Genomic DNA, 115,343 nt, shown 5'->3' with positions numbered 1-115,343 from the left:
AAGTGCGTTGGTTTGAGGCTTTTTCAAATAGGCCAACCAGTAGGCTCCAGCCACAAACAGGCTACCTCCTACCAAATTCCCCAGCCAGACCGGAATGAAGTTCATAACATAATCTGCCCACGAAAAGTGGCCTGCAAAAATAGCCGCCGGAATGAGAAACATATTGGCAACAACGTGCTGAAATCCAATAGCGACAAAGGCCATTGTCGGGAACCAAATCCCCATAATTTTGCCACCGATAGAGTCTGTGCTATATGCCAGCCATACAGCCAGTGCTACGAGCCAGTTACATCCTATACCCGATATAAAAGACTGCAAAAAGCTTTCATGTAGCTTATGTCCTGCCATATCCACCACTTTGTCCAGGTAAGGGCCCGTTTCTGTCAAACCCAGCACATGCCCAAAGAAAAATGCAACGAATAACGCACCTGCAAAATTACTGAGCGTAATAATCGCCAAATTACGAAGCATGGCTCCTGTCTTAATCCGTCCTGCCCATCTCGCCAAAGGGACCGCCATCATATTGCCGGTCAGCAATTCTCCGCCGGCGATCAAAACTAATACCAAACCTACGGGGAACACCGCAGCTCCAATAAAGGTGGCAATGCTTCCCCATTCTTTAGGCGCGCTTGCAATAACACGTATATCCAGCAAAAACCCGAGTGCAATAAATGCACCTGCCAAAAATCCCAGTACCACCGCCACAGTCCACGGGTTGTTCGCCTTGGCCACTCCTGTTTCCACCGTCTTTTCAGCAATTTGCCCCGGTTTATAGCTCGCCATATGTCCCCGCTCCTTTAATATCTTTTCACTAAAATATTCTTCTTTCATATTTTATTTAAAATCAGTGATTATGTTTGTGAAAAAAATCACTTTCTCAACTATAAAAAAACAGCCCTTGGAAAAAGGACTGTCTTTCTGTATTATTACATCTACTGCGCTACTACGCGCTTTACATTTAATTGTATTCTTCCTTTTCAACTGCTCTCAAGAACCAAATAACTCCACCGAGGCCTACCAGCGCCACGACTACAAGAAAAAGGATATAAAACAAACCCATAAGCTACTTCCCCCCTGATCCTTATGCTACTCTATATTGTACTATAAGGATTCGTCCGTACGCCTCAGATTGTTGACAAACTTATGAACAATGTCACAGACAAACCGAATTATACAGTAACTGGGTTCCGTTCGGATATTGTAGGCAATGCTTGTAAACCTGCTGCGTTCAGGAAATTCCAAGGCTTGTTATAATGCGGCTGGAAGAAGAAATCGACAAAGGCCAACTGGTCAATGGTCATATGATTTTGAATGGCTACGGATAGCGTGTTAATGGATTGCGTCAAATCCACCTTCGACATAATTTGAGCCCCCAAAATTCTTCGTGTCTCCTGCTCATATACCACTTTCAGTAATACCTTTTCGGAGGTTGGCATAAATTCAGGCCGGTAGCTGTCCTCAATGGTTACAGCTTCTACAGTCATGCCTTCGTCCGTTGCCGCCGCTTCCGTCAAGCCTGTTCCTGCGATATTGTCTTCGTAAATTTTGATACCCGAAGTTCCTTGGGTTCCCATGTAGGCAATCGTTGGTTGTACCAGATTACGTGCTACCAGCGTACCCATACGAACTGCGTTGGTTGCCAAAGGGATATAAGCCGTTTTACCTGTCGGATTATAGCGGATTGCACAACTATCACCTGCTGCAAACACGTCCGGGCAGCTACTTTGCATATAGTTATCCACAATGATCGCACCGTTAGGCAACATATCTACCTGACCTTTGAGCAGATCCGTTTGAGGTCGGAAACCAATGCAGAGAATAACAAGCTCTGTCTCATATTCTCCTTTAGAGGTCACGACTTTACTCACCTTACCGTTCGTACCCTCAAAACGACTCACCGTCTCGCCAAGTACCAGCTTAATGCCATGTTCCTTCAGGGAACTTTCAATCCGGTCTGTATACTCATGGTCCAAATACTTATTCAATATACGATCAGCACTGTCGATCAGCGTTACGTTTTTACCGTTCATTTGAAAAGCTTCTACCAGTTCAACACCAATGTATCCAGCCCCGACGACTGTAATGTTCTGTACGTGCTGAGCTTTCTCAATGATATCATTGGAATGATTATAGTTTTTACAGAGCAAAATATGATCAAGTTCAATGCCCTCCAGCTTTGGAATAATGGGCCATGATCCTGTGGTCACAATTAATTTATCAAATGTGTCTGTAAATTCTTCACCTGTTTGGAGATTACGTGCATGCAGCGTCTTGCCTGCCGTATCCACACTCGTTACCTCATGAAGCATCTTGGTCACTACACCCAAGTCAGACAGTTGATCTGGAGACGAATAAAACAGGCCGTGTGGATCTTTGACGACACCACCTACATACAGCGCAATACCACAAGATAAAAATGAAATATTATCATTACGCTCGTAAACGGTAATTTCTGCATCTGGATAACATTTAGCTGTGTTGACGATAGCTGCCGTGCCTGCGTGTGTACATCCGATAACTGCTACTTTCATGTTAAATTCCTCCTTGGTGTGTGGGCATAAAATGTATAATAATTGTGAATAGTTTCACGTAACCAGCTCGTTTGCGTTTGTGATTTATTTCACTTCATGCGCTTATTATAGTGTGATATTTTTCACATTACAATAGCTTTTCGTGATATTCACAATTTGTCCACATTTAAAAAAGAAAGGATATACAAAATCAACTGTTTGCTGAAATATTTTTTTGCTTCATTCAGTTTTCCCTGTAAGCCCTCTGATTATGCCCTTGGAGTCGACTTTCACATGATGCGACCACCCTTAAATAAATGCACATGTAGAGAACAAAAAAAAGGTCTGTTTCCCGGAGACACGCAGGAAATCAGACCTTTTTAAACATATACTTTGGAGTTAAGGCAAAGCTACTATAGCAATTGCTCAATGGCTGCTTTCATCGCTTCTGGTGACTCCTTCGGTTCAAAACGACCCACAGGTACACCTTCACGATTCACAATGAATTTCGTGAAATTCCACTGAATTGTCCCATCTTCCTGTTCCCCAGGCTGTTGCTTTTTCAAATATTCAAACAGAGGCGCTGTATCCGGTCCGTTGACGTCCACTTTGGCGAATACCGGGAAACTAACCCCGTAATTCAGTTGGCAAAATTCAGCCGCTTCCTCGCTGCTGCCCGGCTCCTGACCGCCAAATTGGTTGCAAGGAAAGCCTAATACAACTAATCCTCGATCCTTATATTCGTCATAAAGCTTTTGCAAATCCCCATATTGCGGAGTAAGTCCACATTTACTGGCGGTATTCGCAATAACCAGCACCTTACCGGTGTAAGTATCCAGAGAAACCTCCTGATTCGCTGGTGTTACGGCATTATGTGAATAGACAGACATACAGCATCCTCCTTCGTGTCGCTTGGTTTAGGTTACATAACCTATTTTAACCAAAACGTGACGGACATGCCAACATCCGCAGATACTTTACCGTGATGCCATCACTTCGAGTCTGCGTTCTCCGCGTTCGGAAGCGGACATTTTTGGGCAAGCATAACAATACCGCTGGCCTCCACCTGTCTTGTAATATTGGCAACAGGACGGTTTCATGTAGGTATTTTCACCGGGGCGGTAAGGATTGTCCAATTCAATGAGACGAACCGTAAACGGATTTCTTTTACGCCCGAATACCTCTCCCTTCAGCTCACGTGTCACATAAATATAATCTTGTTCAAAGCGCTCCACATCCTGAGGATCAGTCAACGATGGCTGTACTCTATCCTTAAAATACAGCAATGTCAACGGAAACTGTCCCCACATTTGCCCAATAGATGCGCTCCCCACTGCAGCTATTGCCTCCAATATGGGCCGCATCTGCAAACTGTAAAAGTCACGTAACACTTGCTGAGCCTGTTTGGAAGAATGGTCATCCCCATTGTTCCGCATATTGTCCAGCTCTGTTAGGTCGATGACCTGGAGGCTAATAGAGGGATATTGACCTTCATAACAAATATGAAATCTGAGATTAGATACGGACAGATCCAAACGGCGTTCACACAGTGACACCATAAAATGCTGTGCAAACACGAGACCACGCAACTGGTTCACAAAATAAACGGCTGCGGTTAAATCGTCTTCAGCACGTAGAAGATCGCCGTAATACTCCATCACAGAGCGGCTCTTCTCTGGTTCAAGCCATTCGGCCACTGGCCCGGAATATACTGCATCCTCCGGCGTGACCCTCACTATTTTCGCTAGTTGCTCAAGTTGATCGTAATCCAGTGGTCTCATGGTATGTCCTCTTTAACCTCTTGCCGCTACTTGTGCTCTAGCATCACGTCGCTCAGCAACAGAACCCACAGGTTGCTTATCTTCCATATTCATTTCTTTTACTGCTTGGCTTACCGCAGGCTGTCCAGCCAAAGCATACGGAAGACAGAGCGGTACACCCGTACGAGGATCTGTTACAATATCCGCCTCGATCCCGAACACCTCACGCAGCACATCAGGGGACATAACCTCAGTTGGAGTTCCTACCGCCTCAGCTTTCCCTTTTTTGATCGCAATCATATGCTGAGCATACCGGGCTGCATGGTTCAAATCATGTACGACCATAACAATGGTGCGCTCCTCCGAAGTATTCAGATACTCTAGCAAATGCAGCACTTCCAGTTGATGTGCCATATCTAAAAATGTCGTCGGCTCATCCAGAAACAAAATATCCGTATCCTGCGCAAGCGCCATAGCAATCCAGGCACGCTGACGCTGACCGCCAGAAAGCTGATCAATCGGACGATCGTGGAACTCGCTCATTCCCGTTACTTGAATGGCCCACTCCACCATTTTGCGATCTTCCGCTTTCATAGAACCAAAACCTTTTTGATAGGGGAAACGTCCGTAAGATACCAGTTCCGTCACGGTTAATCCTTCCGGTGCAGTCGGATTTTGTGGCAAAATAGCCAGCTGTTTAGCTACTTCCCGGGTGGATTGCTTATGAATGGATTTACCGTCAAGCAGAACACTGCCGCCCTTAGGATTCATGATGCGAGCCATCGTCTTCAGAATGGTGGACTTGCCAGAACCATTTGCGCCCACCAAGGCTGTGATTTTCCCTTGCGGTATTTCTACGTTCAGATCTTCTACAATCAATCGATCTTCATAAGCAATATCCAGATTTGCCGTTTTCAGACGAAACATTTGGAATCATCCCTTTCCCTTATCCAATATATATAGTCACGGGCTTAACGCACGACTTTCATCAAAACTTCATTCTATCTTTATATAATAAAGATATTGATAATCATTATCAAGTGTTAACTGGTTTATTTCCTATATCATACAGTGCATATCATCCAATATTCCCTCAAAAAATTCAAAAAAAGATCACAGCTCCTCGAAGCTGTGATCTTTAAAATCCGGCGAATCGCATTATGACTGTATAGAAGACAGTCCAAATGCTTCAGCCATAAGACGTATAGATTTTATTTTGGCATCAAAGTCGTGAATAATGCTCGCAACCATGATCTCCTGTGCATTATAGTCCTTACTTAACTGCTCAATCTGACGCTTCACCTGTTCGGGCGAACCGACCACCATACGTTTGCGATTCTCACGAATCCGCATCCGGTCAAACGGCGTATACGGATACGCCAGTGCCTTTTCGACGGAAGGTGTTCCAGCGGAGCGTATTCCCTGCTCTAATAGAACAAGAGACAAGTCCATACTGGAAGCCAACCGATTCGCCTCCTCTTCGGTATCCGCACAGATCGCAAATACGGCAACAAGCGAACGTGGTTGGTCACTATGCTGGGAAGGCTGGAAGCTTTCCTGGTATTCCTTCATAGCCCCTGTGCCGCCTTCACCATTAATGAACTGCGCAAACGCAAAGCCCACGCCACGCTCGGCTGCCAGACCTGCGCTATCACCACTGGAGCCGAGCAACCATATTTCCGGTACAGTTTCTATAAGCGGCATCGCCTGTAGCGAACCGAAACGGTGATTATTGCCCGTGCTGTCATGTAAATAAGCTAACAGGTCATCCAACTGCTCAGGGTATAGATCTACACCACCTCGCATTTTGCCTTCTTGCAGGGCTCTGGTAGCAATGGGCATTCCTCCGGGCGCTCGTCCCAGACCTAAATCAATGCGTCCCGGATACAATCCCTCCAGCACACGGAAGTTTTCCGCTACTTTATAAGCGCTGTAATGGGGCAGCATCACACCACCCGACCCCACTCGAATGGTTGAGGTACGGGCGGCCAGATGTGAAATCAGTACCTCCGGACTGGAGCCTGCGAGATTTGCGGCAGAATGATGCTCTGATACCCAAAAGCGATGATAACCCAAGCGTTCCGCCTCTATAGCAAGCTCAGCGGTCTTTTGTAATGCCTGCGCATGCGTCATGCCTTCCGATACCGGAGATTGGTCAAGAATGCTGAGTTTTATCATAAAAGTCTGACCTTTCTATTTTGGAATAAGGATAGACATTAATTATAGCACGCAAAGCCACAGTTACCCAAGAGGGGTCAATATCGATTTTATAGTGGAAAAGTTTATTTTTCGTAAAGACTTGTGTTCCCTTTATCCGCCTCATAGAGATGCGAACGCTTTTTAAAGAAACTGTACAGATGTGTAACGATTACTTTCAAGACAGCGTAACCTGGAACCGCCAGTACGATTCCCACCACACCAAACAAATTGCCTGCCGTCAGAATAACAAAGATAATCGTGATCGGATGTACTCGAAGAGATTTGCCCATAATTTGTGGAGAAATAAATTTACCCTCAATGAGCTGTACGACTGTCCACACGATAACCATCTTGAGCAGCATAATCGGTGAGGTGACCAAGGCTACAATTAACGCAGGTGTAATGGCAATGACGGGACCTAAGTAGGGGACAACGCTCGTAAAGGATGCAATGACTGCAAGCGTCAGAGAGTAGTCTAATCCAATGATTAGGTAACCAATATACAACAGCGCCCCAATACAGAAGCTGACAATAATCTGCCCACGAATATAGGAACTGACCTGATGGTTCATTTCGGTCATAATGCGATCTGTTTCTTTACGAAACATAGGCGGGAGCATTTTCAGGATAAACTGTGGCAGCTTGTGTCCATCTTTTAGCAAGTAGAACAGAATAAATGGAACCGTGGCAATCGCAAGTACCGTTTCTGTAACCACGCCCAAGAAGCTGCCCACACCCGTCCATGCATTATTAATAAAGCTAGATAACTTTTCAGAAGCTTTGGAGGCCAGCTCAGATGGATTAATTTGAATGGTGTTCTGGAACTGGTTTACAAAATCGCTGCCGATCAGTTTCTCGAATTGTCGTTGTACTTGCTCGCTATAGGCAGGGAAATTCTGGATAAGCCCCTGTATTTGATCGCGGATTACAGGTACTACCGATGTAACCACAATCGCTATAACCCCTATAATGAGCAAAAACAGTACAATAATGGAGTATATTCGTTTCACCTTATTGCGCTCCAGTACATCAACCAATGGATTGAGCAGATAGTACAAGACGCCGGATAAAATGACAGGGAGAATTATCGTCTTCAGCAGCACCATGACAGGTGTGAATATGTATGAAATTTTGGTAAGCACCAAGATATTCAAGCCGATCAGCAGCAGTACCAGCAGGAATAACACAAACTTGTTGTTCAGAAAAAACTTCTTGAATCGGTCTTTCCATGCCGGAGTTATTTCCACACCACATTCCCCTTCTCTTTACACAAATGAGTATACATTCTTCATAGATACGATATATTTTTGGAACAAAATATACAAGGTTATACCCAAATAAACACAAAAGCAAACAAAGTTGTACGTCATCGTACGAACTTCGCTTGCTTTGAGGGTTATGGAGTATCATTTATCGTGGTTGCAGCATCCACCGTCGTGGTCACAGGTTTGTTCTCCTGTTCAAAAAGATTCTGTATGAAGCGCTTGAGCTTTCTTTCGTCCACACCCAACACCTGCGCACCCTTAATGGTTTCCCCGCGCACCAATTCATTCGGCGGGATTTGCTGCTTCGCTACTGTTGTTGCATCGATATTAAAGCCCAATGAAGCCAATTGCAGCATTTCCGTAGTACTCAGATTCGTTTCAATATAAGGAGAAATGCTATTTAAAATACTCGGCAGTTTAATTAGAGATGAGGTTGACTGAATTTTACCGCCAAGCTCGGTAATGAATTTGCGCTGCCGCTCCGTGCGCGTAAAATCGGAAGTCGCATCATGACGGAAGCGTACATATTGCAAGGCTGTTTTACCGTCCATGTGCTGCATTCCCTTTTTCAAATCAATATCAAACTGGTGTTTATCTGCCTTGGAGGTATAGTGCATATCTTTTTCGACATCCAGGTCAATACCACCCACAGAATCAACCAGCGCAATAAAGCCATTAAAATCAGTATATACATAATATTGAATCGGTATGCCCAGCAGGTCGCTCACGGTCTGTCTGGTCAAATCCGGTCCACCGTAGGAAAAAGCAGCATTCAATCGACTTTGCCCATGACCTGGGATATTGACGTACGTATCACGAAGAATCGACATAAGTGTAGCCTTTTTCGTAACCGGATCAATAGAAGCAACCATAACGGAGTCAGAACGCCCTGAATCCTCTCCACGGGAGTCGCCGCCTAGCAGCAGAATATTCACTCTTTCTGTCCCATCCCATTCCGGTGGGAGCGATACCTCTACAGGTTGTACATTTGTTTGAGTTTGTGCCTGCGGTTTGTATTTCGAATCCTGTCCGGAAGCAACCGAAATTTGATTCGTAAAATGATATATAGAATACGTATAATATCCGCCTACTAAAAGAACCGCAGCAGTCACAGAAATGCCTAACCATTTTAAAAATTTTCGCATATTTTCGGGTAACCTCGCTTTTATTCATCATCGTTCGGCTTTTAAAAGCATACCCTCCCTGCAAGTTATCTGTCAATTCGCATCGTCTGTTCTAGTGGTCGTCCGCATACCATGGATTCAAATGGACAAGCACCTCATAAACCCGCGGTTCCCGCTTCATAACAGCCCCCTTAATCAGTCGGATAATATCGTGTCCCTGCTGAATCGTCAAAGAGGCATCCACTGAAGCGCGGATATCCACAATAATATAATGGCCGTGCTCACGGGCACGGATACGGTCAATACGTTGAACCTCGGCTACACTCAGTGCGGCTGCGGCGTAGCTTTCAATTTCCTCCGTTGCAATCGCTTTTTCCATAAGCACATCTATGGATTCACGGCCCATTTCCCACGCCAATTTCAGAACTAGCAATGCTACTACGAATCCCGCAATAGGGTCGCCGTAAGATAAGATTGAAATGCTCCAGTGCTCCCCAATTAGCCCTAAGCCGATACCCAGTACAGCAGCTCCAGAGGCGTACACATCAGCGAGATGATCTTTTGCCGTTGCAATAAGACCCTGACTATTGGCCGCTCTCCCGATACGAATCGTGTAGATATACAGCCACTGTTTCCAGAGCAAGGAAATAATGGCGGCCACCAATGCCAGTATATGCTCCTGTGGCATCGGTTCGAACAGTGCTGCAATGGAATGATAGCCGATAAATATGCCCGCTCCGAACAATATGACTGCCACCACGCTTGCACCGATCACTTCTGCTTTGCCGTGACCATAAGGATGATCCTCATCCGGCGGCTGGCTGGATATGCGCATCGCTCCCAGTGCCGTTGCAGAGGCAATCACGTCCCCGGCATTATGCACACCATCGGCCACCAGCACCTTGCTGTTGAACATAAGTCCTGTAATAATTTTAATGCCGGTTAATAGGATGTTGCTAATCAGGCTGATCCATGCTGAGACCATGGCGCGCTTGCCCATATCCTGTTCCTGCATGATGTATAACCCCTCCAAATTTATCTTTTGAAAAATGTATCCTAAACGCTAATCGTATATTTCAAGGTAGTTCCGCTACTCATGTCTCATGTCATCTTATGGTGCTGCTCCTTCAGCGGTATGGGTGAAGATTACAATAGCCCCGGAAGATGAGCCTCCCCGGGGCTATTATGATAACCATAGTGGAGCATTCTATGAGAATACTCCTGTTTTAACTATCTGGACCGTCCGCGACGGCCTCCTTGTCCTTGACCACCACGCGGGCCGCCTTTGGCTTGTCCACCGCGGCCACTTTGGCCTCCGCGCGCGGAACCGCCGCTACTGCGGTCATATCCGCCGCGCTCGCTGCTTTGTCCTGCCGAGCGGCCTTGGCCTCCGCGTGCGGAACCGCCGCTGCTGCGGTCATATCCGCCGCGCTCGCTGCTTTGCCCTGCCGAGCGGCCTTGGCCTCCGCGTGCAGAACCACTGCTGCTGCGGTCATATCCGCCGCGCTCGCTGCTTTGTCCTGCCGAGCGGCCTTGGCCTCCGCGTGCAGAACCGCCGCTGCTGCGGTCATATCCGCCGCGCTCGCTACTGCCGCGGCTAGAGCGACGTTCGCCGCCTGTGTCATCACGACGGCCCGCCTGTTCGCGGCCGCTGCCCCGGCGTCCACCGCCGGAGTCGTTGCCGCCGTAGGAACGGCGGTCGTTTCTGCCCGAACGGCGTTCTCGACCTTGCCGATCAGCCGTATCGGAAGCAGGTCTACGCTGTCCGCCGCCCTCACTGCTGGTGAATGTGACACCAGCAACTCTTTGGATGTTCCGAAGCTCTGGAACATCCCTTGGCGTGGCGAGCGTCACCGCCACCCCTTTGCCTCCGGCACGGCCGGTACGCCCGATGCGGTGGATGTAGCTTTCGGCATCCTGCGGCATGTCATAGTTAAAGACATGCGTGACGCCTTCTACATCCAGGCCGCGCGCAGCTACATCAGTCGCTACGAGCAATTGGAGTTTCGCTTCCCGGAACGCCTTCATCACTTGCTCCCGCTTGTTCTGGGACAAATCTCCGTGAAGCTCACCGCTCTCAAAGCCCATCTCTTGCAGCTCTTCGTTCAGTTTGGCAGCCCGGCGCTTCGTACGGCAGAAAATAACAGCCAAGTACGGACGATCCGTATTCAGCATATCCACCAATGCCTGTTGCTTTCCACGGTCTGTTGTTTGCACAACGACCTGACGGATTTGGCTCACCGGAACGGAAGAAGCGGATTTCACTTTGACATCTACGGGTTCGTTCATATAGACACGAGCCAGCTTGCGAATACCGGCTGGCATCGTAGCCGAGAACAGCATCGTCTGTCTCCGGTAAGGAACCTCCTGAAGAATCGTCTCCACATCGTTCAAAAAGCCCATGTGTAACATTTGGTCTGCTTCGTCCAGGACCAGCATTTTAATGCCACCCAGATCCAGCGTGCCACGTCTCAGGTGATCCAGCAGTCGCCCAGGTGTACCAATAATCAGTTGTGCGCCGCCTCTCAGTTTACGAAGCTGACGCTCTACGTCCTGTCCTCCATAAACAGCCAGTAATGACAAGCTTGGCTCTGTAGCGGCCAACGTGTTCGCTGCCTCTGTAATCTGGAGCGCCAGCTCACGCGTCGGTGCAATCACGAGCGCTTGTGGATGACGCTTGTCCAAATTCATTTTTTGCAAAATGGGCAGTAAGAACGCAATCGTCTTCCCGGTTCCCGTATGTGCCTCGGCGATAACATCCTGACCTTCCATCAACAGTGGAATCGACTCCTGCTGTACAGGAGTTGGGGATGAAATTCCCTGTTCTTTCAAGGCTTCTACCCAATGCTGCTCTACACCTAATGCTGCAAAATTCTTCAAGTGGTATTCACTTCCCTTATCTGTATTCAATATGTGTCACGTAAAATAGGTTCATGTGCCATATGACATCTATCGTTCCATAGTTCAGAATTCCCATTTTTGTATCGGTTCTCATTCTACCCTTTTCAGGAAGGGAGCTTATCCGTTATCGTTGAATCTGTTCATGTAACCAACATACGGCCGCAATGCGGCTCAGGCCCGTTCCATCTATGACTTTCCTAGTATACGCGAAGTTGAACTGGTTTCCAAACGATTTTAATGAACAGTACCACAGTCAATGTAAAAGGTGAATTCGATCTTCATGTCATATATTATGGTATAAGAATTGGTAATTCATGAATAAAGGATGGATGCTTGTGGTTAACAACCTGCAAGAGCTGCTCCGCATTGTAACTGATGATGAATTGATTCCGCTGATGCTAGCTATCGAGGCTCCCAGTATCAAATCATCCTATAACAAAGGGACAACGCCGGAAGTGTACATTCTTTTGTCCAATGACCCCATGTGCCAATCTTCTAATCATTGCGGCATGCTCGTTTCAATCCGTCAGGACGTTTATGAAAGTATCGATCAAGCAATCGTCGAAGACGTTATGATAAAGCTGAGCCAGTGGTTAAAGGCAAACAAGCTACTATACAGCTCGCGTAACTTTTATGCTGGCAGTAAAGCACGCGCTATTATGGATATTCTTCCATTTATGCTTGAACAGGATACCCCGGATATGAAGTATGTTTTTCAATCGTGGACTCCGTTCCCTTTACCACACACTTAAACAATCCGTCATACTATTAACCCCAGGAGGCTGCAATTTATGCAAATTCAAGTTCAAAAGGTTGAAAAAAAAGAGAACGAATATCTCATTCATTATCAAGCCGGGGGAGCGTTGCCGTTCGTTCCGCATGATATTGTTCTGATCCATGGCAAACAGTATTTTATAGGCACGATTTTGAAAGTGGAGTCGAAACAGGCCCTTATACGTATCAATCCAGAATATGAAGACCAACTGGCAGGGTCCATCGGACTGGAACTGGCTTTCTCTCCAACCGTTTCTATTCAAGGAGCAGACAGCATTGTCGAGAAGCTCGGCTATTTTCCTCCCTTTCATTATGACCGAATTACAGCTGCTAATATGACGAAAGACCAGATTACGCTGACGATTGAGCTATCCTACGCTAGCGTGCTTGTCCCTAAATCACCGGATCTGGAGCCTTCGGCTGAGGCACCTGTAATCCCTGAAGCTCCAGTAAAAGACGTCCCACGCTATGCAGTGACTTTTACATTTCTGGAAACCAAAGAGCATGTATTAACTCCTGTAGAAACAGAAAACATCATCTTGCAGCTTGATTTCCGCTATGAAGAAGCAGACATGGTCGTTGATATCGATGCCTTGTCGGGGCTGTCAGGTAGCTTTCTGTGCAGAGGTATCCGTGCAGAGATTAAGGAACTGAATGAATAAACAGGAGGCTCGCGAGCTGTTACGTTGTCATTCTTTTGTTCACGATGATCTGGATCATCCCAAAATGCAAAACGGATTTCTAGGGATGCTCCGCCCCTTCCAGGGGGAACTGATTGAGGGTAATTTTCATGAGCTGATGACCATCATTGAAGTTCTGGCAGATGAGTTGGAGAAAACATCCGTAGAACGGGAGCTGATTGCCGCTCTGTGGGGGATTTGCCAATATACACGGGCATGGGCATTGTATCCTGATAGTATGCTGCAGCGAAACAACCTGCTGACCGTAGAGCAGATCAACACCCTCGACGATTGGATGGATACGATCTCCTATGCGGTTATGGTACTGCTGGAGGGTGGCGGACCGGAAGAAGCCTTATCGAGCTACAGACATGACAGTTGATCCGCAGTGATACATATATCTTAGTCAAGGAGGCCGCTTGTGCACTGCTTCGCGCACATAAAAGCATGCCTTTCGCACAACATGCTCTGAAGCAATTATTGCAGCATGAGGAATTCGGTGCATCTGCCAAACGGGAGCTGTCCACATCATCGACAACCAAAGGAGAATCACTCTACTTATGCGTGTAAGAATATTTATATTCATATTGATTATTGGGATTATATGTGTGCCTGCCTATTTTATTATGAGCAGCTTTGGATTATTTCAAAATGAAAAGGTGCTTGTACATTACAAGCTTGCCATTGAGGTAAAGGATAAAAAGTATGATGCCTGGCCTTTAATCAGCAGCTATACCGCTATAGATAAAAAAGGGGACAATCGTCAGCTCTACTATCAGGCGGAGGGCTCAGGCATAGAGTATCTGTTTCAACTAGCCTACGGACACTATGAACTCCGACCCTCCAAGGAAAATCCTTTTCTGGACGGGGGAATCCACTACACCATGGACCATCCTGATTATGTGCGTGAGGAAAAGCAGTATGAGAATGCTAACGACTACACGGAATTAACCCATTATTACAATCAGCAGGAACAGATCATTTATACCTATAATCCCGAAGCCAAGCTCGATAAAACATACGTCCGTTCCATCATCACCGCTGGGATGACTCGCACAACCGGTAGATCAAGCCGTGCGGTAAAGGATGACTATATCAATATCAGTAAGCTGTTTAAGGACAAGCTGGGAGTGAATGTGAAGGTAGATGTGGATGAGAACAACAAAATCGCCACCTTATCCATGACATGATCTCACAAACGATGCCCCACTAGCGATTAATGATGAATTTCTGGATGAAATCAATCATGTCCAGAACGCTTTGTTGATTGGTGCAGATGCGGGCCACAATTTTTACGTTCTAATATGTAATGAATACACCCCGTATGTGTACTACTGGGACCGCACACATCTTCATGCTTATGATGACAAACTGAACTATGATATTGCAGAGCAGGATGAATGTGGACATTTGTATCTGGTGGCAACAGACTTTACAACGTTTTTTAATCAGGTAATTGAACGACTCAACGAGTAGAAAGGGAGGCCTACTGATGACAGAAATACATAACCCTAATTGGGGACCGGCTTATTTAGAAGGTTGGGTTGTACCCGAAAACCCAGAGGCATGGGTCGAGCAGGAGTGGACAGGTACGCTTCGTTCACAGGCAGGACATACGAAATTCCACATTTTTTATTATGGAGAACTTATGGACGAGCTGATCACTGGAACTGAATTTGCCCCCCAACTCATTATTGCAGAAGAGGCAGTCACAGGTGAACAGATCGTGATTTTTGACGGAACCCGCCATGGTTACGATGCTCTGCTATGCGAAGTTTATACCAAGGAACAGCAGAACAATCGTACTCCCCTGCTGCCCTATCTGGACGAAGATGGTGAAGATACTTTCGAGTTAAGCTTGACCACTTTTTATAATGTGGATTGGGATGACGAGTTTGCAGACGATGTGGATGAGAATGGACAGTTAGAGCTGATCAACGGCGAACGATGCGATTTTGAAGATGCGAAGCGGAACGGCTATGATGCGATCAGCATTACGATTACCAACGCTAAAGGTCTAAAAACAGAGATCATTCAGGAAGAGCTGGCCTGACGATGGTGTTCAAAAGAATCAAACATCGGGAAGGCGATATTTTTGTTATCCCCATGCATGACGGCCGATTTGCGGTATGTCAGGTGATCTGCGCACTGTATGGTAGATTCAAAAAAGCGTTGTTAAAAAGGCTCGAATGTATAAGGGAATGGTGTACGATCTGTGCCCAATACCGACTTTACGCGCTCTTCATCCACCAACGCTTCGAAGAGGCTATATAAATCCGGGGCTGCATACCGAAAATTGCCCCATGTGCGTAGATTCAAAGCATAGATTGGGAATTCTCCCCGTTCATCAGGCGATTGAATATCCCAAATCAGCAGGTCATTCCCTTCACTGGAAGCGAAGGGAACCACATGCTCCAAAAGTTCTGGAAAGCCATCTGGCTCCAGCGCCGCTTCTTGTAAAACCTCTTCCGATTCGAGTAAATCATCAAACCAGGCCCGCCAGTCATGATAACGATGAAGCCATGAATCCGGGTGATCGCCAAGAGGAATATGAATGTTCCATAAGCCGCATAGTCGCCCGTAACCAAGAGTTTTGACATAATCTATATAAGAAGGCGGAAAACCCATACCATTTTCAAAACGATGTTCTATTAGAAAAGTCTCGTCATAATAAGCCTGAAACTGAGGACGTTGCAGCCCTGTAAAAATGCTCATGTTCGCCCTCTCCTTTTGCACGTCCTATTCACCTTTTCACCCTTCGGTGCATTGAAAAGGCCATTTTCAAGTGTTAAAATGGGAATAAGATGTATATTCTAAAAAAAGAGTGAAGATGCGTCAACATCCTCACTCTTTGGCAACAGCCGCTTTTAAGGGCGGTAGCCGTGTCAAAGGATGATCATTGAAATAGACCGCTTGCCTTTGTCGAGGGCGGTCTATTTCTTTTTATGGAAGGAAAGAATTAGGATCACCAACGTTGCGAATTGAATCATCAACATTAGGGTGTCTTTAACCTCCACAGGCCTCACCTCCTTTACAGGAGACTAGCCGACCGCCCATCTAAGCCATTCTGTTGTTAAGGAATATTATAACATATGAATCATAAAATGTACGTTTTTACGCTCTTTTCGAAAAGGGGGGAACGAATATGGAACAAAAACGCTTCAAAGATGAACATGGATATAAATATGACTTTAGCGCCGTGATCCGGAGAGGAGAACAAGTAGCTGTTCACTGTCCCCGTTGTCAGGGCCAAGCTTTTATTTCCAGATCCAAAAAAGACTGTTATTACGTTGTTCGATGCTCTCATTGTTACTACACGTATCAGCAGCCAGAATCTTATTCATTCTATGCACGCGGCGTATGCAACCATTGCGAACGGTATTTTAATATCGAAATCCATGATGACCGAACGAAACTCCATAAAAATACGAATATAAACTGTCCGCACTGTGAGACACGCAATCAGGTTTCGGTGCATCGTGTTCAATCACGCGAATGGCATACGGACGTGATCCAAAATGGAAAAGATCCTATTTTCCAGCTCCAGCTGTACTTCCTTGATTACTATCGGGGTAAACCTGTCTGGGCTCTTAACCGGATACACCTGAATTACCTGCTCTCCTATATCTCTGCCGAGTTGCGGGAAAAGCCTACATCCGGTATGATGCGTACGGCTTCCCATTCCATTCCCAAGTACATTAAGGATGCGAAGAATCGCCAGGCCATCTTGAAAATATTACAAAAGCTACAGCATAAGCAAGCCGCTAAGGGAGGAACCCCCCAAACATGAGCATACAAACTTTTGACAGCCTTGAAGCACTAGTTCATGCCGTTGACCAAACAGAAATCAATGAATGGGTATTTGCCAATCTGAAACAGGTTCAAAGTAATCCGCTCAATTCTACCTATTACATCATTCCCGAGGGAGAATTGTGGGAACTGGAGGATGCCGGTCTCACCGTCACCAATCATCGTGATGAAAGTATCCCTGCATCTCTGCCAGACCATCACGTGCAATCCTGGCTGGAGGTGGCGACTGTACAGGATGTCATTGAAGTGTTACGCCACAGCGGAAGCGAGCCGGATATTGAACGCATTGCGCAGGGACTGCGATATTATCATGAATATGATGCTTTTATGGAATAAGCGTCTCCAGCAACTCTTTTACCTCAGGGACAGCCTGCTTCAGGCTGTTTTTTAGTCTCTTCGCGCCACCCCATATACGATAAACAAGCACCTCTTGTTCGTAGTCCTCCAGCTTCTCAAGCTCCTCCACCAGTACCTGTGCCTGCTCTACAGTTTCGATTCCGGATGACTTCAGGGGTTTGGCAGACTCGTTGCTTGCCAGTAGAATCCTCGTCCAAACGGGGATCGTGTCAGGTGTTAGCCCATGCGCTTCGGCAAAAGCAGCCGCGTAACCGTCCTGTACGGACTGATGTTCACTGTCCACCAGCTTCATATAATGATTCACTAATGGGAAATAGTTCGTTCCTTTCAGTCCTAATCCCATTACCGCATAGGTTCCCGGCATCGCCGACTTTTCACCGGGCTCTACATCGTTATACCATTTGAATTCTTCCATCACGGTTTCGGCATATTCAGCCAGCAACGGATGCAGCGACGGATACTCAAGTGCATTGGCGAAGAAACGATGTAACGTAGATTTAGCCAACTTGGGTACAGGCAGGTAGTTTTTCACCTTGCTTTTGAACTTCATCCGATATTCCTTGGTAAAGCCCTTCTTTAAAATATCGCATAAATATACGAGCGCTTCTCTATAGCTTTCTTCTTCCTCTGAACGAATCTGAACCTCCAGCGTTTGCAAAATATCATTGGCTTGGCAGATGACTCGCTCGCTTGTATATAACGCTGGGATGATTCCTGATCCGCTCTCAAGCCACATGGAAGCCTGCTCTGAGCCTAGCTGTGCAGCAATCTCCAAATATTTCTGCCGTGCATCGGCATCGGTCGAACCCACCCGCATCGCGGTAAGCAGGAACATCTCCATGGCTGGCGCGGGAATTTCCGAAGGGAGAATATCGGGCTTCACTTTATAATCCAGCCCATAGCTTTTTTCCCGATCCGCATACTTCAGCAAAAATTCATCTTCAGCCCAATGCTTTAAGCCACTGCTGAGCTGATACCTCCATGCTTCCTCACGCTTGCGGCTGACCTTCACTTTGGCATCCATTATATGGAGCAACTCATCCACCCGCTGGGCATCTATAGCGTACAAATGAGGATCAAGCAAGTGTCTCACTAAGAAGAAATCGTCCTCTTCCTTCGGGATAGCTTTACTGGAGGGGTTGAGCTTCTGCTCCACAAACTGCTGGATAGTGGCTAACAGTTGCTGCCGTTTATCTTCATTTAGGAGTGAGAATGTAAAATGATTGGCCTTATTCTCCAAGACCACTTCCAGATGAAAATCCAGCCGATAACGAAAGAACATGGAACTGAATTCTTCCGAATTAAATAGCGCCTCTATCCGTTCCCTAAACACAGGCATCCATTCGTCCTGAACCTGCTGCAGTGTTACCCCCTCCGTAAAACCAGAAATCTCCATGTCCGGTCTACGATGATCCCAATCAAACGGTTCGTAGGTATCCACCCACAGCCCATCCTTCTTACAGGTAACTTTTAAGTATTCATGAATCCCTTCGTGAAGGACACTTTTGATTTGGAATTCGGCGATGCGCTTTTGCTCAGAAGCGTACGCCTCATCAATCGCCTCAAAAATTGGATCTATGTAGGCTTGTACCCCTGATGTTGTCATAAGATGTGTTCCTCCTTCGTCCCCTCACAAATTGTAGTTCCTATGGAATTAAGATAGACTAATCTATAACTATTTTATTTCCTAATTATAGCATATCTCTCATTTACTTTTGATCTCTATCCCTATAGATAGAGTGCCGGAAAGCAGGTGCATCCCACATGTATTGGGTTTCCACACAACATACGACGGTGGCTGCCGATGAACTGACAACTTTTGAACATACCTATGGATTAGCTTTACCCCCTTCCTATGTAGCATTCCTCACCCGCTACGGGCCGGGCACCTATTGCGGCCTGCTAATGATTGAAAGGCCTGATCCTCAACTATTGCAAGCCTATGCGGATTACGAACTGTGGACGCATGATGATAATTGCCCAATTATAGCGCATCAGCTGGGTGAGTGCGTGGTCATTGGCAGCTCTATAGATGGTGACTTCCTAGCGATTCATCCTCAGGTCGAAGGCTTGCTGTGGCTGCCACGACACTCGGAGATCATTACTACGAAGACTTTAGATGTTCAAGTCCCATTCACAGAAACACTGGAACATATTTTACGGGATGAATTCGGAAAGATGGAACCATTTCCCCGTTATTTCGAACCTGTCAGCCCAGACAAAGCCGCAACATTCCTACTGTTTAATCCCCCGGATACGACCGAGGCCTACAATCCAGCCCATCCGAACGAGCAAGCCCTGGATTTCGCTCCGGCATCCATACAAGCATTGGCTCAGCGGTTTAAACAGCATTTTGCCTCAAACCTATGGATTGAAAATGAGCATATCTGCATGGCTTTTCTTCAGACTCTAGGCGGATACGTGCGTTTTAACTATGCATATGGACGCGAAGTGGCGATCATTTATGAACCGAAAGCGATAGCACTTCGTGTTGAAATTCTAGCATTCTTGCAAAAAGAGCATTGTCGGGTTGTAGAGTAAGAGGAGGACGAATACGAATGACAGTACATTTTGCACAAACCTTAGAAAAACTGGAACAAGTCGTTGATCGTCTGAGACAAAGTGGGATGCCTGATGTGGTATACCAATGGACGGAGGGGATTTCTACAGGTGAACTAACTGAGCTGGAGGAACGGCTGCGGATGCCTTTGCCTGCCTCCCTGTCTGAATTAATACAGCGGTGTGGCAGCTTAAATTTACTATGGTGCCTCCCCCCACACTGTATTGTAGCTGATGGACCGGAGTGTTCATATAAAAACAGCAATGATCTTGAACAAGAGCAGAGTATCCTAGACGATATCACAGGAGAGTTTGGCTGGAATCATGAGTATATTGGCTATTTTACATCCTATGGGGAAGATACCGACTCGGTAGCGGACGAGCAACGATATCTGATCCTTAATTATAATGGTGCGGGTGATCCGATACTGCTTGATATGGCGACATCCACTACAGAGCCAGCGGTGTTCTGCTATCATCACGAGTTGGACCAGTTCACGCTGCTTGCGGAAAATCTACCTGCCTATATAGACACCATGCTCACCTTGCACGGGCTATGGCTATGGGATTGGTTTAAAGTGGCCGATGAGCATGGCATTCAGCTAAACAGCCCACCACTGCAACTCTGGCTACGCTGGTTGAACATGTTTTGCACGATGAAACTGGAGGATGCGCAGTCGTTGGAGACGCTGATCCATTACACCACCATGCATGGCGTAGATCATCCTGCTGTGTTGCAGGCTTTTCAAGCCTATGATCCAAAGGACATTTTTCTTGCCTGGGAGCAGCACTGGCAGAACATTCAGCATAGCCAGGTTCCATTCTCTACTTGGGCCGTTTTAATAGGGGAGACCGCGGGGATGGGGGCTGCTGATTGGGTCCGCTCCTTGTGGGAACCAGAAACCGCGCAAGCATGGACATCTTTAGCTCAAAACAATACCCTACATGCTAAGGGTGCATTTGCGTCCACACGTGCCTATCTGAGCGCCCGTTGCCTACCCGAGCAGGAAGGCTTGGTATGTGTTTGCAATCACCTGCTACAGGATTCGGCTGCAGAAGACAAATTAGAAGGATACACCGCTAATGGGCAGCTACAGCATTTTCGTTCACCCCAGATCATTAACTGGATGCGGGATAAAGTCAATCATCCGGTGGATGGCTGGGCAATACTTTTCGCTCACTCCCGTCCTACAGCTGAGCAGTTGATTGAATGGCTATCCGATAGCGAGCTTCATCAAAAAATTGCAACGGAGGCGCTGGATATCATGATTCACCGGGATCTTCTTCCCGCTCTGGAAGCAGGCGCTTGGGCCAATATCTCAGATTTGCTTCATGCTTCTTTGCAGCTCGTTATGCTCAAAAAAGATAAACGTCGCATTGAAGCCGTGCTTAAGCAGCTTTCAGACGCGAATTCGCATGTACAGTGATGCGAGGTAAAGAAAGTTAGCCGCTGCATCAGCGGCTTAACCCCCTGAGGAAAGTATCTATAGTAAATGCGATCAATTCATCATTGGATTTTGCCATAGGAAGTTCAAAATTCAGGAGCAAAGAAGTCAATCCGTGCAGCATGCTCCATACGGATCTGGCGATCAGGCGCTCATCTCCTTGCATGATGCAGCCTTCCTCCATAGCGGCTTTGAGCCCAGCTTCAAGCAGCTCAAAGCCTTTAAAACGCCCACTGTCTATAAGGCTGACCAAGCTTACAGATTCCAGATTGCTGATAAACAGGATGTTGTAATATTCCGGGTTAGCCGTTCCAAAACGAACATACGCATCAGATACCGTTTTCAGTGTGTCCAGAGCGTTCAATCCCGCTGCCTGTGCTTCATCCACACGCTGCTGAAGAGCCTGCAGGAACAAGGTATTTCCTTCTACCAGCAGTTCACGGACCACGGCTTCCTTATTGGCAAAATAATGATAAATAGTTGTTGGTGAATATTCGATCTGATCCGCAATTTTGCGCATGGAGACTTCGGCATATCCTTGATTCAGGAAAAGCGACCGGGCGGCCTCAATGATTTTCCGGCGGATCTCACTGCTTTCACGTTCTCGGCGTTTGATATGTTTCATGAGTAGATGTACTTGCCCTTTCTGCCTACCCCAATTTGGCGGCGATACGATCAGCTTCCATTATACCCGAGTTCATAACCCCTTGAAACCCGCCCCCAGGCTGTGTCCAGGCCCCTACCAATGACAGACGATTCACAGCTGATTTGTGCTTCAGTCTTTTTATACCGGACTGCCGGACCGTTTGTGCGTAGCCATAAACGGCCCCGTCTGGATTAGCGGTATAACGCTGCATCGTGCGCGGTGTGCCCAATTCGGCCACCACTACCTTGCTGCGAAAACCCGGATACAGCTGTTCTAGACATCCCAGTATCTGCTGTGTCACAGCTTCTTTTTTGGCTTTATATTCGGGACGTGCGGCAGGCCAGTTCTCCAATCTGTCCAAAAATGTAATTGCAATGACACCCTTTCCCGGTTCATTAAGCTTAGGGTCCATGGCGTTATAATTCGTGAGCATCCAGTTGCCTTTGGTATACTGGCCGCTCATCATAACTTCATAATCTGTTTCCGAATCCGGCTCATTGCACAGGATTAAGTCTTCTTCGGTGATGCCAAGCTCATGAGGCTCACATGATAATCCCAGATATAGCTGGGTGAGAGACGTGCCAGTCTCCAGACTGCTGACAGCTTCCAGCTCACGACGGGCAGCATCATGGTTTTCCAGTAGGCGGCCATACGTATGATGGGGACTGATACCAGACACAATCCAGTTGGCTTTATATACATCGCCTTTTTTCAGACGGACTCCAACTGCTTTACCGCGTTCGAGTATAATCTCAGATACTTGACTGCGCAGGTGAACTTCTCCTCCCGCTGACTTAATAGCGTCAACCAATGCATTGGATAAAGCCTGTGCGCCTCCCTCAATGTAGTACGTCCCCTCCAAATGATAGCCGATCCAGGGAATGAAAAAATACAAGGCCGCAAGCCGTTTTGGAGGCAATCCATAATAGGCCCACAGCGCGGTAAAGAATTCTATGAAGCGGTCAGACAAACCGAACTGGCTTACAGCTTCCCAGGTCGTCATTTGCGTCCAACGGAAGAAGGTTCCTGCTTTGAGCAGGCCAACCGCCTTGCGCCAGGAAGTGAGAGTAGAAAAAGCAGAAAAGCCTGTTTCAAAACGGCGAATGCCCGCGAATAAACTGTCAATGCCTGACACCTCAGCAGGAAACATATTTTTGAGGAGCTGCACATACTCCTGAACATCGGACGGAATATCAATGGTCTGTCCTTCCCAACGAATGGAGTAAGGGTGCTTTTTGCGGAGAGGAACAATTCGCTGGTCCGCATTGCAGTCCTTTAACAGCCGACCGAAGCTGCCCTCCTCGAGTCCGCCGACACCGTGCAAGGAGACATCAAAGGTATATCCCTTTCTTGTAAATTCAGTTGCGAAACCGCCAGCTAAAGTATGGCTTTCAAAAACAGCTGTTCGGTAACCGAGCGCGGAAAGTCTTGCTGCACAGGACAAGCCACCCAGTCCTGCACCGATGACAATAACATCGTATTGGTTCATGATTTCATCCCCTTTTGTTAACATCGTTATATAAGTTAACACTGTTAAGTTAAGGAGATTATATACCACAATATTACCGTTGAAAAGCCCCTATGACTTGGTTTTCCTGCTATAGATGAATACCATGAGTTCGACATATCCACTTCTAATTGCAAGTTGCTTTAAGGATTTTTGTAGAATCCTCCGTAACGAAAGTAAAACTTTTTTTTAAAAAACACCCAAAAATGTAGCGCTTTCACTTGTCAGATTCCAATGAAGGTGTTATCCTTCAAGTGGGATTGTTACTGAAAAGGCAAAACCCGAGTACACACGTGTACCCGGAGTTTGCCTTTTTTGATTTGTATGAATTCCACAGCATACAGTCAATTATCCCGAACATGTAGTAAGCGCTTTAAAAAATGACACCAAAGGAGATTAATCTCATGCAAAGAAGACGTTTTGCCCTTGTTTTATTATCTTTCGTGTTCCTGCTAACGATCTTTTTCCCATCCTCCAGCTCTGCCGCAGCAGCCGATGTCCCAGCGCCACAGGCTACCCTGCTTACTCAGGTACAGCCTTTGGGTGAAGTCGTTTCTGCTGTCGTACTGAAATACAGCACCAATATTGACGGGGCATCCTTATCCACGTCCAGCTTTCAGGTTCAATCTGTACTCAATGATGTATATACAGACAGAACCGTGACCAGTGTATATACCAATGATACTGGAGCCATCACCAACCGCAGTACTCATGGCAAATATGTCGTGATTGAGCTGGATACGCAAGATAAAAATGCAAGTACCCTTACTTACGATGCAACAAGCGCAGTTAACCGCATCAACACGTTGAATTATACGATTAGTCAAAAGAAAGATATTGCAACTTCAAAGAAAACAGTCATCCCAGCCTCTACACAGACTGTAAAAGCAACGGATAAAATTACACCAATCGTGGACGACTTCCAAAAAAATACCTTTGAAAATAAAGAAGGCTTCAAGCTGAACTACTTTACATTTGAGCCTAAAGTAGAACCAGGCAAAACCTACCCGTTGGTTGTATTCCTGCACGGAAACGGCGAACGCGGTGATGGAAACGGAGTCAACCTGTTAGCGAATGCTGGTGCTGTCACTTGGGCTTCTCCTGAGCAGCAAGCCAAACACCCATCCTTCGTAATCGCTCCACAAAGCCCGATTGACCTGGAGCATAAATTCATTTGGGCAGATGAGCCACGCAACAGCGCTGTAGCCGATCTGGTACGTGATGCGGCGTTAAAATACCCGATCGATACCAACCGAATCTATATTGTTGGTATTTCTCAAGGAGCCATGGGAACGTGGAGATTGTTGGAAAAAAATCTGGACTTGTTCGCCGCAGGTGTGCCGATTGCCGGTTTGACCAACTATGAAAAAGCCGTTAACATGTATGCGCCTGTTGAACCTACACACGTCGAGGCATTGAAAAACGTTCCTATTTGGGCCTTCCATGCTGCAGACGATACCACAGTAAGTCCTAAAAACTCGCAAGAAATGGTCGCTGCCATTAAAGCACAAAACGGAAACCTCATTCACTTCACTGAATACGAAGCAGGGATTATCAAACCTACGGGACACTTCTCCTGGGTTCCGGCTCTGCAAAATCAGGATATGATTGAATGGCTGTTTGCACAAAAGAAATAAATGTAGCTTTTGTATTAAAACCGAACTTAAAAGTTTCATATTGTGCCACTACGCAGTCGGATAGTGCTTCCCATCGCCATCGCCCCCGGTTTTCTTGAACAAAGCCTTTTATAGAGTAGTAATCCGGGGAGGTGATGCTTCCGAAGCGCGCTTTCCTACGGAAAGCTTTTAAAGCGATCGCTTCGCTTGTACAGCACTATTCCGTCTACTCCGTTTTTATGTTCATTTTAAGTTTGGTTTTTTTATATCTCCAAATAATGCGCCAGAACGGTTCGATACCCGCCTGGCGCTTTTTTATTATTCAAAAAAAGACACCTACTTTCCTGTGTACCACCATCAGGAAGGCAGGTGCAATATCAAAACGAGGAGACTGAAAAATTTGACACTGGTATTGCCATTTGCAGTTAACTTGGAACCTGCTACTTCGCGCGTTTCGCAGCTTTGATCGTTCTCAAAGCTCGTCTGCGGGTTACCTTGTTCGGACTCCGAAGCTGTCTTCTGGCAGTTGCCACATCTGCTTTAGCCATGTGTACATCACCATCCTATTCACTTAGGCTCATATTGGGAGCATGCACCTAAAGACTGTTATTAATGATTATGATTCTCATTATCATTTAAAATTATATAATGAAATCTACTAGCATGCAAGAGCTTTTGGTGAAGTATGTATCTTTATTACGGCAGTGTCCATTTCACCCTTTTACGCTTCTGTGTTACATTATATAAGTAAAACGAGAACAAAAATTCGAATCAGAATTTACGTTCGCCATTTTTCATAGTCCTTTATTCCGAACTAAGTCAAAGTCTATATCTTCCCGACATGTGTTCCATAACAGTTCATCTGTAAGAAAACTTAATGCATCCATGTTGCGCAATCGTTCGACCAACTCAGTAATCACATCTATGTCTTCACGTTGTACATGTCTTGCAAGAGTGATTCCTCCCGTGTCACCATCAACATATAGATGCGAATAATGCCTTTCCTTTTTTACATGTCGAAGAGTAAGTACGCTATTGTCGATCATCATGACGTATCGATCCTTGATCAGATAGCCTTCAAAAAGCTCATACATATGCGGAAGATCACAGGGACCAAGAATGACACTTACTTTTTCAAAATTACTTTTGTTCATTTAGATTTAGCTCCCTCTTATGATTTTAATTATTCAAAGCAAGAAAACTAACAACTATTCACTCGAAAAAGCGGAATTCAAACCACAAGTTTTACTTCTGTAGTTCTATTTTATTACTTCTATAGTAAAACTTCAATAGATTTTATGATTTTCTTGTACTATGAAACAAAAGGAGAATCTAAATTATGGAGATTCAAAATAGATATCATTTTAAACTTGGCGATATTTTAGAAGAACTTGATATTTCCCGAAATAAACTGGCCGTAGAAGCAAAAATACGTCCGGCAACTGTAATAGATATGGTAAATGGCAAAACCAAAAGACTTGAATTAGAAACACTTGTCCATATCCTTGATGCTTTGAATAGATTCGCCCGCCAGCGTAGATTTACAAGGACTATTACTCTTGCTGATATTGTAGAGTACATTCCCGAAGATGGAATTGAGGGACATTGAGACTACCAAGGCATGACCTCGATTATTTTTGTAATTCGTTAGAACATGGGGGGCTGTTCAACATGAAAATGTCAAACGCACAGGGAATTGCTTTCAAACTTGAAGAATTGCTTCGAGAAATCGGGATTACTAAAAATGCCCTCGCTCGTGAGGCTAAAATCAGACCCAATACTATCTACGAAATGTGTAACAATACATCCAAGCGGATCGAGTTTTAAAACGTTTAATACAGTGATGGAAACGTTAATTCGCCTTTCTGGTCGCCCGTTAACCCTGCACGATGTTCTCGAGTACATACCTGAAGATGAGGTCCATGAATATTAATTCTGCGTAGAGTGTGGCGTTATTTTCAATAATCCTATACAAAGCAAAAAGACCCATTTTTTTAGAAATTCGGGTCTTTTTGCTTTAAAGGAATCCATTATGCAAATATATAGATTTACAGCACTCAGAACTTAATTACATTCCAAAATGATCATATAAACGTATCAAACACTCTTTACTCACCCCAGATTAATCCACTTTGCCGCCCTCTACGACCAGTTGATCTGTAAAGCCTTCTCCGTAAACAGAGGTCAATGTGTCCTTGTAGGCTTGATGCACAAAGTTTTCCTTGCCTAATGTAGCCAACTCATTGTTGATCCAGTCTAATAACTCCTTATTTCCCTTTGCTACTGCGGGTGCAATCGTATCTTGACCACCAAAGGCCGGGATGGTTACGGTAAAGCCAGGGTTGGCCTTTGCCCAGGCGATCAGCTCTGTATTATCGTTGGCAATGGCGGCGCCGCGTTTGTCTTTGAGGGCTGAGAAAATTTCTGTATATTGATCGAATTTAAGCAGCTTGATATCAGGGTAATTTTTCGTGAAATAGGTTTCAGCCGTTGTTCCCTTTGCGACAATCAGCTTCTGATCCGAATTCTTCAATTGGTCAATCGTGGTGATTGGAGCGCTATCAGGCGACACAATGCCAAAGGATAATTTCATATACGGGTTGGCAAAATCGACTTTTTCCTTACGCTCATCCGTCACCGTAAAGTTAGCCATGATGATATCTACCTTGTTGGATTCCAAATAGGCGACCCGGCTGGCAGCATCCACCAGAACAAATTCCACCTTGGACTCGTCACCCAAGAGATCTTTGGCAAACCGCTTCGCAATATAGACGTCAAAGCCTTGATTCTTCCCTTCCGAATCCACGTAGCCAAAAGGCGGCTTATCTGCAAATACACCTATACGAATCTTGCCATTCTTTTTAATGTCCTCAATCGAAGCAAATTTAGCCGAGCCTGAACTACCGTTGGTATTTCCGCCTCCTGCACATCCCGCCAAACCAACAATCAGCAAGCTCAAAGCCAGTAATAACGTCGTGAACTTCATTCCTTTTCTCATCTGTATTCATCCCCCTGTTTATATCGTTTCGTACTGAAATATATCCAGAAAGTGCTGGGCACGCTCTGTTTCCGGTTGGGTAAAAAATTGCTGTGGCGTAGTCATTTCGCATATCTGTCCTTGATCCATAAAAACGATACGATCCCCTACCGACTTGGCAAATCCCATTTCATGCGTCACGATAATCATGGTCATGCCCTGCTGTGCCAGCTCTCGCATGACATCCAGTACCTCTCTGACCATTTCCGGGTCCAAGGATGCGGTGACTTCATCAAAGAGCATAATTTCTGGGTTCATACACAGGGCGCGCACAATTGCAATCCGTTGCTTTTGCCCACCTGATAATTGCCTCGGATACGCATCTTTGCGATCCAGCAGACCCACTCGCTCCAATAGCTGCTCCGCTTGCTCAAGTGCCTCCTGCTTATTTCTCCGCTGAACTTTAAGCGGGCCGAGTAATATATTTTCTAAGACCGTCATATGTGGAAACAGCTCGTAGTTCTGGAACACCATTCCGATATGCTGCCGCACCTCACGCCAATTCACTTTCTTATCCGTCAGGTCCTGCCCTCTATAACGGATATCTCCACTCTGGACCGGCTCCAGACCATTGAGACATCGGAGGAGCGTGCTTTTTCCACATCCCGAAGGACCGAGAACGACCACGACTTCCCCTTTCGTTACGTCCAGATTAATCTGTTGCAGTACTTTTCGGTCTTCGAAGCTTTTGTGCAGCCCTCGAATTTCGAGTAAAACCTCCACAGCCTCTCCCATGACATCCACCCCATCCTGCTAATTTTGCCATCTGCGTTCAAATCTTTTGGAAAGTCTGGATAACGGATAGCATACGAGAAAATACAATATGAAAATAAAGCCGTACACCCAGAAAGATGCCGAGGGCGCCTTGATTACACCAAGCTCAATAATCTGCTGCCCGACCTTGACCACTTCCACTACACCGATCAGCACCACTAATGAAGTGGTTTTGATCATCCGTGTCGCCAGATTAATAGAACCGGGAAGCATTCGGCGCACCGCCTGGGGAATGAGCACATGGCGATATAACTGTCCATATGTCAGTCCCAATGCCTGCCCGGATTCCACCTGATGCTTGGGCAGTGATTCCAATGCACCACGAACGATGTCACCAATCTCGGCCGCTCCCCACAGGCTGAATACGATAATTGCTGTCAATTCCCCGCTGATATTCACATTCAACAAAGGAGTAAATCCAAAATATACGACATACAACCATACCAGAATTGGAATAATGCGGAATGTCTCCAAATATAATTTCAGCACAAACCGAATCGGTCTTGATTTTAAGGTGCGCAGCAACCCCATCAAAATGCCTAGTAGAGTACCGATAATAATGGAAAGTAACGCAATCTCCAGCGTAACGAGTAATCCCCCTAATAGACGCTCGAAATTGGAACCTTCAAAGAGCACATTAATCCCCGAATTCAGCATATCTCACCTTCCTTTCCACCCATGTCAGCAGTATCGACAAAGGTAAAAGCAGAACGAGATATGCCAATACCAGCAGAATTAGCGATTCTGTTGTTTTGTAGTACATGCCGATCAGGTCTTTTGCCACATTCATCAGATCTAATAAAGCAATGGCGCCAACAATGGAAGTCTCCTTGAGCAAAAAAATCGCATTCGCTCCCAGAGACGGAACACTGATGGCAAAAGCCTGTGGCAAAATAACATATCTCGCCAGTTGTATCTTGGACAGTCCGAGACTCAGCCCGGATTCCGTCTGGGTTTTACTCACTGCTTCCATTCCCCCACGGAACGCCTCAGCCATATAACCCCCGCCCAAAAAGGTCATGCCCACAATGGCACACGTCATTTCGCTCATATGCAGACCTATTTTCGTAAACCCGTAATACAGAAAATATAACTGTACAAGCAGCGGCGTATTTCGGGAAAGCTCAATATAGGCAACAACGATGCCGCTAATTCCCCTTACCTTGTAATACAGTACTGTGCTGCACAGCAAACCGACGACTAATGAAAATAGAATAGCAAAGAAGGCGATCTTCAACGTCAACCACATAGCTTCTCCATATAACGGCAAGCTCTCTACAATAAACTCCCAGTCTAAGTTCATATGTGTATACCTTTCGATTTTCAATTATTCCTATGTATTTGCTCTACTTAATAACAATGATTGTATTCCTGCCCAATTATTACGTCAATACTTTGATGAAAATTTGTCATATTTATCTATGATTCAGGAAGAAAAGTGTTGTTTTATTTCAGAAATAAATAAAAAAAGCTTGAAATGAATAAATTTCATTTTAAGCTTTGATTTATGCTATACCATTCATCATACGAGCGGCTCGGTAACAAGAGGGCCGCCGAGCTTCTCTACAATTAAACGGCTCTCCTCATTTAATCCCCGCAGGGTGATGGATTTGCCGGATTTCGTATACTTTTGCAACACCTTGCCGATGGCAGTAACTGCGGAGTGATCCCAAATATGAGAATGACTGAAGTCCACCACGACACGTTCTGGATCATCCGAAGGTTCGAAATGATCGACAAAATGAGTCGTTGAAGCAAAAAACATCGGACCCCTGACATGGTACACCTTTTCGTCGTTGTTCTCCGTTGCGCTGATGCGAATTTTAGCCATTTTCCAGCCAAAATGCAGAGCACTCAGCAGTACGCCTACGATCACGCCCTTGGACAAATCATGCGTAGCCACCACAATGATCACCGTGACCACCATAATAAACGTGTCCGCCTTAGGTACCTTGGCAATGTTTCGGAGCGATTTCCAGTCTACGGTTCCGATACACACCATAAACATGACTCCTACCAATGCACCCATTGGCACTTCCTTTACAACCCCGCCAAGCACGAGCAGCAGAAAGGCCAAGAATACCCCAGCCGTAAAAGTGGACAAACGCCCTCTTCCACCTGAGCTGACATTAATGACGGATTGTCCGATCATGGCACAACCACCCATACCACCAAAAAAGCCATTTACAAAGTTGGCAATCCCTTGCCCGCGGGCTTCCCGGTTTTTATTGCTCTTCGTTTCAGTCATTTCATCCAAAATACTGGCTGTCAGCAGCGATTCCAGCAATCCAACCAGTGCCATCGTAAAGGAATACGGCAACAAAATCCGCAAAGTATGCCACGACCACTCAATTTGCGGCAAATGGAATGAAGGCAGCGAGCTGGTTAGCGTACCGATATCTCCTACCGTTTTCACATTCAATCCAAATACATACGTAATGATCGTCATGATGATGATTGCCGTCAATGGAGCAGGAATGCTTTTCACAAATCTCGGTAAAATATACACAATGAGTAGCGTCCCCGCTACCATCGCGTACATGATCCAATTAGCTCCATGAAAGTGGGTGAGTTGCGCCATAAAGACGAGGATCGCCAGCGCATTCACAAATCCGGTCATAACTGGCTGCGAAATAAAGCTGATAAAGCGACCTATTTTCAAAACACCCAGCAGCACTTGAATGATTCCTGCCAAAATGGTAGCTGCAAACAGATACTCCACGCCATGATTCTTCACTAGGCCAACGACCAGTACAGCTACGGCCCCGGTCGCTGCCGAGATCATCGCCGGACGTCCACCTGCAAAAGAGATGACAATTGCCATCGATATGGAGGCGTACAGTCCGACCATGGGATTGACCCCCGCAATGATCGAGAAGGCAATCGCCTCGGGAATTAGTGCTAGCGCCACGGTCATGCCCGCAAGTATATCGGCCCGGATATTACCGAACCATTGTTGTCTAAGATTCATACTGTCTCGTTCCAGCCTCCTATATTTACGGAGAGTAGCGTGTTGACTCGCACCCCGTGTGTTTCGGGTCTCCGTCCAGCGACCAATCGCCAAGGCTCTCCTATCATACAGTTCGTCTCTCTCAAACGAACCCGGTCCGTTACATTCAGTCCATCATTATAACGTAAGGAATTCGCAGAGACGAATGAGTTAAAAGGCTGTTTACAGAAAGAAATCATCTATTTCCTTGAAATATCGATCATTATCTTCATCTTATTCGTTTTCTTATAATTAAAATTTTCGCAATTTCTAAGATTCTAACCTGCTAAAGTTTATCACCTTAACTTCATACTCAGACTCCGCGAACTGTAGATCTTGATCCGCCGTAACCAGTACCAATTGGTTTATAATAGCTGTCGCAAGAATCAATGCATCTGGAGTCTTGAGCTTTCTTGCAAACTTATCTTTTTGTTCTCTTCTGATACGCCCCGCTTTAACTGCGATATCTGAATTAACTGCAATAAATTCCCCGCCAAGAAAAGGTATTGAATCTAAGGCAGTATCAGTGGGCAACCCGGCTATAAACTCGGACTGAGTTATAACAGAAAAGAAAATATTCTCTTTGTCTTTCTCAGCTTGTCGTATTACTCTATCCAAAGATGAGTCAAGTCTATGAAGGGCAATAGCTGCATTCGTATCAAATAAATACCCCATCTAATCCCAATCCTCTCTGGATTGTTTAACACTCTCTTCGATCTCAAGTAATTGCTCCTTACTTAGGCTGCCTCGGGAATTTAAAACAGCTTGCAACCCTTTCGGTAACGGGGACTCTAAATCAATAACCTCAGTTTCCCCCTGTTTATTTTCTATAGTAACTTTTGATGGTTCAAACCCAATATCACGAAGGAGATTTAAGAGACGTATTCGATGTATATCAGTTAATTTTTTTGCCACTAAAATCACTCCTTAGCAAAAGATTAGTTTGCTGTCATAGCTCATTTGATTCGTTTTCTTATAATTAAAATTTTCGCAATTTCTGTACAAGCTCCGATAGGGATTCCGCAATCTCCGAGTCCGCATGCTGCTGGAGTAAGCTTTCAAAGTCAGGTAGTGCTTGCTTCAATAACCGATAACTATAGTCATAATAACTCCAAAAAGCTACCGGATCATAACCGCGTGCTTCTTCCTCTTCCCACTCCAGTTCATCTTCTTCTGGATCGCTGTCTGCTGGCCATAGATATTTTTCGTCCAGCAGCATGGTTAGAGATTCCACAGACTTCTGTGAATCCTCTTGTGCATTTTCCATGTCCAATGCTCCAACAACCGCATGGTACAGTTCCAACTCACTCCGCGTGATATCATCCGAATTTCTCATATGCATATTACGCAATAAGAAAAGTAACACCCATGGCGTAACCTGCCACAATGTGCCTTGATGCTCTATCAGATCAGCAATTGCTGCGTACTCCCCGTTGGATATCAATTGTGGCAACTTCGTGCCCCTACCATAAGGAGTAGTCAGGCGGTGCCATGGCACATCTGCAATTTGGAGATTATTCATCTTATGTGTATCCATAAGTTTTCCTTTCTGGTCAGTATCTAGAATCTTCCCGATTTAAAAATGGAATATAGTAAAAAGGCAACCATTAAGAGAGCGACAACAAAGCCGATTTCAATGGCAGGTACATTCCACAGCATGGTCGCCTGATGATTCAGCGATGAACCGATAATCAGTCCGACCATAATAATGCTGAACGCTAACAGCACGATACTGAATGACAGACGGTTGCTGATCTGATCCAGCCTGCGCAGAAGCATTTCCAGCTCCGGCACAGTAACCTCCAGCTTAAGCTTGCCCTTGCTGATAATCGAGGCCAAGTGCCTCGCATGTCCTGGCAGTTCCATCAGCGTCTCCACCAGCTCAGTCGCACCACCCAGCAGCTTGCCTCGGATACGACGACCGCTGAAGCGTTCCTTCAACAGCTTGTTACCAAAGGGCTCAGCCAAAGCGATAATACTAAGATCGGGGTCCAGATGCTCCACGACCCCCTCCAGTGTCAGCAACGCCTTGCCTAGCAACAGGACGTCCGACGGCAAACCAATCCGATGGCGCTGCGCTGCGCCAAATAGGTCGTTCAAAGCATCACCAATACTAACCTGTGAGAAAGGAACGTCTGAGTAATCTTCGCGTATCTTGTCCAGATCGGCACGCAGCGCATTCAGGTCGGTGTCCGGTTCGACCAGACCCAACCGTTCGATAGACCGAACCATGGCATCGGTATTTTTGCGCATCAGGGCAATAATGAGGGAAGCGAGATGATTCTTCATCTCTTCGCTCAGCCTTCCCGTCATGCCAAAGTCCAAATAAGCGAGACTGCCATTTTTCAGAACGAGTAAATTCCCCGGATGGGGATCGGCATGAAAAAAACCCTCTATAAAAATTTGATGCAGCATGCTGTTCACCAGCCGCTGCGCTAGTTCTTTCAAGTTATATCCACGGCGTAATAGCTCTTCACGACTACCCAAGTGAGTTCCGTCTAGAAACTCCATAGTCAGTATACGGGAAGAGGTATGATCCCAGTATATTTTCGGAATATAGATATGTGGGTCCTGCTCAAATTGGAGCGCAATCTTCTCTGTGTTACGGGCTTCATGGTTGTAATCCAGCTCCTGAATGAGCGATCTCCCCAGCTCCTCTACCATCTGGCGAAGCTGATACCGCTCTACCCACTCCCAGCGCTTGGCTGCCATAGCGGTCAGTTCCCGCAAAATGTCCAAATCTCGCCGAATGATGCGATTAACGCCAGGACGCTGGATTTTAATGGCGACCATTTCGCCGCTGTGCAGCTTGCCCAGATGCACTTGCCCAATCGAAGCAGCGGCCAGCGGAACATCGTCAAAACGAACCAGTATGTCCTCTAATGACGTGTCCAGCTCTTGCTCCAGAATGCCACGCGCCGTTTCAGATGAAAACGGCGGTACCTGATCCTGAAGCTTAACCAGCTCACGGATAATAGGCTCCGGCAGCAGGTCAGCACGTGTGCTTGCCAACTGTCCAAGCTTGATGAATGCAGGCCCCAGATCCTCCAGCACAAGTCGAATCCGTTCACCTAGCGTTTTGGACTCGGGAGTTTCTCTCGTCAGCCACTTGCGAGGCAATGACAGCAGCTGGAACAGTCCCATTTCTTCCACCATATAGCCAAAGCCATGACGCGCCAGCGCCATGGCAATTTCCCGGTAACGACCGGCGTGCTTCATACGAACCGCCATTTTAATCCAGCCGGTTCGCTTCTTCAGCGTCGCTCGAACCCGTAAGCGCCGCCTTTTCTTTTTCCAGCTCCGCTACCTGTTTTTCCAACAATGCCACACGCTGCTCCAAACTTGTAACATCATTTTCGGTAGGTACTTCCAGCTCCTGCAAAATGCGGCTAACCTGTTCGCGGATCACTGTTTTGAATTGTCCCTGTTCCTCTGCCCCTCGTTCGATCAGACGATCGACCAGCGCTTTGGATTCCGAGGGCGCAAGTTCTCCCCGGTTTACAAGATCCTCGACGGCTTTCTCCACCTTTTCTTTGCTGACAACGGTGAGGCCCCACCCCAATGAGATGGCTTTTTTGAACAAATCGCTCATAATATATCCTCCCCTACCTGTGATTACCTATAGTATAACCTGAAAAGGGGAGCCGCATAAAGCTCGCAGCTCCCCTTCCCCAGTGAATGGAATGACATATGTTTAACCTGGAAAGCGTCCAGCCCACTTGGCAGCCTGAAGCAGCAGCTTGCGGTATCCCTCGTGCTGGAAGCTTGGCTGATTATGCCCAGGCATCAAATAGACGACCCGACCCAAGCCATAGGACAGTGACCATGCCGCCGGCCACCACTGGCCTTCGTGTTCATATTCCATCAGTAGTGTTTTTTCAGTGAATGGATCAAAATCAAAACGATACGGCTCCTCTTGCATCTCGAACGGCTCGATTCCTTCCATAATCGGATGATCCGGCTCCGTTACTTTGAAGGAAAGTGGACCCGCAGCCGGGTGTCGCAAGAAACGTGCCCCCATTAACTGTGCAATTTCATACCGTCCTTGCAATGTGATTCCGTTATGCAGCACAAGCAATCCACCCCCGCCGCTAACATAAGACAGCAATCCTGCTGTTTGTTGAGGTGACAGAACCTCCTTGCGGCTATCGCAGTACGAGATACATAGATCAAATGAGGTTAGATTTTCCTTGAGCAGCATTTTACGATTCTCACTGCACTGTACCGTCATCCAATCCTGTAAAATATGGCTAATCTCTTCGTCCACCCCTTGCAGCGGGTGAAACTCCGGATACGAATAATCTCCTAACAACAATGCTTTTCTTTTTTCCATGATAAATCCTCCTTGCCTGACTTGTATATAAGGACTTTAAAGGCGGGGCCCGTGTCATTTATTCTTGTTTGTGGGGTCAAAACGCTCAGAAAATTCCGTTTGGCCCTTATCGATTTCCCATAACACCGCCATCATTGTCCGAGCTACGGCATATATAAATAATTCTACAGACGGCCTATTAAATCCTTTAGCAGACGATTATAGCATATATGTTCGCTCGGAATAAACTTATTAAAACTTATTCAAACTTATTCAAAATTTATAAATCTGAACGATGGCGATTCGGCCTGTTTATGGTATACTCGTAAGAAAAAAAGTGCGTCCATGCTTGGTTAACAATGAAGGGCCGCTTTTTGTAAGAATTTATGCTTGCGGTTATAGAATTGATAAGAATTGCCTCAAACCTTATACATTCTATAAATCTTAAAAAAACGGGGAGGTTGCATGAATGAAAAGGACTGGAATGACCCGGCCCTTGGACAGCTTGGGGCGAATTGTGCTTCCTAAAGAGTTGCGCATGACGATGGAGATTGACATCGGCGATCCATTAGAGTTTTTTATTGAAGACCAGACACTCATGCTCCGTAAGTACAAATCAACCAACTGTATATTTTGCGGTGCGGTTGATACCAACACCTACTTTAAAGATCAGTTTATCTGCGATGAATGTGCAGCCTCGATGAAAACGGAAGATTTAGTTCCGGTCACAGCGACTGAAACCCATTCACCCCCACTTAAGCAAAATATGCATATGAAAAAAATTTATCAGCGCACAGATGTTATTTTGGAGAAAATGAGAGAGCTTATGGAAGAACATCCAGCATCTTCACAAAAACAACTCGCCTCCATGCTTGGCGTGAGTCAGGGAAGGATTTCCCAGCTGAAAAAGCTCATGTAAGCGAATCACCAAAAAAGTAATGTATACGCTTCCATACTATGTAAGGTTTAAATCTATTGAAATTTAGAAAAGCCGGACCCTTTAGGGGACTCGGCTTTTTTTCGTTTATATGAAGTAGTGGACTCGTTTGCAAAACTATTGACCGTAAGCCCGGCATTGTTCCACCCAGCGCGCTGCCGCCTTGGGGAGAGAAGCGAGATGAACATGCGTATAGGCTGCCAAAAGATTCCCTTTCGCATAGCCCTCGCTCTGGAGACCGCGCATCCCCTTGGTTTGATAGGCGTAGGAGTAGGGGGCGGATGATTCATCATAGTGCATGATAGAATAATGAAATTCATGTCCCCGAATCGTCTCTCCAGCCTCCAGCAGCAAGCAATCCTGCAAAGCGGTTGCTTCCCGGTATCCCAGTGCAGCCCGTTTCTCCTGCATGCGGACGTCCGACGGAATAACCCCGGCCATGTGATGGGCATGACCCTCACGATCCGTTAGTGTTCGAGCCAGCACCATATAACCGCCGCATTCGGCGAATACTGGCATATCCCGGCTCACCGCGTTGCGGATATCTTCCAAAAAGCCCGTATTTGCAGCGATATCTGCGGCAAACTCTTCGGGGAAACCGCCGCCCAGGTATAGGCCGCTTGCCTGCTCAGGTACGCGTTCTCCCGCCAGAGGACTGAAATAGACAATCTCTGCTCCCGCCTGACGCAGCAAATCCATATTTTCCGGGTAGTAAAAATTGAACGCCGCATCTCTGGCGACGGCAATCACGGGACGTTCCCCAGTATCAGCTTCATGCACTGCTGATGGAAGCCAATCCGGGGGAAACAACGGTTGTGCGGGCAGAGACAACGGCGGAGCCGAATCCGCCAATGCCCGCAGTGCATCCAGATCCGTACCCGCGCGGATCAGCTCTGCCGCCCGTTGGAATAGCGGCTCCAGCTCGCCGCGTTCCACAGCGGGTATTAAACCCAGATGACGCTCGGGAATATCCAGCCCGTCATCACGCTTTAACCAGCCGAGCACGGGGATGCCGCACTCCTGCTCAATCGCCTTTTTGACGATGCCATAGTGCCCTTGGCTACCGCAGCGATTCACAATTACGCCCACAATGCGCAGCTTGGGCTCCAAGCGCTGAAAGCCGAGCACAATAGCGGCGGCGCTTCGTGCCATACTGCGCACGTCGACCACCAGCAATACAGGGCTGTCCGTCAGCATGGCGATCTCAGCGGTCGAGCCGGTGTTGCTGAGCGGATCCTTGCCGTCATACAGCCCCATGACGCCTTCAATCACGGAAATATCCGCGCCTTCGGAAGCACGGATAAAGGTTTCACGCACCGTATCCGGTGAGGTCATCCATGAATCCAGATTACGGGAAGAGGTCCCGGTCGCGGCAGCATGATAGGTCGGATCGATATAATCCGGCCCGCATTTAAAACCCTGCACTCGCAGGCCGCTGTCGGCGAACGCCTTCATCAGCCCGAGGGTAACCGTCGTTTTGCCAGCGCCGCTGCCTGTTCCGGCAACAACAATACGGCTTCTGCGCGTAGCGGCAGACGGATCAGACTGTACAGCCTGCTTCATGATGTCAGTCATAGGAAACCCGCGCTACAGAAAGCGTCATATTGCCGCTTTTTTTCTTCTCCAGCAGCCAATGGTCTGCACCAGAAGACAACAAGGCTGAAGGTTCACTGACCCCATATGCGCCAGTGTATTTGAAGACGGTTTCCGATGGATTGGGAAGCTGCACCGTATTCAGCTCTGACGGAGTATACGTCACCAGTTCCCAACCGTATTTGGCGCAAAGGGCAAGTAAGCCCTCTTCGTCCTTTTTCAGATCAATGGTGGCAATATTCCGTACGCTTTTCACGGACAAACGCAGCTCTTGCAAGGTGTCCAGCACACCCGCCTCCAGTTCCTCCAATGCAGTCCCACGGTTGCAGCCAATGCCGAGCACCAAGCTTTTCGGACGGTACAGCACGCCATTAGAAAGAAGCTGCTCCTCTTCCTCCGGCTCCAATAAACGGTCACTCACGACCAATGCGGCGTTAAACGGTTCTTGCAATGCTTCTGCCGTCGAAGCATATACCTTGATATGTCCAGGTAAAGGCTTGTCATAACGCCACCAGTTCCGTTCGCCTGTCTCTTGTATGAGCGCAACAGGCTCCTCGTTCACAACAGCAGCGCTCACAGGAGTGGCCTTGTCGAAGCTATCGACCACCCAACCCAATTCCCGACCAAACATGTCCACCGGGATCGTGCCCTGCACGTCCGATGCAGTCGTGATTACAGCACGTGCGCCTAGTACAGCCGCTACATGGCGGGTCAATTCATTGGCGCCACCCAAATGGCCAGACAATACGCTAATGACATGCTCGCCACGATCATCAATGACAACTACCGCTGGGTCTACCTTTTTATCCACCAAAATTGGTGCAATCATACGAACCACTGCACCGAGAGATATAAATAAAATAATACCGTTATATTGTTTAAATAAATCCGGCAAAATCAGCTTGACCGAGCCTTCGAACAACTGAATACCACGCTCCTGCTCGTCGCCACGCTCAAATTTGGACATGTAATACACATCCGTACCCGGAAAGCTGGCTCCCAAATTGCGAACCATTTCCACTCCATGCTTCGTGATTGCCACAGCGGCAAATGGATTACTCACCGGGCTTCACTCCCTTCCGGTAGCCATGGGTGAATGACTTGTCATACAGCTTGGAACGATGCGCGTCCTTGTCCACCAGTCCCGGATCGAGCGCCCAGCCTGCCAAAATCATGGCATGCATCGTTATGCCTGCAGCACGCAAATCGGCGGGTAATTGAGCAAGCGTCGTGCGCACGATCTTTTGATCCGGCCAGGTCGCGCGCTGCACAACCGCTACAGGCGTGTCCTCACTCCAGCCTGCTGCCAAAAACTCAACGACCACCTTCTTTGCCAGCGTTGCGCTGAGGAACAGTGCCACTGTACAGTGATGGGATGCCAAGTCACGCAGCTTTTCCCGATCCGGTACAGGTGTACGGCCTTCGGCACGCGTCAGAATGACCGTCTGCGTCAGGTCAGGCACAGTTAGCTCTGCACCCAGCACGGCCGCAGAAGCAAAGACCGAGCTGACGCCTGGTACGATTTCGTATGCTACTCCCCGCTGCTTCAGCAACACCATCTGCTCCAAAATGGCTCCGTACACTGCCGGATCGCCTGTATGTACGCGAGCTACACTGCGTCCAGCCTGCACAGCCTCGCTCATAATCTCGACCTGCCGCTCCAAATCCATGCCTGAGCTTTGCAGTACCTGCGCCTCTGGCTTGGCCGTGGCAATCAGCTCGTCGTTCACGAGTGAATCCGTGTACAATACCACATCGGCCGTGCGTAGAATCCGGGAGCCTTTGACAGTAATCAGCTCCGGGTCGCCGGGACCTGCTCCTACGATATACACTTTGGGCTCCAACGTCATTTGCTCACCACCATTAAACTCAAATATTCAAGCTCCTGTCCGCGCAGCTCACGTGCGTCGCGCCATACCATTTCATAAGGAGAAGTGACCTTGGTAATGACTGATGCACGGTCCCCAAGATGGAGTTCATCCAGCACATCCAAAATCAAATCCAGCACCTTGGCAACCTTGATAAACACGACCGTATCGTGATTCTCAATCGCCCGCTTCATCGCTTCCCGATCATCCGTAGCCGGAATAATACCGACCTGCTGATCTCCGTCTGCCAAAGGCAATTCCAGCGCTGCCGCCGCTCCCAACACAGACGAAATGCCCGGAATAGATACAATCGGCACCTCAGGATGGAGATCCTTCATGAGCCGTGCCAAATGAATAAAGGTACTGTACAGATTAGGGTCTCCCTCTGTGACAAAGGCTACATCCTTGCCTTGGCTCAGTGCCTCCCAGCAAGCAACCACCGTTTTGTTCCACTCACGCTCCAGTACAACCGGGTCCTTGGTCATTGGAAAAATGAGTCCCAGCATCTCCTTTTCCTCCGGGTTGACGTACAACTCCACGATTTCGTGAGCATACGACTTACCTCCCCGTCGTTTCTTCGGATAAGCCACAACTGCACATTCCTGAATCATGCGATACGCCTTGACCGTAATCAGCTCGGGATCACCCGGCCCCACACCTACGCCGTAAAGTGTTCCTGTTGCCGCCGTATTCATGCTGTCTCTCTCCCCCTCTTGAATTACCAGCTTACTCCCCTGCTACTTCGTCAGCCACGTCCACCGACGGCTGCCCTGTAATAACATATATCGGATTGAGTCCGTCAAAACGAGTCATATTCAAAATCGGCTTGCTGCGTGCTGTTTGCAGTAACGTCACTGAAGTATCGAGTCCTGCTGCTTGCATCGCCTTCATCCCATCATGCAGCGTCTCAATCGTTGCAGCATTCACTACAATTCGTCCATCGTTACGCAGACGGGAAGCGCACAGACGAATCAGCTCGGCCAATTCTCCCCCGCTCCCACCGATAAACACCGCATCCGGGTCTGGCAGATCTTCCAGTCCGGCAGGCGCTTTGGCATGAATAACCGGGAAATCGGTGCGGAATTTGATTTTGTTCGCTTCCACATTAGCCAGATCGCCTTCGTTCTTCTCAATGGCAAATACTTGCCCATACTTGGCTAGCCGCGCACATTCCACCGCTACAGAGCCGGAACCTGCGCCGATATCCCATACGATGCTTCGTTCGGTCAGACGCAGCTCGGACAAGCTGAATACGCGTACTTCACGCTTCGTGATCAGTCCTTTTTCCGGCTTGCGCTGGTGAAATTCCGCATCCTCGAAGCCAAATCCCCGACGAATTGCAGGCACGTCTTCTCCCTTACGGCGGCGCAAAATCACCACATTCAGTGGTTGGAACGTTCTCTGCGCCATCTCATCCAACGTATAATGCTGATACGCCTCATCCGGTCCGCCCAAATGCTCGCCGACAAAGGCATCATATTCCGTCATGCCATAATGCAGTAGATAGGCAGCGACTGCGGCGGGATGATTGCGGTCGTCCGTCAGCAGCGCGACCTTGTTCTGTCCATCGATCCGCTGCGCCAATCCGGTCATCGGACGGCCATGTACGCTTTCCAGCACCGCATCCTGCCAGCTTTCACCGAGACGCGCAAACGCCAGCTGAACCGAGCTGAGATGCGGCAAAATATCCAAATGTTCAGCCCCCAGCTTGGCGGACAAATAACCTGCAATTCCAAAAAAAAGCGGATCGCCTGACGCAAGCACGACAATATCCTTGTCCTTGCGCAACCGTCCCAATTCTTCTACCACGGCAGATAAGCCGCTCTTTAATGTTCGTTTTTCCCCTGCGAATGCCTTGAAAAAGGCTAGCTGGCGTTCTCCACCAACCAGCAGGTCGGCACTCTCAATGTGCTCCAGCGTCTCCTGCGACAGACCTGCCGCTCCATTTTCACCGATACCAATGACACGAATCACTCTACTCACCGACTCTCGCCCTCCCCAGCACGTTCCCTTTCATCGTTACCAGTACCATTTCCACGACAATTCCACCACCTGCATGGTCCAGACAATGCTGACATCCATAGGTACACAACTTTTCAAAAAAGCTCAGCGCATTCGCTTCGGTCATCATATCTGCCACCTGCGTAGCTGTATTCGCCTCTGCCACTGCCGCTGCAAGCGACTCATCCACACCTGCTTCACGCGCGACCTCAGCCAAAAAGCCAAAGTCCACCGGAGCGCTCTTGGAGTGAACCATCATGACACCTTGAGCTACCTTCGACAGCTTGCCAGGCATACCGACGAGAATAATCTTTTTCATTCCCAGCCGTTTCCCATGCTTAATGGCAAAGCCGACAAAGTCCCCCATCTGAATAAAGGCTTCTTCCGTCAGCTGATCGTACATTTGCATGGCATATTTTTCACTGCTGCCGCCTGTGGTCAGGACTATTTCCTGGCAGTTCATCGCTTGTGCAACCGATATGGCCTGCACGACGCTGGCTTTATAAGCTGACGTGGAAAACGGAACGACCACACCACGCGTGCCTAGTATGGAAATACCTCCAAGAATGCCAAGCCGTCCGTTCAGCGTTTTCTTGGCGATTTCTTCGCCGTCCGGTACGCTGATGACGACACGGACACCTTTGGCCGATCCGTGCTCTTCAAGCACGCCTGTCACAGCCTCCATAATCATCCGTCGCGGCACCGGATTAATCGCTGCTTCCCCGACAGGCACAGGCAGACCGGGCTTCGTTACCCGCCCTACGCCGATGCCGCCATCCAGCTCAATACCCGGCTCCTCGCGCCAGCTAACAGAGGCGATAATTTTCGCCTGATGCGTGGCGTCTGGGTCATCGCCACCGTCCTTGATCGTCGTGCAGGAAGCTTCGTCCGCGTCCAACACAGGCTCGATCAGCTCAAACGCATGATCGAATCCCGCGGGCAGCGATATCACTGCTTCCTTCGGTGGAATGCCCGTGATGAGCAGTTGTACCGCTCCTTTGGCCACTGCAGCCGCACAAGCTCCAGTCGTAAAGCCTGACCGCATTGGCTTGTCCGGTGCGGGAGCTTCACCGCTTTTCATCCGTTTGGGCCTGTTGGCGGACGCCGCTTCCTTTTCCATGCCAATTCCTCCTTAACCTCTTCTGCTGATCATGTTCCAATTCATTTCATGATACAGCAAACGGACAACCGCATCTAGCGGACAGCCATTAAGGAGATTGCATTCAATGCTGCTACGACAATTGTGCTGCCACCCTTGCGTCCAATATTCGTAATGAACGGAATATCCAGCTTGCGCAGCTCGTCCTTGGATTCTGCTGCCGATACGAAACCGACGGGCATGCCAATCACCAGTCCGGGCTTAGCCGCTCCTTCTTTTACCAGACGGATCAACTCCAGCAACGCTGTCGGCGCATTACCAATGGCATAAATGCCACCTTCGCCCGCCTGAATCGCTTTGCGCATCGAAATAATGGCGCGTGTCGTATTCAGCCTTTTCGCTTCTTCCATGACGTCAGGGTCAGATATGTACACATGCACATCCCCGCCAAATTGACGGATACGATCCTTGCTCAGCCCCGCTTGAATCATTTGCACGTCCGCCACTACCTGCTGTCCTGCGCGAATAGCTGCAACCCCGGCTTCAATCGCCTTTGGATGAAACACCATGCTGCGGCCCAGCTCAAAATCAGCAGATGCATGAATGACACGCTGTACAACGGGATATTGCTCTGCTGTAAAAGGATGCTCTCCCAATTCTTCTGTGATCATCTCGAAGCTTTTGCCCTCAATTTCCTGCGGCTGCACCGTTAGCGGTTTGAATTCTGTTTTAAAATCCATCGTATCGACCACTCCCTTATGGAAAATTAGAAAATAGTTTATAAAAATGACAATTCATTGCTACAAAATCATAGATACCTCTAAAAAACACCTGTTTTAAGATGATTATATTTTAAATACATGCCAGAAGTCGTTCCTGTTTAACTGGACTCGCAAGGGCAAGACTCAACTCAAATTGAAGTTTTCTCTTTTGCTGTGCGCAGTGCGTTAATGACTCCGTCGAAATGATCAAATACTGTGCCAAATTCCACTTCCGGCCTGGAAATCAAAAGTACGTGAATCCCCAGCTCCAATGCAGCTTGAACCTTTTCATCCACTGCTCCCGTGCGTCCGCTTTCCTTGGTGACCATCACGGTCGTGCCATAGTGCTTGTACAATGCTTCATTCATCTCGCGGGAAAAGGGGCCCTGCATGGCAATAATATTCTTTTGCTCCATGCCCAGTTCGCCGCATTTCTCCATATTGTCTAGGCGCGGCAGCATGCGTGCAACCAGACGAATCTCCGGGTCTCCGAGTAAATGCTTGGTGAACGTGCCGAGCGTCTTACTGCCTGTCGTAAGCATTACAGAGCCTTTGAGTTGCTTCGCTTCTAATGCGGCCTCTTCATAGGAAGACACGATGTGGAGCAATGGATGATTGTCATACACCAGTCCCGCCCGCTCGTAGCGAATATAAGGAACTCCGGATTCGCGAGCGGCTGTCATTGCATTCGCATGTGCTTCTTCTGCAAAAGGATGACTGGCATCAACAACCGCCTGTATTCCCTGCTCCCGAATCATTGCACTCATTTCATCGGCTGTCATTCGGCCTGTACGTACGTCTAGTCCCGCTTCGGACAAACTGGCCGCCGCGCTTTCGGTTACGACCGAGGTCAATACGTTGAAGCCATTGTCACGGATTTGCAGCGCCAATTCCCGAGCATCGCTCGTTCCACATAGCATGAATATCATGAGCCCTTCACCTGCCCGCTTCCATTCACTACAGATGGCGTATGTGAATGCTCGTGATGGTGATCATGGTCATCATGGCTGTGAGCATGGACATGCTCATGAGTGTGATCGTGGCTGTGTGTATGGTGATCATGATGATCGTGCTCATGTGCATGATGATGGTGATGATGCTCATGATCGTGATGGTGGTCATGGTCATGGTCGTGGTCGTGGTGATGATGGTGGTGCTCCTGCGCCTCCAGACGGAACTGGCAGTTATCACAATTGGCCGTAACCTTGCCGAACAAACCTTCCTTAGCTCGCTCCAGCACCAGTTCAATCAATTGGGGATGGAAACCAAAATATCCGCCCATCTCCACTTGTAATGTAGGGTGAGCCTCGGCAAATTCCTGGGTCATTTCTCCGATGCGCTTAATCAGCACACCCGTGAACAGAAAATAGGGAAGCACGATAATCTTTTTGGCCCCCAGTCGTACACAACGCTCCAATCCATCGGGAAAAGAAGGCTGCGTCACACCGATAAAGCTGCTCTCTACCCATGTATAAGAAAGCTGCTCCCACAGCATACGGGTGATTTTGAAAAAGTCACTGTTCGCATCTGGATCGCTACTTCCGCGTCCTAACACAAGTACCGCCGTTTCTTCGTCGGATACCTCGGCAAATGCCTCTACAGCGCTATTCATTCCCGCTGGAATTGCAACCGGACGGGCCTCTTTCAAGCGGCTTTGCAGAATGCTGACGATTTTCTCGTGAACACCAATCGGGCGTCCGTATACAAATTCCACCTGCGGATATTTTGCTTTTGCCCGATCAATAGCCATCGGAATATCAATTTTGGCATGTACCGCTGCGAACAAGATAATCGGAATGAGAATGACACGCGTCGCCCCTTTCTCCACACATGTTTGCATCCCATCAGCAATGCTGGGACGTGCCAACTCCAAGAAACAGGTTTCCACGCACATATCCGGTACCCGGTCTGCCACTGCCTGTGCAAATTCCAGCAGTTCCTGGTTCCCCTCCGGGTCCCGACTTCCATGTCCAACCAACAATATTGCATCCACTGCTGTTTTTTCCTCCTCTTTAATAGGGATAGCGCCTGCATGACGCCCTATTTTATATATATATGCTTGTATCCAGTTCATCAGGCCTTCAGTCCATTAATCACCACAAACCGCATTCACTTCTACCGTTGCTGGTGCATCTTCATGCCGGAAACCCGCAACGACACCTACACGTTTAAAAAATTTATGAAAACGCTCATTCGGATGCCCTTTTTCCTTATATTCAGCGATGACGTTCTCCACGATGTCAGTAATTTGATCACCCGGAATCCCTTCCGCTACGGGCTGAGCGGCATGAGCATTGCGACCGAATTTTTTGCCACCAAGGAAGAGGTCGTATCCTCCCTTGCGATAGACGATTCCGATATCCTCCAGCACCGCTCCATAGCAGGCCATACCGCATCCGTTCAAAGCAATGCTCGTTTCCTTGGGTGCCTGTAATCCGCCAAGTACAACCTGTAAATGCTCAGCCACAGGCACAGCGTCATCCTTCTCCATATTGCAGAAGTCGCACGCCTTCACCTTAAACACATCGCCAATCGGCATGACAATGAATCGTTCATCCCGCAGCCGTCCGACCAGTTCCTCGGGGTCTGCACACGGCACGCGCAGCACGATCTGATGATCTGGCGAGTATTCCAGCTCGCCGTCATCACCCGCTACCTCGGCGAGCAGCGCCATCTGGCGAGCGGTGAACTTCTTGTTTCCCACACCCGGGGAAACACCCACCTCAAATAGCGCAGGCTTGCCAAAGCCGCCTGTCGCCATCCCGGACGCGGCCCCTGCTCCGGCCACCGCTGACGTTCTGGCGGTGCTCTCGGCGGTAGGCGCTTGCCCGCTCCAGCGAGCGTTGGCTTCGCCAGGCAGCTTGCCGCCGACAGCGAGGCGGCTTAGTGCCTCTGCCGCCAGCGATGCCGGGGCTGCGCCGGTTTGCGCAGCGGCCGTTGCCTGCACCGCAGCCATCGCTTGCGGGCGTGCCTGCGTCGCAACCGCAGCGCCGCTCGCGGAGGGACCAGCGGGCGTAGTCGGGGCTGCGCCTGCCTGCGGTGTATCCACTTGCGCGCCCAGCGACCACGGCTCTGCTTCCGTACGGAGACGCTGATGTGGCTTGAGCGCTTGCTCGGTCGCATCTAATGTGTATTTGCGCTGATATCCGCGCGGAGTCACGATCAAGCCGTCATACACCGTTGTCGAGGAATTGCCGATGATTACAGTCGTCAGCATCCCGATGTCATGATTCAGCATATCTTCCAGCGTCGTTACAATAACTTGCTGACGTTCACGATAAGCACTTTTCACCAACCCAACTGGAGTTTGCGGATCGCGGTAACGCAGCAAAATGGACTGCGTCTCCACAATCTGGCGGGTACGCCGACCACTGCGCGGGTTGTATAATGCAATCACAAAATCGGCCGAAGCCGCTGCTTCTACACGCTTCACAATCGTTTCCCATGGGGTCAGATGATCACTCAGACTGATCGTGCAAGCATCATGCATAACTGGCGCGCCCAACAGTGAAGCACAAGACTGAATAGCCGAGATCCCCGGCACGACTTCTACATCAACCCCATCCTCGCGTCGCCAGCCTTTTTGCATCAGCACCTCATACACCAGCCCTGCCATACCATAGACTCCCGCATCTCCACTGGAAATGACAGCTACCTTCTTGCCCATCTCTGCTTGGCGAACCGCCTCCTGCGCACGGCTCACTTCCTCTGTCATTCCTGTGCGTACAATCTCCTGTCCGTTCAACAACGGACGGATCAAATCAACGTAGGTATTGTAGCCGATAATGACCTCACTTTCGGCCAGCGCATCCAGCGCCCGTTTTGTGATATGTTCCATATCTCCTGGTCCAAATCCAATCACCAGCAATTTTCCTAATGGGCTCATCGTGCTCCTCCTATTCATCCTTTTCAGGGCAGCTATCCTATCTATTTCAATGATTTATGGACATCCTGTAACTCAAAAAACCCCATCCTGCCCGGATGGGGTTTCTATGTACGTATCTCTCATCAGACGAACAAACAGCGTAAGAAGACACTATTTGTCTTCCTCCAGCCTGCCGTTGTTTTCCACCTGTCTGTTTACGCTTCAAACGCTGCTGCACGTTCATATCCACGCAAACCTCTAACCAACATGGAAAAAGCAACGTGTGCCTGATTTCCTGATTTCGTACACCCATCCTCTCCGCGAAGGTTAACGGTGCATACAGATCAAGGTAGGTCTCCTGGCTTGGCATCAACAGATTCTTTTGTCTTCCCCGTTTTTCACGAGTGACCATTTAAAAAAATCCTCTTCCTTACAGTGGCGGGACCGCTCGGGATTTGCACCCGATTCCCTGTTACCCTTTGCTCAACCGCAAAGGCACCTTGTCTGTCCGCTATTTGATTATGGGTCTTATCATAACCTTGCCTCAATCAGTTGTGCAAGCACGAAAAACGCTTTATTTCAAGTTCTCTGCTTTATTTTTTAACATATGTAGCAATTCGTCCGGGTCCGCAGAGATACTTAATAACGCTGGATGCTCAGCCCCGGTAAACCCTTCTTGCACGCTATGACGCACCATTTCTGCTAACGGGTCAAAATATCCATTCACATTCAGCAGCCCAATCGGCTTGCGATGAATGCCGATTTGCGCCCAGCACAATACCTCGAACAGCTCCTCAAAGGTTCCCAAGCCACCCGGAAGGGCAATAAACGCATCGGCCATCTCGCTCATTGCCGCTTTACGCTCATGCATGCTTGCTACCTCAATGAACTCGGTAACTCCCCGATGAATGATCTCTGCATCAAATAACAAGGTGGGCATAATGCCAGTGACCTGACCGTCACCCGCCAGCATTCCGTCCGCCACCTCTCCCATCAGCCCCCTACTGGAGCCACCATAGATCAAACGGATATGATGGCGAGCCATGGCTTCTCCCAGCTTGCCTGCCGCTTCAACATATACCGATGAATGTCCAGGTCTGGACCCGGCAAATACACAAATAGAATTCATTTACGTCTCAGCTCCTGTCCTAAGTCAGCATTTAGCATAATTCGATTCCCAACGCTCATAAGTACAATATATAGACGAACTAAAGCGCTTCGATCTATATATTGCTTATTTGAAAACGCTCTTGGGATTTATGCAAAATGCTCAAGTATCATGCATCGAAACTTATTCATTATATTAGCTAAATATTTTCGCTATAACAAAAATCTTTGTCGATGCATGTCCAATAAAAAAAGATAAAGACCTCGCAGGCCCTTATCTTTATTTTACGCTTTATCCAAAAATATAAGTTCATTTTTAGCATACTATATTTATAATTTTGATCTCATTTCAATGACCATTCACGATTTTCAGACCACAGCCATGTACCGAATCGTTATGTTCAAAATATTTTCCCAGCTCCACCATCATCGCGCCCATGCGCTCTTCGGTTGGAAACACGACTCGATCAATCCCCTCTTCCACAATGGACTGTGCAGTCACCTTCCCTACTGATACAGCAATCACATCCTCACGAAAAGCTTCCAGTAAATCCTCGATTCGATTTTGCTCTCTCGCATATTGGGCTAAAAATCGAATTTGCGGGCCACTCGTGAACGTAACGGCATCAACATTACGATGGATAACATCCTCCAGTAACGCCTGCAATTTTGCTTCCTCAGGTGGAATATGCTTATAAGGAAGTACCTGGCGGGTCACAGCCCCCTGCTCGTCCAGCCACTTTACCAACCGTGGGGCTGGATCGCCATGCAGTTGCAACAGTACTTCCTTCCCCTTCAGATCGTATGGGGCGAAAGCTCCAGTCAATCCGATCAAACTTCCGTCCTCGTCTCGTACTGCTGGCGTAAAGCCACGCTTTTTGAGTCCATTGACCGTCTTGTAGCCCCGCGCTGCAATGTTGGAAGATTGTAGAAGATCCATAATCTGCTCAGCCACGCCCATATCCTCTGCCATATCGAACAGGGCATCCAGCCCCATACCTGTCGTGAAGATGTACCAGTCCGGAGGGTGCTTCACCCACGATACAACAGCGTTGCGCAGCTCGATATCGTCCAGAAAAACGGTACCCTGGGCCGGGCGCTGTACTGGCTCACCCCCCATCTTCACAACTAGCAGCGCCATTTCTTCTGCTTTACGAGGACCAGCAAGAGCGACTCTCTTACCTGCCATGCGTTGTGCCATTCTGTTGCCTCCCTTGTAGATGTCGTATTTCTTTCTACCAAGTATACAATCAGAGGGGTAAAAGACAAATAAGAATTACTTTTCCGATGAATACAGTAATCTTATAGGTGGCCGTGTCCTGTTCTGCCTTCATGCTGGCTTTCTTTCTGACTACCGCTATCCCGCTCTCCGTTAGATGCCCTATCATCTCCGCCTTTCCCTTTAGATTTGGGTCGGAGCAACATCCATAGCAACAAAGGCATGATAACAAAAAAAATGATCATCACCGCGGTCCACTCCCGGGTGAAATCATAAATTTGCACAATGTTGGAGAACAGCATAAACGAACATACGTAACCTAACAAACCTACGGGCCAAACCATCAGACTCCCCCAGGCTTGGGCAAACATACGCTTTACCGCCAAACTGGTAACGTACAGATCAACCCCAATCTTCGTAAGAAAGGTCGGTACGGTCAGTGCTGCCACGAACAAATCGAACCGATCCAGAAAGTCCGTTAGCTGCAATTGACGCACCAGTTCATACGATGGATAAAACAGCCGTGACAAGATAGGAACACCAATAACCAACTCGGACAGCAGCACCAGGATAATCAGAAAAGCGGTTCCGAGCAAATGCCCAAACCACGCACTACGCCCATTATAGCTCTTCCCAGAAATCACAAAGGGAACTATCATGATATCGGCCATATAACCCAGCATGCGCCAACTCCCCTTGATCACTCCCTCTACTTCTGGATGTAAGTAGGGTCTCAGCATCGAAAAATCCATATTACGCCCAAAAAAAAGCGGCATGGTTAACAGCGTCACAATCAACATCGGCAAAAAAATCTCGGTCATATTCACGATGGTGCTTATTCCGCCTTTAGCCATAAATACCAGAGTCAACAGCACAATAAGAGAAGTGACCACAATCGGAGTCAGTGGCAAAAGCACCACTTCCACCAGATCCGTAATAATCCTCAAATCCCGCGCAAAGATGATCAGGAATAAAATAAGGTAGAATGCAAGCAGCACACGGCCCAGCACAGGGTGAGAGCTCACCATCGCCTGCATCAGATCCTGATCAGGGAACCGGCGTTTGAGTTTCAACATCGCCCAGATCGGCAAGCATAGCACGATAGCCGCAATTATACAGGTCCAGTAAGCATGCTGATTCGCGTGATCCGCTGCCTGCGCCGGAGCATGTATAAGGGTAATACCGACCTCCATCAATACACCAAGCAGCACAATTTGTCTGGTTGTGAACTGTTTCATGCAGGTACATCCTCCTTTTGCCCGCAGGCATCCATTACACGATTTACAACGTAGAGGGGAGCCACATGTCAATGAAAGTGGTAAGCCATGTAGCCACATAAACGGTGCTCTTCGTTGATGTTCCGTAAATCCAGATACCAATGCTAATAACATACAGTACGCGGGAGACCCAGCGATTGATGGCCGGTGCATTGTTAATATTTTTACGGTCCATCAGATACATGAAGAGCATAGCCAGCACCAAAGGTAACAGAAATATTTTATTCATTCTGGATTTGCTCCTTTTTGACCCCGAATGGTTTGGTGACCGCACCGATATTCTCAATATGCACGACCGGATTTATGGTGATCTTCACCTTGGGATATAGTTGTTCCCATTGGGGTTTAATCCGTTTCCATTCATCCGGGTGACTCGTAATAATAGCCCGGCCCAAACCAAGTACGTCTGAACGATACTTTTGCTGAATCACCTGAACAGCCTCTCCCAGCTCCCTCTTGATTTCCTCAACTGTCTGCTGCTCCAGCCACTTCAAATTTTCCTCGTTGGAAATATCGAAACTCGTCTCATTTTCCTTCACATTCCCATTGCAGTTCATATGAATGGTCATTCGAATCTCATCCCCTTGAATATGGGGCTTAATTTGGACTTTATTTTCGATGAGGTGTACAGATATGTAACCTCTACCTTTGGGAGGGGGAATAAATATTTCTGTCTCCTTGGCTTGCTCCATACCCAAAAGCAGAAACCGACTGAGGTGGTTATCAATAATTCCTGTTAACCTGTCTTTACGAAACACAGCCAGTCCATCGACCTGAATATTCGTCTTCTTGTCTTTAAGGTTAGAAGGCCCATTCTTCACCAGAGACATTACTGGTACCACCGGGTCAATGCCTTCCAGCAGGACGGAATTCATCAGCAGCTTAACGGAACGAGGTTTTTTCATATAGGAAATATTGAGCTCACGCACCATTTCTGCTGGATATTGCTCTATCGGAGCATCTGCCTGAAGCACTTCCATCGCTGAACCCTTCGTAATAACAACTAAGGACGACAGACGGTTTTGCGGAACACGTGCCAGTACATCCATCATTTTGCTAATCCCTTCTCGTGCCAGCGCCTCGCCGAACAGCAGCACCCTCCGATGGGAGTAATTTAGTGTTCGCGAAACTCCGCGCTGTTCCTCGGTACTTGCTCCTCGAAAGCTTGGACCTGTTTTGGACTCCAGATAGTAGGATTTCGTACCACTGGTACCTCCCCCTCCTCCTGTACTGCCCGAAGATCCGAGTTGTCCGGGTAGAGCGATTTGCATCGTTACCCGGTATTGATCGCCTTCCTTGTCCAGCCCGGTACCCATCACAAAGGCCACATCGTTCACTTCACGGCGATCCCAGCATCCTCCCAAGAGAACAGAGCACAGCAGCAGACAACAGAGCACAGCCGCTTTACGCATTTGTTGTGCATTCGATTTGGGCTTCATCACCACCCCTCCTCGCTTTTAGGCGTTCCATTCATCTTTTCCTTCGCTCGTTTGTTGTTGTCTTTACCAATCCATGAAGGACGTTTGGTCATTTTCCACCAAGGCGCGCGGACGACGATATCCTTTTGATCCATATGGTTGTACGGGCTATATCCACTCATATAAGGGACACCAAACGATGTTAGCTTGGTTAGATGCGTAGCAATCAGCGTTGTCGCAATAATGATCCCAAACAATCCGAATAAACCCGCCATCAGCATGATGGGAAATCGCAGCAGACGAACCGTGATGGCAAAGTTAAAACGCGGTATGGTAAACGACGCAATACCTGTGAGCGACACAACAATGACTATGGGCGCCGATACGATTCCTGCCTGTACTGCGGACTGCCCAATTACGAGCGCGCCAAGAATACTGACGGCCTGACCGACCGTTTTGGGGAGACGAATCCCTGCTTCCCGTAATGCCTCAAAGGAAATCTCCATCATCAATGCTTCCACCAGTGCTGGAAAAGGGATGGATTCGCGAGCCGCCGCAATACTCAAGATGAGCGTCGTCGGCAGCATATCATGATGATAGGTCGTCACCGCTACATATAATGCGGGCAGAAAGAGAGCCATTACGAGAAAAAGAAAACGAATCCAGCGCACCATATTACTGATGAAAAAGCGCTCGTAATAATCTTCGCTCGCTTGCATCATCTGCCACATCGTGACTGGCCCAATCAGGGCAAAAGGCGTTCCGTCTACAAAAATGGCAAAACGTCCTTCCAGTAACTGCGCAGTGACGGTATCCGGACGTTCAGTGTATTCCATTTGCGGAAACGGTGAAAACGGATGATCCTCAATCAGTTCCTCAATATACCCCGTCTCCAGAACACCATCAATTTTAATATCGCTGAGCCGTTTTTTTACATCCTCCACCAGCTTCGAATCTATGATCCCTTCAATATAGGTAAGGACGACGCTCGTTTGAGTTTCTGTTCCGATGGTCATGCTGTACATCTTGAGCTTGGAGGTCTTCAGCTTGAAGCGTAACAGTGCCGTATTAACGCGAAGAGTCTCAGTGAAGCCCTCACGCGGTCCGCGAATAACCGCTTCTGTCTGTGGTTCCTCTACGCCACGGCGAACGCCCCCCTTGGCGCTAAAAATATACGCACGAGGCGTGCCATCTACGAACAAGGCGGCATTGCCGTCCAGTATCGCTGCCGATACCATCTTCCATTCGTCCATCGTTTTGGTCTGAGACATGGAGATACGAGTTTCATCCAGCGGCTCTAATTTGCCGTTCACTTCAGGGTCCTTGAGCATCATGCCCAGAATGACAGGCCGCAGGATATGATCCTGCAAATCCTCCGATTTTACCGTACCTTCAAAATAAGCCAACAACCCTTTGCGTTCAGGGGAAATCATGAGCTCTCGATAGACGATATCAGAGCAATCCTTGAAAATATCACGCAAAGCAATCATATTGTCTTCCACACTGCTACGTAGCGGCTGTTCCAGCCACGAAGACTCAGGCAGTCCTTTAGGCACATTGGAATTTCGTGTCTTGCGGTCTGCGGCTGGAATCGCTCTCCGGCTCCACGGTGGCTTCGGCAACTTGGGAAAGCGCCCTTTCTTCATCGTTATTCCCCCTTTACGAATGAGCCGAACAGATAATATGACATATAGAATGTACCAGCCTGCAAAGGATTATGTATCCAATGAACTCAACATGTTGAACGGATAACAAAAAGACCCTGCAATGATGCAGAGCCTTCGAAAATCCATTATATATCTGAAAATTTATGATAAAGGAATGATTAATCGCCCCAATACTCCTCGGGATGGTATTCAATCTCAGAACCAGCTTCGAGCGTAAGCTTATCTGTCTGATCATGATATTCCACGCTTTCCGGGGTGACGTAATACCAATGCTTCACCACGGGTCCGTCGTCTACCGGCGTTACAAAACGAAATACGTTCAACTCCCCGCTATAACGCACAATCGCCTCCGCCGTCTCCTGCGGCAGTCCTTGAAGCGTAAAGCGAAACACGCCGTCCGCCGATTCCAAATGACAATCGAAACTCTGCTTGCGGCTGTCAGCAAAGCTACGTCCCGTGACGGCATGCTTGATCAGCCATGTTTCCTGCTGCGCCATTGTGCGCACCTCCTTTTAGGGCAAATCAATCAACATATAAAAAACAGAACCTTCTGCTTTCAGTGAGAGCTTCGGCTCCTGCTCAATACGAGCGGAATCGCGTCCTTGCAGAATATGTTCACCGTTCACACGCAGCGAGCCTTCGATGACGAATAGGAACACGCGCCGACCCTCGGCCTGTGTGAATTCTACTTGTTCTCCAGGCTGAAGCTTGCTTAAATAAATCGTTAAATCCTGGTTGATTGCAGCTATTTCACCCTCTGTGCCTGGTACACGCTTTCCGGCAACGACAGGCAGAAGCTGACCTTGAAGACGCTCAGGATTGAATGCTGTAGCCTCATATGACGGTTTCAGTCCTCTCGTATGCGGGCTAAACCACAATTGCAGCAGACTGACATCCTCCGTTTGTGAAGCGTTGTGCTCCGTATGAATGATGCCGTGGCCCGCTGACATTCGCTGAATGCCTCCAAAACCGGTCACCGCTACATGTCCACGGTTGTCTTCATGACGTAGTTCCCCATACAGCACAATCGAAACAATCTCCATATCACTGTGCGGATGCGCCCCAAATCCCCGTCCCGGTGCGATGACATCGTCATTACAGACACGCATAGGACCAAACGCTGTATTGCTCTCATCCTGATACTCCGCGAATGAAAAGCTGTGACTCCCCCGCAGCCAGCCCTTATCGAAGCTGAATCGGGAAGCCGCTGGATATATTGTAAACATAATAGCCCTCCTTCAGGAAGAAAAATGAGATCAAATCCCTCTCATTGTAACCGAGCCCAAGCGATAATGCTACGCCTCTGTCTGAGTAATAATCTCATCTATAAAAGACTGCAAAGTACTGGTAACAAAGGCTTCCTTACGCCGGATAAACACCGTTGTTACTTCATTGTACGGCTCAGGCATCGCATGACCGCATACAAGGCCTTGAGCCACCAGCCCGCTAATCGACGATTCGGGAAAAACAGTCATTCCAATACCGGCCGCCACACTGCCGATAATTGTCTCAAATGTCCCAAACTCCATAATCTGCTTGGGAATAATCCCCTCCATCTTGAGCCAGGTTTCCAGCCGTCCCCGGTAGCCGCAACCTTTTTTATACAGCAGGAGTGGACGGGTTGTAAGATCCTCGACAGAAAAGTCATCTCCTTGGGATACGAGGACCAGTTTTTCCTGAAACACATCAAACTGTTCAATCAGCGGATGCTTGACCGGCCCGGTCACAAAAGCTCCATCCAGCCGCATTTCTGCAACCTCCTGCACCAGAGACTCTGTAACCCCGGCCTTGAGGGACAACTCGACATCCGGGTACTTGCTATAGTAAGCATGTAAAATGGCCGGGAGGGCAATGACAGTCTCCACAATGCCAATCTCCAGCACCCCCGAAGGTGTAGAGGTATTCTGAAACGCATGTTTCATTTCCTCAAATTGCGATAAAATGCTTTTCGTATATTGCAGCAGACGCTTGCCCTCGGCATTGAGGATCATGCCCCGCTTATGTCTATTAAATAAAGGCGTTTGCAGTTCCTTTTCGAGCAGCTTGATTCTGGCCGTTACATTGGACTGGACATAGCTAAGCTCGGCTGCAGCCTTGCTGACACTGCCATGCGCAGCCACCGTCTGGAAAATGTTTAAATCGTTCAGATCCACTACTGCTCCCCCTTATTGTGAAGGACAAGGGGCCATCAAAATTGACGCGCCTTGTCACTTATTATCATTTTAAATGATCATAATGTTTATTTTCAATCATTTTACCAACAGCTTCCTATCCTTTATGATGTGTCCATAAGATATGTCCGCTGAGATCGGCAAGGAGGAGCTTTTGTACATCATGAACAGACAAATCATGACCGGATCTTTATTATGCCTAATCGCCAGTATGTCCTGGGGGGCGATGTTTCCGGTTTCGCACATTGCATTACAACATATCAATCCACTGTACTTTTCATTTTTGCGCTATTTATCGGTTACACTCATTTTAGTCGTGCTATTGTGGCTCAAAGAGGGACGGACGGCATTTCGCTTTGAGGGCAAGGGCAAGACGTTGTTATTCTTTGGGACCATGGGATTCACCATTTATAATATGGCCGTTTTCCAGGGACAGCACGCGATGGGGGCAGCAGGTACTCTGGTAGCTTCTATAATGGAAGTGCTAATGCCGATGATTTCCATTGCGATGGTGTGGATCATGACCCGTAAAATGCCTCCGAAATATACATTAATCAGCATGGTGATTGCGCTGGCTGGGGCTTTACTTGTGATCACGAACGGAAAATGGACCTTTTTCACACTTGCCGGACAACATTTACTGCCGCTGCTGCTTATTTTCGTAGGCGTCGTCGGATGGGTCGTATATTCCATGGGAGGCAGCCACTTTGCAGGATGGTCTACTCTTCGGTATTCAACCCTAACCTGCCTGCTGGGAACTCTCGTCTCCTTCGTAGTCGTCACATTTGCCTCTGCTTTCAACTGGATTGTGGTGCCGGACTGGCAGGCTGTGTGGTCAGTTAAATACGAAATGAGCTTTATGATCCTGCTTCCAGGGCTAGCTGCCCTGCTTAGCTGGAATGCCGGAATCCGAAAGCTGTCTCCACTGAACGGAATTCTATTTATTAACTTTGTACCGATTACCACGCTGGTACTCATGTACTTCCAAGGTTATGTCATTAGCCGTTTTGAACTATATGGGACAGTGCTAGTCATTTTCGCACTGATTCTGAACAATATGTTTCAGAGAAGTTCGCTGCGTCCTTCCGACAGCTCACGGGATGTCCGTTTCCGCCTGGATCGCCGCAAGTCCTTCCAACGTTAACTTCTAACCCTGCAAACCAGAAATTATGCTAAACACATTAAAAAAAGCGCCTGGATACAGAGTGCAATCTCCTGTATCCGGGCGCTTTTTATCATTTTAGGATTTTCCTTCAACCTGAAAACGTCCAACCAGTTCGCGCAATTCCTCTGCCATTTGGCTCAGGTCCGCTGTAGATGAAGCAATTTCCTCAATAGAAGCGAGCTGTTGCTCAGCCGCTGCTGAGATCGACTCGGTGTTGCTCGCTGCCTCGTCCGAAATGTGGGCAATATCGCTCATAATATCTACGACACCTACAGTCCCCCGTGCCATTTCCTGAGTCACTCCGGTAATGTCATTGATATGTACCATAGCTCGTTCCACGGCCTGGCTGATCTCCGCAAAGGATTGCTCAGACGTGGTTACCGAATCAATGCCTTCCGTCACCCGTGTCCGCGCTTGATGCATAGCGCCCAGAGCATGATTCATATCCACCTGCATCGCTTCAATGCGCTCCGAGATCAAAGTAGCCGATTTCGCTGATTCCTCAGCTAGCTTACGTACCTCCGTAGCGACCACGGCAAATCCCTTACCATGATCCCCCGCACGTGCGGCCTCAATGGACGCATTCAGAGCTAACAGATTGGTCTGTTTGGCAATACCGGATATAACGCTGATAATATTCACGATTTCACCGGAGCGCTCATTGAGAGAGTCCATGGCCTGTCCGAGATCGTTAACGGTCTCATCGATGTCATGCATCTTCTGGACAGCCTGCGTAGCAGCCTTGCTGCCCTCCTGAGCCGACTCGGCGTTCATCTTCACATGTTCAGATACGCCCACCATACGCTCGGATACGTTCGCTGCTTGCTGAGCAAGCTCCTCCATATTTACGGAGCCGTGCTTGACGCTCTCCACCTGACGTTCGCTGCCCACAGCTACTTCCTGGATAGCAATGGTGACATGCTCAATCGCTTGGGTTGTCTGATCTGCACCCGCAGCCAGTTCCTCCGCTGAAGAACTTACCCGATCTGTCGTTTCGTGTACGCTTCGAATCATCGTGCGCAAACTGTCGACCATAGTTTGGAAGTGAGCAGACAATTCGCCTACCTCATCCGTTTTTCCAGTTTCCAAATCGCCCGTCAAATCTCCTTCACTGATTCGTTCTGCTGATTTTTGCAGCTTACGAATCGGTACCAGAACAGAACGGGTGATCAGGAAAATCGCGATAAGCGCAATCACCAGTGAGGCAGCCAGCACGAAAATGGTTACATAACGCATGGCAGCGGTGGCATCGCTAATCTCGGATTGATAGAAGGTGCCTGCAATTTTCCAGCCGGTATCTGTATTCGTTACATAGGTCAAATATTTCTCGCGGCCTTCATGCATATAGTTGAAGTTCCCACTCGGCGCAGTATACAACGTATCAAGCGAATTCTCCTGAGGAGATGAGCCCGCTTTAGCCGTAGGATGGACTACGAATTTCTTCGTATGATCCAAAATGATGATATACCCCTCCTGGCCCACTTTGATGGAGGCCAGTTTACGTACACTTTCCAGATTTAGAGAAATGCCGATAACCCCAGACTTGTCCGAAAGCGTCTGAGATACTACGACAACAGGAATACCCGATGAATTGATAATAACAGGCGTAATTGCAACCTTACCGGGCTGCTTCATCGCTTCGATGTACCATGGGCGTGTGCGAGGATCAAATGTCCCTTCATCCTCCTTGGGCACCCCCCGAATCATCAGCCCCTCCGGTGTTCCAACAAAAATATCCGTGGCATCTTCATGCAAACCCTTGTATTGGATCAGCTTCGGCTGAATCAAAGGGCTGTTTCGACCATCTATCATCGAGCCGTCCAGACGCTCCGCCAAATAACTCGCATCTTTAATTTTACTGGCGATTGCGTATTCAATAATTGAGTTAGCTGTCGCTACCCCCTGATTCGCACTCCCGTGGAGCTGTTTCTCCATAGCATTATATGATGATTTATAGGTCGCAATGGAAATACTTAAGCTCGGAATCAGCAAAACAAGTAAAAAGCCTAAACTTAGCTTGTTCCTGAGTGTCCATATCGTTTTTCTCTTTCGCGTTGTTCCCATGTTTTTTCCCCTTTGCTCATAAAACAATATATTTGAATTACATTCCGTGTTAGTTATATCGGTTGAAAGTAGCAAATGATTTACAATAAAATTTCACAAAGGAGAAAAACAAAAACCGCGCCCTATAAGACTAAGGACGCGGTTATATGAACATTTAGACCTGTACGTTACTGTTTTCAGTCTTTTTGCGGCCAAATAACTGATCCACTGCCAGAAAACGTCCACCGACAAGCGCTTGCTGAAGGCTGGTGAACAGAATCAGCAGATCAAATTCAATCGAGCCAAAAGGCTGTCCTTTTTTAGCGGTTAGCAATACACCAATCATAACAATGGTCAATGCCGCTCCAGCCAGTCGTGTTCCGATACCCAGAACCAGTGCAATTCCTCCAACCAGCTCAACCGTAGCGACCACAGGGGCCATCCAACCAGGGAGTCCGATACTTTGGAAGAAGCCGGAGGTTCCGTCTAATCCCTGAAACTTTTGTGCACCGTGAACGATAAAAATAACCCCTGTAAAGATTCGTACCAACAATAATCCAATATTCATAAGCGTTTGATTCATTTGCTCATCTCCTTTTAAGTTGTATAAAAATCATGCAACAAACTACATAGTGTAGTGTGTTACACATCGAGAATCGGGAGCGCGAAAAGCGCCACCCGCAGGAAACATTTCTTGTCCAACTAGATTAGCGCCAGTGCGAACATAAGTGTCAGCATCACTAGCACATAGCTGGAAAACATAATCGAACGCCAAGGCATTTGAATGACAGGTTCTTGCTGAGGGTCTAAAATACGAGAGATACGATAATTAATGGACGTTTCTGCAAACGAGGAACAAGCGGCGGAGTTTACCAGGCGAGTATTGGCAGGCGTCATACTCAGAAGCTTGAGCAATGCGCTCCCAATCCCAACTGGTGAACCAGCTCGATGAATCGCTTCGTTATCGGCCAAAATTTCACGGGCCGTCTTATAATGATGGGTAATGTGACGCAGCACCGGCAAGTAAAACAGCTGTTTAGCACACACTTGCAGCAACCAGGTCTTCAACGGATCATAGTGTTTCATATGATAGGCTTCGTGGTATACGACAGCCTCTTCCTCGTGCTTGTCCAGTACGGACAATAGTGCAGAGGACAATACAATGCGTGGCTTCCATAATCCCATGGTAAAGGCGGCTGGCTTGGCATAATCAATGACCCATATCCGATCGGCCCCGAGTTCATGATATCGCTCACCCAGTGCTTCGGTCAGCGGCAGGTCACGCATTCGGTGCAGTCTGCGAAAAGCAGCCCTGGTAGCCATACACTGTCTGACTGCTTCTCCTCCGGCGATAGCGAAGGTAACGAAAACCAGCCCGCTGAGCGCATCCACCATGTAGCCAATTCCGTAGTGCTGCAACAAACTTCTGCAAATTTGAAACACGTTATAATTCAATTTCCAGCCGAAAACATGCTGCCCGGCGTACATACCCATCTGTATAAGGGCGAAACCCGAAATCAAGGCGCCTGCTGTAAACAGTAATTTAGAACGTGTTTTCCACATCGCTACATATCCTTTTTCCATTGTTTAATTTTTTGTTCCAGACGTTCGATCAACTTCGGATCGGCCACCTCCAGAGCATCAATCATATGATTGACAGCAAGCGGACCAAATTCATCCACCAATTCGTGACTGAGTCCCTTGGATTGCTCATCCATGAACTCTTCCCTACTTAAAACTGGACGATATAAAGACGTTCTCCCACGTATACTCTTACTCAGTATCCCCTTGTCCACTAAACGGTTCATCACGGTCATTACCGTATTGAAGTTAAAGTCCCGATCCCCCTCCAACGCGGTCTGCACTTCTTTGATACTCCGATCCGAAGTGGACCATAAAATATCCATAATCTTGGCTTCCAGAGGCCCGAAAAATCGGTTAAGCCCGGTTTCGCCAGCTTTAAAATTCAGTCGTTTCATAAGAAGCACCTCACACTACCGATTGTAGTGTATATATCCGGCTAAAGTCAACCGTCACACCTAATGTCAGTTTCTTCATGGAATCCTATACAAACCGCCGAATGTCTCCATCCGGCGGAAATTCATCGGTATTCATAACTTTCAGGTCAATCTGCCAATCTGTATCCTACACCTCTTACGGTTGCAATATATTCAGGTTCCGCAGGTCGATCATCTAGCTTCTTACGCAAACTTTTGACATGCACATCTACAACGTTACTACCGCCTACAAAATCCGTCTCCCAGATATCGTGCATCATTTGCTCGCGAGAGATCACTTTGCCTTGAGCATCAATCAGCTTCAGCAACAAATCGTATTCTGTTTTAGTCAGATTCAGTTGACTCTCTTCTTTATATACCAGCATTTTATCTCGGTCAATCCAGATGTCCTTGAACACCGTACGACGGCTGGCTTGCGCTGCCTGACGGGAAACGGCAGGATGGCGTACAATCATCCGTTCAATGTCATGCACCATATGATTGGAAGCCAGCGGCCACACCAGTACCTCTTCTGAAGGAAGCAGCTCATTCGCATGTACAGACACCCGATCCTGAACCACGTACATAACCGGTGTGTCTTTCATGTCTTCTACCTCCAGACGATTGCGGATATCCAGTAATTCACTCTGTGGTTCGGTGGCGGTCAAATCGTAAATCAACAGATCGCTTCCCAGATGACGCTGCACTTCAGGCTCCCAGCGATGAAAAACCATCACATCAAAACACGCATCTGACAACGTACGCACCAACCCGTGAACTATACCCGGTACCGAACTGATTAGAATGATACGACGTGTAGTCGGACAATACAAAGGCTCATTGGAGGGAACGGTCTGCACCGTAGGTGTAGAGGGAGCTGCTAACATCGATGTCCAACTGCCCTTCACCCTTCTAGGCATGTCAGCCACTTTGAAACGATTCGTTATCTGATTCGCTTGCTTTGACATTCCTTACACACTCCTCCGAATACGACATGGGCATGGGCAATATTATACCCCGTTTCATGCGCAACCGTGTCAATCCAATCATGTGGGACTTCACTCATCACTTCATCTACCCGGCCGCAAACCTGACAAATAATATGCTGATGATCGTCCATCCGTCCGTCATAACGACTAGCAGCTTCCCCCAGCTTCAATTCACGGATTAATTCCTTATCCGTCAAATAACGCAGTGAATTATATACCGTTCCATAGGCCAGATTATATCCGCGCTCCATCAACCGATTCATAACATCGGCCGCAGTAGGATGATCGTGGGCTTCACGAACCACATCATATACCGCTTGGCGCTGCGAAGTTAAATTTAAAGTTCTCATGCCGCATCTCCCTTAACCAACGCAGATTATATTAATTACAAACTTACAATCATAATAAAGATCAATTTAGAATAAGTATAAATCTTAATTTATTTCAAGTCAATGGGATCGGATAAATTGAACGGCTTTGCAACACAATGTATACATGGTACATGCTCAGCTCATACACATCGGAGGAATATTTTATGAAAATACTGTGGATATTTACACTCTTTATGATACTTATGCTCGGCACCATTCTGCTAGTGAACTGGCTATTCGGTACTCATACCCCGTGGGAGCCCATGGTATTGGCTTTTAGCACTATGCGTCCATCCGAATATATCGTCTTGGCAGGAATGCTCCTTTTGCTCTTTGTAAACGCGGGCAAAAAGCAAATAGGAAACGCATTTCGCTTCCTTTTCTCACGATGGTCACGTTTTCTGAGAGTTCCCTCTTCTAACTCTGCTTCTTCGCACCAGAGTAATCAGAAAAAACAGAACGGGGAAAAGGTAAACAAATAATGGATGAATATAGATTAGGAACTATCGCCCAAATTCAAAATGCTCACTCAGGCTTGCCCCCCCCCTATCTGGGACCATAGTAAAACAAGGATACCGCAAGAGAGCAGCGTCTTTCGATAGGGTAAACCAAATATATCGGATATCCCCACCGCGGCCGCATAAAAAACAAAGCCACTTTAAAAAAGTCTCCAATGATAACGGACATCAGTATAATGACATCTGGACGCTGCACGTATTCCGAAAGCTGTACATTCGCAAATGTACTTAAGTAATGGAAAAATAGAGCGCTCTGTTATAGCCGTACCCAGCACGGTTACATTTAATATTGCGACTTCAATTAAAACGATACCCCCAGCTAAAATGCCCTCATAACCTGCTCTGGTCATCTTGTGAAGGCTTATGTACACAAGGGATAAACATCATAAAGCAAATCATTTCACCGTATGGAAAAGCCAGACGTTCCCTGGTCACTGAACTGAGTATGGGCTTAAGGCCCTGACTCATTACGGGCATCAGCTCTTCCAGACGAATGCTGCCCGATAAGATTAATAATGTATTTCCCAAGATAATAACGATGTATTCCGTTCATATTCGTTATCCAAATTAATAATGACTGAGTTTCCCAGAATAAAATGAAACATGAGAATGTGCATTTGCCCGGTACTGATATATGTTTTGTTGGCAAGACGTTGACTCATGGCGCATTCTCCTCTCCTTTTTTAATCCGGGTCTTTTTCAGCCATGACACGATAAGCAGCAAGAAAGGAAAAAACACGGCAAATATCGGAAACAGCCATTTCAGCACAAACTCGCCTATTACAAGATGGTGTTGGTAGCCCAGAGCCATCAATATGCAAGAAACGAGCATGATCAGCCCAAATGGCAGGATCAGTTTACGGTAAGATATTCTTAATACATCCTCCGCAGCCTTAACCGTCGCATAATAGAAGATGAAGATTTTGAAAAAATCAAAAATAATAACGGTCATGACTCCAATTACATCGATCCTGTCGATTAAATCGGATATTTCTACCTTGCTGATCATCGAGAGCAGCGGGTAAGTCGCCCGTTTGAACACGTTCTCTCCCAGTGCAAGCACATTGGACAATGTAACAACAGACAGGAGCAGCCCCCCCAGCAATATAGCGGAGAGCCCTACCCCATTGGCACGGTAGCCCTTTTTTAATGTGGGGAGGATCATAGCAAACGTAACCATCTCTCCGTACGGGAGCATCACGGCTTGCGAATAAACAACTTGCCATATCGGCTGCCAGCCATGCTCGGCTATGGGCAATATATTGCCCATATCCACAATGCCTGCCAACAAAATCAATATATTCGTAACCAAGCCCAGCAGCAGCAGCAAAATCAACATGATGATGGCTGTCCGGCCTGCAACCTCGATTCCCAGATGCATCACATACATGACAAGTCCAATCATCAAGGCACAGATGATTGTCAACGGCGTATGCTGAAGTGTTCGGTCGGCAATCAGGATCCCCGTGTCCCGAAGATCCCGTGCTCCGCCGTAAAGAAAAAACACGATATATAAAAAAGCAAGCGCACTCCCTGCTTTCTTGCCCAAAAGGGTTCTGCAGTACTGTGTCATGAGCAAGTCGGGAAAGCGTCGGTGAAGGCTGCCATAGCATACAAAAAGCATTGCCCCAAAAACCATGGAAATGAGGATGGCGATCCATGCATCCTTACCCGCATTCCTTCCGGGAATAGACATCATGGATGTGCCCATCTCAAACAGCACCATAAGAGAGATCATCTCTTTTGCATCTATCCGTATCTTTTTTTTCACGGCCTTCCCTCCTTGTTCTATTTTCACTATTCTGATTCTCCCTTGGAATACGGGTTAGTCCGCGACTGCGTGTGTTTCAGTACAGAAGTCACTTGAATACGGACGGTGCTTTCCGCAAAAAAACGGCTCCATTCGGAAGAGAGTTTTTTCCATTTTTTAGGATGACTCCTCTCCAGCGCAAGGCCGAAGCCTATTACATCGCTGCGGGTACGCTGAATCTCCCTGACTGTTGAAGTGATCACTTTTTTCGTCTCCTCTGTCCATTGCTCCTGCAATCCTTTCATCGCCTCCGAACTTTGCAAGTTAATCGGGCACTCGGCTTCCTGTACCGCCCCGGTCTGTTTTAAGTTAATCACAAAAACAGGCTCCCCTTGCTCCATCTGAGTGTGTATATTGGTTGCAGAGAACAAGGTTTCGATGCCAATAGTTTCCCCATTCTTACCGCAGTTCAATGTTGTTTGGGCACTTTTTACCTTGTTGTTGATCATAGACAGTCCAATGGCCTGGTCATCGTCCAACCAGCGGACAAGCCGGTCCTTTTGAAATACCCCCATTCCGTTAATATGAACAATTGCTTTCGGTAAAATATTGTCCACATTGTTCTTGGTTGGGGCCTGCTCCAAATTTCCATCGACCTCAATGCCCGTCAGCACAGGACCGCCACCCTTATTGAACATGCTACGAATGACATCGTCGATAGTCACCGCGTAATCCCCGGCATACAAACGCTCCGATGTTTCCAACTTTCCTGAAATATCATTGGCGGGAATACGGCCGATCGCGGTCATGATTGCCAGCACATCCTTCCCAGTATTACCACGTGCCACCATCATTTTCACCGGCAGCCGGATTTCTGTAGACCTTTCCAGAAAATCCATCGTATCGCCGATTCCAGCCCGTGCCAGCTTTTCTCCAATAACGACCAGTCTGGTATGCGCCAGAGAAATGATCCGCGAAACCCTCTGTGAAGCTCTACGGATCGCTTGAAACAGATTCTTGCCCTTTTCCTGAAACAAGACGACAGGGGTAGCTCCTCTCGCTCTAGCTCCGGCTATTTCATCTGCCACGACTACCTGCAGGGAAACCGTATAGCCCGACTCCCCATCCGCATCAATACCTATAGCCGCGACTACTGCCCGCTGGTTCAGCTCCACTGAATCCCAGCAGCCAGATAGGAGTGGCATCAATACAAGCCCTACCAAACTCAGCATCCATATTCTCCATTTGAAGGTTACTGTGCCTCGGTTACTCCCCTTTTCCAGATGCACCCTGAGCGCCCCCCTCCCGCATCGGTGAAGTTTTATCGGAAGGGGAAATCCCGCTTCCATCCTTCATTCGTGTCTGATTCGTTGATGTAATACTTTTAGGACGTTTCCGCATCATCCAAAATGGCATTCGCAATACCGCATCCTTTTGACTCTCCAGCACAAAAGGACTGAAAGGGGCCATGTAGGGCACCCCAAAAGAGCGAAGGCTGTTCATATGGGCGATCAGCGCAATCAACCCCAATGTAATGCCATACAGCCCCATAAATGCAGCCAGCACCATAAAAACAAACCGGAACAGTCTCCCGGCTACCGCCATGTTATATGTCGGAATCGCGTAGCTGGCAATCCCCGTCAGCGCTACTACAATCGTGAGCAGCGGGGTGACGATTCCAGCCTCTACAGCCGCTTGTCCCAATACAAGCGCACCGATAACGGATACCGTTTGTCCGCCCACACGGGGCATTCGAATCCCTGCTTCTCGCAAAATTTCAAAGGTGATTTCCAGAATAAACGCCTCCAGAAATGCTGGAAAAGGGACAGATTCACGCTGCGCTAGTATACTGATGAGCAGTGGGGTTGGTATCATTTCATAATGATAAGTGGTTAAAGCGATGTAGAGAGAAGGCCCTAAAATCAGAATAATAAAGCTGATATACCGGATGAGTCGGACGACAGTCGCCATGTCATAACGTTCTGAATAATCGGAAGAACTTTGAAAAAATTGAGCAAATACAGTAGGCATCACCAGTACAAATGGATTTCCATCGACGATGAGTGCAACCCGCCCCTCCATAATGTTGCTGCTAATCGTATCCGGTCTTTCTGAGTTATAGATCGTTGGAAATGGTGTGAGATTTTGGTCCTGTATCATCTCTTCTACCATGCCGGATTCAAATATGGCGTCAATATTGATGGCTTTTACCCGTTTGCGAACTTCATCTACGACACTTGAATCTGCAATATTTTTCATATACAGTATGGCCACATTCGTGAGGGACGTACTTCCCACTTTGAACATCTCCATCGTAAGATCGGAGCTTTTAATCCGCCGACGTACAAGAGAGACGTTCGTGAACAGGGATTCCACAAATCCATCCTTCGGCCCCTGAACGACAGACTGTGTGGAGGGCTCGTTAACCGCCCGCGTCTCTCCTCCGCGTGTGCCGCATGCGATGGTTTTTTTACAGCCTTCCAGCAGAATGATCGTATCTCCCATCAAGAGTTGTTCCATCATGGAATTCCAATCATCGCAATCCTTCACTTCACCCAGTTCCAGCGCATGAGCCTGTATCCGATTGTAAAGCTCTTCTGCACTTTCTACCTCAGCAGCCACCTCGGCAGATGGCCGGCTAAGCAATGATTTCATGACGAGCTCATTCACCGTATCCGTCTTGACCATACTATCTAGAAATACAATGGCGGCAGGAACATCCGCCTTTAGTCCGACATTAAAACGGCGAATCAAGAAGTCTGGGCTGTTTGACGTCGATTCCTTAATTTGCTGCAAGTTGGTTTCCAAATGCGCCTCAATCTTTAAAGAACGTGAAGAATTTTCATTATTCTTGTCCGCACCCGACTTTTTATTATGTTTGCGATAGGGATAGCGAATCATGAGCAACCTCATCTCCAGTAAGGCAGCAATAGATACCGCCCATTTTTCCTTATTCTTGTATCTTTGGAGTATGCTCAATCTATTCCCAGTTATGCACCAAACACGTGAACGAAACGTCATAAGCGCACCAGCGTAATAAATTTCAATAAATTCTTCATTTGCAAGCTTAATGTCAGTTTTTTTGATAAAATGAAGGAATATGCCTCTCGGGAGGGTTAGCATCTTGTTCAGTACGTTTTTTGTAAATACCTGTATCCTTGTCACCTTTTTGTACATAACCGGCCTTATATCACAAAGATATAAAATCCGGCTGCACACCTTGAAGCGTAAGATACATTGGATTGGAGGCGCCCTTTTTGGGTGCTACGGCATTGTCATGATGTACTATTCAATTCCAGTAGGATTTAATACGATTGCCGATCTTCGTCATTTGGCCATCGTAGCTACCGCAACGTATATCGGCGCCCCAGCAGCACTCATGGCTACCCTGTTTATATGTGTAGGTAGATTATTACTATTTGGTATTAACACTCAAGCCATCGTAGGCGCTATTTTTATGATGCTCGCTGGGCTGGGGTGCGCTTTATTTTCACATCTGTCCTGGTCACGTTTACCCAAGCTGATGATTATGAACGTTTTTGCTTTGGGCATTATATTCTGTCCCCTTATGATTAATTTGAAAAATCTTGATGATGTTCTGCACGTGTATCCGCTCCAATTCTTCATTTCCATGGTCGGCGGATGTCTTCTGTACCTCATTGCTGAATCTATCAACACATCCAATGAGCTGTTACTTCGACTGGAGCATACCTCCTACACAGACCATCTCACTAATTTAAGCAACAGAAGACAGCTTGAGTTTTCATTGGAAGAGAAGCTCCCTCAAGCTCGCCAACGTCATGAGCACTTATCTGTACTGGTGTTGGATATTGATCACTTCAAGGAAGTCAACGATACCTACGGACATGCGGCAGGAGATGCAGTGCTGCGCCAGCTTGGGCAGATTTTAATGGAAAAATGTCGTCCTAATGATGTAGTCACCCGCAGCGGGGGGGAAGAATTCACCGTGCTTTTGCCGAATTGTGCTTTTCGACAAGCGCTGCGCATAGCTAATCAGATTCTAAGTGGAGTAAATCAGCACGAGTTTATTTTAGCGGACGATCTTGTTCTTAAAGTCACGGTGTCCATCGGCGTGACGACCTTTCCTGGTACCGGGGAAGATATGTCCGGGGCAGCCCTGCTGGAGCAGGCAGATAAAGCACTATACGAAGCTAAAAATGCAGGACGTAACCGGGTTTGCTCATATGAAATATAATTTGGGGCATGACCATTTCATAGAAATAGCCGATACAACCCTCTCTTGAGAGTCGTATCGGCTATTATCATTTTGAATCTTCATTATGATTGCATTTCCCCACCACGAGTGATGTACGATTGGCAAGCGAAGCCAGCGTATGGGACCCCCATACTTCTAGCATACGTTGTTCGCTCTCGGCTAAAATTTCGGATACGGCTATCGCCAACTCCTCACAAAAAGGATTGGTTTCCGGTTCATGCATCATACCCGGGAAAATCGGATCACATATTTCAATGGCGTGGTATATATCGGCAAGTGTAATATGGTTGGCCGAGCGGGTAAGCACATAGCCTCCCTCACGACCTTCTCGTGCTGCAATCAAATCTGCCTGTACAAGTCGCGTCAGCACCCTGCGCACCAAAGTGACTTCGCAGTCAATGGAACGAGCAATAGAACCGCTGGCACAGAGTTCTCCGTGCTTTTCCAAATAGACAAGCGCCTTTACCGCCACCCCAAGCCATTTGGGCGTTGCGGTGCGTAGTCGTTTTTCACTATTCAAATGAGATGACACCCCTAAGCTGTAGAAACTTCGTTGAATGCATTGTACGTGATGTCAGAAGTAAGTTCAAGCCTGAAAGCCGGAATCCTCTGTAGCATTAGCGCCCAAAGTAAAATGAGCTAGCCGCACTTCCCCGCTCAATAACAGGTATACATCACGTGTGCCAGAGACTGAATGTACCGCTTCCGCGAGCGTAGTCCATGCTTGTGCCCCTCCTGTATTGCCCACGTTCACACGTGCCACAATTTCCCTATCCGGCGCATCCAAACGCAGCTCAATTGTGGCATCGCTGCTGTTGCCTGATACGCGGCACTGAAGCTCGACCACACTCACCGTATCCATGTCTACGCCATGAAAGGCAATCCAACCGGAACGTTGAGGTGTCCGCGGACGTACACAAGCCTCCCTTTGCTCCTTGCTTTCATCCAGTACGATGTCGGAGCAATCATCAAAGTTTTCAGCGCGGATACTTTGTCCGGCTTGGCGTGGCGGAATAACTTCGCCACGAACGTACACAGGGTGCTCCAATCGGATATCCGCTGAGGAAGCGCCCGCCAGCAGTGTATATTCACCCGATTCAACGCAATAGCAATCCCGTGTGACATCCCAAATCGCCCAATCCTTCACCCGAATCGTAAAGGAAACCGTTCGCCTCTCACCTGGCTCTAGGCGAATGCGTTGAAATCCGCACAATGTCTTCAACGGTCGCTTTACTCGTGAGGCTCCGGGCCGTACATAGAGTTGTACAACCTCTTCACCAGCAGCTACGCCCCGATTCGTCACCTCTACCCACACCTGGAGCGTATCCACGGCATCCAGTGTAGCAATAGACTTTACGCTATCCTTTGGGGCATCCGTACGCAGGTCATTATATTCAAAAGGCGAATACGTCAATCCATGACCAAACGGATATAAAGGTTCACCTTCAAAATATTGATAAGTACGACCGCCGCGAATAATATCGTAATCTTTAATGTCGCCCAATTGATCCTCGCTCTGAACCCAGGTCATGTTCAAACGCCCCGCTGGCGCGTAATCTCCAAATAACACATCAGCTATTGCTGTACCATGCTCTTGTCCCGCATGAGACGTGTATACGATCGCTGGAATATGCTCCTGAACCCAAGGGATGGCAAATGGATAGCTGCCCGTCAGAACCACAATCGTATTCGGATTGACGCGATACACTTCCTCGATAAGCCGTTGCTGGGAAGCTGCAAGTTCCAAGCCTGGGCGGTCATTCTCTTCCTTTCCATTGATGAGCGGGTGATTTCCAACAAATACAATTGCTGTATCTGCCGCTTGCGCAGCGGCTATCGCTTCCGCTAAACCATCTGATACCGTCTCTACCTGGAATGTTGTATGGCTCTGTCCTGAAAATGTCGAGGCTGTCGAGGCGTTACTCCCTACAGCGTTAGGTGCGGAGCTTTCAGCTACTTTTAATGAGCCCTCCGTTCCCGCAATCACTGGTTTGCCATTCCATGTTGTCCACAGATGCTCTCCTTGTTCAACAGGAGTCAGCCCAAAGACCTCTTTGACATACCAGCCGTACGCTTCATCAGCTGTCACACGGAGCGTCTCCTCATCACTCGTCACGTAAGTACCCAGATGCTCATCATGTAACGTCACACTGCCATAGCCCCAATCCGTCATGGTCAATACCGTTGGGTCTCCATCCTGGGACAGGCGCATCTCACCGGAAGAATCGACTGTGAGCTTCGCCCCGTCATTCGCCGCCGTCAAGGTCACGCGATTTTTGGCATCACGGTACACGACGCGTTCCTTCTCGTCCTCGTTTTGCAGCTTGGCACGAATCGCCTCCAGCGGTGTAACCCGGTAGGGCAGCGTACCGGAATACCAGTCGCGGTACACCTCATTGCCATGCGTACCAATGACCGCTACTTTGCCGCACCGGACAGGGTTCAAAGGCAAGAGTTCATGCTCATTTTTAAGCAATACGATCTGCTCCCTCGCCGCACGCAACGACAATTCACGGGCTTGCTCTGTCAGGAGAGCTTCCTCTCCGATTGAGGCATAAGGATTGTCTGCCGCCAGATCAAATTCCCCCAAACGAAAACGGACACGGAACGTATGGAACAATGCCCGATCCAAGTCTTCTTCTTGTAGCGTTCCTTGCGCCAAGGCTTCACGAATTGCCTGTTTGGAGAGCTCTGCATCATCTGTAATGCTGTCAATTCCCGCCCGAATAGATTCGGCCACACCTGGCGTGTGGGAATCGTAATACTGATGATCGTTGACAATCCCCATGACATCACCCGCATCACTTACGACAAAGCCGTCCATCCCCCATTCGTCCCTGACAATCTCGTTAACCCCATGATATAACGTAGCAGGTGTTCCATTAATCAGATTGTAAGAAGTCATCATCGACTGGGCGCCGCCTTCCGTAAAAGGCTTCTCAAAGGCTCTTAGGTAATATTCTCGCAGGTTTCGTGGATCTATACTGGAGGAGCCACTTCCCCGATCCACTTCATTATTGTTACCCAGAAAATGTTTTAAAGTGGCAACCGCTTTCAAATATACCGGATGATCCCCCTGTATCCCCTTGACTAACTCCTTTGACAGCTCTCCCGTCAAATATGGATCTTCGCCGTAAGCTTCCTCATTGCGTCCCCACCTCGGGTCACGCTCCATATCCACTGTAGGTGCCCACAGGGTCAGACCGTTTAATTTGGGATCACGACGATAGTAAACACGCGCCTCATCTGCGATAACAGAGCCGATGAGGCGCATTAATTCCGTATCCCAAGTACATGCCAATCCTACAGGCTGAGGAAATGAAGTCGCCTCACCCAACCATGCTATCCCGTGTGCCGCTTCCGTACCGTGCTTATAAGCTGCGACTCCCAATCGGTCAATGGCCGGCTGGTATTGCAACATGGATTCAACCTTTTCCTCCAAGGTTAGTCGCGACACAAGATCCCGTACACGCTCATCCAGATGAATCTTCGGATCTTGAAATAAATATTCGATACCCGTTGTTTCATGACTCATATCCGTCATCTCCTTAGCTTAATTAAGATGATAAAAAGTTCATTTATGAAAGCGTTTTAATATATCATAGCTAAAAAGGGGTACCCCGGCAACAAACCGAAAGCATCCTATACTGGTTGAAAGAGAGACCGCAGCATAAAGACAAAAAAAGTTGTATTTTACCTTCAATATACAAAGCTAAAAATAATATTTTTTGGTATAATCAGGATATATCACTGAAGGAGGAAGCGCTAATGAAAAATACCGGAATGACAAGGCCTCTGGATCAATTGGGGCGGATTGTACTCCCTAAGGAAATGCGCACCACAATGGACATCAATATCGGTGATTCACTTGAATTTTTCGTAGATGAAGAAGGGTTTGTACTAAGAAAATACACCGGTGTCTCCTGCAAATTTTGCGGCGCGGTGGATCATTTAACTTATTTTCGCGACAGCTTTATTTGCGCAGAGTGCATCCAGGTATTAAAGACCGATGAAAATGTGCATGCCACAAGCACCGATGCTATCCAGGCTCAAGAACATTCCAAGCCGACCCGAACCAACACAACCTGGCAGCCCAAGCAATCTAGAGTGCAGCAAGGTGAAATGGTAAAAAAGCTACGCAAGCTGATTCAGGAACACCCGAACCTGCCACAAAAAGTGTATGCCGAAATGCTAGATATTTCCCAAGGTCGGGTGTCCCAGTTGAAAAAGCTACTCTAAACCTTCTCAAAACAATATCCCAAGATCCTATACTATGTACTCGCAAGCCTATCATTTTCATCGCAACTACGATGGCCAGATATAGAGTAAGGTGCATATCCGCGGATGTGTCCCTTACTCTGTATCTGGCTTTTTTATGCTGCCCGCTCCTACCAATGTGACAATAGTCACATACTCTCAATGTATACGTATATACAATATATAGATCGAAACAATTGGTTAACACAAGATATCATCAATATGTTGTTTTTGTGAAAAATATATATATTTTACTATATGGAGGGTTTTACGATGAAGGTGCTGGAGGAACATCAATTATACGACATCGGCGAGCGGGTCATTGGGGCACAAGATCTGGACATGCTGCGGGAGAATGCAAATTTGAATGGAGAATCGTTCAGCGGCAAAATGAGCAAGCTTGGGTCCGAGTATGCCAAATGGTATGCGCGCCTGCGGGTACTTCCGCCTGAACTGACGAACGCGATTGACCACGGGTATGTATATGTTCACGATTTGGACCAATATGCACTCGGAACTACAAATTGTATCTTTATCCCTTTTGGTCGTTTACTGCGAGACGGCTTCAATACAGGCAACGGCTCTGTGCGCACACCGCAAACGATTATGTCTGCTATGGCACTAGTCGCCATCATATTCCAGTCTCAGCAAAACAGCCAATTCGGAGGTGTCTCTGCCAATAAAATCGATTGGGACCTTGCCCCATACGTTGCCCGGTCCTTCCGCAAGCATCTGCGCAAGGGACTGCGGTTGTTCGAGGAAAAGATAGAATCCAGTCTGTCTGACGACGAACTACATATGGCCAATCCCCATTTGCAAGAAGTCTGCCCTCGTTCCTACGCATTCGCACGCGAAGAAACGGAAACGGAAACCCGGCAGGCTGCTGAATCGCTCATTCATAACCTGAACACCATGAGCAGTCGGGCGGGGGGACAGATTCCATTCACTTCACTGAATTACGGAATGTGCACGTCTGCTGAGGGACGGCTTGTTACTCAATCGCTGCTAGAGGCCACTATTCGCGGCTTGGGCAGCGGGGAAACTCCTATTTTTCCACAACATATTTTCCAATGTAAAGAGGGAATCAACCAGGCAGAAGGCGACATCAATTATGATTTGTTCTTACGGGCGGTAGAATGCTCTAGCAGACGGATGTATCCCAATTTTGTGAATGTGGATGCTACCTTTAACTTGCCTTTTTACCGTGCTGATGATCCAGATACCATTATAGCGACAATGGGTTGCCGTACCCGCACCATTTCTGACCGTTTCGGTAGAAACCGGCAGAGTGGCAAGGGGAATCTCTCCTTCAATACCATTAATCTGGTGCGACTTGGCATTGAGTATGGTATTTGCACAGGCAAACGCCTAACACCTGACCGTGATCGCTTTGATGCGAGACTAGAAGAAGTTATGCGCATTGCGGTAGATGGCCTAATCCATCGCTATCAAATCCAGACCAACCAGCCGGCCAAAGCTTCGGACTTTATGATGCGCGAAGGGGTATGGGAAGGTGGAGAACAACTGGCGCCAGATGATAAGGTGGGAAGCGTACTAAAACACGGTACGCTTTCGATCGGGTTCATCGGGCTGGCTGAGTGCATGAAGGCACTATACGGGAAACACCACGGAGAGGATGATTTCGTATACCGCGAGGCACAGCGAATCATCACTTCCATGCGCGTGTATTGCGATCGAATGAGTGAATATCACAATCTAAATATTACATTATTTGCTACGCCTGCCGAAGGTCTGTCGGGCAAGTTCACATTGCTGGATCAACGTGATTTCGGGATTATTCCTGAGGTAAATGATCGAGAATATTACACGAATTCTTTTCATATTCCCGTGTATTACACGCTCCCGGCTGCTCGTAAAATCAGCTTGGAAGCTCCGTTCCATAACCTATGCAACGCTGGTGCGATTTCATACATCGAGCTGGACGGTAATGCGCGGAATAACCCGGATGCGTTTCTTAAAATTGTTCAGTACGCGCTGCATCAGAACATCGGCTATTTCTCCATCAACCATCCGGTGGATCGTTGTACGGAATGTGGTTATGAAGGGATTATCGGGACAAGCTGCCCCCAATGTGGCACAGATGAGGAGCACACACACTTTCAGCGCTTACGTCGGGTAACCGGATATCTGACAGGAGATTATACCGTTCGCTTTAATGCTGCAAAACAGGCAGAAGTTCGAGACCGGGTGAAACATAAGTGAATTTGTGTGGCTACATTCCGGAATCTCTGAACGAAGGATACGGCTTGCGCACCGTTGTGTTCATTAGCGGTTGCCGTCATGCCTGTCCTGGATGCTTTAATCCAGCGTCGTGGAGCTTCCGTGCAGGCGAGCCATTCACCCCCCAACGACAACAGGAGGTCATTCGTGACATCATGGAAAATCCGTTGTTGGATGGACTGACTCTCTGCGGGGGAGACCCGTTTTTCTCAGCAGCAGAATGCTCGCAATTTGTGCGTGACTTCCGCGAGGCCTGTCCCGACCGAACCGTGTGGGCTTACACTGGCTTTGTCTATGAAGATCTACTCACAGATCAGGAGCGACAGGAACTGGCGCTTTTGTGCGATGTGATTGTGGATGGTCGTTTTGTAGAACAGCAAAAGGACCTGACCCTTCCCTTCCGGGGCAGTCGCAACCAGCGTCTGGTAGATGTAAAAGCCAGCATTCAGGCAGGTTATACCGTTTCATTGACATAAGGCGATGCTTACCCAGCAAGCAAAATGCTATATCTAATCTAAGACAAGCCCCCATCATGGGTAAGGCTTGTCTTTTTTTCATATAGCTAACAGATTCCATTGGAGTTTCTATTGCGCATCCTGTAAGTTTCACTTATGATGGTGAACAAGTATACGAGTGCATAATTATTCGTCATACCTTAACCGCATAGCTTGGAGATAGGTGTCTGTTCTATTCAGATCAGGCTTAAAAGGGAAGCCGGTGCAAATCCGGCACGGTCCCGCCACTGTAAACGGGGAACTTTCAGCTGTTCATATATCCACTGGTCCACAGACTGGGAAGGAATGCTGAGCGTCATGATCCGTAAGTCAGGAGACCTGCCTATTTTAACAACATCGCAAGTACCTACGGAAGATAGGGAGGTGTTAAGAGCAGTCGCCGTATTTTTGATTTTTTAATCACGGAGGCATTCTTTCCCCTACTTATTTTTAATCTTGGGGGGAAGAATGCCTTTTTTGGTACGTAAAAATAAAACAGCTACCCGCTAGGAGGAAAGTACATGTCCATTATCGAACGGCCTGAATTGTCCGGCTTAATTAGCAGTAATCTGGGATATCCGCGTATCGGCGAAAATCGGGAATGGAAGAAAGCACTGGAACGCTTCTGGAACGGCAGCATTAACGAAAGCGAACTGCAGACGGAGATGAAAAGATTACGGTTGGAGCATCTGAGCAAGCAGCGCGACAAGGGGATTGATCGCATTCCTGTCGGAGACTTCTCCTATTACGATCACATGCTGGATATATCTGTGATGTTCGGTCTGGTTCCCGAACGGTTCAACTATCGTCCCGCGGGTCCGGTTCCTCTGTCCGTGTATTTCGGGATCGCTCGCGGTCAGAAGGGAGCAACCGCCAGTGAAATGACCAAATGGATGAATACCAATTATCACTACATCGTTCCCGAATTGGCAAATGCAGTCCCGGTATTCACTGAAAATAAACCCTTACAGGCTTATCGTGAAGCAAAACAGGAACTAGGCATTGATGGGAAACCGGTCCTCATCGGCCCCTATTCATTCGTCACCCTTTCCAAAGGCTATGATCGTAAGGAGCTTGCCTCTATTATAAGAACCTTCCTGCCTTTATACACCCGTGTCCTGTCTGAACTAGCAGCAGAAGGTGTTCAGTGGGTCCAAATCGATGAACCTGTCCTGACCACCTCATTCCCAGTAGAGGATCTGGACATTATTCAGGAAGTCTATGAAGCTTTGACCCAAGCTGCGCCCTCCTTAAATATAATGCTGCAAACCTACTTTGGCAGCCTAGATCATTATGAGCGTCTGTCCGCACTTCCGGTACAGGGGCTGGGTCTTGATTTTGTGTATGATGATGGCGAAAATCTTCAGCATATATTGCAGCATGGCTTCCCTAAAGGAAAAACGCTGGGCGCTGGTGTCATTGACGGACGCAATATATGGCGCAGCGACCTGAACGCTGTAGCAGCTCTGCTGGGTCAGTTAGCAGAACAGACCACTGCCGAGCAGCTTATCGTACAGCCATCATGCAGTCTGCTACATGTGCCAGTCAGCCTGGAGGCAGAGCACAAGCTGGACAAGGAGCTGGTGCAAGCGCTGGCCTTTGCTGATGAAAAGCTAGAGGAAATCGCCATTCTGACGGCTGCACTTGGCAAACACGATCCATCCGCACTCACCAAGCTTGGACAAAGTGCAGATGCGGTAGCCCGTTTCAACAGTTCAGCGGCACGTGTACAGACAACTGCCGATCTGGCCGACCTGTTGGCCAAAGAGCCTCTATCACGCAGCGTTCCTTTCGCCGAGCGTCGTGAGATTCAGCAAAATAAGCTGAAGTTGCCTCCACTGCCTACGACGACCATTGGTAGCTTCCCGCAAACCGCCGAGATCCGCAAGGCCCGCCTGCACTATCGCAAAGGAGAATGGTCTGCCGAGCAATACCGAACGTTCATCCAACAGCAAATTAAGGAATGGATTGATATTCAGGAGGACATTGGCATTGACGTGCTTGTACATGGGGAATTTGAGCGGACCGACATGGTTGAATTTTTTGGCGAAAAGCTGAACGGCTTTGCTTTTACGCAAAACGGATGGGTGCAGTCCTACGGCTCCCGCTGTGTCAAACCGCCGATTATATACGGAGACGTTTCCTTCGATCAGCCCATGACCGTGGAAGAAACGGCATTCGCCCAATCGTTAACCTCCAAGCCTGTTAAGGGAATGCTTACAGGTCCTGTGACCATTTTGAACTGGTCTTTCGAACGTAATGATATTCCTCGTAGTCAAGTTGCTTTGCAATTGGCTCTGGCATTACGGGCAGAGGTAGAGGCACTGGAACAAGCGGGCATACGCATGATTCAAGTCGATGAGCCTGCAATTCGTGAAGGGCTTCCGCTGAAAAAAGAACAGCAGCAAGCCTATCTGGATTGGGCGGTTCAAGCCTTCCTTGTGACCACGGCCACCGTTGAGCCAGCGACCCAAATCCATACGCATATGTGCTATTCCGAATTTCAGCATATGATTCAGTCCATCTCCGATATGGATGCCGACGTTATATCTATTGAAACCTCGCGAAGCCACGGAGAACTGATTGTCAGCTTTGAAGAGCAGGTATACGACAAAGGCATCGGTCTGGGCGTGTACGATATCCACAGCCCGCGCATCCCCGATGTATCTGAAATGCTAAGCATGATCCAGCGTGCCCTGCGCGTACTGCCATCAGATTTGTTCTGGGTTAATCCGGACTGTGGTCTGAAAACCCGCACCAAGGAGGAATCTGTCGCCGCCTTGCGGCAAATGGTACAAGCGGCTCAAGCAGCCCGGGCTGCATTGGCTGTATCCAATTAATTTTTTTTATCGTATCCAATCGCGCCATCATTTTCGCTTATCGTATTCCCCTTTCCGGCCCTTATTGCTAAAAGCCAGGAAGGGGGATTTATTCTAGATCATATAATGTATATACGCCTTGAATATGCTCCATTTTCATCTGCTTCATATGTACGCCTAAGCCATGTTCCCGATCCCAGGAGCAACTAAAATTCAAATACAGTTCATCCTTTGCCGATGAGTCGGAAATCAGTATAGACATAAGCTGTATTCGATCCAACAATTGTTCCGGCCGCTCCACATAAGGCGCATATTCATCTGGGTCCTCTCCCCATGTACTGTAAGCATTACGGTACTTTTCCACTATGCCAGCATAATGATGGTGTATGGACTCCAATACTTGAGGATGAATAGCTGACGAATATTCCATATACTGCTCCCATGTCTTTTTTTGCAACTGTGTAGGTTCTTCTATAGTCTGTGCCTGTTCTTCGGAGTCGGCTCCCACGATAAATTCGACTTCTACTTCCGAGGGCTGCCCGCAAAAATTAACATTTACTACACCACGCAGAACAATCTCCTCAGATACATCCCAAGACTCATCATCCTGTTCCAGTTCCATATACCAGTGTTTCCAGTCCATCCTTTTACCCACCTCTTCATAAAAAGTAATCTTTAACCCTATTGAATACTTTACAATCTATCATTTTAATGAATGAAATTAAAGTAGCATCCTATTTGAGCTTACAGCCATATTTCGAGGAATTTCCAAATAAAAATACTTTTTTCTACAACATTCGCTATTCAATAAAGCCTTCAAGAAAGAAAATCTGCCCATTTCGGCACAAATATTTTATTATTAAAAATTTAGTACCTTGCATTAATCAGTACATGATGTTAAATTATACCTGACTACTGTTCTATAATTAGTACCCGTGATAAATTATGCACAAACACACGTTTCTTCCCCTTATTCCGAACGACACCTATGATCATTGATAACATCCAGGAAGGGAGCACCGCTCGTGAATGTGAACATCCAATTCAAAAAAGGGGTACTGGAACTGTGCGTTCTAGTTCTAATTGGACGCAGAGACCGTTATGGCTACGAGTTGGCTCAAGCCGTCTCCCGTCATATTGAAGTAGCTGAGGGAGCCCTATATCCACTGCTTCGCCGTCTGGTATCAGAAGGATACTGCACAACGTATTTACAGGAATCGACCGAGGGGCCTCCCCGCAAATATTATCGGCTGACTGATACTGGAAGCCATTATACAAAAATACTTACGCGGGAATGGAATGATTTTGTCCATCATGTCGCAAGCCTACTGGAGGAAGGAAATTCCGATGAATAGAAAACAGTTTCTTACAGAGGTGGAGCAGCGTCTTTCTCCTCTCCCTGCAGAGGTACGCAATGAGCTGCTTAGTGATTTGAGCCAGCATTTTGACTACGGGTTGGTCAATGGAAAAAGCGAAAGTGAGATTGCCCATGAGCTGGGTAACCCAGAGGATATTGCCCGAGAAGCGTTGGATGATCCCAATGCAGCCTGGAACGCTTCTCCTCCGCCTCGCCAGGGAAGCTTCGCACGCAATCTTTTTACTTTCTTAGGGCTGCTGTTTCTCAACTTGCTGATCTCCATCCCGATTATCGCTACCCTATGGGTAGTATGGGTTTCATTGACCGTGGTAGCGGTCAGCTTCATTGCAGCCCCCCTTCTCGCCGTTACTGATTATGCGCTAAACAGCACCTTTTACCCGGCCAAATTCTTTTTCTCTATCACGTTGACGGGTATAGGTCTATTGCTGCTGCCTGGAGTACGTTATCTCTTACTCCTTATGGTCAAAGGCACAGTACGATACTGGAAATGGAATCAGACTACCCTGAGGGGAGCTTACTAACAACATGAATAAAAAGTGGTTTATTGCAGCAGGTCTGTGCATTGTGATCGGTGCAGCCGGAATGGTGGCTTACGGTGCCCCATGGAGTCAACAAGTCATGAAGGAAACAACTGCAATTAATAAAAAATGGACGTTCACACGTGGTCAGCTACAGAAGCTGAAAGTGGACAGTTCTGATGATGTCTCTATTTTGTTTACTCCTGGCTCTGGCGACCAAGGTACGATACGCATTAGTGGAGAAGTTCAGACAAAGGTAGCCGACCAAATTCATAATGCCCGAATTGAGAACGGTAAGCTTACGATTCAATCGGAGCCGGCCGCTTCCTTGTCATTCCTTTCGATCACCCCTGATGTGGATCAAACGATTACCGTAGAGATGCCCTCCGGCGAAACACTAACTGACCTACAGGTAGATGCACATTCAGGGAATGTAAAACTTCAAGATGCCTCCGTGCAGAATACTTCCATCACTGCTACTTCAGGCACTGCCGAGATTACAAACCTCCAAAGTACCCACCTGATCGCAAATTTAACATCCGGCAATTTTACAGCCAGTCAGCTTGCATCAGATATGGAGTTGAAGCTTACTTCAGGCGATGTTACCATTCGCGATTATAGCGGTAATGGCCTTATTTCCCTAACCTCAGGGGAGACAAATATTACGCAACGTGCCGTAGCCAACTTGGAAGTGAATGCTGATTCTGGTGACGTGAAGATTAAACAAGCTCCCGATTTTAAAGGTGTTTATAATGTCCACTCTGACTCTGGGAGTATAGATACTCCCGAATCTGTTCCCGGTAGTGTGAACGTGATAAAGGTAGAAACCACCTCAGGGGATATTAATATTTCCAAATAGGAGACCTCTAGATGAATACCTCATCAGAGGCGAAGTTTGGTTCAATGAGTTTAACCTTGTATAATGTAACCATGTGCTCACATGCACAACCACGTTATGGAGTGAAAAGGAGGAGACTGGATGGAACTTAAGAATAAAACAGCCATTATTACAGGAGCCAGCAAAGGAATCGGTAAAGCAATTGCCGAAACTTTAGCCAAGGAAGGCGTTAACCTGGGATTAATCTCACGAACATTGACTGACCTGCAAAAGCTGCAGGATTCGCTGGGGAGTACATACGGTGTGAAAGTGGTGAGTGCTGTTGCAGATATATCGGATCGTGCACAGGCCGCTGCCGCTGTAGCTTCACTGGAACACGAATTGGGCGCTGTCGATATTTTGATCAATAATGCAGGCATTGCTACCTTTGGCACAGTCGCAGATATGGACCCCGAAGAGTGGGAACGTATTATTCGCGTAAACCTGATGGGAACCTATTATGTTACACATGCTGCTCTTCCAAGCATGCTGGCACAAAAGAGCGGAAACATTATTAATATCTCCTCGACGGCAGGAGAACGAGGTTTTGCAACAGGCTCGGCATATTGCGCATCCAAATTTGCTTTGATGGGCTTCACGGAAGCACTGATGCAGGAAGTTCGCAAATCCAATATTCGCGTCACCGCGCTGACTCCAAGCACTGTCAATACAGAACTGGCAGCAAACGCAGGATTGCCTATTGGTGATGAGGATCGCATGCTTCAACCACAGGATTTGGCCGATCTGACATTAGCCGCATTGAAACTGCCTCCACGGGTTCAATTAAAAGTAGCCGGTATTTGGACAACCAACCCACAGTAATTCGACATGACATCTTAGATTCATTGGCTGCACAATGCTCCGGCAGACGTAATTGTTCGTCATGCCGGAGCTTTTTTTCAGCATAGCTATACCAAAACAAACTGTAATATAAGCGCTTTGTACTTCCAGCATATATACATACAATTCCTACAACTATAAGCGCATTTCAGGAAAGGGGAAAAATGATGAAGAACACAGGAATGACACGGCCATTAGACCATTTGGGCCGCATTGTGCTGCCCAAGGAGCTGCGCAATTCTATGAATATTAATATTGGAGATGCCCTCGATTTTTTTATTACCCCAGAGGGACTGATGATTCGCAAGTATACGGGGGTTTCTTGCTATTTTTGTGGTGCCGTAGATCATTTGAGCTATTTTAGGGATCATCTGATATGTAAAAGTTGTATTGAAAATCTGAAGAGCGATAATCCTTCCAGTCATTTGAATGAATCCCGTCCTGCCCAGCCCAAGAAAAGAAGGAGTTACAGAAATCAGAATGATCTCCTGAATAAACTAAAACAGCTCATGCAGGAGCATCCTAATGTATCTCAAAAAGAATTAGCCGAAATGCTCGAACTATCCCAGGGACGCGTGTCGCAGCTTAAAAAGCTACTTCTTTAAATCATCCGACCCGATCTCGTCTGTTCTAATCAACAAAAAAAGAGCCTGACGGCTCTTGGATCATCATCGTTACGCAATGTCGGACTGCTCTATAACCGGGACCCGATAGGCCAGCAAGGACTCGTCTATTACGGCAGAAATAAACGTTGCTTCTATTTCAGGCACCAGTCTAAGCGCATAATTCCATGCGTTTTCTTCAATTTGCAGCGCAAGTCGTTGCCGGGTCCCTATCCCGTTCTCTTGCTCCAACGCATCGGAGAGGTCCACTAATTCCGTATCGGCGGCGTGCCCGATCTCATGTGCAAGCACAACCGTAAAATACTCCTCAACTCGATCAACGCTGCCGAACATCTGTACACACTGTGTTTCGATAACGTCCGTATACATGGTAATGGCGTGAGCATTTATAGCATATTTGCCCCCAATCAGCCTTCCACCAGGAAAACGTTTCTCCAGCTTGACTGTCACACCTATAGCAGCCCGTTCCAACAGCTCAGCGACAATGCGCTCTGCCTGATTTCTTTCCAACTTAGCTTCGCTCCTCAAACCAGGATATATAAAGTTATATTTACTTTAAACTTATGAAATCATGGATGTGTTCATACCATATACAGTAGGATATTATACCTTTTTACAAAGGAGAATACCATGTCAGAAGATTATTATATAGGTTGGGGAACGCTTGCCCTGATTAATGCCGGCTTGGCACAATCCAAAAATCGGAGCGCGCTAAATTGGTTTCTGCTCTCCCTATTAATAGGGCCACTGGCTACCCTTTTTATCGTTGCATGGGATAAGCTGGAGTCCTAATCCAGCCATTAGGTCATTCCCATCGTTAACCGGAATGAAAAGGGCAGCCTTGGCGCTTCTGCGGAAGCACTGTGTCTGTTGCTGTACTAGTAGCCTGTCTCGACGTATACGGCTTGTCTTGAACTCCAAAATTCGGCTTCACAAGCCGATTATCATAGGAGCTATGAAAAATATGCGTTGTCGCCGGGGATAGCGGGGGGATCAGCCATGTCCAATTGCCTGTCAGCGCGCGCCCAGCCTTGGCTTCTCGTTCCTCAAACAGCTTGAATTGTGCCGCTGCGGTATGGTGGTCGACAATGCTGACTCCCGCTTTTTTAAAAGAATGCAGCACAGCAATATTCAATTCCACCAGCGCCCGATCACGCCAAAGCGTTGTTTCACTCGTCGTATCGAGTCCCATCAGCTTAGCAACCTGTGGCAACATATTATAGCGGAAGGTATCCGCAAAATTACGGGCGCCGATTTCTGTTCCCATATACCAGCCGTTAAAGGGAGCCGCTGTATAGATGATACCGCCAATCTCCAGCGTCATGTCCGAAATCATAGGCACGGCATACCATCGTAGTCCAAGGGAGGCTATACTTGAGAGTTCTGGATGCTCAATGGGCACCTCCATTACCAAATGTTTGGGAATATCAAAGAGCTGGGGAGGCTGCCCACCGGCTTCCACAACCAGTGGCAAAATATCAAAAGGAGTCATCGCCCCTTGCCAGCCCATGTCTTTACAAGCATTGGTAAAATCCACCGAGATCGGGTCCCCGATGATCCCTTGATCGGTTTCATATCCAGCGTAACGAATGAGTTGATGGTTCCAGATGCGGATATTCGGCTGCCCCGGCTTGGAGGCACGAAATACAGTAAGCGTTGGCTTAATTTTACCGCCATTCGTTCCTATGCGTATATGCTCCAGTAGCTCGCTGACCACCTCCGTCGCATCTGATGCGCCCCGCGCATCCCTGACCAAAAGCTTGTCCCAAAATAAGCGCCCGATGCAACGATTGCTATTGCGCCAAGCCATGAGCGCTCCGTGTTCCAGCTCTTCGTAAGTATGATCATACGTTCCCGTAGCCTCTATGTCGTAACGAATATTAAGAAGCCGGGCTTCCGCTTCATCGCGGCTTCGGCCCAGCTCCTCATAACATGTATATATAAACTGCTCCGCTTCATGCAAAAGCTGTTGTTTTACTTCCATAACATACACCCCATCCCGGCAGCTCCATGACTTTAGAGCCCGTGGTCTTCCACGCCTTCTCGTCATTATACTCCAGTGGCAGACTGGAACCAACGGGATGTGTATCTTGTTCACCTGATCTCCATATACATGGAAATATACACCAATTAATTATCCCAAATACGCACTCAGCATCCAGATATGTTTATCCATTGCTTCTCTCAAGCCGTTAAGAAGATCCTCTGTCGCTTTATCCTGTGCTGCTTCCGCTGCTTCCATCCCATTAGCCAGTTCAACAGTGATGGTTTTAAAATCAGCAACAACGGACTTCACCATATCGTCAGCTGTCTGCTCACCTGCGGACTCCTGAATAGCTGAAAGTTGCAAATGCTCCTTCAAGGTCGCAGCCGGACGGCCACCAATAGCTAACAAACGTTCAGCAATCGTATCTAAATTAGCTGTTGCTTCATTGTAAAGCTCTTCAAATTTAGCATGCAGTGTGAAGAATTTAGGTCCTTTCACATACCAGTGGAAATAATGCAGTTTCGTATACAATACAGACCAGGTAGCTACCTGACGATTCAATGCCTTGTGCAATTCTTGAATAGCCTCTTGTGTAGGTGCGTTCGTATGATTTAATGTACTCATGTTAAAATCCCCTCTCGTTTTCATTCAAAATATAGTTGGTTTAAAGCTTGGATACTCGTTAACAGTAGTGTCTGATTTTCTTCAAAATCCCATGCGTGAATCCAATAAATATTTATTAATTAATTTAGACTTAATCTAAATCCTGTTTTAATTATAACACTATGTCGATGTTTTTCAAGTCTTAATTCGGTTTAAATCATGAAGATTACGTGAATTGATTGTAAATCGAACTCTATATGCAATAGGATATCCAGAATCAAGACTTATTTATCTTTTATACATAGGTTACATCAATAGAAGTGTAGAAGATGTTAATTTTGTCTGTTAAAGCTTCTATATTGAAGACAAAATCCATAACCTACTTCATACCTAACCACGACAAAAAAAGAGCCGACCCGTAAGAGGGTCGGCTCTTTTTTATTCTTGCATCTCTGAAGGTTCCACGATTAAGGATACAACCTTGCCTGCATTTACATCAATCAGGCCGTGATCGGTAATTTTCAAGGCCGGGCTGACCGGCAAAGAATGCGTACTCAGCGACATGATTGGATTGTAATGGCGGTAGCCCAGCGACAGCAAGGCTGAACGAAGCTCCTTCACATGGGCCGCAACCATTTCCAGCGGTCCTTCTGTTAAAATCCCGCCTACGGTTAACGGCAAATGGGACAGCACCTTGCCATTTTCAACTACGCAAAAGCCACCTTGGCTGGATAAAACCGTATTCGCAGCCAGTATCATATCTTGCTTGTTATGCCCTACGACCAGCAAGTTATGGTTATCGTGCGAATAGGTGGTTGCCACTGCCCCACGTTTAATCGTATCTCCCCCGATCAAACCGTAAGCACGGTTGCCATTCTTTCCATACCGTTCAAACGTAGCGATGAGTCCATGTTCACCATGTTCCCATACCAGTTCACCCTGCTCCACATGTGCAGGTGCAATCCGTTCGCTCGTAAAAGTTGAGCCATCCTTGACCATCATAATACGACATTGATGTGTGCCATCAGCTACATCCATCTTTACCGTAAAATCCTGCTCCGTAAGCGGATCAAGCTTCACACTTTGATAAAAATGGGCGGGGAAGCGGCTTTTTATCGGTGCTTGATGGTATTCCTCGAACTTATCGAACACCTTGAGTCCGTCCTTATAGACTTGCTCCACATCAAATTGACCAAGATCGGACAACAGTACAAAGTCAGCTATTTTTCCCGGTGCAATTGTTCCGCGGTCATGCATTCGCATCCGTGCAGCAGGAGTAAACGTAGCTGCATAAATGGCATCCTCAGGCTTCATGCCCATTCCGATTGCTTTACTTACAATATGGTTCAGATGCCCTCGCTCTACGAAAGAGTCTGGCATCACATCATCCGTTACGAAGCAAAAATGCTGTGCCACATCTTCCTGAATAAGATAGTCCATCACTTCAGGGGTCATGGATTTTTCCTGGATTTCAATAAACATCCCGGCAGCCATCCGCGCCTTCATACCTTCAATACTCTGGTGAGTATGGTCCGAGCCTATTCCCGCATAGATCAACTGATGCAGATCCAGATCAAGCAGCTGCGGCGTATGGCCTTCAATGATTAGCTCCGGGTAGTGCTCACGAACATGGCGTAAGATGCGATTCGTCTTGCTCTCCGGATCACGAATGACATCCACATAGTTCATAATTTCACCCAGGCAGATCATTTCGCCGGTTTGCAGTAGCGCATCAATCTCGGGAATACCAATCTCGCCCCCTGAGGTTTCGAGCGGCGTTGCCGGGACAGAGCTTGGAATGCCGTAGAACATATCAGCCACGCAATCTTTGCTGGCTTCCATCATTTCCTGAATGCCTTCCAATCCGAAAACATTCGCCATTTCGTGCGGTTCCGGTACAATCGTCGTTACCCCATTGCGAATCAGCCCATAGGAAAAGGTTGCCGGTGTCACCATGGTACTTTCGATATGCAAATGAATGTCGATCAGGCCGGGAATCATATATTTCCCATGCCCTTCGACAATTTCAGCCACCTCGAAAGACTCCAGACCACGCTGACCGATATACATAAACTTGCCATTAAGTATAGCTACATTACCTTCTTCGAACGTCTTGTAGTAACTGTTATACACCTTAACTTGTAAAATCATTTTGTCTGCACGCATGATGTATCTCCTTCATCGAACCCGCTGATTATTGGACCAGCACCATTTTATCTGCCGGAAAATGCAGGGTAACCCGCTGACCACTCAGGTAAGGCGTATCCATTTCCTGATTAGCCGTAAAGTTGCCTTTCGCCGTTTCTACCACGTACTGATAGCTACGCCCCAGGTAAGTACTTACTTTAATAATACCGGGAAGCTCATTTTCCCCTGTCTCGTTGCCTTCTGTTCGAATGACCAAATCATCCGGGCGAATAGCGCCCTGACGAGCACCCGGTTGGTTAGTACCCTGATTACGCGCTACGCCGAATGAAAGATCGCCTGTATTCAGTCGAATACGATCCCCTTCTTCAGTACGCTCGTCAAAACTTAGAAAATTATTAAACCCAATAAAACGGGCGACAAATTCGGTCGTCGGATATTTAAAAATGGTCGATGGAGCATCTAATTGTTCGATGTTCCCCTTATTCATAATCGCAACCTGGTCAGAAATCGAAAAACATTCCTCCTGATCATGCGATACATACACAGTAGTGATGCCCAGTTCCTGTTGAATACGGCGGATTTCCACACGCATATTTACACGCAGGTTAGCATCCAAGTTACTCAGAGGTTCATCAAACAACAGCAGATCGGGTTCAATCACAAGCGCTCGCGCAATCGCAACACGTTGACGCTGTCCGCCTGACAATTCACCGGGGAAACGTTTTTCAAATCCCCCCAGGCTAACCGTATCCAGCATGGCCATAACGCGGCGTTTCACATCATCTTCCTTTACCTTACGTAACCGCAGACCAAAGGCAACATTATCAAAAACGGACAAATGCGGGAAGAGTGCATAACTTTGGAATACAAAGCCGAAGTTCCGTTTATTCACCGGAACCCGAGTATAATCCTTATCGCCAAACAAAAATGTTCCTTGTTTAGCTTCGAGAAATCCTGCAATGAGACGAAGTGTGGTCGTTTTGCCACAACCACTCGGTCCCAGCAACGAGAGCAATTGCCCCCGCTCGAGCTGCAAATCGAAATCCTGCAAGATCAGTTGGTTGTCATAAGCGACCGATACGCGATCCAGAGTAAGCAGTGCCATAAGGTTGAAGCCTCCATTACCTTTTAGTGAAGTAAGACAATCCCATCAGTCGTTCAATCAAGAACATCAGGATACCGGTTAAAATCATCAGCATAACCGAAATCGCTGCAATCGTCGGGTCAAAATAATTTTCGACGTAAGTCAGCATTTGAATGGGCAGGGTGCTGAAGCCCGGTCCTGTCATGAAGACGGAGATGTCGACATTGTTGAATGATTCCAGAAAGGCAATCAGGATAGCCGCAATAATACCTGAGCGGATGTTGGGCAGAACTACCTTGAAAAAGGTTTCCAGCCGTCCAGCCCCTAAACTAAGCGCTGCTTCCTCAATCGCAAAATCAAAGTTAGACAAACTGGATGCAATGACTCTAATAATGAACGGCAACATAATCACCGTATGTCCGATCAATAGTCCAGCATATACTGGTAAATGGTAAACAATGATCAAATAGCGCAGCAGTGTAAAACCAAGAACGATACCCGGTATAAGCAACGGGGAAAGGAACAAAGCATTCAGCGCATCCTTCCCGCGAAACGAAAAGCGACTAAGTGCATAGGCGGCAGGCATACCGATCAGCAGTGCCAAGATGTTGCCTAGCAGAGAGACGACAATGGACGTTTTGAACGTGGACATAAACAAATCCACTTCAAAAATATTTTCATACCAGCGCAAAGAAAAGCCCTGCGGAGGAAATTTTAATACCGTGCCCGGCTCGAAAGAAGTGACCGATATGATCAACAGCGGACCGAGCAGAAAGATGAAGACCAGCAGGCTAAAGAAGCCTAGTCCGTAATGTTTCTCCCGCATATCCACCTACCCCTTCGGATTGAGTTTATGGGCCGCCTTATTTAAGAGACCGACCACGATAAATGTAATAACAATCATAATTGTTGCAATAACAGAAGCTAAAAACCAGTCGTTTAGCGTCATCGCGTTTTGATACAAAAATGTAGCGATAACCCGCTGTTTTCCTCCAAGTAGTGCTGGTGTCGTATATGCAGTCAGGCTGCCTACGAAAACGAGAATGCTTCCAATGATCAGGCCCGGCACAGACAGCGGAAATACGATTTTACGAAATGCGCTGAATCTGGAAGCCCCGAGGCTCTGAGCAGCATGAACAAGATCACCGTCGATATTTTCGAGCACACCAATCAGTGAAATAATCATCAGCGGTAAAAACAAATGAACCAGACCAATAATCATCGCTGCTGGGGTGTACAAAATATTCAGCGGCTCATCTACAAGTCCTAAACCGATGAGCACGTTATTTAGCAGCCCCTTGCGACCCAGAATGACCATCCAGCTGAATGACCGCACCACCGGACTCGTCAATAAGGGAAAGATAGCCAGCGCAAGCAAAATCCCTTTACGACGCGGGGCCTTTTGCGAAATATAATAAGCCGTCGGGAAGCCGAGTAATACGCACACGAGTGTCGTTACGACACTGACTTCCAGCGTAGTCAGCAATATTTTCAGAAAATAAGGGTCCTTGAAGAAATGGAGATAGCCTTCTAGGGTGAATGAGCTGTTCTGTACGAAGGTCGAACCGATCGTCAACACAATCGGAATGACCATGAACACCGCCAGAAAGAGCAGACCTGGCAGCAGCAGCCAATACAAGTATGTTTTCTTCATGGGTAGCTCCTTGCGGTTATCAAAATGTTATTCCTTATTCAGCACCTGGATAAACAGCTCCAGAAAAGCTTCGCTGTCCACCTGTTCGCACACATTCATATTGGGGCTATGATTGAGGCGGTTCTGCACATCGCCCACCGTTTGTCCGTCACATATACGACTGGAGGTTTCCACGTCGACATACAACGATGAGGTATCTACTAACCTCGAATTCAATGCGACACCTACGGCAAGCGGGTCATGAAGCGCACAGGCTTTTACCCCGTTGCGTTCTTCATAACGCTTGGTATAAACAGCCGTACTTTCAGCTACATAATTACGAATTGCAGGATGGGACAGACGAGCAATATGATCGGCAGTCAGCAGAGCCTTCCGTGTTACATCCAGTCCCACCTGTATCAACCGACCAAATCCTGCATGAAATACGATCCGTGCGGCTTCAGGGTCAGCATACATGTTGTACTCCGCTACAGGTGTAATATTGCCGCACCCGTGAATAACACCGCCCATAAAAATGACCTCATCGACGTGATCCGTCAGTTCGGGACACTTCAGCAGCGCCAGTGCCAAATTGGTGAGCGGCCCGGTGCAAATGAGCGTCACTTCCCCCCGGTGAGCCATCACGGTATCAATGATGATATCCGGCGCAAAACCTTCGGATGCAGACATCGCTGGGATTACTCCACTCAATGCACCTCCAATGCCGTCTTCTCCATGGACACGGTGCTCGTGCAGACCTTTACGTATTAAGGGAGCCTCCGCCCCCCGATAAACCGGAATATCCGGTCTATCCAAAAGGTCGAGGATTTTGCATGTGTTCAATGTTGCTTGTTTAAGTGAGACATTACCGCATACTGTAGTAATCGCTTGGATATCCAACTGACCACTTTTGGCGGCCAGTAAAATACCCAACGCATCATCAATGCCCGTATCTACATCTAATATGACCTTTTTCATTATTGTGCTACTTCCCGGTTCCAGCGATCTGTCCATGCCTTGATATGATCGTTAACGAACTTCATATCCAGCTTGGTCAACTTGTTCACTACATCTGTACCGTACGTAATTCCTTCTGTATCCGCACCGGACAGTACCACCTGCGTGTTCACCGGAGAATCAACCTTCGCCTTGGCGGATTTTTCTTGAACTTCCTTGCTCAGCTGCCAGTTGATAAATTCCTCAGCCAGCTCCTTCTGGTCGGAGCCCTTCACTACATTAATCGTGTTCATGACTGCGTAAGCACCTTCACTAGGAGCTACAAATTTCGCTCCTGGCACAGCCGCCTGCAAATCTTTGAAGTACATTTCCATGATCGGACCGCCCGCAATTTCTTGTTGACTAAACATGTTCACGAACTCGGACGTTTTGCTATAAAACTTAACGATATTCGGACTCAGCTCTTTCAGTTTTCCGAAGGCTTGGTCTTCATTAAACTCCTTACTCCCCGCTACCTTGGAGGCTGCATCTACCATCATCGGTCCAGCAGTCGCCGTAATATTCGGCAGAGTCACGTTTCCTTTGAATTCAGGGCCCCACAGGTCGGCCCAGGAGGTCACATCTTTTTTCACCAGTTCCGGATTATAGGCAATACCAAGGCGTCCAACTGTATAAGCAGGACCATATTCCTCACCCAGCGGTGCTTTGGCAATATCATAAATTTGGTTCAAGTTTGGCACTTTACTGCGATCCAACTTCTCGAATAGCCCCTGTTGAATTCCCTGTTGGGCATAATAATCAGACAGATAAATCAGATCGACGTCTGTGCTGCCTTGACTGATTTTGTTCAACCGTTCAGCGTTATTTCCAATTTCGACCACGATATCAACGTTATGTTCTTTTTCAAAAGGCTCGTACACTTCTTTGTTAAAAAAGTCCTCGGAAAAGCCCCATGTGGAAATAACTAGTTTCTTTTTTCCATCAGCTGAACCATCTTTTCCATCTGTCTGACCGCCAGTAGCATTGCTGCCGCAACCTGCCAGTACCACGGATGCCAAGGTCACAGCCATAAAACCTTTAAACCATTTTTTCATATGAAACTCCCCCTATTTTTTTATTATGCACACCTTATGACACAAAAAAGAAAAGTACTCTTGTAAAACAAGAATACTTTTCTTCGTAAACAAAGAATAAGTTGATCCCGCTGCGCGTTATAACAGGTTCTCCCCTCAGATAGATCCGAAGCGAAAAGCCGAATATCCAATTTTATTAGGATTCTTTCAGTATGATGTTCGTAATTGCCCACTGCGTTGCTGAATCATAATCACGCAGTAAAGCTTCTATATCGAGCTCCATATCCTCAATCAGCTTCTCGCGAAGTCTCTTCTTGTACAGCATGGACATTCGGAAATCCACTTCCAGCTTCAAGCCGGGGGCTTCCACTTCCAATGCCGCCGAGCGTGGAGAACGCCGGTGCTTCGCCACAAAGGTAACAATGTTGTTCTCAACGGTGGCCCGCAGCAGCGTGGTCCCGAAGCCGAACAGTTCCTTTGAAACTTCATTGTAAATCTGGCACATCCGCTTCTTGCTTTCGTTACTGTCGAGCAGCGTCATGAACCCACCCTCATCAGCATATTACGTACAATCAATCTTTCAACACGATAGATTATACATAAATATACGATAAATAGCAAACAAAAATCCCTAATCTAATAACATATGATGCGAAAAAGCGAACAATATGTCGAACTTTGTAGCTTTTCAACATTTTGACACTTTTTCATCTAACTCTTAAGTTTTCGAACACTGCTATATTCCCCGCAGGAAAATTAAAGTAGACTACAAAGTCGTTATCGTCACCACTCTGGGAGAATATTTTTTTCTACTACTATATATGTAGTTTTTATTTAAACGCATTTAACCGTACCCCGCGGGAGTCCCCTAGCGATTGTACGGTTTTTTTATGTTATGTAGCTGACTGGCCAGATGGGAACCCCTTCAAGAAAAAGCCGATTGAATCCACGAGGACACTACAAGAGTAGCTGGCCACAGCAGCATAAAGTTAGCTATGATATACGCCTTCTTAAAAGCATAACGATGATAAAAATACCAACAGCTCCATGAAATAAATACTCCTATCGGGTAGCTCATTATGACATAGGCAAAAATATAACTGATGAGATAATCTCCAGCTGTTGGTGCATCGAAAGAAAATACGACCACCATCAGCATGGCCGGATAGGCAAATAGCGTTAAGCCATAAACGATATTCAATATAAGTAAAATGACAAATGCATTTTGATCTTTCATGATGTTCTCCTAACTATTGCAGTCTGCCTGTATCACCATTGTGCAGCCCGTTTACGTCTCTCCTCACGCCGATCAGCTTCTTCCATTTTCCGAATATAACGTTTCAACTGCTCTTTATGATCGTCCAATTCCTGTATTCGTACAGTTGTACCTTGGAGAAACGTCTCCATTTTACGTGTTAATTCAGCAGCCGATTCGCCCCTCCAGTCTTGCAGACGACCATATATATTCCTCATCTGCTGCTCCTGATGCTGAAGTCTTTGCTTTAGCTGCTCGCATTGCTGAACAGCCCTACGCAGATCCCCCAGGCTCAAAGATATTCTGCTCATCTCTTTTGCCTCCCGTTGTGTTCTTCCAGCTGCTCTTTTTTATTGATCCACCATCGTAAATTCCTGGCCCTTGCGATCTATATACTCTGCTATCTCTGTAATCGATTCCTGATACCAGCGATTGATCCGATCCAATGTTGCCGTTGCACTATGCGCAATTGGGGTCAAAGACTGACTTTCACTTGTCCCGATATGAGCCTGAAATAACTGGATGGATGCTCGGGTATCGCTAGAAAATCCATGCAGGCTGGAACGCATCTGGTTAGCCGCATGCTTTAGCTCCTCAGGTGTTAATTGAATTGTGCCTGCATTCTTGTTGCCCACAAAATATGCCCCACCATTAACGCGACCATCTTGTTGTCCTGCTCCCATCAAATTCACACCCAGTGCATTAGCAGCAAACTGCCCGAAGGCACCTAATTGTCCACCGTAACGTTCAACCAGATCGCCCACGACTTGCTTGAGCTCTGTCTGCGCGGCCAGCATTTGCTCGTACGCCTGCACCCGCGGATTACCTTCTACCAATTGTCCATCCATGGTGTACAGTGGATTGCTGATATTACCGGTACGATCGTCAAATGTAAAGTGCGCCATTCTATGAGTATGTTCTCCCCCTATTAAAGAATTATAGAACTTGGTGAATGCATCTTGCTGCATCATAGGCAATGTAATCGGAACATAAACAATAGGAGTCCATTTGGGGCCAAGAATAAGTCTTTCCAATTCGTTTTTTCTTTCCATGGGAATTGAAACAGGAATAGTAAACTTGGCTGCATTGGCAGTCTTATAATCACTCCCAATATGATACGTTTCTCCTACATGTTGATTAGCTTTAGTAGCTCCCCCGCCAACGGTATCTCCGGGATGGGCAAAAGCCACATTTGTTTTCTTAAACTCTCCTGCTTCTACCCTCTTTTGAAGATCCTCAGGTAGTAAGTGTACAATACCGGGAGCATTAAAACTCACGGATGATAATCCGTTCCGTACCGCAACGTACTCTGCTTCGGCTCCTCCAAGAGAATGGCCTGTTGTAGAGATTTCAGCAGATGGATACTTTTTCTTCACTTCATCGTACAAGTTTTGGGCATGCGTAAATTGATTATTTTGATACTGTGTCTCATATTGTTTAAATGAACTTTGCACCTGTGGAGGGAAGGTTTTTACCTCTTCCGGATTATTTACATAATAATCATGAATTTGATTCAGAGTTTTCACCCGTCCACCTACGACATCGTTGATATCCGTTTCCCAGTCCATTGCTACACTCCACTTGGGGCGATCCGGCGGCTCTGTTCCTCTATAACCGATAATCACCTGATTGGTTTTTTCATTATGGAATACAGTCGCATCGAATCCAGAACCGTTCGTGTCATGTAATAGTTTCTCATCAAGTTTTGCTACTTCCCAGCCTGGAGGGGTTTGATCCTTGTAACCCTTTGGATGAGGTTCCCTTTCGTAAGCTTGGTCGGCAAGCTGCCAATATATCTTGTCTTCAATAAATGTCAATGTATATTCCCACCTTGTTTACTAAGTAAATATATTATAAAGTTACATAATAGAGGTAAAATAATCAAAAAGGAGCTCATCAAATTGTATAGAAATTTAAGGATTGCTCTTACAATTATTCTAGTCACCATCCTTATAGGAGGTTGCTCAAGCATGTCCAGTAAGGAAAAGGAAGAAACCGTAAAAGCGGCCACAGCTAGCGGCGTAAAATATATTAAATCCCACTATAATTCCGACTTCACTTTAAAAAAGTATGAAATAGAGGAAAATACCGTTCATGCAAGAATTCATCTTTATGGCTATATAAAAGGAAACAATAAAGATACCATCATTATTTCATATGATTTAGACTCGAAAGAAGTTGTCAATGTTACGGGACCGGATTGGTTTATTGATAGTAGAATTATAGACAAGAATGCACCTTTCTCCTAAAGAAAGCGAGACGTATCTGTTACATAAAATAAGATTCGCTTTATTCAGTAATCAAGTTCACTCTTCCATTCTCAGGAAGTAGTATCATTATAATGTATTATGTTTATTTCGAGTATCAATCGGAATACAAATGAGAACAAAGTCGGAGAGGATTGCATTATTGATCATAATTCATACCTAATAACGATTAGGACTTTGTAACTGTATGTTAGAAGAAATTTGCATATATGAACATAATTTTTAGAGGTTGTATTGAGCTAATCCTTATATTGGCTATAATGATCTATTCTATTATTAACAAACAAAGCAATAAGGTTCCTGGGTATATAATAAGGAGATAATAAGGAGAAGAATACAACTTGAAGAAGAAAAAGGTTCGGGGAAGCATCCTTATATTACTTTCAATCCTTGTCGGAATCTTTTGTTACACGCAATATACAGCAAATACAGAAAAAGAAGCATACGTTCAATCTGGCATACCCATCGGAAAAGAATACATTAAGAAGTATTATAATGCCGATTTTGTTTACCAAAATAACGAGTTTATTGGCAGTTACGTTAACTCTACCGTTTATCTCCGTGGCTATATAAAAGGGCATGAAGGCCAAATCATATCTATTGCTTATGATTATAAAACCAAAGAAGTGATCGACGTCTCTGGACCTGCTTGGTTCATCGATAGTAGAAATCCTAAAAAGAATTAGAATATTGAACCATGATTGCAGAAAAGGCTCCCTAGGAGCCTATTTCAGTCGTCGTTAGTCATATTTAACGCTATTCACCTTTGGGCGCTATGCTTAGTTACATGAATAAAAGGATATTCACCTTTGCTTATTTTACGTTTCCACTCTTGTATCATGTCTTCTTGGGTAGGCGGTTTCTCATTCACGATTGCTCCTGTAGTTACTTTAGCCATGGTTACCCTCTCTTGGTGGTTTTAGTTATTGAGTCTTTATCTTTTCTCCAGTCATTTTGATGTTACCATCCATTTCTACCAAACTCGTTTTACATTTTAAACCGATAGCATCCTTCGCGGTGACCTGTATTGTGTTACCCGCATTGAACACCAGGTTCCCGTCGGCTTTTACACGAATATCCTTTTTGCTTCGTAGTTCAATTCCATGGTCATCCAGTAGTCGAATCACCACTTCATCGTCGTTCCCCGTAATTAAAATTTCATTTTTCTCAAATATAATGGCTTTGCGGTACTTGGTCATAAAGATTTTCGTCGACGGGTCCTTAATAAAGTCACCGCCTTTGGATCTCTTTCGGATCGAGTGAGTTACAATGGCGTCTTTTTCTGTAGAGGTCGGAAAGTAGATATCTACAAAGTCAAACAACTCTGGCATGCAGTACCATCCCGTATTCCCTTCCGATGTATAAAATGTAGCCGTTGGAAAAGCGTAGGTTTCCTTGACGTTAGGCTTGACCTTCTCCATTTCATAAAAGAAAACCTTCACATGATCCTGTTCAATTCCAATAACCTTGGACTTCAGCGAGATGCCACGAATGCTCTCATTTACAATCAAATCCTGTTTCATTCCATCCGATGTGGTCAGCACATATTCATGCCACAAGACACTATGCCGTATAAACGCAACAGACTGCAGGACGTATAAAGTTTTCCCTTTGAATTTGACCTCTGCGCCAATATGCAGTAGAACATCTTTGGCCCCTGTCGTTTGTATTTTGTAATACAAAAGATTGTCGTCCTTGCTGGCCCCTGGCTTGGTTTTTCTGGTCATCGAGTAGTTATACTGTTTGAGCTCACCTTGATTGACACCATCCGGTAATCCAAAATAAAACTGAGGTTTGTCTCCAATCGGATCAGGTATCAGTCCCCAACCAAGCCGAGACGCTATACGTTTCAGAAACGACCAGTCCGTTTCGTCGAATTGCATCGTAAATTCCTGTAAAAGCTGATCTTTTAAGCGGCTCGTACAATTGGCTTTGGGATATGATTTGAGTACATGTTCAAGCAATGCCTGCACCTTCATCTTCACATTTTGAAAAGATTGTCTATGAAGCACTTCATCCAACTGACTTGTATAGGATAGGGCTTCGACGACCAAATAGGCTACATTGGACACCAACTTGATTCTGAACTGCGTGACTAATCCCCTAAATAATACAATCTGCTTTTGATCATCATTCATATAGGAAACAACTAACTTCGCCCCTGCTTCCATATGATCTGTATACTCTTCCATTTGAGCACCCGTTAACACACCTGTCAAAAGGACCTTCACATGCTCATTCATTTTCTGTATAACTTTAACTTTTGGATTTTTAAGAGATAAAACTGTTCCATTATACTTGATGATTGGATATCCCATGTTACCGCTCCTCTATGTCGGTTATTTTACGTTTATCCGTTGTTTGCTTACGTATTGAATGACATCTTTAATGGTTTGATTATGCCCCTGATCGTTAAGAGCCTCATCTAATGCAGGAATTGTGGTAAAAGTTCTATTTTTTTTCTGAAAATAAATGTCCGCTATAGGGAATTCATCAACTCTACCAGGTCCATGAATCCCGTTGTCAACATCGGCAATGATGATAACATCCTTCAATCCATCCTTATTCACATCCTTGAAGGCCACTGCTTCTACTCCTCCGTAACGTGCAACCCACTCACGGTTCCCGTAGAAATCGGGGAATGGATAAAGAATATGTCCTTGGTCATCCAATAGGAAGAAAAAGAATTTACGAAAACCTTCCGGATACCCATATGTGGATACAAACCTTACTTCTCCAAAACCTTCGAGAGTAGTTTGAAAAGACTGCGACTCTTCAATTTCATATTGGTTGGTATCCAATTTTTCACCGCCAACTGTGGAAACAGACTGATCCTCAACAGAACTTAGCTCACTCCATAGTTCCTCATTCCGCCTAATATTCTCTGGAATTTGTAAAAAACGAATCTCATACTCCGCATGGTCCCCTACTACATGAGCCATAGGTACACTCATCCCCAACGAATCATTTGTGAGATAACTAAACGATTCCATTTCTACTTCCGCAAGCGAACCTTTGGTTACATCCGCGTTTGCTAACAATTGAATCAAATCATCTTTTGTGAAATCACCGATTAACCCTTGTTGCTCTGGCTGAACAGCTGTAATCTTCCCGCTTTTTATAAGCTCAATAAAAGGTTTCTCGACCTTTACCAGGTCCCTCAATCTTATTCTTGAAGCCTGCTTCATATCCAGATTCGTCGTATAAAACATATGACTAGGATAGGCTGCGTCCTTCACATAACGAATACCCGTATATTGAACGCTCAAGAATCGTTCACTTTGTCGTTTGATCTCATAATCAATTTCAACATGGACTCCAGAATTGGAATCCGCATAGTTTTGTAATCCTTCTAAAGCATCAGTCTTAAGAATTTGGTTTAAATATTTTTGCTTTGCAATATCCTTGAGTTTTGTAATTTGAGGGTATTTAATCACGATCCCATGTTCTGAATATTTCTCTTGAATGAGTTCATAGCTTTGCTGTTCACTAGTATTCGAGGCGGTGCTATACTCAGAATCAATACGGACTTCTCCACTGGTGGAGAACTCAATGATAAAGTTTTGTTCAGAATCATCACTGTTTATGAAGAAACCATCGCCGTGGTCTAAAACTTCGATACTCATGCTATCATGCTGCCGATTCTCTAAAACAAACTCATCTATATCCTCGTTCAATTCCCACGCATCCGGAAGCTTTATCTTATCTGTTACTATTTCTTTCTGTGTCCATTTTTCCCCGGAGAATTCCCACAACGCAACAAATACGGGGTCTGGATGATATATTGAAACATATCCCCCTAACAACAGCTGTATTCCCTGGTCTGAATCCCGAACCATAAAATCTGTAGCTAATTCTGGCCCGTCTTCCTCAAGCATCTGGGCGTGTACAAGTTGCTTCGAACTCCACCACTGAATAAATGTGTATTTATCTCCGATCGTACCTGTCACCGTTTTAGGTGCTCTATAATTCATAACCCTAACGTTTAGCTGCCCGCTTTTTAACGGAAACGATTTTGTTAAGATAGTGAGATTATTCTCGAACTTTTCTACTAATTCTTCATCCTTCATCTCTACACTTTCAGGCTCGTTTAACAACGAATTAAGTTCCTGTATGAACTCCTCAAGCTTATTTTGTCTGGTATCAGAATCCTTATTTTCATCGTTGACTATACGAAGTTTTTGAACTAATGCATCCAACATTTCCGAATAAGAAATCGTTTTAACGTCATTTTGAAGAGAAAGCGTATGATTAGTTTCTGCTTTTGAAGAATCATTCTCTTTCGTACATCCGTTCATTACTACACAGGAAATTAGTAGTAACAGGACGCAACATATACGACCGCCCTTTAAATGATTCATGCTGGATATCACGCTCTCTACAATTTATCATTTATCTCTATACTCATAATCTTCCATTTATCTGACTGTTTTTCTAACGTAAACGTAATTTCCTTTTTCGCTCTTTCTTCTAATGAATTATCTTTTACCAAAAATATTTTTCGGTTATCATTGCTACTAACCTCATTAATACTCAGTTCCAACACCGGGTAAGATAAATATGCTAAACCGGAAAGATCGACAGCATCCTCAAAATCATACGTTTGCCTTGCTGCCGGATCGGCAAGCTGGTCCATTTCAGGAAAAGGTAAATCAAACCACTTCATAAGATAATCAACTTCCAAGTAGTTCAATATCACAGCCTTAGGATCGCTTGGATATGCAAACTTTTTACTTTTATTTTTATACAAAATCTCCTTTTTTTCAGGTCCTGTTCCATCATATTTTTGATAGACCACGATGGTATGCTCCTGAGTGTCGCTAAACTCGTAATAATCGACACTTTCAAATACACCATCATGGTCGGTATCTTTTAACGTTCGAATTCCTTGTCCAGTAGCATTAGGAAAATCAGAATTTATACTCTTGATATGATTATTTTCCAAGGTGTATATGGAGAATCCCTCTGAATAAGCCCCTCCGTCGCCTATAGAGTATACAACGATAAATTTTTGATCTGTTTGGTCCAGCTTCATGATTTTCACATCTGTATTTATATGCACAACTATAACCGGGTCCTCTAGTTTATCAATGATGAGATACCCATCATCATCCTCCCGGACTACAAATATGTTTTAAATCTCCTCTTTTTCTAATCCAAAAGCAAGCACATATTCCGGCTTTCCATCACGGTCTAAATCTTCTTTTATTATTTTTTGAAGATGCTCATCCTTGGGTTGAATTTTCTTTATAAACTGATCTAATGTGTCAGAATCTTGCACAGTATTTTTTCCAGTATCATCCACAGTAACTTCACTAGAACCTTCCGTTATGTCAGGACTATCAACAGTTGGTGTAGATGATTTAGGAGCGATACTTTTTACCTCGGCCTCTTTGTTCACACCACAACCACTAAGAATTAAAATAACTAACACAAGTACAAACAACTTCTTATTACTCACACTTTCCCTTCTTTCAAAATCCCTATTTTATAATAACTTGATTACCTTGATGAAGCCTGTGTAGGTTCAGGGCAAGCAGCTGCAGGCATATTCTTATATACGGGGCTCCACTTCTGCTAAAAAGCTGAATGCCCAGCCTGCATCATAGATTCCATAACAAGGTTGAGGATCAAAGAACCAATTTTTATCATAGGCTTCGACGACATAGTTATAGTTACGGTCCATCAGATACGTGCGCCTCATAGAATAAGTAATGTATCCGATCCTCGTCTTGGCCACTTCTGCAGAATGGGCTTGCAGGCAGATCGATTGAAAGGATTGAATAAAAGAAGATATGAGCTCTTCTTTTCTTTGTTCATACAAAGACGCTGCTTGATGTAATTTCTGGTTCAACGCATCTTCTGCATAGGTCTTAAGGAAGTGTTGTAGGGCTTCCTGTCTATTCATAATTCCACCTCTGAACCTATTATATAGAATATTTACATGATATTACTGGTTCTATCCTCCTATTTTATTACACAATTTTCATATCATGAGATTACATATGAATTTATGAAAATAGAATGAAAATAATCATACATTTTCGTGAATGTGTAATAATACAAACAAAAACCTTCCCAGAAAGGCTAGCATTAGACCTAAAAAATGAAGGTTTGCGCAAGCGAATAGGTAAATGGAAGTAGAAAGATCGGTTTATAATGAAATAATCATGTATAATTAATGATACGCTCCAAAAACACATTCAGAGGATCGGGAATGGGATACACAAACTGCTAAAGTTTTTGGATAACCACCACTTTGCATCAGGATTGGAGATACATGACTACTTCACCTACAGGTTTTTATAATAGTATTCAAGAGGCTACCGCGCATGTCATTGATGTGTTGAGTGATATTTTGCATGTAAATACCATTTTCATTGCCGCTAATGATGGGATTACGAATGTAATCGTTGATTCATTTAACCGGGAAGAGATACTCGTTAAGAAAGGGGATGTGCTCCCTTTTGAGCTTAGCTATTGCAGTCTGGTGTTGGACCATCCTGCAGATCACCTCACGATTTCAGAAACGACTATTCACCCGCACACATGCGATTTAGATGTGACTAAAACCATGGGAAACCACTCATTTACAGGAATCCCTATTCGCATGAAAAATGGTCAGGCTTACGGAACCATTTGTATCTTGGACGCGCCATCTGTACATTTGACAGAATCCGAATTGAAGGCCCTACAGGCTATGGCTGTATTTCTGGGTTATGTGGTGGAACTGGAGAAAGAAAAGATAGATGCTGAGATCTCTGCCCTGAGCAAGCTGGATTTGATCTCTTCCCTGAGTAATAAAATTCGGTTTTCGCTAACCGAAATATGGGGAGCCACCGACCTCATGCTGACGACGGAGTTAACAGAGGAACAACAGCAATATATGAGCATCATGGAGTCGAGCAGTCGCTCGCTTATGACGTTGTTGAGTAATATTTTGGATTACAGCAATATAGAGTCCAGGCAGATCGATGATATTGAAGATCCGTTTGATCTGAGAACGATGATGGAAAATGTATTGAGTCTGTATACAGAGGTAGCTGCGCGACGAAATCTAGAGTTGAAGCTCGACTGGAATCTCACCAGCTCGCCTATTTTTATCGGGGATGAGGCTAAAATTCGCCGTATGCTGATTAATTTGGTAGATAATGCAGTGAAGTTTACAAGCACAGGAGCCGTCACTTTATCTGCAACCACCCGATCTGTGACCGATGCACCTGAGGTTGAACTGGAATTAAAGGTGAAGGATACTGGAATCGGTATATCTCCGAATAAATTGAAATTGTGGCTTGAACATGACCGTGGGTACTCCCCCTCATATGGCAATCCAGGATTGGGTTGGCAGATTACCAAACATCTATTAAAACGAATGAAGGGTAAGATGACAGGGAGCAGTGAACCTGGTAGCGGGACGGAGATAACGCTCCAGTTCACTCTGAAAATATACCAGGAGTCTGCCTGAAACAGAGATTAGCTTGTCATATATAGAGCACATCATGTAATAGAAGCCCGTGACGCATAACGTCATGGGCTTTATGTTATGAGTACGTGTCACTAGGCAGTATTATCACCCTATGCCGCACGTTTGTGCATAGTCAGACTTAGTAACGTTTGGGAGCAGCTAGCTTGGCCAAATCGGCCATATACGTAAAAAAGGCTTCTGGATCTGTATCGTATACCAGGTTCACAGGACGTCCCTCTGCCTGTTCCACCGTTCTGCCCTGACTTGGACCTTCTGCGATAACGCTGCAATGCACCGTCTTTTTCTTGACAATGTCCGGGCGTCCTACGGATGCAGTGGTCAGTACATCCCACAAGTAGTAGGTTGAGTTCGTTTCGCTATAGACGAGCGGCGGACATCCAGCATAGCAATTACCCAAGAAATCCACGCCTTCATATCGGCGCTCGGCCGCCCAACGATTGCGTACTGCTGGAGTTAATGGCACTTTGCTTGTGCTTTCCAGCGCTACCAGATCAATCGTGATGCCGCTTTGCCACACCCGATATGCCGCTTCTGGGTCCCAGAACACATTCCACTCTGCTGTGCCGTCATGCTCCGGCTCCTCCACATTCCCTTTTTCAAAGGTGCCACCCATCCATACCAGCTTTTCAATCTTTGCTTCAATATCCGGTGCTTCATCCAGCGCCCGCGCCAAATCGGTTAGCGGTCCAGTGAATAGCAACAGCGTCTTACCTTCAGCTCCGCGTACCTTTTCGATCAGATGCTGATGAGCTGGCAGGGATGAAAGCGGTGCTTCCATTCGCCCCGATTCATTCAGTACCGGTAATGCATCCACATAGAAGGAATGTAAACGCCAAGCAGCAGGAAACGGATTTTTACCGCGTGAATTAGACTTTGCGACTTCCACAGGCCCTTTATTTTGTCCAAAACGATCAATAATTTTACGGCTGGCATCCGTCGCAGGCTCCAGGTAACCATCTGCTGGAATCACCGATACTCCGGTCAAATGAACCTGCTCCATCTGAAGCAGCATAAAAAGGGATACTAGATCATCCACTCCACCATCATGATTAAAATAAACGTTTGTCTGACTCATCTGTCTCTTCCTTCCTTTATCCCCGTAAAACAGGCTTGTTCTTATCGGCAACCACCCTTCATTATGCCTGATCGCTTCACAGGAGTAAATGTGGGATAGTGCGTGAATCAGGGATTTTTTGCTTACTCCCTGCTTAAGATAGGTAGAAATGTGTGTAATAACAGGGTAGAATCATGGGTCCTAATCGGAAGCGTATGAAGGAGAGATGCATATGACAGCCCGAACAATAGAAGAGTTGGAGCAGATCCGTAAAGAATGTAAATCCATGGTGACGAAAAGGGCTGCGGCTTCGGGTGGAGCGGTATTGGTTCCAGTTCCAGGGGCTGACGTTCTTGCTGATGTTGGCATTTTGATGCAGCTGCTGCCTGCCATTAACGGAAAATTCGGATTATCTGAGAAGCAGCTGGAAGGTCTGGACGCAGAAACAAAATCCATGGTGTATGGTTTTATCACCTCGATTGGCAGCAAGCTGATCGGGCGACTCATTACCCGTGAAGTCATCGTGCAGATTTTGCAAAAAATGGGCATTCGGATCGCTACCAAGCAGGTTAGCAAGTTTGTCCCCCTTCTGGGGCAAGGGCTAGCCGCGGCAATTGGCTTCACTGCCATGCGAACCATTGGTAATCGGCATGTCGATCAATGTTATGAAGTAGCCAAACGCTTGCTGGAGCAGCGAACTGCCGCGGATACCGCGCGCAACTGGACAGTTCCACAGCAGCCTCTAGAGCCTGTGGGAGTTGATCATTTGCCAAACCGGGACCCGGGAGCAGCGATTCCACTACTGCCGGCACCCCCTAAAGATTAAGTTCTTCACATTCGAGTCAACCATCCATTTCACCGCACGGGGTACCGCAGATCGAGACGGGTCCTGTATCCCGTGCTTTTTAGCCTTCCACCTTGGCTCCATAGGAGCGGGCCACCGCTACTGCCTGCTCGATATCCAACTTGGCTCCGGTGATGTCCAGATCTTTAAAATTCACGCCATCCATCTTCGCACCGCGCAGGTCTGTTCCTTGAAGATGGGCTTTGTGCAGTCTTATCCGGGTAAGATCCGCCTCCCGCAAATCTGCTTTTTCCAAATTGCATTCGGATAAGTCGGCTTCCTTGAATCGTATTTTTCGCAAATCTTGTTTTCTTAAATCTGCATGACGCAAATTCGTATAAGACCAGTCTCCGCCCGTAATTGTGATACCATCCATATTCGCCCCCGCAAAATCTGAACCTACCAGCTTGCAGTTTTCAAACCGGACTACAAACAAATTGGCGCTGGTGAACAAACAATTGGTAAAAGCCGACTCCTTGTAGTGAGATGCATTCAGAATGGCTCCGGTAAAATCACAGTCCACAAAAGTACAGCCTTCTACAAGCGACTCATTCATCTCCACACCCCGAAAGCGACATCGGGTAAACTCACAATTTCTCCACTCGCCTTCTCTGGCATTCATTGAGCCAAAATCACGGGCTTCATAGACCTCATCTGTATAAAAGAACATGTTCTCTCTCCTATTCCTTACTCCCTATATTAGGAACTCAGCATTTCGGCAAGGACCGCTCAAAACCGCCCTTCATTTTTCCCAGTAAACCCTTCATCATCTTATGGTCCTGTGGCGTAAACTCAGACATACACGACCGAATCAACTTCGTATAATAAGGGACTATCTTACTTAACAGCTCTTGTCCTGCCTCTTTTAATCCGACAGTCACCATCCGTCCGTCACTCTCATGAGCCACACGTTCAATCATGCCATCTCGCTCTAATCCGTCGATCAGCCCCGTCATGGTTCCACGCGTCACATCAGCTTTTTCCGCCAACTCTGATGGTGTCATGCGATGCGGCGAGTGGCAATGCAACAGGCTAAGAACAATAATCCGCCCCTGAGAAGCCCCCAACTTGCTAAGATCCGTATCCATTTCTCTGAAAATACCATTAGCCAAGCGCGCAAATGTCACAAAAGTCTCTATATTATCCACTTCGGCATCTTCATGTCCAAAGCTACGCAGCACCCCGCGTATGGAGTCATTATGAAAATTAAAGTTCATAGTCTATCCATTCCTTCCTTAATCCCGCTTGTTCCGTCAGACGGTAGCTTTTCCATTCGTCAGGCAGCAAAGAAGCATATGGTTCCTTGGCAAAACGATCATCTACCAGGACCAGCAATCCTTCGTCGTGCTCTGTGCGAATCAGTCTGCCACCTGCCTGAAGAACCTTGTTCATTCCCGGATATACATACGCATAGTTGAAACCATTCCGTCCCTGTTCCGAAAAATAATCCCGCAGCACATCCCGCTCTGCTCCAACTTGCGGCAAGCCGACGCCGACGACCACTACCCCATTTAAGCGATCCCCAGGTAAATCGACACCTTCAGCAAACACACCACCCAATACGGCAAAGCCAAGCAAGGTGTGCTCTTGCCCAGGCTGGAAGGCCTCTAGGAATTGATCCCGCTCTGGTTCGGTCATCCCCGGGCTTTGTACCAACGTATTTGCGGACACGTCCCGAAGCATGAATTCCTCATACACCTCACGCAGATATGGATAGGACGGGAAAAATACAAGGATATTTCCTTTCCGTTCCACAACCAATGCAGCCAGCATATCCGCAATCGCCCCTTTGGAACGCTCACGATCCCGATAACGGATGGAGAGCGGCAGCAGACGTACATCCCACTGCTCCTGATGGAAGGGCGAAGGAACCTGTAACGTATAATCTTCCTCGTTTGCTCCGAGCATGTCCCGGTAATAAGCAAGCGGTGTCAACGTTGCGGAAAAATAAATGGCTGAGCGGTAGCCCTTAATAGCTTGTCCCAGCAAGTGAGAAGGATCGAGGCAGAACAGCTTGACCCTCACTTCACTGCGCCCTGCTTCCACATAAGTAACGTACCGTTCATCATATAAAGCAGCAATGCGCAGCATATTCTGAGCGGTAAAATACGTATCTAGAAGCAATGCATAAGCCGTACCCTCACCGCTTGCGTGGCTTGTACTGCCCCCCGTCACCAGTTCACGTTCAGCTGCTTCTACAAAAGGCACCAACAGCTCCAGTACCTCTTGCGGTGCTGCTGTCTCCACTGCTTTTCCTGTATCTGCATATTGCTTGCGCAGCGTAATCATATGTGCGTTCACTGCACTCGCAGCTGCAGCAATCTCTGGGCTTAGCAACTTAAATTCTCGTTTCAGTTCCAAAAAAGAAGATTTCAAAATTTCCGCCGAAAACATGTCCCGGCCGCGTTCTACCAGATTATGCGCCTCATCCACCAGTACAACACCTTTTCGCTTGTGCTCCTCCAGCAATCTTTTCAAAGAAATCCGTGGATCGAAAACATAATTATAATCACTGATTATACCATCCGAGGCATACGCCACATCCAGCGAAAATTCAAAGGGACATACCTTATGCTTGCGCGCATAATGCTCAATCACCGCCCGGGTCATTAACGTCTCGTTCGCCAAAATATCGGAAACCGCACCGTTGATCCGGTCGTAATAGCCCTCGCACATGCTGCATGATCCAGCATCACAATCATTTTCATCCTTGAAGCAAATTTTATCCTTCGCAGTCAAAGTCACCACATGCATGTGCAGCCCTTGAACCTGCATTTTGGCATAAGCCTCTTCTGCTGCTGCCCGAGTGGTGGTACGAGCCGTCACATAATATACTCGTCTCACCAACCCTTCGCCGATCGCCTTAATCGCAGGAAACAAGGTGGATACCGTTTTACCAATACCTGTAGGTGCTTTGGCAAACAGGTTAACCCCTTCGGCAATCGTCTTGAACACGGAGCCCGCGAGCGTTCGCTGACCCGAACGATACGTGTCAAAGGGAAAGTTCAACATAGCAATGCTGGCATCCCGCTTTTCCGCATGTGCTCTCAGCAGGAATGCATACGGTGCATAACCAGCAATCATCTCCTTTGCGAAAGCTTCCAGCTCAGTAAAGGATAGTTCTCGTCTGAATCGGCGAATGTCTTCACTGTGTGCCTGTACATAAGTAAGCTGGACCTGCATCGAATGATGTTGTTCCTCACGAGCAATCATATAGGCATACAGAAATGCTTGTGCCCAGTGTACAGGTTGGCCGTCACCCTGAATATCTTCGAGTGGCAAAGAGGTCGATTTAATTTCATCGACCGTCCATACGCCATCCAGCTCAATCAGTCCGTCACAGCGGCCTTCAATGATAAACAATTCATCCTTATACGGAATTTCTGTACGTAAATGTACCTCTTTGCGGTCATGCTCCTTGTAACCTTTCTGGATAACCTGATGCACGCGAGTTCCTTCGAGCATACTGCTATTCGATCGAAAGCCGCTATGAATGCTGCCGCTCCGATGCACATATTCCACAAGTGGACGCACCGATATGTGAATTGGTTCCTTCATACGATCACCCGTTCCGGTCATAGTCCTTTCACTGTACCACGTAGATAAACGAAACGTAAGGGACATAAGAATCGTTTGTATTCAATTGGTATTCACTCATGCCTACTTTTTACCGAAATATAGAAACGAGGCCTTTTGCTTTATTCCCCACGATACTACAACTCTCATTTCAGCATAAAGGATAGGGATATGTTAAAAGAATTAATTAACAATTTTGCGTTATTAACAAGCTTCTTATTCTTTGGAAATTTATTTTTCCGGAAATATGAACGTTACCTAAAAAAACATATATTCATTTATCGGGTAATGAACGGTTTAATGCTGGGTCTGTTTGGCATTCTGTTAATGATGACCGGTTTATGGGTCCGTGGGCACTTTGTGGTCGATCTGCGCCAATTGGCGATTATCATATCTGTTTATATGGGAGGATCGGTATCCGGTCTGCTGACCACCTTGATCATAAGCCTGTACCGTATTTACATCACAGGTGGTTGGACAGATGTTTCTCTGACTGCTGCCGTCAATTGTTTCATGACACTGGGCATTTCACTTATCTTTATTCGAGAAAAAAGCCTAACACTCCGCAAGTGGATGTCGGCCGTACTTGGAGCTGCTGTAGTGTCGCTGTTATCTACTTTCTTTGTAGTTAACCCTCCTGATAATGAATCTATGATAATAATCACAACTATTAAGTTGCTTGGCGGCCTGTTCACTTATTTTATGATGTCCTATATCAAAAAAACAGAACGGGCTGTTCATCTACTGGAAGAAGCTGCAAATCGGGATCATTTAACCGGACTCTACAGTCCACGTGCTTTCGATGCGCTATTCGATGAGGTCTTTCATACTTCCAAGACTACAAAACAACCCTTTGGACTCGTGATGCTGGATATTGACCACTTTAAAAATATTAATGATACGTATGGTCATTTGAACGGAGATACCGTCTTAAGCCAATTGGGAATGCTGTTAACCCGGGAATCTACAACGAGGGCGTACCCCTCCCGTAAGGGCGGAGAGGAATTTGCCATTCTGATTGGAAATTGTGATAGTCAGAAAGCAGCAAGCTTTGCCGAAAAAATTCGGAAAGCTGTGGAAAATGAACGTTTTCTTTTGAATGACGGAACCTCAATCTCGCTAACCGTATCCATCGGAGCAGGCAGTTCACCTGTCATTGCATCGAGGCACTTACTGGAAAAGTCAGATGAGGCATTATATGAAGCTAAGCGTTCAGGACGCAATCAGGTGAAACTGGCAAAACCATAGATATTAGTCGCTAAATGTCAGGAAAGCTGGATTATTGTTAATAAAAAGTGGTAAAATGGAAATAACATCGTTATCAAAAAAAACTTCTGCCGCTAGTGGAGACATGCCTTACAATCGACATGGGGGGTGGGCTTTGTGAACCTCGAACAATTGGAAAAACTCATGGAAAAAGAACGCCGTGAACTGAATCGCATGGCTGACTTACACGGATTAAAAGATGAACGTGTATTGGACAAATCCTCCAGACTTGACCGTATTATGGACAAGTACCTTCACACCAAGCGTGCAATAAACCAAACACACTCATAGAAGCAAGCTACATCGCTGCCCCTCAGGGCAGCTTTTTTTATGATGTAAGCAGTATTCGTCCTCCTTCGGTACACATCTGCATCGTACTCACCTTCTCGCGGACTGACTACTTCCCGCCATATTCCGTCCGCAACAATTGCTGTGTGAACGATATCCATTCTCTGGCTGCAAAGGACAGATAACGATCGTTCCGCCAGATCATCCCCAAATGCCAAGGAATGACGGGGTCCACCAATGGAAGAACACGCAAACGCTCGGAATCCAGATCTCGGCATATAGCCTCCGGCAACAGCGCTACTCCCAGGTTTGCAGCAACCATTTCGCTAATCAGATCCCATTGTGAGCTTTCGTAGACTACACGCGGTTGAAAGCCAGCACGAACACATTCCGCAATGATACGGTCATGCAGCGTAAAATCCTCACGAAACAGTACAAACGCCTCCTCCGCCAGCGCAGATAACGGTACCTCCTTGCACTCTGCCAATGCATGCGTAGGATGAACGAGCAAATTCAGCTTTTCCTCCACAAACAGAAATGTCTCAAACATATCTCCAACCGCAGGCAGCACAATCACCCCGATATCCAATGCCCCGGCTTCTACGTCCCGTTCCACTTTCTTCGCCCCGTCCTCAAATAATTGAATGGTCACATCAGGATATGCCTTATGGAATTCTCCAATGACACGCGGAAAAAAGCTCGATCCGACCATAGGGGGCAGGCCAATACGGATATGTCCCTTTTTCAGGTTCATCAAATCACTCAGCTCCGAGGACAGGCTCTGAAAGGACTTTACAATCGCTTGTGCTTGAAGCTCAATTACCTTGCCCGCGTCCGTCAGTTCGATTCTTTTGCCAATTCGGTCGAACAAAGCGACCCCCAGTTCATCTTCCAGACTTTTAATCGTCTTACTGATCGTCGGCTGGGTAATAAACATGCTCTGGGCTGCCTTTGTAAAGCTACGCAACCGCGCGACTTCCAAAAAATATTGTAAATGTCGGATATCCAAACCTACACCTTCTCCCATAGACAAACGGAATAGATTACATTCTTTATATGCATTTTACTCATGAAAGCTTGTGATGTAAAATTTCATTACAGTTTGAAAATAACCGATCTCAAAGATAGGAGCCATTATATATGAAAAGCTTCATACGCGGTGTCCTCCAGATCGCCGTCCTGATGGCCTTTTCGCTCATCCTGAACGCGGTAGTCTCCTGGCTCCACCTGCCTGTACCCGGTAGTATCATTGGTATGCTGATCCTTTTTATTCTGCTGCAAACCGGCTTGGTCCGGCTAAGCTGGATTGAAGTTGGCGCAAACTGGTTGCTTGCCGAGCTGCTATTATTCTTTATTCCCTCTGCTGTCGGCGTTATGAATTATTGGCCGATGCTAGAACACGATGGTATGAGTATCATGCTGGTCGTGCTGCTCGGCACCTTTCTGGTGATGGCCTGCACAGGTATGGTCGCCAGTCTGCTTGGTAAACGAAAGGAGCATAAATCATCATGACCGGTCTTCTATGTATTGTATTGACACTCGCTATTTACTGGATGGCCAAACGCATGTACCGCACACTGCCCAAGGTGTATTTGTCTCCATTGCTCATTACACCTATTGTTATCATTTTGATTTTGACGCTGACGGGTGTGAACTACCGTTCTTATAATTCGGGCGCTCACTTGCTGTCCATGCTGCTACAGCCAGCTACGATTGCATTTGCTGTCCCTTTGTACCGATATTTCCCTGTGTTAAAAAAACACGCGACTCAAATCGTGCTTAGCGTGCTGTCTGGGTCTGTTGTAGCCGTGTTGTCCTCCATGGCGCTTGCCAAGTGGATGCATCTGAATTCTTCGCTGCTGAGCAGCCTGATTCCTCGCTCCATTACGACACCCATTGCGATGAATGTATCGCAAACGATTGGCGGCAATCCGACGGTCACGGCTGTATTCGTTATTCTGACCGGATTGAGCGGTCTTATTATCGGTCCGATGATTGTAAAACTGTTCCGTATCGAAAATGAAGTCTCACGTGGGGTGCTGCTCGGTACCGGTGCTCATGGTACTGGCACTTCCAAAGCCTTCGAGTTCAGTTCGCTGACGGGGACGATATCCAGCATCTCGATGGTGCTCGCCGCTCTCTTTACCTTGGCAGCCGCCCCGTTCCTGTTCCACTTGATGCTGTAAACAATCTGTATACAAAGAAGCAGCGATTCTCTTGTTATGAAGAATCGCTGCTTTTGTTTTGTAGGCCCCTTTTCCGCATAAAGCAGTGGCGAGAACGAAACGATTGTAGAGAAGCGGAGCGGTAAAGGGTACGCATCCTCGTTCCTATTAGATGGCTTTAACGTCACCGGGTTTCACCTCTGCCTCTACAGGCGTTACAGCTTCATACAGGTAAGCATCCAGCTCAGCCGTATATTGTCGTTCTTGCGCGGCGCTCCAGCCTGCATGTTCAGACATCCATGCGATGGCGGGCTGTTTCCAACGCTTCACCTCGTCAATCTGGAAGAACAGCGCACCAGTGCGACGTATGAAAAAATCAGACGGTGTCACCGTCATTTCCTTTTCCATCGCATACAGGAGCGGGACACGCACTTCCACAGGCAGCGCGGTTTCCTTCTCGCTAGCCTCCTTCATGCTCCGTGCTGCTATCGCAAACAACCACTCTGTGTTGGAGCCATAGCGAGTAGCCCATGCTCTAGCCGTTTCCGGCGACAGGCCAAGCGCAACACCTGCTGCGGTTTGCTTACCTACGTACGCGTCCCAGCCCGCCGAGCCGCCTACGCTGCCACCCGAAATCGGGATGTGTCTGGTGCGGCATGCCCGGAAGCTCTGCCCATGCAAGCGCCCCAGCTTCCGCACCGCACGATCCACGACGAGTTCGGACATTTTCCGGTAGCCCGTCAGCTTGCCGCCTGCAATCGTGATCAGACCTGAGCGGGATTCCCAAATTTCGTCCTTACGTGAAATTTCTGAAGGGCTTTTACCGTCTTCATAAATGAGCGGCCGTACCCCTGCCCAACTGGATTCTACATCCGTAACAGTCAGCTTCACATCTGGGAACATTCCGTTGATCGCTTGAAGCACATATGCCCGATCTTCGGCGGTCATCCGGGGATGCGCCGTATCCCCCTCATACACCGTGTCGGTCGTACCTGCATAGGTTTTTCCATCACGCGGGATGGCAAATACCATACGTCCATCCGGTGTATCGAAGTACACTGCCTGTTTGAGCGGAAAGCGCTCAACATCGAACACCAAGTGAATACCCTTCGTCAGGCGTAGTACCTTACCCTCCTTGGAGCGATCCATTTCCCGCAACGTGTCTACCCATGGTCCAGCTGCATTAATAACCAGCGAAGCTCGAATTTCGTATGGTTTTCCCGTTACCCGGTCCGTTACGATTGCACCGCTTATTCGTCCTTCGTCATACAGCAGCTTGTCAGCCTTGGCAT

General features: G+C 46.9%; 120 protein-coding genes, 2 pseudogenes and 2 riboswitches (2 of these 124 only partly in view). Of the genes and pseudogenes, 36 read left to right on the top strand and 86 right to left on the bottom strand.

Annotated features, from left to right (window positions below; all coding sequences use genetic code 11):
* The 10 genes from MHB46_RS16465 to MHB46_RS16420 form a co-directional block, all read right to left on the bottom strand.
* Positions 1 to 783, bottom strand: partial view of a formate/nitrite transporter family protein gene (locus tag MHB46_RS16465; protein WP_165177793.1) — the 5' portion only. 51 nt of this gene lie to the left of the window's left edge; the window shows 783 of its 834 coding nt (coding positions 1-783); the start codon lies at positions 781 to 783; its stop codon lies beyond the left edge, outside the window.
* 386 nt (positions 784 to 1,169) lie between these two features.
* Entirely contained in the window at positions 1,170 to 2,531 is a 1,362-nt protein-coding gene (locus tag MHB46_RS16460; protein WP_069290565.1) for an FAD-dependent oxidoreductase, read from the bottom strand.
* Positions 2,532 to 2,923: 392 nt separating this feature from the next.
* Positions 2,924 to 3,400, bottom strand: coding sequence for a glutathione peroxidase (locus MHB46_RS16455; RefSeq protein ID WP_039271605.1), 477 nt, complete (start codon positions 3,398 to 3,400; stop codon positions 2,924 to 2,926).
* An 87-nt stretch (positions 3,401 to 3,487) separates the two neighbouring features.
* Entirely contained in the window at positions 3,488 to 4,291 is an 804-nt protein-coding gene (locus tag MHB46_RS16450) for a hypothetical protein (protein ID WP_341162886.1), read from the bottom strand.
* Between the two features lie 12 nt (positions 4,292 to 4,303).
* Complete coding sequence (locus MHB46_RS16445; protein ID WP_025722201.1) at positions 4,304 to 5,197, bottom strand: ABC transporter ATP-binding protein; 894 nt, start codon at positions 5,195 to 5,197, stop codon at positions 4,304 to 4,306.
* Between the two features lie 231 nt (positions 5,198 to 5,428).
* The gene (locus tag MHB46_RS16440; RefSeq protein WP_341162885.1) at positions 5,429 to 6,448 is read right to left on the bottom strand and encodes an LLM class flavin-dependent oxidoreductase; all 1,020 of its coding nucleotides are present in this window, start codon (positions 6,446 to 6,448) and stop codon (positions 5,429 to 5,431) included.
* Positions 6,449 to 6,552: 104 nt separating this feature from the next.
* Positions 6,553 to 7,716, bottom strand: coding sequence for an AI-2E family transporter (locus tag MHB46_RS16435; RefSeq protein ID WP_341162884.1), 1,164 nt, complete (start codon positions 7,714 to 7,716; stop codon positions 6,553 to 6,555).
* Positions 7,717 to 7,865: 149 nt separating this feature from the next.
* Positions 7,866 to 8,879 (bottom strand): LCP family protein, encoded by a 1,014-nt coding sequence (locus tag MHB46_RS16430; RefSeq protein WP_341162883.1) that lies wholly within the window; start codon positions 8,877 to 8,879, stop codon positions 7,866 to 7,868.
* A gap of 91 nt (positions 8,880 to 8,970) precedes the next feature.
* Entirely contained in the window at positions 8,971 to 9,873 is a 903-nt protein-coding gene (locus tag MHB46_RS16425) for a cation diffusion facilitator family transporter (protein WP_013312377.1), read from the bottom strand.
* A 215-nt stretch (positions 9,874 to 10,088) separates the two neighbouring features.
* Positions 10,089 to 11,738, bottom strand: a complete 1,650-nt coding sequence (locus MHB46_RS16420) for a DEAD/DEAH box helicase (protein ID WP_341162882.1) — start codon at positions 11,736 to 11,738, stop codon at positions 10,089 to 10,091.
* Positions 11,739 to 12,073: 335 nt separating this feature from the next.
* Here MHB46_RS16420 and MHB46_RS16415 point away from each other — a divergent pair, with 335 nt between their 5' ends.
* From MHB46_RS16415 to MHB46_RS16385, 7 genes and pseudogenes are all read left to right on the top strand, one after another.
* Complete coding sequence (locus MHB46_RS16415) at positions 12,074 to 12,511, top strand: hypothetical protein (RefSeq protein ID WP_341162881.1); 438 nt, start codon at positions 12,074 to 12,076, stop codon at positions 12,509 to 12,511.
* A gap of 180 nt (positions 12,512 to 12,691) precedes the next feature.
* The gene (locus MHB46_RS16410) at positions 12,692 to 13,195 is read left to right on the top strand and encodes an immunity 50 family protein (RefSeq protein WP_445667593.1); all 504 of its coding nucleotides are present in this window, start codon (positions 12,692 to 12,694) and stop codon (positions 13,193 to 13,195) included.
* Complete coding sequence (locus MHB46_RS16405) at positions 13,188 to 13,595, top strand: hypothetical protein (RefSeq protein ID WP_341162879.1); 408 nt, start codon at positions 13,188 to 13,190, stop codon at positions 13,593 to 13,595. Before MHB46_RS16410 ends, MHB46_RS16405 begins: the two co-directional genes overlap by 8 nt.
* 178 nt (positions 13,596 to 13,773) lie before the next feature.
* Positions 13,774 to 14,403, top strand: coding sequence for a hypothetical protein (locus tag MHB46_RS16400; protein WP_341162878.1), 630 nt, complete (start codon positions 13,774 to 13,776; stop codon positions 14,401 to 14,403).
* 73 nt (positions 14,404 to 14,476) lie between these two features.
* Positions 14,477 to 14,689: a hypothetical protein gene (locus MHB46_RS16395; protein WP_341162877.1), complete on the top strand. Its 213-nt coding sequence runs from the start codon at positions 14,477 to 14,479 to the stop codon at positions 14,687 to 14,689.
* Between the two features lie 16 nt (positions 14,690 to 14,705).
* Entirely contained in the window at positions 14,706 to 15,266 is a 561-nt protein-coding gene (locus MHB46_RS16390) for a hypothetical protein (protein ID WP_341162876.1), read from the top strand.
* Positions 15,267 to 15,268: 2 nt separating this feature from the next.
* A pseudogene (locus MHB46_RS16385) lies at positions 15,269 to 15,385 on the top strand (Imm26 family immunity protein); the annotation flags it as partial.
* A gap of 3 nt (positions 15,386 to 15,388) precedes the next feature.
* Here the strand turns inward: MHB46_RS16385 and MHB46_RS16380 are convergent.
* Together MHB46_RS16380 and MHB46_RS26240 are read right to left on the bottom strand one after the other, a co-directional pair.
* The gene (locus MHB46_RS16380) at positions 15,389 to 15,928 is read right to left on the bottom strand and encodes a hypothetical protein (protein WP_341162875.1); all 540 of its coding nucleotides are present in this window, start codon (positions 15,926 to 15,928) and stop codon (positions 15,389 to 15,391) included.
* 218 nt (positions 15,929 to 16,146) lie between these two features.
* Positions 16,147 to 16,230: a putative holin-like toxin gene (locus tag MHB46_RS26240; RefSeq protein ID WP_223822146.1), complete on the bottom strand. Its 84-nt coding sequence runs from the start codon at positions 16,228 to 16,230 to the stop codon at positions 16,147 to 16,149.
* A 128-nt stretch (positions 16,231 to 16,358) separates the two neighbouring features.
* Here MHB46_RS26240 and MHB46_RS16375 point away from each other — a divergent pair, with 128 nt between their 5' ends.
* Entirely contained in the window at positions 16,359 to 17,003 is a 645-nt protein-coding gene (locus MHB46_RS16375; protein ID WP_341162874.1) for a hypothetical protein, read from the top strand.
* Positions 17,000 to 17,359 (top strand): DUF7716 domain-containing protein, encoded by a 360-nt coding sequence (locus tag MHB46_RS16370; RefSeq protein WP_341162873.1) that lies wholly within the window; start codon positions 17,000 to 17,002, stop codon positions 17,357 to 17,359. Before MHB46_RS16375 ends, MHB46_RS16370 begins: the two co-directional genes overlap by 4 nt.
* Here MHB46_RS16370 and MHB46_RS16365 read toward each other — a convergent pair.
* Complete coding sequence (locus tag MHB46_RS16365; protein ID WP_341162872.1) at positions 17,349 to 18,986, bottom strand: DUF6138 family protein; 1,638 nt, start codon at positions 18,984 to 18,986, stop codon at positions 17,349 to 17,351. The two genes, MHB46_RS16370 and MHB46_RS16365, sit on opposite strands and share 11 nt — an antisense overlap.
* A 158-nt stretch (positions 18,987 to 19,144) precedes the next feature.
* On the opposite strand from MHB46_RS16365, the gene MHB46_RS16360 reads away from it, so the two are divergent.
* Together MHB46_RS16360 and MHB46_RS16355 are read left to right on the top strand one after the other, a co-directional pair.
* Positions 19,145 to 19,921: an SMI1/KNR4 family protein gene (locus MHB46_RS16360; RefSeq protein WP_341162871.1), complete on the top strand. Its 777-nt coding sequence runs from the start codon at positions 19,145 to 19,147 to the stop codon at positions 19,919 to 19,921.
* Positions 19,922 to 19,938: 17 nt separating this feature from the next.
* Positions 19,939 to 21,366, top strand: a complete 1,428-nt coding sequence (locus MHB46_RS16355; RefSeq protein WP_341162870.1) for an SMI1/KNR4 family protein — start codon at positions 19,939 to 19,941, stop codon at positions 21,364 to 21,366.
* Positions 21,367 to 21,394: 28 nt separating this feature from the next.
* Here MHB46_RS16355 and MHB46_RS16350 read toward each other — a convergent pair whose 3' ends face one another.
* Together MHB46_RS16350 and MHB46_RS16345 are read right to left on the bottom strand one after the other, a co-directional pair.
* Positions 21,395 to 22,009, bottom strand: a complete 615-nt coding sequence (locus MHB46_RS16350; protein WP_061831995.1) for a TetR/AcrR family transcriptional regulator — start codon at positions 22,007 to 22,009, stop codon at positions 21,395 to 21,397.
* 25 nt (positions 22,010 to 22,034) lie between these two features.
* The gene (locus MHB46_RS16345) at positions 22,035 to 23,519 is read right to left on the bottom strand and encodes a phytoene desaturase family protein (RefSeq protein WP_341162869.1); all 1,485 of its coding nucleotides are present in this window, start codon (positions 23,517 to 23,519) and stop codon (positions 22,035 to 22,037) included.
* Positions 23,520 to 23,941: 422 nt separating this feature from the next.
* Here MHB46_RS16345 and MHB46_RS16340 point away from each other — a divergent pair, with 422 nt between their 5' ends.
* On the top strand, positions 23,942 to 25,174 hold the full coding sequence (locus tag MHB46_RS16340; RefSeq protein ID WP_341162868.1) for a PHB depolymerase family esterase: 1,233 nt from the start codon (positions 23,942 to 23,944) through the stop codon (positions 25,172 to 25,174).
* 419 nt (positions 25,175 to 25,593) lie between these two features.
* Here MHB46_RS16340 and MHB46_RS16335 read toward each other — a convergent pair whose 3' ends face one another.
* Both MHB46_RS16335 and MHB46_RS16330 read right to left on the bottom strand, forming a co-directional pair.
* Complete coding sequence (locus MHB46_RS16335; RefSeq protein ID WP_158451783.1) at positions 25,594 to 25,701, bottom strand: putative metal homeostasis protein; 108 nt, start codon at positions 25,699 to 25,701, stop codon at positions 25,594 to 25,596.
* A 246-nt stretch (positions 25,702 to 25,947) separates the two neighbouring features.
* Entirely contained in the window at positions 25,948 to 26,307 is a 360-nt protein-coding gene (locus MHB46_RS16330; protein WP_061831998.1) for a hypothetical protein, read from the bottom strand.
* 185 nt (positions 26,308 to 26,492) lie between these two features.
* Here MHB46_RS16330 and MHB46_RS16325 point away from each other — a divergent pair, with 185 nt between their 5' ends.
* Positions 26,493 to 26,762, top strand: a complete 270-nt coding sequence (locus tag MHB46_RS16325; RefSeq protein ID WP_010347197.1) for a helix-turn-helix domain-containing protein — start codon at positions 26,493 to 26,495, stop codon at positions 26,760 to 26,762.
* A 62-nt stretch (positions 26,763 to 26,824) separates the two neighbouring features.
* A pseudogene (locus MHB46_RS26235) lies at positions 26,825 to 27,086 on the top strand (helix-turn-helix domain-containing protein).
* 189 nt (positions 27,087 to 27,275) lie between these two features.
* Here the strand turns inward: MHB46_RS26235 and MHB46_RS16315 are convergent.
* From MHB46_RS16315 to MHB46_RS16265, 11 genes are all read right to left on the bottom strand, one after another.
* Positions 27,276 to 28,151, bottom strand: a complete 876-nt coding sequence (locus tag MHB46_RS16315) for a cysteine ABC transporter substrate-binding protein (protein ID WP_069290583.1) — start codon at positions 28,149 to 28,151, stop codon at positions 27,276 to 27,278.
* Positions 28,152 to 28,169: 18 nt separating this feature from the next.
* Positions 28,170 to 28,925, bottom strand: a complete 756-nt coding sequence (locus MHB46_RS16310; RefSeq protein ID WP_029518574.1) for an amino acid ABC transporter ATP-binding protein — start codon at positions 28,923 to 28,925, stop codon at positions 28,170 to 28,172.
* An 18-nt stretch (positions 28,926 to 28,943) separates the two neighbouring features.
* Positions 28,944 to 29,621: an amino acid ABC transporter permease gene (locus MHB46_RS16305; protein WP_013312399.1), complete on the bottom strand. Its 678-nt coding sequence runs from the start codon at positions 29,619 to 29,621 to the stop codon at positions 28,944 to 28,946.
* Positions 29,602 to 30,267 (bottom strand): amino acid ABC transporter permease, encoded by a 666-nt coding sequence (locus MHB46_RS16300; RefSeq protein ID WP_039271644.1) that lies wholly within the window; start codon positions 30,265 to 30,267, stop codon positions 29,602 to 29,604. Before MHB46_RS16300 ends, MHB46_RS16305 begins: the two co-directional genes overlap by 20 nt.
* A gap of 219 nt (positions 30,268 to 30,486) precedes the next feature.
* Positions 30,487 to 31,935: a SulP family inorganic anion transporter gene (locus MHB46_RS16295; protein WP_341162866.1), complete on the bottom strand. Its 1,449-nt coding sequence runs from the start codon at positions 31,933 to 31,935 to the stop codon at positions 30,487 to 30,489.
* A gap of 288 nt (positions 31,936 to 32,223) precedes the next feature.
* A complete protein-coding gene (locus MHB46_RS16290; RefSeq protein ID WP_165177837.1) occupies positions 32,224 to 32,628 on the bottom strand; it encodes a PIN domain-containing protein in 405 nt (134 codons plus the stop codon).
* A complete protein-coding gene (locus tag MHB46_RS16285) occupies positions 32,629 to 32,868 on the bottom strand; it encodes a hypothetical protein (protein WP_226002551.1) in 240 nt (79 codons plus the stop codon).
* 64 nt (positions 32,869 to 32,932) lie between these two features.
* Positions 32,933 to 33,490: a hypothetical protein gene (locus MHB46_RS16280; protein WP_341162865.1), complete on the bottom strand. Its 558-nt coding sequence runs from the start codon at positions 33,488 to 33,490 to the stop codon at positions 32,933 to 32,935.
* Positions 33,491 to 33,513: 23 nt separating this feature from the next.
* Positions 33,514 to 35,184, bottom strand: coding sequence for an ABC1 kinase family protein (locus tag MHB46_RS16275; protein WP_322172934.1), 1,671 nt, complete (start codon positions 35,182 to 35,184; stop codon positions 33,514 to 33,516).
* A 1-nt stretch (position 35,185) separates the two neighbouring features.
* Complete coding sequence (locus MHB46_RS16270) at positions 35,186 to 35,545, bottom strand: phasin family protein (RefSeq protein WP_013312404.1); 360 nt, start codon at positions 35,543 to 35,545, stop codon at positions 35,186 to 35,188.
* Positions 35,546 to 35,647: 102 nt separating this feature from the next.
* Positions 35,648 to 36,286 (bottom strand): ThuA domain-containing protein, encoded by a 639-nt coding sequence (locus MHB46_RS16265; RefSeq protein WP_039271649.1) that lies wholly within the window; start codon positions 36,284 to 36,286, stop codon positions 35,648 to 35,650.
* A 448-nt stretch (positions 36,287 to 36,734) separates the two neighbouring features.
* On the opposite strand from MHB46_RS16265, the gene MHB46_RS16260 reads away from it, so the two are divergent.
* Positions 36,735 to 37,184: an AbrB/MazE/SpoVT family DNA-binding domain-containing protein gene (locus MHB46_RS16260; protein ID WP_025721620.1), complete on the top strand. Its 450-nt coding sequence runs from the start codon at positions 36,735 to 36,737 to the stop codon at positions 37,182 to 37,184.
* A gap of 135 nt (positions 37,185 to 37,319) precedes the next feature.
* On the opposite strand, the gene MHB46_RS16255 is transcribed toward MHB46_RS16260, so the two are convergent.
* From MHB46_RS16255 to MHB46_RS16165, 19 genes are all read right to left on the bottom strand, one after another.
* The gene (locus MHB46_RS16255; protein ID WP_341162864.1) at positions 37,320 to 38,777 is read right to left on the bottom strand and encodes a cobyrinate a,c-diamide synthase; all 1,458 of its coding nucleotides are present in this window, start codon (positions 38,775 to 38,777) and stop codon (positions 37,320 to 37,322) included.
* On the bottom strand, positions 38,770 to 39,858 hold the full coding sequence (locus MHB46_RS16250; protein ID WP_341162863.1) for a cobalt-precorrin 5A hydrolase: 1,089 nt from the start codon (positions 39,856 to 39,858) through the stop codon (positions 38,770 to 38,772). The genes MHB46_RS16255 and MHB46_RS16250 overlap by 8 nt, the downstream gene beginning before the upstream one ends.
* The gene (gene cobM, locus MHB46_RS16245) at positions 39,851 to 40,645 is read right to left on the bottom strand and encodes a precorrin-4 C(11)-methyltransferase (RefSeq protein WP_013373518.1); all 795 of its coding nucleotides are present in this window, start codon (positions 40,643 to 40,645) and stop codon (positions 39,851 to 39,853) included. Before cobM ends, MHB46_RS16250 begins: the two co-directional genes overlap by 8 nt.
* Positions 40,642 to 41,358: a precorrin-2 C(20)-methyltransferase gene (gene cobI, locus MHB46_RS16240; protein WP_039271654.1), complete on the bottom strand. Its 717-nt coding sequence runs from the start codon at positions 41,356 to 41,358 to the stop codon at positions 40,642 to 40,644. Before cobI ends, cobM begins: the two co-directional genes overlap by 4 nt.
* A gap of 31 nt (positions 41,359 to 41,389) precedes the next feature.
* Positions 41,390 to 42,646 (bottom strand): precorrin-6y C5,15-methyltransferase (decarboxylating) subunit CbiE, encoded by a 1,257-nt coding sequence (gene cbiE, locus MHB46_RS16235; protein WP_341162862.1) that lies wholly within the window; start codon positions 42,644 to 42,646, stop codon positions 41,390 to 41,392.
* Positions 42,639 to 43,784 carry a cobalt-precorrin-5B (C(1))-methyltransferase gene (locus MHB46_RS16230; protein WP_254326187.1) on the bottom strand — a complete coding sequence of 382 codons (1,146 nt, stop codon included), beginning with the start codon at positions 43,782 to 43,784 and terminating at the stop codon, positions 42,639 to 42,641. The genes cbiE and MHB46_RS16230 overlap by 8 nt, the downstream gene beginning before the upstream one ends.
* A 74-nt stretch (positions 43,785 to 43,858) precedes the next feature.
* Entirely contained in the window at positions 43,859 to 44,503 is a 645-nt protein-coding gene (locus MHB46_RS16225; protein ID WP_103047344.1) for a precorrin-8X methylmutase, read from the bottom strand.
* Between the two features lie 170 nt (positions 44,504 to 44,673).
* A complete protein-coding gene (gene cobK, locus MHB46_RS16220) occupies positions 44,674 to 45,453 on the bottom strand; it encodes a precorrin-6A reductase (protein WP_341162861.1) in 780 nt (259 codons plus the stop codon).
* Entirely contained in the window at positions 45,450 to 46,517 is a 1,068-nt protein-coding gene (locus tag MHB46_RS16215; protein ID WP_341162860.1) for a sirohydrochlorin chelatase, read from the bottom strand. Before MHB46_RS16215 ends, cobK begins: the two co-directional genes overlap by 4 nt.
* A 96-nt stretch (positions 46,518 to 46,613) precedes the next feature.
* Positions 46,614 to 48,410, bottom strand: a complete 1,797-nt coding sequence (gene cobJ, locus MHB46_RS16210; protein WP_341162859.1) for a precorrin-3B C(17)-methyltransferase — start codon at positions 48,408 to 48,410, stop codon at positions 46,614 to 46,616.
* A gap of 310 nt (positions 48,411 to 48,720) precedes the next feature.
* Positions 48,721 to 48,906, bottom strand: a riboswitch (cobalamin riboswitch).
* 57 nt (positions 48,907 to 48,963) lie between these two features.
* Entirely contained in the window at positions 48,964 to 49,518 is a 555-nt protein-coding gene (locus MHB46_RS16205) for an LOG family protein (protein ID WP_341162858.1), read from the bottom strand.
* A 327-nt stretch (positions 49,519 to 49,845) separates the two neighbouring features.
* Positions 49,846 to 50,697 (bottom strand): uroporphyrinogen-III synthase, encoded by an 852-nt coding sequence (locus MHB46_RS16200; protein WP_307351248.1) that lies wholly within the window; start codon positions 50,695 to 50,697, stop codon positions 49,846 to 49,848.
* Between the two features lie 101 nt (positions 50,698 to 50,798).
* The gene (locus tag MHB46_RS16195) at positions 50,799 to 51,953 is read right to left on the bottom strand and encodes a GerAB/ArcD/ProY family transporter (RefSeq protein ID WP_341162857.1); all 1,155 of its coding nucleotides are present in this window, start codon (positions 51,951 to 51,953) and stop codon (positions 50,799 to 50,801) included.
* Between the two features lie 43 nt (positions 51,954 to 51,996).
* Complete coding sequence (locus MHB46_RS16190) at positions 51,997 to 52,221, bottom strand: hypothetical protein (protein WP_341162856.1); 225 nt, start codon at positions 52,219 to 52,221, stop codon at positions 51,997 to 51,999.
* Positions 52,214 to 53,431: a Ger(x)C family spore germination protein gene (locus MHB46_RS16185; RefSeq protein WP_341162855.1), complete on the bottom strand. Its 1,218-nt coding sequence runs from the start codon at positions 53,429 to 53,431 to the stop codon at positions 52,214 to 52,216. The genes MHB46_RS16190 and MHB46_RS16185 overlap by 8 nt, the downstream gene beginning before the upstream one ends.
* Positions 53,431 to 55,056, bottom strand: coding sequence for a spore germination protein (locus tag MHB46_RS16180; protein ID WP_103047336.1), 1,626 nt, complete (start codon positions 55,054 to 55,056; stop codon positions 53,431 to 53,433). Before MHB46_RS16180 ends, MHB46_RS16185 begins: the two co-directional genes overlap by 1 nt.
* A gap of 179 nt (positions 55,057 to 55,235) precedes the next feature.
* Positions 55,236 to 55,574, bottom strand: a complete 339-nt coding sequence (locus tag MHB46_RS16175) for a hypothetical protein (RefSeq protein WP_341162854.1) — start codon at positions 55,572 to 55,574, stop codon at positions 55,236 to 55,238.
* Between the two features lie 15 nt (positions 55,575 to 55,589).
* Positions 55,590 to 56,303: a pirin family protein gene (locus tag MHB46_RS16170; RefSeq protein WP_341162853.1), complete on the bottom strand. Its 714-nt coding sequence runs from the start codon at positions 56,301 to 56,303 to the stop codon at positions 55,590 to 55,592.
* Between the two features lie 69 nt (positions 56,304 to 56,372).
* Positions 56,373 to 57,230 carry a LysR family transcriptional regulator gene (locus MHB46_RS16165; RefSeq protein ID WP_254326197.1) on the bottom strand — a complete coding sequence of 286 codons (858 nt, stop codon included), beginning with the start codon at positions 57,228 to 57,230 and terminating at the stop codon, positions 56,373 to 56,375.
* Between the two features lie 181 nt (positions 57,231 to 57,411).
* Here MHB46_RS16165 and MHB46_RS16160 point away from each other — a divergent pair, with 181 nt between their 5' ends.
* On the top strand, positions 57,412 to 58,392 hold the full coding sequence (locus MHB46_RS16160) for a DMT family transporter (RefSeq protein WP_039271680.1): 981 nt from the start codon (positions 57,412 to 57,414) through the stop codon (positions 58,390 to 58,392).
* 96 nt (positions 58,393 to 58,488) lie between these two features.
* Here MHB46_RS16160 and MHB46_RS16155 read toward each other — a convergent pair whose 3' ends face one another.
* The 6 genes from MHB46_RS16155 to MHB46_RS16130 all read right to left on the bottom strand — a co-directional run bounded on the left by MHB46_RS16155 (position 58,489) and on the right by MHB46_RS16130 (position 63,792).
* Complete coding sequence (locus MHB46_RS16155; protein ID WP_134903357.1) at positions 58,489 to 60,477, bottom strand: methyl-accepting chemotaxis protein; 1,989 nt, start codon at positions 60,475 to 60,477, stop codon at positions 58,489 to 58,491.
* Between the two features lie 154 nt (positions 60,478 to 60,631).
* Entirely contained in the window at positions 60,632 to 61,039 is a 408-nt protein-coding gene (locus MHB46_RS16150) for a DoxX family protein (RefSeq protein WP_341162852.1), read from the bottom strand.
* 119 nt (positions 61,040 to 61,158) lie between these two features.
* Entirely contained in the window at positions 61,159 to 62,019 is an 861-nt protein-coding gene (locus tag MHB46_RS16145; protein WP_341162851.1) for a M56 family metallopeptidase, read from the bottom strand.
* Between the two features lie 2 nt (positions 62,020 to 62,021).
* Positions 62,022 to 62,435: a BlaI/MecI/CopY family transcriptional regulator gene (locus MHB46_RS16140; protein ID WP_039271686.1), complete on the bottom strand. Its 414-nt coding sequence runs from the start codon at positions 62,433 to 62,435 to the stop codon at positions 62,022 to 62,024.
* 146 nt (positions 62,436 to 62,581) lie between these two features.
* Complete coding sequence (locus MHB46_RS16135; RefSeq protein ID WP_341162850.1) at positions 62,582 to 63,421, bottom strand: response regulator transcription factor; 840 nt, start codon at positions 63,419 to 63,421, stop codon at positions 62,582 to 62,584.
* Positions 63,397 to 63,792, bottom strand: a complete 396-nt coding sequence (locus MHB46_RS16130; protein ID WP_023990809.1) for a Fur family transcriptional regulator — start codon at positions 63,790 to 63,792, stop codon at positions 63,397 to 63,399. The genes MHB46_RS16135 and MHB46_RS16130 overlap by 25 nt, the downstream gene beginning before the upstream one ends.
* 185 nt (positions 63,793 to 63,977) lie before the next feature.
* On the opposite strand from MHB46_RS16130, the gene MHB46_RS16125 reads away from it, so the two are divergent.
* Positions 63,978 to 64,295: a hypothetical protein gene (locus MHB46_RS16125; protein ID WP_341162849.1), complete on the top strand. Its 318-nt coding sequence runs from the start codon at positions 63,978 to 63,980 to the stop codon at positions 64,293 to 64,295.
* A gap of 366 nt (positions 64,296 to 64,661) precedes the next feature.
* Here the strand turns inward: MHB46_RS16125 and MHB46_RS16120 are convergent, their stop codons facing one another.
* Genes MHB46_RS16120 through MHB46_RS16100 form a run of 5 tightly spaced genes read right to left on the bottom strand, consistent with a single transcriptional unit; the run spans position 64,662 to position 68,982 of the window.
* Entirely contained in the window at positions 64,662 to 64,859 is a 198-nt protein-coding gene (locus MHB46_RS16120) for a GerAB/ArcD/ProY family transporter (protein WP_341162848.1), read from the bottom strand.
* Positions 64,841 to 64,993 carry a hypothetical protein gene (locus tag MHB46_RS16115; RefSeq protein WP_341162847.1) on the bottom strand — a complete coding sequence of 51 codons (153 nt, stop codon included), beginning with the start codon at positions 64,991 to 64,993 and terminating at the stop codon, positions 64,841 to 64,843. Before MHB46_RS16115 ends, MHB46_RS16120 begins: the two co-directional genes overlap by 19 nt.
* Positions 64,990 to 66,102, bottom strand: coding sequence for a GerAB/ArcD/ProY family transporter (locus MHB46_RS16110; protein WP_341162846.1), 1,113 nt, complete (start codon positions 66,100 to 66,102; stop codon positions 64,990 to 64,992). The genes MHB46_RS16115 and MHB46_RS16110 overlap by 4 nt, the downstream gene beginning before the upstream one ends.
* 26 nt (positions 66,103 to 66,128) lie before the next feature.
* Complete coding sequence (locus MHB46_RS16105; protein WP_341162845.1) at positions 66,129 to 67,370, bottom strand: Ger(x)C family spore germination protein; 1,242 nt, start codon at positions 67,368 to 67,370, stop codon at positions 66,129 to 66,131.
* Positions 67,348 to 68,982 (bottom strand): spore germination protein, encoded by a 1,635-nt coding sequence (locus MHB46_RS16100; protein WP_341162844.1) that lies wholly within the window; start codon positions 68,980 to 68,982, stop codon positions 67,348 to 67,350. Before MHB46_RS16100 ends, MHB46_RS16105 begins: the two co-directional genes overlap by 23 nt.
* Positions 68,983 to 69,205: 223 nt before the next feature.
* Between MHB46_RS16100 and MHB46_RS16095 the strand changes: the two genes are divergently transcribed.
* Positions 69,206 to 70,297: a diguanylate cyclase gene (locus MHB46_RS16095; RefSeq protein WP_341162843.1), complete on the top strand. Its 1,092-nt coding sequence runs from the start codon at positions 69,206 to 69,208 to the stop codon at positions 70,295 to 70,297.
* 67 nt (positions 70,298 to 70,364) lie between these two features.
* Here MHB46_RS16095 and MHB46_RS16090 read toward each other — a convergent pair whose 3' ends face one another.
* Both MHB46_RS16090 and MHB46_RS16085 read right to left on the bottom strand, forming a co-directional pair.
* Positions 70,365 to 70,838 (bottom strand): Rrf2 family transcriptional regulator, encoded by a 474-nt coding sequence (locus tag MHB46_RS16090; RefSeq protein ID WP_341162842.1) that lies wholly within the window; start codon positions 70,836 to 70,838, stop codon positions 70,365 to 70,367.
* A 66-nt stretch (positions 70,839 to 70,904) separates the two neighbouring features.
* Positions 70,905 to 73,853, bottom strand: a complete 2,949-nt coding sequence (locus MHB46_RS16085) for a glycoside hydrolase family 3 C-terminal domain-containing protein (protein ID WP_341162841.1) — start codon at positions 73,851 to 73,853, stop codon at positions 70,905 to 70,907.
* Positions 73,854 to 74,086: 233 nt separating this feature from the next.
* Here MHB46_RS16085 and MHB46_RS16080 point away from each other — a divergent pair, with 233 nt between their 5' ends.
* The 4 genes from MHB46_RS16080 (at position 74,087) to metE (ending at position 80,150) form a co-directional block, all read left to right on the top strand.
* Positions 74,087 to 74,557 carry an AbrB/MazE/SpoVT family DNA-binding domain-containing protein gene (locus MHB46_RS16080; RefSeq protein WP_160789270.1) on the top strand — a complete coding sequence of 157 codons (471 nt, stop codon included), beginning with the start codon at positions 74,087 to 74,089 and terminating at the stop codon, positions 74,555 to 74,557.
* Positions 74,558 to 74,848: 291 nt separating this feature from the next.
* Positions 74,849 to 76,798 (top strand): anaerobic ribonucleoside triphosphate reductase, encoded by a 1,950-nt coding sequence (locus MHB46_RS16075; protein WP_341162840.1) that lies wholly within the window; start codon positions 74,849 to 74,851, stop codon positions 76,796 to 76,798.
* On the top strand, positions 76,795 to 77,292 hold the full coding sequence (gene nrdG / locus MHB46_RS16070; protein WP_322155045.1) for an anaerobic ribonucleoside-triphosphate reductase activating protein: 498 nt from the start codon (positions 76,795 to 76,797) through the stop codon (positions 77,290 to 77,292). The genes MHB46_RS16075 and nrdG overlap by 4 nt, the downstream gene beginning before the upstream one ends.
* A 183-nt stretch (positions 77,293 to 77,475) precedes the next feature.
* Positions 77,476 to 77,671: riboswitch (cobalamin riboswitch) on the top strand.
* Positions 77,672 to 77,831: 160 nt separating this feature from the next.
* The gene (gene metE, locus MHB46_RS16065) at positions 77,832 to 80,150 is read left to right on the top strand and encodes a 5-methyltetrahydropteroyltriglutamate--homocysteine S-methyltransferase (protein ID WP_341162839.1); all 2,319 of its coding nucleotides are present in this window, start codon (positions 77,832 to 77,834) and stop codon (positions 80,148 to 80,150) included.
* A gap of 88 nt (positions 80,151 to 80,238) precedes the next feature.
* On the opposite strand, the gene MHB46_RS16060 is transcribed toward metE, so the two are convergent.
* The gene (locus tag MHB46_RS16060; protein ID WP_341162838.1) at positions 80,239 to 80,772 is read right to left on the bottom strand and encodes a DUF6985 domain-containing protein; all 534 of its coding nucleotides are present in this window, start codon (positions 80,770 to 80,772) and stop codon (positions 80,239 to 80,241) included.
* A 382-nt stretch (positions 80,773 to 81,154) separates the two neighbouring features.
* Between MHB46_RS16060 and MHB46_RS16055 the strand changes: the two genes are divergently transcribed.
* The 5 genes from MHB46_RS16055 (at position 81,155) to MHB46_RS16035 (ending at position 84,347) form a co-directional block, all read left to right on the top strand.
* Positions 81,155 to 81,484: a PadR family transcriptional regulator gene (locus MHB46_RS16055; RefSeq protein ID WP_061830478.1), complete on the top strand. Its 330-nt coding sequence runs from the start codon at positions 81,155 to 81,157 to the stop codon at positions 81,482 to 81,484.
* Positions 81,477 to 82,028, top strand: coding sequence for a DUF1700 domain-containing protein (locus tag MHB46_RS16050; RefSeq protein WP_341162837.1), 552 nt, complete (start codon positions 81,477 to 81,479; stop codon positions 82,026 to 82,028). Before MHB46_RS16055 ends, MHB46_RS16050 begins: the two co-directional genes overlap by 8 nt.
* A 4-nt stretch (positions 82,029 to 82,032) precedes the next feature.
* A complete protein-coding gene (locus tag MHB46_RS16045; protein ID WP_341162836.1) occupies positions 82,033 to 82,884 on the top strand; it encodes a DUF4097 family beta strand repeat-containing protein in 852 nt (283 codons plus the stop codon).
* Between the two features lie 120 nt (positions 82,885 to 83,004).
* Complete coding sequence (locus MHB46_RS16040; RefSeq protein ID WP_076264523.1) at positions 83,005 to 83,724, top strand: 3-ketoacyl-ACP reductase; 720 nt, start codon at positions 83,005 to 83,007, stop codon at positions 83,722 to 83,724.
* A 185-nt stretch (positions 83,725 to 83,909) separates the two neighbouring features.
* Positions 83,910 to 84,347: an AbrB/MazE/SpoVT family DNA-binding domain-containing protein gene (locus MHB46_RS16035; RefSeq protein WP_341163759.1), complete on the top strand. Its 438-nt coding sequence runs from the start codon at positions 83,910 to 83,912 to the stop codon at positions 84,345 to 84,347.
* A 69-nt stretch (positions 84,348 to 84,416) separates the two neighbouring features.
* Here the strand turns inward: MHB46_RS16035 and MHB46_RS16030 are convergent, their stop codons facing one another.
* Positions 84,417 to 84,875, bottom strand: coding sequence for a hypothetical protein (locus MHB46_RS16030; protein ID WP_341162835.1), 459 nt, complete (start codon positions 84,873 to 84,875; stop codon positions 84,417 to 84,419).
* Positions 84,876 to 84,995: 120 nt separating this feature from the next.
* On the opposite strand from MHB46_RS16030, the gene MHB46_RS16025 reads away from it, so the two are divergent.
* The gene (locus MHB46_RS16025) at positions 84,996 to 85,157 is read left to right on the top strand and encodes a hypothetical protein (protein ID WP_341162834.1); all 162 of its coding nucleotides are present in this window, start codon (positions 84,996 to 84,998) and stop codon (positions 85,155 to 85,157) included.
* A gap of 25 nt (positions 85,158 to 85,182) precedes the next feature.
* Here the strand turns inward: MHB46_RS16025 and MHB46_RS16020 are convergent, their stop codons facing one another.
* The 12 genes from MHB46_RS16020 to MHB46_RS15965 all read right to left on the bottom strand — a co-directional run bounded on the left by MHB46_RS16020 (position 85,183) and on the right by MHB46_RS15965 (position 96,922).
* Positions 85,183 to 86,349, bottom strand: coding sequence for a nitric oxide synthase oxygenase (locus MHB46_RS16020; RefSeq protein WP_341162833.1), 1,167 nt, complete (start codon positions 86,347 to 86,349; stop codon positions 85,183 to 85,185).
* A 150-nt stretch (positions 86,350 to 86,499) separates the two neighbouring features.
* The gene (locus MHB46_RS16015) at positions 86,500 to 86,976 is read right to left on the bottom strand and encodes a Dps family protein (protein ID WP_023990827.1); all 477 of its coding nucleotides are present in this window, start codon (positions 86,974 to 86,976) and stop codon (positions 86,500 to 86,502) included.
* Between the two features lie 417 nt (positions 86,977 to 87,393).
* A complete protein-coding gene (locus MHB46_RS16010; protein WP_165177914.1) occupies positions 87,394 to 89,121 on the bottom strand; it encodes an adenine deaminase C-terminal domain-containing protein in 1,728 nt (575 codons plus the stop codon).
* 28 nt (positions 89,122 to 89,149) lie between these two features.
* Positions 89,150 to 90,208 (bottom strand): ABC transporter ATP-binding protein, encoded by a 1,059-nt coding sequence (locus MHB46_RS16005; protein ID WP_341162832.1) that lies wholly within the window; start codon positions 90,206 to 90,208, stop codon positions 89,150 to 89,152.
* A gap of 16 nt (positions 90,209 to 90,224) precedes the next feature.
* A complete protein-coding gene (locus MHB46_RS16000) occupies positions 90,225 to 91,013 on the bottom strand; it encodes an ABC transporter permease (protein ID WP_013312456.1) in 789 nt (262 codons plus the stop codon).
* Between the two features lie 6 nt (positions 91,014 to 91,019).
* A complete protein-coding gene (locus MHB46_RS15995) occupies positions 91,020 to 91,841 on the bottom strand; it encodes an ABC transporter permease (RefSeq protein ID WP_013312457.1) in 822 nt (273 codons plus the stop codon).
* 27 nt (positions 91,842 to 91,868) lie between these two features.
* Entirely contained in the window at positions 91,869 to 92,798 is a 930-nt protein-coding gene (locus tag MHB46_RS15990; protein ID WP_250260185.1) for a nucleoside hydrolase, read from the bottom strand.
* Positions 92,798 to 93,871, bottom strand: coding sequence for an ABC transporter substrate-binding protein (locus tag MHB46_RS15985; protein ID WP_341162831.1), 1,074 nt, complete (start codon positions 93,869 to 93,871; stop codon positions 92,798 to 92,800). Before MHB46_RS15985 ends, MHB46_RS15990 begins: the two co-directional genes overlap by 1 nt.
* 175 nt (positions 93,872 to 94,046) lie before the next feature.
* A complete protein-coding gene (locus MHB46_RS15980) occupies positions 94,047 to 94,391 on the bottom strand; it encodes a hypothetical protein (protein WP_013373571.1) in 345 nt (114 codons plus the stop codon).
* A 384-nt stretch (positions 94,392 to 94,775) separates the two neighbouring features.
* Positions 94,776 to 95,087, bottom strand: a complete 312-nt coding sequence (locus tag MHB46_RS15975) for a hypothetical protein (protein WP_013312461.1) — start codon at positions 95,085 to 95,087, stop codon at positions 94,776 to 94,778.
* A gap of 32 nt (positions 95,088 to 95,119) precedes the next feature.
* The gene (locus tag MHB46_RS15970; protein WP_014278615.1) at positions 95,120 to 95,416 is read right to left on the bottom strand and encodes a WXG100 family type VII secretion target; all 297 of its coding nucleotides are present in this window, start codon (positions 95,414 to 95,416) and stop codon (positions 95,120 to 95,122) included.
* A 39-nt stretch (positions 95,417 to 95,455) separates the two neighbouring features.
* Complete coding sequence (locus tag MHB46_RS15965) at positions 95,456 to 96,922, bottom strand: lipase family protein (protein ID WP_341162830.1); 1,467 nt, start codon at positions 96,920 to 96,922, stop codon at positions 95,456 to 95,458.
* 153 nt (positions 96,923 to 97,075) lie between these two features.
* Here MHB46_RS15965 and MHB46_RS15960 point away from each other — a divergent pair, with 153 nt between their 5' ends.
* Entirely contained in the window at positions 97,076 to 97,354 is a 279-nt protein-coding gene (locus MHB46_RS15960; protein ID WP_226887720.1) for a hypothetical protein, read from the top strand.
* Between the two features lie 359 nt (positions 97,355 to 97,713).
* Positions 97,714 to 98,058, top strand: a complete 345-nt coding sequence (locus MHB46_RS15955; RefSeq protein ID WP_341162829.1) for a hypothetical protein — start codon at positions 97,714 to 97,716, stop codon at positions 98,056 to 98,058.
* A gap of 74 nt (positions 98,059 to 98,132) precedes the next feature.
* Here MHB46_RS15955 and MHB46_RS15950 read toward each other — a convergent pair whose 3' ends face one another.
* The 6 genes from MHB46_RS15950 to MHB46_RS15925 all read right to left on the bottom strand — a co-directional run bounded on the left by MHB46_RS15950 (position 98,133) and on the right by MHB46_RS15925 (position 103,280).
* Complete coding sequence (locus MHB46_RS15950; protein WP_341162828.1) at positions 98,133 to 98,270, bottom strand: hypothetical protein; 138 nt, start codon at positions 98,268 to 98,270, stop codon at positions 98,133 to 98,135.
* 25 nt (positions 98,271 to 98,295) lie between these two features.
* On the bottom strand, positions 98,296 to 99,690 hold the full coding sequence (locus MHB46_RS15945; protein ID WP_341162827.1) for a hypothetical protein: 1,395 nt from the start codon (positions 99,688 to 99,690) through the stop codon (positions 98,296 to 98,298).
* Positions 99,691 to 99,711: 21 nt separating this feature from the next.
* Positions 99,712 to 101,733 carry a DUF4163 domain-containing protein gene (locus MHB46_RS15940; protein WP_341162826.1) on the bottom strand — a complete coding sequence of 674 codons (2,022 nt, stop codon included), beginning with the start codon at positions 101,731 to 101,733 and terminating at the stop codon, positions 99,712 to 99,714.
* 17 nt (positions 101,734 to 101,750) lie between these two features.
* Positions 101,751 to 102,407, bottom strand: a complete 657-nt coding sequence (locus tag MHB46_RS15935; protein WP_341162825.1) for a hypothetical protein — start codon at positions 102,405 to 102,407, stop codon at positions 101,751 to 101,753.
* A 99-nt stretch (positions 102,408 to 102,506) separates the two neighbouring features.
* A complete protein-coding gene (locus tag MHB46_RS15930; RefSeq protein ID WP_341162824.1) occupies positions 102,507 to 102,833 on the bottom strand; it encodes a hypothetical protein in 327 nt (108 codons plus the stop codon).
* Positions 102,834 to 102,926: 93 nt separating this feature from the next.
* Positions 102,927 to 103,280, bottom strand: coding sequence for a hypothetical protein (locus MHB46_RS15925; RefSeq protein ID WP_341162823.1), 354 nt, complete (start codon positions 103,278 to 103,280; stop codon positions 102,927 to 102,929).
* A 372-nt stretch (positions 103,281 to 103,652) separates the two neighbouring features.
* On the opposite strand from MHB46_RS15925, the gene MHB46_RS15920 reads away from it, so the two are divergent.
* Entirely contained in the window at positions 103,653 to 104,837 is a 1,185-nt protein-coding gene (locus MHB46_RS15920) for a sensor histidine kinase (protein ID WP_165177940.1), read from the top strand.
* A gap of 139 nt (positions 104,838 to 104,976) precedes the next feature.
* Here the strand turns inward: MHB46_RS15920 and MHB46_RS15915 are convergent, their stop codons facing one another.
* Positions 104,977 to 105,933, bottom strand: coding sequence for a nucleoside hydrolase (locus MHB46_RS15915; protein ID WP_061830535.1), 957 nt, complete (start codon positions 105,931 to 105,933; stop codon positions 104,977 to 104,979).
* Positions 105,934 to 106,144: 211 nt separating this feature from the next.
* Between MHB46_RS15915 and MHB46_RS15910 the strand changes: the two genes are divergently transcribed.
* Positions 106,145 to 106,738 carry a hypothetical protein gene (locus tag MHB46_RS15910; protein ID WP_209940612.1) on the top strand — a complete coding sequence of 198 codons (594 nt, stop codon included), beginning with the start codon at positions 106,145 to 106,147 and terminating at the stop codon, positions 106,736 to 106,738.
* 79 nt (positions 106,739 to 106,817) lie between these two features.
* Here the strand turns inward: MHB46_RS15910 and MHB46_RS15905 are convergent, their stop codons facing one another.
* From MHB46_RS15905 to MHB46_RS15895, 3 genes are read right to left on the bottom strand one after another with little or no spacing between them, the layout of a single operon-like run.
* Positions 106,818 to 107,426 (bottom strand): pentapeptide repeat-containing protein, encoded by a 609-nt coding sequence (locus MHB46_RS15905; protein WP_341162822.1) that lies wholly within the window; start codon positions 107,424 to 107,426, stop codon positions 106,818 to 106,820.
* A gap of 37 nt (positions 107,427 to 107,463) precedes the next feature.
* Positions 107,464 to 107,973: a MarR family winged helix-turn-helix transcriptional regulator gene (locus MHB46_RS15900; protein WP_341162821.1), complete on the bottom strand. Its 510-nt coding sequence runs from the start codon at positions 107,971 to 107,973 to the stop codon at positions 107,464 to 107,466.
* Complete coding sequence (locus tag MHB46_RS15895; RefSeq protein ID WP_341162820.1) at positions 107,963 to 110,335, bottom strand: helicase C-terminal domain-containing protein; 2,373 nt, start codon at positions 110,333 to 110,335, stop codon at positions 107,963 to 107,965. Before MHB46_RS15895 ends, MHB46_RS15900 begins: the two co-directional genes overlap by 11 nt.
* Positions 110,336 to 110,503: 168 nt before the next feature.
* On the opposite strand from MHB46_RS15895, the gene MHB46_RS15890 reads away from it, so the two are divergent.
* Both MHB46_RS15890 and MHB46_RS15885 read left to right on the top strand, forming a co-directional pair.
* A complete protein-coding gene (locus MHB46_RS15890; protein ID WP_341162819.1) occupies positions 110,504 to 111,580 on the top strand; it encodes a GGDEF domain-containing protein in 1,077 nt (358 codons plus the stop codon).
* A gap of 135 nt (positions 111,581 to 111,715) precedes the next feature.
* Positions 111,716 to 111,889: an aspartyl-phosphate phosphatase Spo0E family protein gene (locus MHB46_RS15885; RefSeq protein WP_013312483.1), complete on the top strand. Its 174-nt coding sequence runs from the start codon at positions 111,716 to 111,718 to the stop codon at positions 111,887 to 111,889.
* A gap of 106 nt (positions 111,890 to 111,995) precedes the next feature.
* Here the strand turns inward: MHB46_RS15885 and cidR are convergent, their stop codons facing one another.
* Complete coding sequence (cidR, locus tag MHB46_RS15880; RefSeq protein WP_245248344.1) at positions 111,996 to 112,895, bottom strand: cidABC operon transcriptional activator CidR; 900 nt, start codon at positions 112,893 to 112,895, stop codon at positions 111,996 to 111,998.
* A gap of 131 nt (positions 112,896 to 113,026) precedes the next feature.
* Between cidR and MHB46_RS15875 the strand changes: the two genes are divergently transcribed.
* A complete protein-coding gene (locus MHB46_RS15875) occupies positions 113,027 to 113,398 on the top strand; it encodes a CidA/LrgA family protein (protein WP_013312485.1) in 372 nt (123 codons plus the stop codon).
* Positions 113,395 to 114,072, top strand: a complete 678-nt coding sequence (locus MHB46_RS15870) for a CidB/LrgB family autolysis modulator (RefSeq protein ID WP_013312486.1) — start codon at positions 113,395 to 113,397, stop codon at positions 114,070 to 114,072. The genes MHB46_RS15875 and MHB46_RS15870 overlap by 4 nt, the downstream gene beginning before the upstream one ends.
* Before the next feature lie 147 nt (positions 114,073 to 114,219).
* Here MHB46_RS15870 and MHB46_RS15865 read toward each other — a convergent pair whose 3' ends face one another.
* On the bottom strand, positions 114,220 to 115,343 hold the 3' portion of the coding sequence (locus tag MHB46_RS15865) for a glycerol-3-phosphate dehydrogenase/oxidase (RefSeq protein ID WP_341163758.1). The gene runs 580 nt beyond the window's last position; only the last 1,124 of its 1,704 coding nucleotides appear in the window; the start codon falls outside the window, past its right edge — the gene reads right to left on this strand; its stop codon occupies positions 114,220 to 114,222.

This window comes from Paenibacillus sp. FSL H7-0703, from assembly GCF_038003485.1.
Lineage (GTDB): Bacteria > Bacillota > Bacilli > Paenibacillales > Paenibacillaceae > Paenibacillus > Paenibacillus polymyxa_B.
This window is presented reverse-complemented; position numbering and strand designations above follow the sequence as displayed.

Coding starts and splice junctions, on each gene's coding strand:
- MHB46_RS16460 (WP_069290565.1), bottom strand. CDS start 2,531: ATGAAAGTAGCAGTTATCGGATGTACACACGCAGGCACGGCAGCTATC.
- MHB46_RS16455 (WP_039271605.1), bottom strand. CDS start 3,400: ATGTCTGTCTATTCACATAATGCCGTAACACCAGCGAATCAGGAGGTT.
- MHB46_RS16450 (WP_341162886.1), bottom strand. CDS start 4,291: ATGAGACCACTGGATTACGATCAACTTGAGCAACTAGCGAAAATAGTG.
- MHB46_RS16445 (WP_025722201.1), bottom strand. CDS start 5,197: ATGTTTCGTCTGAAAACGGCAAATCTGGATATTGCTTATGAAGATCGA.
- MHB46_RS16440 (WP_341162885.1), bottom strand. CDS start 6,448: ATGATAAAACTCAGCATTCTTGACCAATCTCCGGTATCGGAAGGCATG.
- MHB46_RS16430 (WP_341162883.1), bottom strand. CDS start 8,879: ATGCGAAAATTTTTAAAATGGTTAGGCATTTCTGTGACTGCTGCGGTT.
- MHB46_RS16425 (WP_013312377.1), bottom strand. CDS start 9,873: ATGCAGGAACAGGATATGGGCAAGCGCGCCATGGTCTCAGCATGGATC.
- MHB46_RS16415 (WP_341162881.1), top strand. CDS start 12,074: ATGAATAAAGGATGGATGCTTGTGGTTAACAACCTGCAAGAGCTGCTC.
- MHB46_RS16405 (WP_341162879.1), top strand. CDS start 13,188: ATGAATAAACAGGAGGCTCGCGAGCTGTTACGTTGTCATTCTTTTGTT.
- MHB46_RS16400 (WP_341162878.1), top strand. CDS start 13,774: ATGCGTGTAAGAATATTTATATTCATATTGATTATTGGGATTATATGT.
- MHB46_RS16390 (WP_341162876.1), top strand. CDS start 14,706: ATGACAGAAATACATAACCCTAATTGGGGACCGGCTTATTTAGAAGGT.
- MHB46_RS16380 (WP_341162875.1), bottom strand. CDS start 15,928: ATGAGCATTTTTACAGGGCTGCAACGTCCTCAGTTTCAGGCTTATTAT.
- MHB46_RS16375 (WP_341162874.1), top strand. CDS start 16,359: ATGGAACAAAAACGCTTCAAAGATGAACATGGATATAAATATGACTTT.
- MHB46_RS16370 (WP_341162873.1), top strand. CDS start 17,000: ATGAGCATACAAACTTTTGACAGCCTTGAAGCACTAGTTCATGCCGTT.
- MHB46_RS16365 (WP_341162872.1), bottom strand. CDS start 18,986: ATGACAACATCAGGGGTACAAGCCTACATAGATCCAATTTTTGAGGCG.
- MHB46_RS16360 (WP_341162871.1), top strand. CDS start 19,145: ATGTATTGGGTTTCCACACAACATACGACGGTGGCTGCCGATGAACTG.
- MHB46_RS16355 (WP_341162870.1), top strand. CDS start 19,939: ATGACAGTACATTTTGCACAAACCTTAGAAAAACTGGAACAAGTCGTT.
- MHB46_RS16350 (WP_061831995.1), bottom strand. CDS start 22,009: ATGAAACATATCAAACGCCGAGAACGTGAAAGCAGTGAGATCCGCCGG.
- MHB46_RS16345 (WP_341162869.1), bottom strand. CDS start 23,519: ATGAACCAATACGATGTTATTGTCATCGGTGCAGGACTGGGTGGCTTG.
- MHB46_RS16340 (WP_341162868.1), top strand. CDS start 23,942: ATGCAAAGAAGACGTTTTGCCCTTGTTTTATTATCTTTCGTGTTCCTG.
- MHB46_RS16335 (WP_158451783.1), bottom strand. CDS start 25,701: ATGGCTAAAGCAGATGTGGCAACTGCCAGAAGACAGCTTCGGAGTCCG.
- MHB46_RS16330 (WP_061831998.1), bottom strand. CDS start 26,307: ATGAACAAAAGTAATTTTGAAAAAGTAAGTGTCATTCTTGGTCCCTGT.
- MHB46_RS16325 (WP_010347197.1), top strand. CDS start 26,493: ATGGAGATTCAAAATAGATATCATTTTAAACTTGGCGATATTTTAGAA.
- MHB46_RS16315 (WP_069290583.1), bottom strand. CDS start 28,151: ATGAGAAAAGGAATGAAGTTCACGACGTTATTACTGGCTTTGAGCTTG.
- MHB46_RS16310 (WP_029518574.1), bottom strand. CDS start 28,925: ATGGGAGAGGCTGTGGAGGTTTTACTCGAAATTCGAGGGCTGCACAAA.
- MHB46_RS16305 (WP_013312399.1), bottom strand. CDS start 29,621: ATGCTGAATTCGGGGATTAATGTGCTCTTTGAAGGTTCCAATTTCGAG.
- MHB46_RS16300 (WP_039271644.1), bottom strand. CDS start 30,267: ATGAACTTAGACTGGGAGTTTATTGTAGAGAGCTTGCCGTTATATGGA.
- MHB46_RS16295 (WP_341162866.1), bottom strand. CDS start 31,935: ATGAATCTTAGACAACAATGGTTCGGTAATATCCGGGCCGATATACTT.
- MHB46_RS16290 (WP_165177837.1), bottom strand. CDS start 32,628: ATGGGGTATTTATTTGATACGAATGCAGCTATTGCCCTTCATAGACTT.
- MHB46_RS16280 (WP_341162865.1), bottom strand. CDS start 33,490: ATGGATACACATAAGATGAATAATCTCCAAATTGCAGATGTGCCATGG.
- MHB46_RS16275 (WP_322172934.1), bottom strand. CDS start 35,184: ATGGCGGTTCGTATGAAGCACGCCGGTCGTTACCGGGAAATTGCCATG.
- MHB46_RS16270 (WP_013312404.1), bottom strand. CDS start 35,545: ATGAGCGATTTGTTCAAAAAAGCCATCTCATTGGGGTGGGGCCTCACC.
- MHB46_RS16265 (WP_039271649.1), bottom strand. CDS start 36,286: ATGGAAAAAAGAAAAGCATTGTTGTTAGGAGATTATTCGTATCCGGAG.
- MHB46_RS16260 (WP_025721620.1), top strand. CDS start 36,735: ATGAAAAGGACTGGAATGACCCGGCCCTTGGACAGCTTGGGGCGAATT.
- MHB46_RS16255 (WP_341162864.1), bottom strand. CDS start 38,777: ATGACTGACATCATGAAGCAGGCTGTACAGTCTGATCCGTCTGCCGCT.
- cobM (WP_013373518.1), bottom strand. CDS start 40,645: ATGACGTTGGAGCCCAAAGTGTATATCGTAGGAGCAGGTCCCGGCGAC.
- cobI (WP_039271654.1), bottom strand. CDS start 41,358: ATGAATACGGCGGCAACAGGAACACTTTACGGCGTAGGTGTGGGGCCG.
- MHB46_RS16230 (WP_254326187.1), bottom strand. CDS start 43,784: ATGGAAAAGGAAGCGGCGTCCGCCAACAGGCCCAAACGGATGAAAAGC.
- MHB46_RS16225 (WP_103047344.1), bottom strand. CDS start 44,503: ATGGATTTTAAAACAGAATTCAAACCGCTAACGGTGCAGCCGCAGGAA.
- cobK (WP_341162861.1), bottom strand. CDS start 45,453: ATGATATTCATGCTATGTGGAACGAGCGATGCTCGGGAATTGGCGCTG.
- cobJ (WP_341162859.1), bottom strand. CDS start 48,410: ATGAGCCCATTAGGAAAATTGCTGGTGATTGGATTTGGACCAGGAGAT.
- MHB46_RS16205 (WP_341162858.1), bottom strand. CDS start 49,518: ATGAATTCTATTTGTGTATTTGCCGGGTCCAGACCTGGACATTCATCG.
- MHB46_RS16200 (WP_307351248.1), bottom strand. CDS start 50,697: ATGGCACAACGCATGGCAGGTAAGAGAGTCGCTCTTGCTGGTCCTCGT.
- MHB46_RS16195 (WP_341162857.1), bottom strand. CDS start 51,953: ATGAAACAGTTCACAACCAGACAAATTGTGCTGCTTGGTGTATTGATG.
- MHB46_RS16190 (WP_341162856.1), bottom strand. CDS start 52,221: ATGAATAAAATATTTCTGTTACCTTTGGTGCTGGCTATGCTCTTCATG.
- MHB46_RS16185 (WP_341162855.1), bottom strand. CDS start 53,431: ATGAAGCCCAAATCGAATGCACAACAAATGCGTAAAGCGGCTGTGCTC.
- MHB46_RS16180 (WP_103047336.1), bottom strand. CDS start 55,056: ATGAAGAAAGGGCGCTTTCCCAAGTTGCCGAAGCCACCGTGGAGCCGG.
- MHB46_RS16175 (WP_341162854.1), bottom strand. CDS start 55,574: ATGGCGCAGCAGGAAACATGGCTGATCAAGCATGCCGTCACGGGACGT.
- MHB46_RS16170 (WP_341162853.1), bottom strand. CDS start 56,303: ATGTTTACAATATATCCAGCGGCTTCCCGATTCAGCTTCGATAAGGGC.
- MHB46_RS16160 (WP_039271680.1), top strand. CDS start 57,412: ATGAACAGACAAATCATGACCGGATCTTTATTATGCCTAATCGCCAGT.
- MHB46_RS16155 (WP_134903357.1), bottom strand. CDS start 60,477: ATGGGAACAACGCGAAAGAGAAAAACGATATGGACACTCAGGAACAAG.
- MHB46_RS16150 (WP_341162852.1), bottom strand. CDS start 61,039: ATGAATCAAACGCTTATGAATATTGGATTATTGTTGGTACGAATCTTT.
- MHB46_RS16145 (WP_341162851.1), bottom strand. CDS start 62,019: ATGTGGAAAACACGTTCTAAATTACTGTTTACAGCAGGCGCCTTGATT.
- MHB46_RS16140 (WP_039271686.1), bottom strand. CDS start 62,435: ATGAAACGACTGAATTTTAAAGCTGGCGAAACCGGGCTTAACCGATTT.
- MHB46_RS16135 (WP_341162850.1), bottom strand. CDS start 63,421: ATGTCAAAGCAAGCGAATCAGATAACGAATCGTTTCAAAGTGGCTGAC.
- MHB46_RS16130 (WP_023990809.1), bottom strand. CDS start 63,792: ATGAGAACTTTAAATTTAACTTCGCAGCGCCAAGCGGTATATGATGTG.
- MHB46_RS16125 (WP_341162849.1), top strand. CDS start 63,978: ATGAAAATACTGTGGATATTTACACTCTTTATGATACTTATGCTCGGC.
- MHB46_RS16115 (WP_341162847.1), bottom strand. CDS start 64,993: ATGAGTCAACGTCTTGCCAACAAAACATATATCAGTACCGGGCAAATG.
- MHB46_RS16100 (WP_341162844.1), bottom strand. CDS start 68,982: ATGATTCGCTATCCCTATCGCAAACATAATAAAAAGTCGGGTGCGGAC.
- MHB46_RS16085 (WP_341162841.1), bottom strand. CDS start 73,853: ATGAGTCATGAAACAACGGGTATCGAATATTTATTTCAAGATCCGAAG.
- MHB46_RS16080 (WP_160789270.1), top strand. CDS start 74,087: ATGAAAAATACCGGAATGACAAGGCCTCTGGATCAATTGGGGCGGATT.
- MHB46_RS16075 (WP_341162840.1), top strand. CDS start 74,849: ATGAAGGTGCTGGAGGAACATCAATTATACGACATCGGCGAGCGGGTC.
- metE (WP_341162839.1), top strand. CDS start 77,832: ATGTCCATTATCGAACGGCCTGAATTGTCCGGCTTAATTAGCAGTAAT.
- MHB46_RS16060 (WP_341162838.1), bottom strand. CDS start 80,772: ATGGACTGGAAACACTGGTATATGGAACTGGAACAGGATGATGAGTCT.
- MHB46_RS16050 (WP_341162837.1), top strand. CDS start 81,477: ATGAATAGAAAACAGTTTCTTACAGAGGTGGAGCAGCGTCTTTCTCCT.
- MHB46_RS16045 (WP_341162836.1), top strand. CDS start 82,033: ATGAATAAAAAGTGGTTTATTGCAGCAGGTCTGTGCATTGTGATCGGT.
- MHB46_RS16040 (WP_076264523.1), top strand. CDS start 83,005: ATGGAACTTAAGAATAAAACAGCCATTATTACAGGAGCCAGCAAAGGA.
- MHB46_RS16035 (WP_341163759.1), top strand. CDS start 83,910: ATGAAGAACACAGGAATGACACGGCCATTAGACCATTTGGGCCGCATT.
- MHB46_RS16025 (WP_341162834.1), top strand. CDS start 84,996: ATGTCAGAAGATTATTATATAGGTTGGGGAACGCTTGCCCTGATTAAT.
- MHB46_RS16020 (WP_341162833.1), bottom strand. CDS start 86,349: ATGGAAGTAAAACAACAGCTTTTGCATGAAGCGGAGCAGTTTATATAT.
- MHB46_RS16015 (WP_023990827.1), bottom strand. CDS start 86,976: ATGAGTACATTAAATCATACGAACGCACCTACACAAGAGGCTATTCAA.
- MHB46_RS16010 (WP_165177914.1), bottom strand. CDS start 89,121: ATGCGTGCAGACAAAATGATTTTACAAGTTAAGGTGTATAACAGTTAC.
- MHB46_RS16005 (WP_341162832.1), bottom strand. CDS start 90,208: ATGGCACTGCTTACTCTGGATCGCGTATCGGTCGCTTATGACAACCAA.
- MHB46_RS16000 (WP_013312456.1), bottom strand. CDS start 91,013: ATGCGGGAGAAACATTACGGACTAGGCTTCTTTAGCCTGCTGGTCTTC.
- MHB46_RS15995 (WP_013312457.1), bottom strand. CDS start 91,841: ATGAAGAAAACATACTTGTATTGGCTGCTGCTGCCAGGTCTGCTCTTT.
- MHB46_RS15990 (WP_250260185.1), bottom strand. CDS start 92,798: ATGAAAAAGGTCATATTAGATGTAGATACGGGCATTGATGATGCGTTG.
- MHB46_RS15985 (WP_341162831.1), bottom strand. CDS start 93,871: ATGAAAAAATGGTTTAAAGGTTTTATGGCTGTGACCTTGGCATCCGTG.
- MHB46_RS15980 (WP_013373571.1), bottom strand. CDS start 94,391: ATGACGCTGCTCGACAGTAACGAAAGCAAGAAGCGGATGTGCCAGATT.
- MHB46_RS15975 (WP_013312461.1), bottom strand. CDS start 95,087: ATGAAAGATCAAAATGCATTTGTCATTTTACTTATATTGAATATCGTT.
- MHB46_RS15970 (WP_014278615.1), bottom strand. CDS start 95,416: ATGAGCAGAATATCTTTGAGCCTGGGGGATCTGCGTAGGGCTGTTCAG.
- MHB46_RS15960 (WP_226887720.1), top strand. CDS start 97,076: ATGTCCAGTAAGGAAAAGGAAGAAACCGTAAAAGCGGCCACAGCTAGC.
- MHB46_RS15950 (WP_341162828.1), bottom strand. CDS start 98,270: ATGGCTAAAGTAACTACAGGAGCAATCGTGAATGAGAAACCGCCTACC.
- MHB46_RS15945 (WP_341162827.1), bottom strand. CDS start 99,690: ATGGGATATCCAATCATCAAGTATAATGGAACAGTTTTATCTCTTAAA.
- MHB46_RS15940 (WP_341162826.1), bottom strand. CDS start 101,733: ATGAATCATTTAAAGGGCGGTCGTATATGTTGCGTCCTGTTACTACTA.
- MHB46_RS15935 (WP_341162825.1), bottom strand. CDS start 102,407: ATGAAGCTGGACCAAACAGATCAAAAATTTATCGTTGTATACTCTATA.
- MHB46_RS15925 (WP_341162823.1), bottom strand. CDS start 103,280: ATGAATAGACAGGAAGCCCTACAACACTTCCTTAAGACCTATGCAGAA.
- MHB46_RS15920 (WP_165177940.1), top strand. CDS start 103,653: ATGACTACTTCACCTACAGGTTTTTATAATAGTATTCAAGAGGCTACC.
- MHB46_RS15915 (WP_061830535.1), bottom strand. CDS start 105,933: ATGAGTCAGACAAACGTTTATTTTAATCATGATGGTGGAGTGGATGAT.
- MHB46_RS15910 (WP_209940612.1), top strand. CDS start 106,145: ATGACAGCCCGAACAATAGAAGAGTTGGAGCAGATCCGTAAAGAATGT.
- MHB46_RS15905 (WP_341162822.1), bottom strand. CDS start 107,426: ATGTTCTTTTATACAGATGAGGTCTATGAAGCCCGTGATTTTGGCTCA.
- MHB46_RS15900 (WP_341162821.1), bottom strand. CDS start 107,973: ATGAACTTTAATTTTCATAATGACTCCATACGCGGGGTGCTGCGTAGC.
- MHB46_RS15895 (WP_341162820.1), bottom strand. CDS start 110,335: ATGACCGGAACGGGTGATCGTATGAAGGAACCAATTCACATATCGGTG.
- MHB46_RS15890 (WP_341162819.1), top strand. CDS start 110,504: ATGTTAAAAGAATTAATTAACAATTTTGCGTTATTAACAAGCTTCTTA.
- MHB46_RS15875 (WP_013312485.1), top strand. CDS start 113,027: ATGAAAAGCTTCATACGCGGTGTCCTCCAGATCGCCGTCCTGATGGCC.
- MHB46_RS15870 (WP_013312486.1), top strand. CDS start 113,395: ATGACCGGTCTTCTATGTATTGTATTGACACTCGCTATTTACTGGATG.